Source organism: Kitasatospora sp. NPDC058115, from assembly GCF_042884635.1.
GTDB lineage: Bacteria > Actinomycetota > Actinomycetes > Streptomycetales > Streptomycetaceae > Kitasatospora.
In genome coordinates, this window is sequence record NZ_JBHVTL010000032.1 from 1 (window position 1) to 99408 (window position 99408).

Sequence of the window (99408 nt, forward strand, 5' to 3'; positions counted from 1 at the left end):
GACGATCTTCGCGGAGGTGGTGGCGCGGGTGGGGGCGGCCGCGTTAGAGCTTGCGAAGTCCACTGAGGACCCTTTCGAGCAGCGTGACGTCGGGCGTTCCGCCCGACTCGCCCGCGGCGGCGGGCTGGTGGATGGCGACGAGACCGGCCTCGGCCAGGTCGGCCACGAGGATGCGGGCGACACCGAGCGGGACACCGGCCAGGGCGGAGATCTCCGCGATGGACTTGACCTCCCGGCAGAGGCTGACGATCCGGGCATGCTCCGGCAGCAGCCCCCCGGTCCGCTCGGCGGAGCCGGTGGTCGAGATCAGCGCCTCGATCGCGAGCTGGTACCGGGGCCGGGTGCGGCCTCCGGTCATCGCGTAGGGGCGGACCAGCGGCTGCTGCTCGTAGCCGTCGGACTGCTGCCCGCCGTAGCCGCTGCCGTACCCGTTGCCGTAGCCGGCGGGTGTCGAAGGCGGGGTCATGGGTCCTCCTTGTGCTGCAGCCTGGGGCAGCCGGTTCCAGCTGGGGCGATGCCAGCTGAGGCGAGATCAGCTGCCTGAGGGTAGCTGAGGGTGGAACGCCGGGTCCGGTCGGGTCGGACCCGGCGGGGAGGTGGGACGGGTGGGATGTACCGCTCAGGGTGCACTCAGTGCAGGAGACTGCCCTGGAGTTCTGCGCGGAGTGCGGGGGTGAGAACGGCGCCGGCGCGGTCGACGAGCAGTGCCATCTCGTATCCGACCAGGCCGATGTCGGAGTCGGGGGCGGCGAGGACGGCGAGCGCGGAGCCGTCGCTGATGGCCATCAGGAAGAGGAAGCCGCGCTCCATCTCGACGACGGTCTGGTTGACCTCGCCGCCCTCGAAGATCCGGCTGGCGCCGGTGGTGAGGGAGGTGAGGCCGGAGGCGACGGCGGCGAGCTGGTCGGCGCGGTCGCGGGGGAACCCTTCGGACATGCACAGCAGGAGGCCGTCCGCGGAGACCACCACCGTGTGCGACACCCCGGGGGTGTTGTCCACGAAATTGGTGATCAGCCAGTTCAGGTTCTGTGCGGCCTGGCTCATCTGATTCAACTCAACGCTCCTGATGATCTGCGGCGTTGCCGTCGGTTCGGGCCCCGAAACTATCGAACCCGGGCTGCTGGGCACCATGGTGGAAACCGGCCTGTTCCCCCTGGCCGCGGGCGCCCTGCCCCTGGTCGGCCTGCGGCCGGCCGCCCTGGCCCTGGCCCGCCGCCTGCTCGGCGCCGGCCCGGCGGCCCTGCTGGATGCCGCGGCGCAGGTTGGTGAGACGGCCGCGGACCTCCTCGGGGGCCCGGGACACCTGGGGGCCGGTCAGCGGGGACGCCTCGGCGGTCCCGGAGACCAGGTTGGCCTGCGGGGTGCGCCGGGGGAGACCCGACATGGTGACACCGCTGGTCGACGGCTCGCGGACCTGCTCGGCACGGCGCCAGCGCTCGTCGTTGGCCGACGGGCGCCACGGGGCGTCACCGGGCTGCGGCTGCTGGGCCTGCGGGGCCTGCTGCTGAGCCTGCTGCGGGGCCTGCTGCTGGGGCTGGGCCTGCGGGGCGGGCGCCTGCTCCGAGTGGCCCGGGGCCGTGGTGCCCGGGCGGCGCGGCTGGTATGGCCGCGGCCGGCTCTGCTGCTGGGCCGGGCGGCCCTCCTCGCGCGGCCGGCCCTGACCGGCCGGCGCACCGCCGTCGGACGGCCCGGTGGGCAGCGCCATCGGCTCCTGCCGGACGGGCTGCTGCTGGACCGGCTGCTGCGGGGCCTGCGGCGGCTGCGGCCGGCCGGCCTGCTCCGGACGGGCCGGGTTCGGCATGGTCGGCAGCACCGGCTCCACCAGGCCGAGGCCCAGCGGGTCGCGCGGGTCGATGTCGCTGGCCTCGAACCGGGGGCGGGCGAACTGCTGGGTGCTCTCCATCGGGCCGGACTCGGCCGCGGGCAGCGGCGGGGCCGGCTGGACCTGCGGCAGCGGCTGGGTCTGCTGCTGCCGGTCGTCCGGCGCGGGCCGCTGCGGGCGGCCGCCCTGGCCCTGCGGCCCCTGGGGACCGCGCGGACCCTGCGGACCCTGTGCGCCCTGCGGCGGACGGCCCTGGCCGGGCCGCTGACGCTGCGGCAGCCCGTCCTGCGGACGCTCACCCGGGCGGGCGCCCTGCGGCGCACCCGGACGGCCCGACGGGTCGGCCCAGCCGTGCTGCGGCTGCTCGCCGCCGCGGGCGGCGGGGACACCGTCGCCCTGCGGCCGCTGCCGGCCGGGCAGACCGCCGGCCGGGCCGCCCTGCTGCGGGGCACCCTGCTGCGGAGCGCCGCCCTGCGGGCCGCGGCGGGGCAGGCCGCCGGGGCCGCCCTGCTGCCCCGGGCCCTGCCGGCCCGGGGTGCGCTGCGGCAGACCGCCCTGCTGCTTCGGGGCCTGCTGGTTCGGGGCCTGCTGGTTCGGGCCGGGCTGGTTGGGGGCCTGCTGGCCGGGGGTGCGCTGCGGCAGACCGCCCTGCGGCGGCGGGGTCTCGCGCAGCGACTGGCCGACCTGACGGGTCGGCAGACCGCCGCCCGCGCCGGGACCGCCCTGGTTGTTCGGACCGCCCTGGCCGCCCGGACCGCCGGACGGGCCGGGACCGCCCTGGCCGAGCTGCGGCCGGCCCTGCTGCGGGGCGCCGCCCGCCGGACCCTGGCCGAGCGCCGCCGGACCGCCGGAGCGCCCGCCCGGACCGGCCGGGACCTGGCGCTGCTGGCGCGGCGTCGGGGTGACCCCGCGCTGCTGCTTGGGCTGGCCGCCGCCCTGGCCGCCGGGACGGCCGGGGCCGCGGCGGTCGGCGGAGTTGGTGACGTCCACCGGGAGCATGACCAGCGCGGTGGTGCCACCGGAGTCGCTGGGACGCAGCTGGATGCGGATGCCGTGACGCAGGGACAGCCGGCCGACCACGAACAGGCCCATGCGGCGGGAGACGGAGACGTCCACCGTCGGCGGGTTGGCGAGGCGCTCGTTGATCTCGGCGAGGTCGTCCGGGCTCAGGCCGATGCCGGTGTCGTGGATCTCGACGAGCACCCGGCCGTCCGGCAGCGCGTGGCCGGTGACCCGGACGCGGGTCTGCGGGCTGGAGAACGAGGTGGCGTTCTCCAGCAGCTCGGCGAGCAGGTGGACGAGGTCGTTGACGACGCGGCCGGCGACCTCGGCCGACGGCACGGCGGCGAGTTCGATGCGCTCGTACTGCTCCACCTCGGAGGCGGCGGCGCGCAGCACGTCGACCAGCGGGACCGGGCGGGTCCAGCGGCGGCCCGGGTCCTCACCGGCGAGGACGAGGAGGTTCTCGCCGTTGCGGCGCATGCGGGTCGCGAGGTGGTCGAGCTTGAAGAGGTTGGCCAGCTGGTCCGGGTCCGCCTCGCGGCTCTCCAGCTCGGAGATGAGCGACAGCTGGCGCTGGATGAGGCCCTGGCTGCGGCGCGAGAGGTTGGTGAACATCGCGTTGATGTTGCCGCGCAGGAGGGCCTGCTCGGCGGCGAGGCGGACGGCCTCGCTGTGCACCATGTCGAAGGCGTGCGCCACGTGGCCGATCTCGTCGGCGGAGTCGACGCCGACCGGCTCGACGGTGACGTCCACGTCGTGCGGGTCGGTCTCGGAGAGGGTCTTGACCAGCTCGGGCAGCCGCCGCTCGGCGACGTCCTCGGCCGCGGACTGCAGACGGGTCAGCGAGCGCACCATCGAGCGGGCGATCAGACCGGCGCCGCCGAGGGCGACGAGGAGCACCAGCGCGACGGCGGCACCGATGATCAGCGCCTCGGTGTCGGCCTGGGACTGGAGCTCCTGGGCCTTGCCGTCGAGGTCCTCGATGAGCTTGGACTCGATCCGGCGCTCGGCGGAGATCTTGGCGGTGGACTGCTCGTACCAGGCCTTGTAGCTGACGGCCTCGCTCTGGTGGATACCGCTCTGCTGGAGGATCGAGCGCGCGTAGCGGTCGGCGGCCGCGACGACCGAGTTGTAGCTCAGCTGGCCGCGCAGGTTGTCCAGGTCGTGCGAGGTGTAGATGTTGTTGAAGCCGGTGAGCGCGTTGTCGTAGGACGCCTTCAGCCGGATGCCGAAGGACTCGTCGCTCAGGCTGAGGTCCGGGCCGCCGGGGTTGGCGAGCGCGGCGCTGATCAGCGCGCGCTGCTGCGAGGTGGTGTTCTTGGCCAGCGAGAACTGCTGCAGGGCGCGGGTCGCGCGGACCAGCTCGCGGTTGTTGGACGCGAGCGCGATGTCCTGGGTGATCGCCAGCAGGTCGCGGATGATCACGTCGTACGCGGTGATCGTGCTCTGGATGTTCTGGTTGTTCTGGTAGGGGTTGCTGCGCGCGTCGGAGACGGCGTTCAGGTCCTTGCGGATCTGGACGAGCAGCGCCTTGCCGCCGGAGAGCTCCAGGTTCTCGAACTTGTCCGAGGACGCGGTGAAGGTGCGGCTGAGGTCGTCGGTGACCTTGCGGGCCGCGACGATGTCGTCGTCCAGCGGCGCGTTGGGCTTGGCGGTGATGGGACCGGCGCTGATGTCGCGCTCGTTCTGCAGCGCGTTGGCGAGGTCGGTCGCCTTCTTGGCGAGGTCCGAGAGGTTGGCCATCTGGGCCAGTTGCTGCGAGGTCTCCAGCGAGGTCTGGATGCGCAGGCCACCGAGGACGAGCGCGACCAGGACGGGGAGCGCGAGCAGGGCGATCAGCTTGCTGCGGATCCGCCAGTTGCGCATGGCGAGACGGCTCATGCCCTTGGCGCGCCGGCGGGTCAGGGAGCTGCGGAGCTTGCCGCGCTTCGACTGCCGCTCCGGACCGTCCTCCTCGGGCCGGCCGATCACGTCGGGTGCCGGTTCGGGCGGGCTGCCGGGGGCCGCCGCCGGTTGGGGGGCTGCCACGGGCTCACGCGACTCCGGGTCACCCGCGGCGCCGCTACCCCTTTTGAAACGTCCCTGCACTGGCGTCGCAACCTCTGGACCGGGCGTCCCGCCGCGTCGCCACGGCCTGGACGGTGTCGAGTTTCCATCCGCACCCCGGCCGGTCCGGGAGAGCGGGTCACCGGGGTGGACAGCTCCCTACCCACGGTCCGTGGCATTCCAGCACAGCCGGGGAATCCCAACAAGGGCGGACGGGACACATCGGACGGCACTACGCACCGCGCGCGGGTTCTCACCGACTGTGCGGTAAACGGACCGGAATACCGCCTTTTTCGGACACTCGTCGGATGCATGCCAAGCCGACCCGAGATCAACATGATGGGCGGAGCTTCGGGTATGCCCGATATTTCCGATATGCCGGTAAAGGGCGATGAAGCGATATGTCGGATATCTGAGATATGTTCCGTGATTTGTGACGAAAATCACAGATGAATGTGTAGCTTTGGTCACGGTGACTGTGGAAAGAGATCCGTAACCTGGCTGTATCCGGAGCACGGCCCCGTACAGCCTGCCCAGAATCTCCCCGAATCACTCCAGGCCGGGTGCCGACCGCGGTCGGTGGTCCGGCCGCGACCTTGAGGTGCTGACGAGATGTCCCAGCCGAACACGGCCTCCACGTCCCCGCTGACCAGCCGCTCCACGGCGAACCCGCGCCGGACCACGCTGGCCTCGGTCGAGGACTTCGGCCAGATCCCCGGCGCCCGCGGGCCCGAGAACGTCGCGACCTACGCGGCCGAGCTGCCGTCCTCGACCGCCAACCCGCGTCGCACCCAGCTGATGACCGCCCCGGCGGTGAACGTCCCGCAGGCCTGAGGCGTTCCGCACGCGTCCGGACGGGCGCCGTCACCTCCGGTGGCGGCGCCCGTCCGTTTTCGGCGCGAGGCGGCCGCGGCGGGCCGGGCCGGGCCCCGCGCGATAGCCTGGGCAGCGATCGAGCGGGCCCGGTCCGACGTGGACGCGGCGCCCGCCAGCGCCCGGGGCGCGCCCCGGGCGGCCGTCCGAACGAGGGGTAGCCCAGTCGTGCGCATTGCCAGGTTTTCCGTCCGGGAAGGGAGCCCTGCCGCCGGCAGCGTCTCCTTCGGTGTGGTCGAGGGCGACCCGGCCCGGCCCGACTCGCTGGTGGTCCACGCGCTGGCCGGCCACCCGTTCGGCCAGCCCCAGCCGACCGGCGAGAGCTACCGCTTCCAGGACGTCCGGCTGCTCAGCCCGATGCTGCCCAACAAGATCGTCGCGGTCGGCCGCAACTACGCCGCGCACGCCGCCGAGCTGGGCAACACCGTCCCGGACGTCCCGCTCACCTTCTTCAAGCCGTCGACCTCGGTGATCGGCCCGACCGAGAGCATCGCCTACCCGCCGTTCTCCTCGGACGTCCAGCACGAGGCCGAACTCGCCGTGGTGATCGGCCGGATGTGCCGCGAGGTGCCGCTGGAGCGGGTCCCCGAGGTGATCCTCGGCTACACCTGCGCCAACGACGTCACCGCGCGCGACGTCCAGCAGCGCGAGGGCCAGTGGGCCCGCGCCAAGGGTTTCGACACCGCCTGCCCGCTCGGCCCGTGGATCGAGACCGACCTCGACCCGTCCGACCTCGCCATCACCTGCACGGTCAACGGCGAGCTGCGGCAGACCGGCCGCACCTCGCTGATGGTCCGCTCGGTGGCCGAGCTGATCGTGCACATCTCCGAGGCCATGACGCTGCTGCCCGGCGACGTCGTGCTCACCGGCACCCCCGCCGGGGTGGGGCCGATCACCGTCGGCGACGAGGTCGCCGTGACGGTCGAGGGCATCGGCACCCTCGCCAACACGGTGGTCAAGCGTGGCTGACGCGCCGGGCGTGCGGGTGCGCTTCTGCCCGTCCCCGACCGGCAACCCGCACGTGGGCCTGGTCCGCACCGCCCTGTTCAACTGGGCCTTCGCCCGCCACCACGGCGGCACGCTGGTCTTCCGGATCGAGGACACCGACGCGGCCCGCGACTCCGAGGAGTCCTACGAGCAGCTGCTCGACGCGATGAAGTGGCTCGGTTTCGACTGGGACGAGGGCCCCGAGGTGGGCGGCCCGCACGCGCCGTACCGCCAGTCGCAGCGGATGGACGTCTACGCGGACGTCGCCCGCCGGCTGCACGAGGCGGGCCACGCCTACCACTGCTACTGCTCCACCGAGGAGCTGGACGCCCGCCGCGAGGCCGCCCGCGCGGCGGGCCGGCCGTCCGGCTACGACGGCCACTGCCGGGACCTGACGGACGACCAGGTCGCCGTCTTCCGCCTGGAGCGGCGGGAGCCGGTCCTGCGCTTCCGGATGCCGGACACCACGATCGCCTTCGACGACCTGGTGCGCGGCCGGCTCTCCTTCGAACCGGAGAACGTCCCGGACTACGGCATCGTCCGGGCCAACGGCGCGCCGCTCTACACCCTGGTCAACCCGGTGGACGACGCCCTGATGGGCATCACCCACGTGCTGCGCGGCGAGGACCTGCTCTCCTCGACCCCGCGCCAGATCGCGCTCTACGCGGCGCTCGCCGACATCGGGGTCGGCGACGGGAGCACCCCGCGCTTCGGCCACCTGCCGTACGTGATGGGCGAGGGCAACAAGAAGCTCTCCAAGCGCGACCCGCAGGCCTCGCTCAATCTGTACCGGGAGCGCGGCTTCATCCCCGAGGGCCTGCTCAACTACCTGTCGCTGCTCGGCTGGTCGCTGGCCGAGGACCGTGACGTCTTCACCGTGGACGAGCTGGTCGCGGCCTTCGACATCTCCAGGGTCAACGCCAACCCGGCCCGCTTCGACCTGAAGAAGTGCGAGGCGATCAACGCCGAGCACCTGCGCCGGCTGGCCCCGGAGGACTTCGTCCGCCGCCTGGTGCCGTACCTCCGGGCCGCGGGCCTGCTCCCGGCCGAGCCGTCCGACGCGCAGCTGGAGCTGCTGGCGAAGGTGGCGCCGCTCACCCAGGAGCGGATGGTGGTGCTCGGCGAGATCGTCGGCATGGCCGGCTTCCTGTTCGTCGCGCCCGAGGACTTCGCCGTCGATCCGGAGGACGCCGCCAAGGTGCTCACCGCGGACGTCCAGCCGGTGCTGGAGGCGAGCGTGCGGGCCCTGGAGGCGCTCGGCGACTTCGCCCCGGAGCCGATCCAGGCCGCGCTGCGCGAGGCCCTGGTGGAGGGCCTGGGCATCAAGCCGAAGTTCGCCTTCACCCCGCTGCGGGTGGCGGTGACCGGGCGGCGGGTCTCCCCGCCGCTCTTCGAGTCGATGGAGCTGCTCGGACGCCCCGAGACGCTGCGCCGGCTGAACGCCGCGCTGGCGGCCCTTCCGGGGGCCTGACCTCGCCCGCGGGCCCGGTCGCGCACCGGGCCCGCGGCCTCCCCGGACGTCACCGGACGGCCCCCTGCCCGCTGCCTGGGGTTATCGATTTTGGAGCCGGGGCGGACGTCGGGTAATGTTCTTTCTGCGCCGCCCGGGAGGGCAACGACGAGGGAGCGAAAGCCCCCCGCCGGAGCCGGAGCGGGAGGCGCAAGCCCGAGCGGCTCCCCGACAGGGGTTCAACTCTGGTGGGGTATGGTGTAATTGGCAGCACGAGTGATTCTGGTTCATTTAGTCTAGGTTCGAGTCCTGGTACCCCAGCGCAGTACCCCGGTCCTTCCGGACCGGACAATTCAAGATCAAGCCCCCGTTGTGTAGCGGCCTAGCACGCTGCCCTCTCACGGCAGTAGCGCCGGTTCGAATCCGGTCGGGGGTACGGATCCCGCAAGGGATCACCTGGAAAGCCCCCGTTGTGTAGCGGCCTAGCACGCTGCCCTCTCACGGCAGTAGCGCCGGTTCGAATCCGGTCGGGGGTACTGGTTCCGCGAGGAACCGCCAGGAAGCCCCCGTTGTGTAGCGGCCTAGCACGCTGCCCTCTCACGGCAGTAGCGCCGGTTCGAATCCGGTCGGGGGTACCGAAGCACGAAGCCGATGGGTCTCCTCATCGGCTGATTGCTTTGTGTTGGGGTATGGTGTAATTGGCAGCACGAGTGATTCTGGTTCATTTAGTCTAGGTTCGAGTCCTGGTACCCCAGCCAGAAAAGGAAGGCCCCGGTTCCCGGGGTCTTTTTTGTTTTCCCGGGCCGGGAGTCCGGCCGACCCGAAAGGCCCCGCTCGGCATCGAGCGGGGCCTTTTTCGCATTCCGGTGGGGGAGTGGGGGAACGGGGGTGGGGGAACGGTCCGGGGTAACGGTCCGGGTCAGCTGCGGCGCAGGGCCTCGGTGAGGCGGTTGGCGGCCTCGATGATGGCCTGGGCGTGCAGTCGCCCCGGGTGACGGGTCAGGCGCTCGATCGGGCCGGAGACCGAGACGGCGGCCACGACGCGGTTGGAGGGGCCGCGGACCGGCGCGGAGACGGACGCCACGCCCGGCTCCCGCTCGCCGATCGACTGGGCCCAGCCGCGCCGCCGGACGCCGCTGAGCGCGGTGGCGGTGAAGCGGGCGCCCTGGAGGCCGCGGTGGAGCCGCTCGGGCTCCTCCCAGGCCAGCAGGACCTGGGCGGCCGAGCCGGCCTTCATCGGCAGGGTGCTGCCGACCGGGACGGTGTCCCGCAGACCGGAGAGCCGCTCGGCGGCCGCGACGCAGATCCGCATCTCGCCCTGCCGGCGGTAGAGCTGTGCGCTCTCGCCGGTGACGTCGCGCAGGTGGGTGAGGACCGGGCCCGCGGTGGCGAGCAGCCGGTCCTCGCCCGCCGCGGCGGAGAGTTCGGACAGGCGGGGACCGAGGATGAAACGTCCCTGCATGTCCCTGGTGACCAGGCGGTGGTGTTCGAGTGCGACGGCGAGTCTGTGGGCCGTGGGGCGCGCCAGACCGGTGGCGGCGACCAGCCCCGCCAACGTGGCGGGGCCCGACTCCAGTGCGCTCAGCACCAGAGCGGCCTTGTCGAGAACGCCGACGCCGCTAGAGTTGTCCATGCCCTAAGACTGCAGTCTCATTCCGCGAGACGCAAGTTCAATCTTCGGCGAAAAGCGCCACTCTGGATGCAGCAGCCCGGGAGAACTCCAGGATGCGGCTCCGTCGAGCCGTCCGCATCGTGGACACCGATCCGGCGTGCAGGGCGCGCGACGCGTGCCGCACAGGGGCGGCGACAGCTTTGACCTCGACGACACAGAGAAGGCCGGCAACGCGGCCGGCTGGAGGGAACCCGATGGGACGGACACTCGCAGAGAAGGTCTGGGACGACCACGTCGTCCGGCGCGCGGAGGGCGAGCCCGACCTGCTCTTCATCGACCTGCACCTGCTCCACGAGGTGACCAGCCCGCAGGCCTTCGACGGCCTCCGGCTGGCCGGGCGCACGGTCCGCCGCACCGATCTCACGATCGCCACCGAGGACCACAACACCCCGACCCTGGACATCGACAAGCCGATCGCCGACCCGGTCTCCAGGGTCCAGCTGGAGACCCTGCGCAAGAACGCGGCCGAGTTCGGCGTCCGGATCCACTCGCTGGGCGACGTCGAGCAGGGCGTCGTGCACGTGGTCGGCCCGCAGCTGGGCCTGACCCAGCCCGGCACCACGGTCGTCTGTGGCGATTCCCACACCTCCACCCACGGCGCCTTCGGCGCGCTGGCGTTCGGCATCGGCACCAGCCAGGTCGAGCACGTGCTGGCCACCCAGACCCTGCCGCTGGCCCCGTTCCGGACCATGGCGATCACGGTCGAGGGCGAGCTGCCCGAGGGCGTCACCGCCAAGGACCTCATCCTGGCGATCATCGCCAGGATCGGCACCGGCGGCGGCCAGGGCTACGTTCTGGAGTACCGCGGCTCGGCGATCCGCAGCCTCTCCATGGAGGCCCGGATGACCGTCTGCAACATGTCCATCGAGGCGGGTGCCCGGGCCGGCATGATCGCCCCGGACGAGACCACCTTCGCGTACCTGGAGGGCCGCCCGCACGCCCCGCAGGGCGAGGACTGGGACGCCGCGGTCGCGTACTGGAAGACCCTGGTCACCGACGAGGACGCGGTCTTCGACCACGAGATCTTCATCGACGCGACCGAGCTGACCCCGTTCGTCACCTGGGGCACCAACCCCGGCCAGGGCGCCCCGCTCGGCTCCGCCGTCCCGGACCCGGCCTCCTTCGCCGACCCGCAGGAGCGGATCGCCGCCGAGAACGCCCTGGCCTACATGGGCCTGGAGGCCGGCACCCCGCTGCGCGAGGTGAAGGTCGACGCGGTCTTCGTCGGCTCCTGCACCAACGGCCGGATCGAGGACCTGCGCGCCGCCGCCGACCTGCTGCGCGGGCGCCGGATCGCCGACGGCGTGCGGATGCTGGTCGTCCCCGGCTCCGTGCGGGTCGCCCTGCAGGCCGTCGAGGAGGGCCTGGACAAGGTGTTCACCGCGGCCGGCGCCGAGTGGCGGCACGCGGGCTGCTCGATGTGCCTGGGCATGAACCCCGACCAGCTCGCCCCCGGCGAGCGCTGCGCCTCGACCTCGAACCGCAACTTCGAGGGGCGTCAGGGCAAGGGCGGACGCACCCACCTGGTCTCGCCGCAGGTCGCCGCCGCGACCGCCGTCCTGGGCCGCCTGGCGGCCCCCGCCGATCTGGTGGCCGACGCCGCCGTGGAGGTCTGAGCAGCATGGAGAAGTTCACCACCCACACCGGCCGGGCCGTGCCGCTGCGCCGCAGCAACGTCGACACCGACCAGATCATCCCCGCCCACTGGCTCAAGAAGGTCACCCGTTCCGGTTTCGAGGGCGGGCTGTTCGAGGCCTGGCGCAAGGACGAGTCCTTCGTCCTCAACCGCCCCGAGCGCCAGGGCGCGACCGTCCTGGTGGCCGGCCCGGAGTTCGGCACCGGCTCCTCCCGCGAGCACGCGGTCTGGGCCCTGCAGAACTACGGCTTCCACGCGGTGATCTCCTCGCGGTTCGCCGACATCTTCCGGGGCAACTCGCTGAAGAACGGCCTGCTGACCGTGGTCCTCCCGCAGGAGGACGTGGAGCGGCTCTGGGAGCTGACCGAGGCCGACCCGGCCGCCGAGATCACCGTCGACCTGGAGGCCCGCGAGGTGCGCGCCGGTGGCGTGAGCACGCCGTTCGAACTGGACGACAACGTGCGGTGGCGGCTGCTCAACGGCCTGGACGACATCAGCATCACCCTGCAGAACGAGCCCGACATCGCCGCGTTCGAGGCCCGTCGCCCCGCGTTCAAGCCGCGGACCCTGCCGGTGGCCTGAGATCCCGTTCTGAACAAGCATTCTGACGAACCGCCGGATGGCCCGCTCCCCCTCGGGGGGGCGGGCCATCCGCCGTTCCGGGCGAGGAGTTGTGCCCGTCCGGTGCCCCCGGATTGGGGATTCGGTTTTGCGACGGAGGGCCCCGCAGCATGCACAACTGCGCGTAGATGGCACAATCAGTGCATGCACCGGCACCATGAACCTCCGTACGCGGGCGGCCAACCCGCGTCACCGGAGTCCACGGGCCGGGGATCCGAACGCCGAATTGACGATCGGCCGGACGCCGCAACCTCACCTGCTGAGGGGCCGGACGACCCGGAAGTCGCAGCGCTCTTCGCGCTTGTGGCCGAGCGGTTGAAGCAAGCTCACGACCGCGTGCATGCGCTGAACGTGTCTGCCGATGCAAAGACCGCTCTCACCCGTCAACTGCTCATCGTCACGGAGACCGCCAAGCGCGATCTTCCGGAGGCGGCGCGGCGGTTGAGTCGCTTTGTGCAGGACCTCGACGAGGGGCGCCCGCCCGTCGACTGAGGTCGCCGACGCGCAAATCCATTGCGACACTAGGGTGATTCGCGCGTTTGGTAATTGAAAGTCCGCAGATACATACCTAACGTGCGAAATGAACGGATGGAATCATCCGGCGCCCGTTTCCGAAGGGGAAGACGTGAACAAGGCTCAGCTTGTCGAAGCGGTGGCCGAGCAGCTGGGCGGTCGCAAGGCTGCCGCAGAGGCCGTCGACGCAGTGCTCGACACCATGGTGCGCGCCGTCGTGGCCGGCGACCGCGTTTCGGTCACCGGTTTCGGCACCTTTGAGAAGGTGGAGCGCTCCGCGCGCTTCGCCCGCAACCCGCAGACCGGCGAGAAGGTCAAGGTCAAGAAGACCTCCGTGCCGCGCTTCCGCCCCGGCCAGGGCTTCAAGGACCTGGTCAGCGGCGCCAAGAAGCTGCCGAAGGAAGGCCCCTCGGTGAAGAAGGCCCCCAAGGGCTCCCTCACCCCGGGCAAGAGCGGCGTCGCCGCGACCCCGGCCGCCAAGCGGGCCGCCACCAAGCGTGCCGCCACCGCCGCCGCCGCTGCCGCCGCGACCCCGGCCAAGAAGGCCGCCGCCAAGAAGGCGACCGCCACCAAGGCCGCCGCCCCGGCGAAGAAGACCACGGCCGCCGCCAAGAAGGCGACCGCCACCAAGAAGACCACCACCGCCGCCGCGAAGAAGACCACCGCGACCGCGACCAAGAAGACCGCGGCCGCCGCCAAGAAGACGGCGACCACGGCCGCCGCCAAGAAGACCACCGCGACCGCCAAGAAGGCGACCGCCACGGCCAAGAAGACGGCGCCGGCGAAGAAGACCGCCACCCGCAAGACCACCGCGCGCAAGACCTCCGCCAAGTAGTCACCGCGCGTCCTCGCCGGACGGCCTTCGGGAGCCGTGGTGCCGCCCTCCCCCGGAATTCCGGGAAGGGCGGTGCCACGGCTCTCCGCTTTTCCGGGATTTCCCGGGAACGGGCCGGTGGCGGGCCGGGGGGCGCGGGGGCGGAGGGCGGCCCGGGATCAGCCCGCGGCCGGGTCCGGGAAGGTCTGCAGCGTCAGGAAGACCACCCGGCGGGCGTTGCCGCCGCCCTCGGTGCGGATCCGCACCCGCTGGCCCGGGCGCAGCAGCCGCAGGCCGCCGGCGTCGAAGGCGGCCGCGTCGAACGGCACCGGGGTCCCGTCGTCGAGCAGCACGGAGCCGGCCCGGGTGGCGGGGTCGAAGGTGAACGCGGTGGCCTGCATGGCAGCAGCATAGCGAGGGCCGCCGACAGGCCCCCGTCCGTCTCAGCGGGCCCGCAGCACCGGCCGGTACCCGAGCCGGGCGGCCAGGGCGGTGGTGTGCGGGCCGACGCCCAGCGCCAGCGCCTCGGCCAGGTCCTCGCCGGTGTCGACGTCCCGGCGGACCGACTCCACGCCGGGCAGCCGCAGTTCGCGGGCGCCGCCGGCCGCGTGCCGGGCGCGCGAGCCCTCCCCGAACGCGGGAGCGAGCGGGCTGCCGGGGGCGCAGGCCAGCAGGGTGGTGCCCAGCCCCGGGGCGTCCGGCAGGAAGGCCCGGCCGGCCGCGGGCACGGCGCCCAGCACCCGGCCCAGCTCGGCGGGGCGCAGCGCCGGCAGGTCGGCCGAGAGCGCGGCCAGCGGCGCGCGGGGCGCGAGGACCAGCGCGGCCGCCGCGCCGTGCGCCAGGGCTTCGTTGAGGCCGCCCCCGGGCTCGTCGTCGACCACCAGGGCGCCGAGCGCGGCCAGCCGGGCGCCGGCCCCGGCGTCCCGGGTGACCACCAGCACCCGGCCGACCCCGGGTGCGGCCAGGGCGGCGGTGACGGTGTCCAGGGCGAAGGAGAGCGCCAGGTCGGGGCGGTGCGGGCCGGCGAACGGGGCCAGCCGGGACTTGGCCCGGGCGAGCCGCTTGAGCGGCAGCACCAGCGACCAGCCGGCGGCGGGTGCGGCGGGCGCGACGGGCCCGCTGGGGCGTACGGTGTCCTGGGTCATCGGCGTCATTGTGACGCCGGTCCCGGAGCCCTCGCCAGGCCGTCCGAGCTGTGCGGACGTGCGTTTGATCACGCCCGTGCGGAGGGCGGGCGGGGTTGCTCGACAGCCGGTGAGCGGTCGGGCGAGACTGTTCCGCGCCCGTGCACCGAGAGGCCGCGGACGCGAGATCGACCGCGGCACCCCAGCGTGCCGCACGGACAGAGGAGGACCTGGGGTGGCCCGCCGCTCGTACGCCGGCTTCGGCAACGCCGACTACGGCTTCTGGTACCGCTTTGCGGCCGTGCTGGTGAAACCGGTGACGACCGCCCTGGTCAAGCCGGACTGGCGGGGCTGGGAGCACCTCCCCGAGGAGGGCGGCTTCATCGCCGCGGTCAACCACAACTCGATCATCGACCCCGTGGTGTACGCGCACTGGCAGTACAACAGCGGGCGGCCGCCGCGGATCCTCGGGAAGTCCTCGCTCTTCTCGGTCCCGTTCATCGGGTTCATGCTCCGCAAGACCGGCCAGATCCCGGTGTTCCGCGAGTCGACCGACGCGGCGCAGGCGTTCCGGGCGGCCATCGACGCCGTCAACCGGGGGCAGTGCGTGCAGTTCTACCCGGAGGGCACGCTCACCCGGGACCCGGACCTGTGGCCGATGACCGGCAAGAGCGGTGTCGCCCGGGTGGCGCTGATGACCGGCGCGCCGGTCATCCCGGTCGCCCACTGGGGCGCCCACGAGATCATCCCGCCGTACGGCAAGGGCGCCTCGGGCAAGGGCAGGTTCAACCTCTTCCCGCGCCACCGGGTGACCGTGGCGGCCGGACCGGCCGTCGACCTGAGCAAGTACCGGGGCCAGGAACTGACCGCCCAGGTGCTGCGCGACGCCACCGAGGACATCATGGCGGCGATCACCGAGGTGCTGGCCGGCATCCGCGGCGAGGAGCCGCCCGCCGAGCGGTACGACATGCGCGAGGCCGCCCGCAAGCGGGCCGCCGCCGCCGCGGCCCGCAGGCCGGGCCGGGCCCGGGGCGCCGACGAGCACGGGGAGGACGCCAAGTGACCCGCTGCGCCGTGTTCGGCACCGGTTCCTGGGGCACCGCGTTCGCGATGATCCTCGCCGACGCCGGTTGCGAGGTGACCCTCTGGGGCCGCCGCCAGGAGCTGGCGGACGCCGTCAACGCCACCCACACCAACCCGGACTACCTGCCCGGCGTCCGGCTGCCCGACTCCGTGCGGGCCACCACCGACCCCGCCGAGGCGCTGGCCGGCGCGGACTTCGCGGTGCTGGTGGTGCCCTCGCAGACGCTGCGCGAGAACCTGGCCGCCTGGGCGCCGCTGCTGGAGCCGCAGACCGTCCTGGTCAGCCTGATGAAGGGCATCGAACTCGGTACCGCCAAGCGGATGAGCGAGGTCGTCGGCGAGGTCGCCGGGGTCGGCCCGGAGCGGATCGCCGTGGTCAGCGGCCCGAACCTGGCCCGGGAGATCGCCAACCGGCAGCCGGCCGCCAGTGTGGTCGCCTGCACCGACGAGGCGGTCGCCAAGCGGCTCCAGGCGGCCTGCCACACGCCGTACTTCCGCCCGTACACCAACACCGACGTGATCGGCTGCGAGCTCGGCGGGGCGGTCAAGAACGTGATCGGCCTGGCGGTCGGCATGGCCGACGGCATGGGGCTCGGCGACAACACCAAGGCGACGCTGATCACCCGCGGGCTCGCCGAGACCACCCGGCTGGGGCTGGCGCTCGGCGCCGACCCGTACACCTTCGCGGGGCTGGCGGGCATGGGCGACCTGGTGGCGACCTGCTCCTCGCCGCTGTCGCGCAACCACACCTTCGGCACCAACCTGGGCCGGGGCATGTCGCTCGCCGAGACCATCGCGGCCACCCGGCAGACCGCCGAGGGCGTCAAGTCCTGCGAGTCGGTGCTCGACCTGGCCCGGCGCAACGGCGTCGACATGCCGATCGTCGAGGCGGTGGTGGACGTCGTCCACAACGGCCGGCCCACCCAGGAGGCGCTGCAGGCGCTGATGTCCCGCTCGGCCAAGCCCGAGCGGCACTGAGGCGCCGCCCCGGGTCGGTCGGCCCCGCGGCCCCGGCCTCGGGGTACCCTTCGTCGCGATATGAGCATCGAACAGACCTCCCAGAACCCGTCCACGAAGCCGCGGGTCGCCGTCGTGTTCGGCGGCCGCAGCTCCGAGCACGCCATCTCGGTCTCGACCGCGGGCAGCGTGCTGAAGGCGATCGACCGCGACACGTACGAGGTGCTGCCGATCGGCATCACCCACGAGGGCCGCTGGGCGCTGGTCAGCGACGAGCCCGCCCGGATGGCGATCACCGACGGCAGGCTGCCGGACGTCTCCCACGTCGCGGAGTCGACCGAGGGCCAGGTCGCGCTGCCGCTCGGCCCCGGCAGCCGCGAGGTGGTCTGGAGCGAGCCCGGCAGCGCCCCCAAGGTGCTCGGCGAGGTGGACGTGGTCTTCCCGCTGCTGCACGGGCCGTGGGGCGAGGACGGCACCCTTCAGGGTCTGCTGGAGCTCTCCGGCGTGCCCTACGTCGGCAACGGCGTGCTCGCCAGCGCGGCGGGCATGGACAAGGAGTTCACCAAGCGCCTGCTGGCCTCGCACGGCCTGGGCGTCGGGCGGTACACCGTGGTCCGGCCGCGCGAGTGGGAGACCGAGGAGGGCCGGGCCGCCGTCCGCGAGCGCGCCTCGGGCCTCGGGCTGCCGCTGTTCGTGAAGCCCTGCCGGGCCGGTTCCAGCATGGGCATCACCAAGGTCAAGGACCTCTCCGACCTCGACGCCGCGATCGAGGAGGCCCGCCGGCACGACCCCAAGCTGATCATCGAGGCGGGCGTCACCGGCCGCGAGATCGAGTGCGCGGTGCTGGAGTTCGAGGACGGCCCGCGGGCCAGCGTCCCGGCCGAGATCCTGGTCGGCGGCGGCTACGAGTTCTACGACTTCGACGCGAAGTACATCGACTCCTCCGAGGTCCGGATCCCGGCCGAGCTCTCCGCGGAGGAGACCGCCGAGATCCGCCGGCAGGCGATCGCCGCGTTCGAGGCGCTCGGCTGCGAGGGCCTGGCCCGGGTCGACTTCTTCCTGCTGGAGGACGGCAGCTGGATGGTCAACGAGGTCAACACCATGCCCGGCTTCACCCCGATCTCGGCCTACCCGAAGATGTGGGAGGCCAGCGGGCTGTCGTACCCGGAGCTGATCGACCGGCTGCTGAAGGCGGCGCTGCGCCGCCCGACCGGTCTGCGCTGACCGTAGGCAGCGGCGGAGGGCGGCCCCGGAACCCCGGGACCGCCCTCCGTTCGCGCCGGGGCGCGGTCAGGGGATGGCGGCCTTGACCACGTCGGAGAGCGCGGCGGCGGCGTCCAGCGGATTGCCGGCGGCCCCGCCGGGGACGGTCACCTCGACGAAGGCGGCGCGCTGGGTGGCGGTGAAGCGGTAGCCGCCGTCGGCCAGCGGCTCGGGCCACCAGGTGACGTCGTTGATCGTCGGCGCGATCTCCGCCTGCTTCTCGTCGACCAGCCCCTCGGGGTGCGGCACGCCGCAGCGCAGCACGATGCGCGGCGAGGACGCCCAGGCGGCGACGTACGGGGAGGCCGGGGACGGGTCCTTGCGGGCGTGGCCGAGCAGTTCCTGCGGCAGCGCGGCCTGGAGCGCGCGGCAGTACTCGGCGGCCCTGCCGCGCGGTTCGGGCGTCTCGACCTTCTGCTCGGCGGGCGCGCCCCAGCTGCCGAGCAGCACGAGGACGGTGCAGGCGAGCGCGGTCGGCACCGCCAGCCACCGGACCGGGGCCGGCAGTGCCGCGAGGAAGCGGGGGACTCGGAGTTCTCGGGTCACCCGCCGATGGTAAGCGCGTCTTACAGGTGGACGACGGGACAGGTCAGGGTGCGGGTGATGCCCTCGACCTGTTGGACCTTCGCGACCACCAGACGACCGAGGTCGTCCACGGTGTCCGCCTCGGCCCGGACGATGACGTCGTACGGACCGGTGACGTCCTCGGCCTGGATGACTCCGGGGATCTTGGCAATGGACTCGGCGACGGCACTGGCCTTGCCGACCTCGGTCTGAATCAGGATGTAGGCCTGGACCATGGGGACCTCCCGGCGGCTGGGTACGGGGATCGGCGCCGTGCACGCCCGGTGGCGCGTGGGGTGGGGGGAACGGGGTGACGGCAGACTGATCACCACGCTACCTCCCGGCGGGCCGGGGAGGGGAGACCCGTGCGCCCCCGAAGGGCGTACGCTGCGCGCGGAGGCGGCGTGACCGCAGGACGTGACGCGCCCGGCCGGGCGCAACCGGGAGGACGGCAGATGCAGGGGACCGTGGGCGAGCTCGGCGAGTTCGGACTCATCAGGGAGCTGACCGCCCGGGTACCGCTCACCGACGCGGTCGACCTCGGCCCGGGTGACGACGCCGCCGTGGTGAAGGCCCCGGACGGCCGGGTGGTGGCCACCACGGACGTGCTGATCGAGAACCGGCACTTCCGCCGGGACTGGTCCACCGCCTACGACGTGGGCCGCAAGGCGGCCGCGCAGAACCTCGCCGACGTGGCCGCGATGGGCGCGGTGCCGACCGCGCTGCTGCTCGGCCTGGTGGCGCCGGCGGACCTGCCGACCACCTGGGCCACCGAGCTGATGGACGGGCTGCGCGACGAGTGCCAGGTGGCCGGCGCGACGGTGGTCGGCGGCGACGTGGTGCGCGGCGAGACCATCACGCTGGCCATCACGGCGCTCGGGGACCTCCAGGGGCGCGCGCCGGTGACGCGCGCCGGTGCCCAGGTGGGTGACGTGGTCGCGGTCACCGGCTGGCTCGGCTGGTCGGCGGCCGGGCTGACGGTGCTGCAGCGCGGCTTCCGCTCGCCGCGTGCCTTCGTCGAGGCGCACCGCCGCCCGGAGCCGCCGTACCACGCGGGGCCGGCCGGGGCGGAGCTGGGCGCGACCTCGATGATCGACGTGAGCGACGGGCTGGTCGCCGACCTCGGGCACGTGGCCGGGGCGAGCGCGGTGGACATCGACCTGCGGGCGGCCGACTTCGACGTGCCGGCGCAGATGGCGGACATCGGCCAGGCGGTCGGGGTCGACCCGCTGGTGTGGGTGCTGTCCGGCGGAGAGGACCACGCGATCGTCGCGACCTTCCCGCGCGGGGTCCAACTGCCGGCCCGCTGGCGGGTGGTGGGCGAGGTCACCGGCCGGGCGCGGGCGGCCCGCGGCGGCCGGGTGACGGTGGACGGCGAGGCCTGGGACCGGGTCGGCGGCTGGGACCACTTCGCGGAGTGACAACCGGCCCGCGCCGGGCGGCGGTTGACGGCCGCCCGGCCGGGGAGTGCGTAGGCTTGACCCATGGCCCGGCCGCCCGTCCCTCGCACGAGTGGTCTGGACCATAATGGTCTGAACCACTTCGAGCGGGAGAGTCCACCACCATGCGAATCGGAGTACTGACCAGCGGCGGCGACTGCCCCGGACTGAACGCGGTGATCCGTTCCGTGGTGCACCGGGGCACCGATGTGCACGGCGACGAGATCGTCGGCATCGAGGACGGCTTCCTCGGCCTCATCGAGGGCCGCACCCGCCCGGTCTCGCACGACGACGTCACCGGCCTGCTCACCCTGGGCGGCACCATCCTCGGCTCCGCCCGGGTGCAGCGCGAGCGGATCCAGTGGGCGGTGGAGAACGCCAAGACCCTCGCCCGGGACATCGGCATCGACGCGCTGATCGCCATCGGCGGCGAGGGCACCCTGACCGCCGCCCGGATGTTCAGCGAGGCCGGACTGCCGGTGGTCGGCGTCCCCAAGACCATCGACAACGACATCGACGCCACCGACGTCACCTTCGGCTTCGACACCGCCGTGCACGTCGCCACCGAGGCGATCGACCGGCTCAAGACCACCGCCGAGTCCCACCAGCGCGTCATGGTCGTGGAGCTGATGGGCCGTCACACCGGCTGGATCACCCTCACCGCCGGGATGGCGGGCGGCGCCCACGGCATCCTGATCCCGGAGAAGCCGTTCGACATCGAGGCGGTGGCCCGGATGGTCGAGGACCGGTTCGCCCGCGGCAAGAAGTTCGCCATCATCGCCGTCGCCGAGGGCGCCTCCCCGATGCCCGGCACCATGCGCTTCGACCACGGCGAGGTCGACCGGTTCGGGCACCGGACCTTCGGCGGGATCGGCAACCGCCTCGCCCACGAGCTGGAGAACCTGCTCGGCAAGGAGGCCCGCCCGGTCATCCTCGGCCACGTCCAGCGCGGCGGCACCCCCACGGCCCGGGACCGGGTGCTCGCCACCCGGTTCGGCTGGCACGCGGTGGAGGCCGTCCACCGGGGCGAGTTCGGGCACTTCACCGCGCTGCGCCGAGGCGACATCCGGCTGGTGCCGATCGCCGACGCGGTCACCCGGCTCAAGACCGTCCCCGAGGGGCACTGGGCGGAGTCCGAGGCCGTGCTGTGACCGCGTAGGTTGGGCGCATGTCTTCCACCGCACCTCCCCGCGTTCTCACGGTCGCCGGCTCGGACTCCGGCGGCGGCGCCGGCATCCAGGCCGACCTCAAGGCGATGCTCGCCCTCGGCGTGCACGGCATGAGCGTGATCACCGCCGTCACCGCGCAGAACTCGCTCGGCGTCCAGGGCTACTGGGAGCTGCCCGCCGAGGCGGTCCGCGCCCAGTTCCGCAGCGTGGCCGACGACATCGGCGTCCAGGCCGTGAAGACCGGCATGCTCGCCTCGGCCGAGCTGGTCGAGACCGTCTCCGACCTGCTGGCCGGGGTCGACGCGCCGGTCGTGGTCGACCCGGTCGGCGTCTCCAAGCACGGCGACGCGCTGCTCGCCGCCGAGGCCGTCGCCACCGTCCGGGAGCGGCTGCTGCCGGTCGCCACCCTCGCCACGCCCAACCTGCACGAAGTGACGCAGCTCACCGGCCGGGTGGTCGAGGACGAGGCCCAGATGGTGGACGCCGCGAAGGCACTGCTCGACCTGGGGCCGCGCTGGGTGCTGGTCAAGGGCGGGCACCTGCCGGGCGAGGCCGCCGACCTGCTGTACGGCGGCGCGGGGGAGGAGCACTGGTACCGGGCGCCGCGCTACGACAACCGGCACACCCACGGCACCGGCTGCACCCTCGCCAGCGCGATCGCCGCCGGCCTGGCCAAGGGCGAGGCGCTGCCCGACGCGGTGGCCTCGGCGAAGGAGTACATCACCGGAGCGATCGCCGGCGGCTTCGCCCTCGGCGCCGGCATCGGGCCGGTCGACCACGCCTGGCGCTGGCGCTGAGCCGGGTGCCGGACACGCCTGTGGGCGGGCCCGAGGGCCCGCCCACAGCAGGACGATCACATGCCGGAACAACAGAAAGCCGGTTCACCCGAGGATGAACCGGCTCACTGGAGGACCGGCATGCCGGTCTGCGCGTCAGCGCGAGACCTTACCGGCCTTGATGCACGAGGTGCAGACGTTGAGCCGCTTCGGCGTCCGCCCAACCACAGCGCGCACCGTCTGGATGTTGGGGTTCCAGCGACGGGGGGTACGGCGGTGCGAGTGGGAGATGCTGTTGCCGAAGCCCGGCCCCTTGCCGCAGACGTCGCAGTTGGCAGCCACAGGAGTCACTCCAAGACTTCAGAATCATTTACGTGAGACAACCCCGCCAGACCAGCGGAGCACTCACGTGAACCGAACCGGACCAAGGGGCGAGCCTGGACCTGTTCCAGGCAACCGGAAGAGCATACAACGCTTGCTTCCGTTCAACGAAACTACCATGACCAGCAGGGTGATCGCTCCGGCCGCCGGTTCCGCCGCCCCCTCCCGGCCCCCGCTAACCTGCCGGTACCACCCCTCGCCGTTCACCCTCAGGCCATCACGGCGTCCCACTCCGGAGGAGACCTGGTGCTGCACACGCTCGACGCCCCGGCCGTGCGCAGCTGGTGCCAGTTGGCGCTGCGCGCGCTCGGCCAGGCCCGCGAGGAGATCGACGCACTCAACGTCTACCCCGTCCCGGACGGCGACACCGGCACCAATCTGTACCTGACCGTGGAATCGGCCGCCGCCGAGGTGGAGGGCCGGTTCGGGGGCCAGGGCCCCGGCCCGGCGCCCGGCCTGGCCGAGGCCGCCCGGGCGATGGCCCGCGGCGCCCTGGTCGGCGCCCGCGGCAACTCCGGGGTGATCCTCGCCCAGTGGCTGCGCGGCGCCGCCGAGAAGCTCGCCGACGGCGGCGGCGCCGACCAGCTGCGGGCCGCCCTCCAGCGGGCCTCCGACGCCGCCTACCAGGCCGTCGCCGAACCGGTCGAGGGCACCCTGCTGACCGTCGCCCGGATCGCCGCCCGGGAGGCCGGCCGGGCCGGCGACGGCCTCGGGCAGGTCGCCGAGGCCGCCCACCGGGCCGCCCGCGACGCGCTGCGGCACACCCCCGAGCAGCTCGCCGTGCTCGCCGAGAACGGTGTGGTGGACGCCGGCGGCCGCGGCCTGGTCGCCGTCCTCGGGGCGCTCGCCGACGCGGTGGCCGGCCACCAGCCGATGGGACCGGTCGCGCTGCGGGGCGACGTGCTGCCGGCGGAGGGCTGCGAGCTGCACGTGCGGCCGCCCGGCCCCGGGCACCCCGCGTTCGAGGTGATCTACCTGCTGGACGCGCCCGACGAGGCGCTGCCTGCGCTGCGGACCCGGCTCGGCGCGCTCGGCGACTCGCTGGTGGTCGGCGGCGGGGACGGCCTGTGGAACGTCCACGTCCACGTCGACGACGCGGGCGCCGCCGTCGAGGCCGGGGTCGAGGCCGGGCGCCCGCACCAGATCCGGATCACCCACTTCGCCGAGGCCGCCGCCCGCTCCGGCGCCGCCGACGACCGCGGCGAGCCCGAGCGGCCGGCCCGCGCGGTGCTCTCGGTGGTCTCCGGCGAGGGCCTCGCCGAACTCTGCGAACAGGCCGGCGCGGTCGTCCTGCACACCGGCGCCGGCCGCCCGCCCGCCAGCGCCGAGCTCACCGCCGCGGTGCGCCGGGCCGCCGCCCGCGAGGTGGTGCTGCTGCTCAACGACCCCGAACTGCGGGCCGCCGCCGGCGCCGCCGCCGACCAGCTGCGCGAGGAGGGCGTGCGGATCGCCGTGCTGCCCACCCGCTCGCCGGTCCAGGGCCTGGCCGCGCTCGCCGTGCACGAGGCCGGGCGGCGCTTCGACGAGGACGTGGTCGCCATGACCTCGGCGGCCGGCGCCACCCGGTACGCCGAACTGGCCGTCGCCGAGGGCGAGTCCTGGACCATGGCCGGGGTCTGCCAGGCCGGCGACGTGCTCGGCCTGATCGACGGGGACGTCGCGGTGATCGGGGCCGGGCTGGCCGAGGTCGGCGAGAGCGTGCTGGACCGGATGCTCGGCGGCGGCGGCGAACTGGTCACCCTGATCCTCGGCGAGGGCGCCCCCGAGGGCCTCGCCGAGGGCCTCGTCGCGCACGCCCGGCAGAGCCGGCCCGAGGTGGACGCGGTGGTCTTCCACGGCGGCCAGGAGTCGGCGCCGCTGCTGATCGGCGTGGAGTGAGCGCCCGGATCGTCGGTCCGGTGGTGTAAACAGGGGCCTTGATGGGCGCTCTCGATGAACCACTGACCAAGCTCGTCGGCGACCGGACCGCCAAGGTGCTCGCCGACAGCCTCAAGCTGCGCACGGTCGGGGACCTGCTGCACCACTATCCGCGGCGCTACGTCGAACGCGGACAGCTCACCAGCCTGGACGAGCTGGAGATCGACGAGCACGTCACCGTGCTGGCCCGGATCGAGAAGGTCACCCTGATCCCCTTCCGCGGCCGCAAGGGCGACCGCCTGGAGGTGGTGGTCACCGACGGCCGCAGCCGGCTCTCGCTGGTCTTCTTCAACCAGGGCTGGCGGCAGAAGGAGCTGCGGCCGGGGACGCAGGGCCTGTTCGCGGGCAAGGTCGGGGTCTTCAACCGGGCCCGCCAGCTGGCCTCCCCCGACTACCAGCTGCTGGACGAGACGGACGGCGACGGCGCCGCCGCCCGGTTCGCCGGACGGCTGATCCCGGTCTACCCGGCCAGCGCCCAGATGCCCAGCTGGAAGCTCTCGCTCTGCGTGGAGACGGCGCTCACCAAGCACCTGTCCGACGTCGGCGAACCGCTGCCGGCCGGGCTGCGCGAGCGCCACGGGCTGATCGCGCTGCCCGAGGCGCTCGAACTGATCCACCGCCCGCGCAGCCAGGCCGACCGCGAACGCGCCCAGGAGCGGCTGCGCTGGGACGAGGCCTTCGTGCTGCAGGTCGCCCTCGCCCAGCGCCGGGCGGCCGACTCCGCGCTGCCCGCCAAGCCGCGCGAGGCCCGCCCGGGCGGCCTGCTGGACGCCTTCGACGCCCGGCTCCCGTTCACCCTCACCGAGGGCCAGCGGAAGGTCTCCGCCGAGATCGCCGCCGACCTGGCGAGCGAGCACCCCATGCACCGGCTGCTCCAGGGCGAGGTCGGCTCGGGCAAGACGCTCGTCGCACTGCGCGCCATGCTGGCCGTGGTCGACGCGGGCGGGCAGGCGGTGCTGCTGGCGCCCACCGAGGTGCTCGCCCAGCAGCACCACCGGTCGATCGTGGAGATGATGGGCGACCTCGCCGAGGGCGGCATGCTCGGCGGGGCCGACCTGGGCACCCGGGTGGTGCTGCTCACCGGCTCGATGGGCGTGCCGGCCCGGCGGCAGGCGCTGCTCGACATGGCCTGCGGGGACGCCGGCCTCGCGATCGGCACCCACGCGCTGATCGAGGACAAGGTGCAGTTCCAGGACCTCGGCCTGGTGGTGGTCGACGAGCAGCACCGCTTCGGCGTCGAGCAGCGGGACGCGCTGCGCGCCAAGGGCGAACAGCCGGCGCACCTGCTGGTGATGACGGCCACCCCGATCCCGCGCACGGTCGCGATGACCGTCTTCGGGGATCTGGAGACCTCCGTCCTGGACCAGCTGCCGGCCGGCCGCTCGCCGATCTCCACCCATGTGGTGCCGGCCGTCGAGAAGCCCAACTTCCTGACCCGCGCCTGGGAGCGGGTCCGCGAGGAGGTGGCCAAGGGCCACCAGGCGTACGTGGTCTGCCCGCGGATCGGCGACGAGGACCCCGAGGAGCAGAAGGGCGCCAAGGGCGCGCGGCGCAAGCGCCGCGACGGGGATCTGGAGGAGCTGCTCGACGACGCCCCGGACGAGGGCGCCGCCGCCGAGGGCGACCGGCGGCCCCCGCTGTCCGTGGTGGAGACCGCCGGCAGGCTGACCGCCGGGCCGCTGGCCGGGCTGCGGGTGGAGATCCTGCACGGACGCCTCGCCCCGGAGGCCAAGGACGAGGTGATGCGCCGGTTCGCGGCCGGCGAGGTGGACGTGCTGGTCGCCACCACGGTGATCGAGGTCGGCGTCAACGTCCCGAACTCCACCGCGATGGTGATCATGGACGCGGACCGGTTCGGCGTCTCCCAGCTGCACCAGCTGCGCGGCCGGGTCGGCCGGGGCTCCGCCCCCGGGCTCTGCCTGCTGGTCACCGACATGCCGGCGGCCAGCGCCGCCCGTGCCCGGCTGGACGCGGTGGCGGGCACCCTGGACGGCTTCCAGCTCTCCCGGATCGACCTCGAACAGCGCCGCGAGGGCGACGTCCTCGGCCAGGCGCAGTCCGGGGTGAAGTCCTCGCTGAAGGTGCTCTCGGTGCTGGAGGACGAGGAGGTCATCGTCACCGCCCGGGCCGAGGCCACCCGGCTGGTCGCCGAGGACCCGGACCTCGCCGCCCACCCGGACCTGCGCACCGTCCTGGAGAGCCTGCTCGACGAGGACCGCGCGGCCTTCATGGAGAAGGGCTGAGGCCGCTCCCGGCAGGGCCGGATTGTCAGACCCCCGCGAGAGAATGAAGGTGTTCAGGGCGCACCCCCAAGGTGCGTCCCTGGCGCGACACTTGGGGGTTTAGCCATGGCATTCCGTCATCTCAACGAGCTCCCGCTGGGCGACAAGGTCTTCCGGATCGAACTCGCCAGCGACGACGACCGCGAGGTCACCCTCACCCTCACCGGCTGGCGCGAGGGGGCGGCGGCGGACCCGCTCGCCTCCGGCAAGCTGCGGCTGCCGGTCGAGGACGTCGCCTCGCTGCGGATCGCGCTCAACCGCGCGCTCCGGGCCCTGGCGATCGTCGCCGACGTCTCCGAGCCCATCCCCGACCGCGACGTGCTGCGCGAGCTCTACCCCGGCCACGGCGCCCCCTGGGTGCCGCAGCACGAGGAGGAGCTGGTCCGGCGCTTCCACGAGGGCGAGACCGTCGCCCGGATCGCCGCCCGCTTCGGCCGCACGCCCGACTCCGTCCGCACCAAGCTGCGCGAGCTCGGCCACGACCCGCGCCGCCCCGAGTACTGCCCGCCCGACGGCTGCCTCTCCTGGTCCCGCTACGCCTCGCCGTCGCTGCTCGGCGCGGCCGTCCCGGCCCGGCCGGCGGACTCCGAGGCCGTCTGATCACCTGAGTGCGCGAGCGTGGCCCCCGCCGGACGGACCGGCGGGGGCCACGGCCGTATAGCGTGGTCGGGCAGCGACGAAAGGACCTCCCACCACCATGACCCGCGTGATCGCCGGGGCGGCCGGCGGCCGCCGGCTGGCCGTACCGCCCGGCCGGGGCACCCGCCCGACCTCCGACAAGGCCCGCGAGGCGATGTTCTCCACCCTGGAGGCGCTGCGCGGCACCACCCTGCACGGCGCCCGGATGCTGGACCTGTTCGGCGGATCGGGCGCGGTCGGCCTGGAGGCGCTCTCGCGCGGGGCCGGGCACGTGCTGCTGGTCGAGGCGGACGCCCAGGCGGCCCGGGTGATCCGGGAGAACGTCCGGTCGATCGGCCTGCCGGGCGCGCTGGTGAAGGCCGCCAGGGCGGAGAAGGTGATCGCCGGACCCGCTCCGGAGGCTCCGTACGACCTGGTCTTCCTCGACCCGCCGTACGTGGTCACCGACGACGAGGTGCGCGAGATGCTGATCACACTGTCAGCCGGGGGCTGGCTCGCGGAGGACGCACTCGTCACCGTGGAGCGCAGCACCCGCGGCGGCGAGTTCGGCTGGCCGGAGGGCTTCGAGGTGCTGCGCTCGCGCCGCTACGGCGAGGGCACGCTCTGGTACGGTCGCGCCGCCGCCGGGACCCGCCACCACCCCTAGCGGGCCCGGGCCCGCAGGATTCCGTCACCCCACGAGGGAGCACACACGCCATGCGCCGCGCCGTCTGCCCCGGGTCCTTCGACCCGATCACCAACGGTCACCTCGACATCATCGAGCGGGCCTCGAAGCTGTACGACGTGGTGCACGTCGTGGTGGCGATCAACCGCAACAAGCAGGGCATGTTCACCACCGAGGAGCGGATCGCGCTGATCGAGGAGACCACCTCCCAGTACGGGAACCTGGTGGTCGAGTCGTACCAGGGCCTGCTGGTGGACTTCTGCCGCGAGCGGAACATCCCGGCGATCATCAAGGGCCTGCGCGCGGTCAGCGACTTCGACTACGAGCTGCAGATGGCGCAGATGAACCACGGCCTGACCGGCGTGGAGACGTTGTTCGTGCCGACCTCGCCGACGTACAGCTTCCTCTCCTCGACGCTGGTCAAGGAGGTCGCCTCGTACGGCGGCGACGTCTCGCACCTGCTGCCGGAGACGGTCCACCGGCGGCTGGTCGAGCGGATCGCCGAACGGCGGGCCCAGCAGTAGGGGCGTGACCGGACGTCCGTTTCTGCCGGTTCGTCACGGTTTGCCCGAGGAGTGGGAAGTCGGCCGTGTCCGGGCGTTGTGACCTCGCCCGGCAGTGGCCGTACAGTCTGTATTCCTGCCCTGCGGTGACGTCCACCGCGCCGGGCGCTGCCTCCGCCGGACCTCGGCGGCACACGGAAAGACGAAGCCCCGTGGACGTGCAGAACAAGGTCGACGAGATCGTGGCGGCCGTCGAGAACGCCCGCTCGATGCCCATGTCGGCCTCCTGCGTGGTGAACCGTGCCGAGTTGGTCGGACTGCTGCAGGAGCTGCGGGCGGCCCTGCCCGCCGAGCTGGCCCAGGCCCAGTCGGTGATGGCCGACCACGAGTCGGTGGTCGCGGACGCCCAGGCCGAGGCCGACCGGATCATCCAGGGCGCGCACGCCGAGCGCGGCTCGCTGATCTCCGACACCGAGGTGGTCCGCCGCGCCCAGGCCGAGGCGGACCGGATCCTCGCCGAGGCGCGCGCCGAGATCGACACCAAGCGCGCCGAGGCCGACGACTACGTCGACAGCAAGCTCGCCAACTTCGAGGTCGTGCTCACCAAGACGCTCGGCGCCGTCGGCCGCGGCCGCACCAAGCTGCGCGGCGACTCCAGCGTCTTCGAGACCGAGTACGAGGGCGAGACCGACGGCGAGGAGTTCCAGCCGCAGCGGATCAGCCCGAGCCCCGAGGTCGACGAGTACGTCGATGTGAAGCTCGCCACCCTGGAGAACGTGCTCAGCGCCACCCTGGAGGCGGTCGGCAAGGGCCGGGACAAGCTGACCGGCAAGCGGCCGATCGACGAGCTCGGCGCCTACCTGGCCGCCGCCGACGAGGCGCAGCAGGCCAAGGAGCGGGCCGAGGCGGTCGCCGCCGGCTTCGCCGCGGACGCCGACGGCAGCGAGCTGGCCTGGTACCGCGAGGAGGTGCCGCAGCAGCAGACCTGGCCGGAGCAGACCCCGGCCGCGGCCGGCTGGCAGGCGCCCGGGGCGGACCAGTACGCGGCCGCGCAGCAGGGCGGCGCCCAGTACGCCGAGGTGTACGGCGGCGGCTTCGACCCGGCCGGCGGCCAGGCCGCGGACCCGTACGGGTCCGCGCAGTACGGCTACCAGCAGCACGGGCAGCAGCCGGAGCCGCAGCCCGGCTACGGCTACCCGCCCCAGCAGCAGGGCTACCAGGAGCAGCAGCAGTACGGCGGCGGCTACGGCTACCCGCAGCCGCCCGCCAACCCGCCGGCGCCCGTGCCGCAGCAGGCCCAGGCGGGGCTGGACGAGACCAGCTTCTTCGACACCAGCATGATCGACATGACCCGGCTGCGGGAGCTCGGCGGCCGGTAGGCCCGGGGCACGAAGTTGGGCCTGGCGGGAGACTCGGGTAGTCTGACCACTCCGGCCTCTCCGTGTCGGGCCGTCGGTCTGCCCGCGCATCCCCCGACGAGCAGCGCCGCGCACCGGTACCCCCCAGGAAGTCAGGACACCTTGAACCGCCTCGACCACCGCGACCCCCTCGTGTTCGACACGCACGAGCTGGGCCGTCGTCCGGGTGCGCTGCGCAGGGTGACCCGGACCCTGGAAGCCCCCGAGGGCCTCGGGATCATCGACGTGATCGGCGTCCCGGAGAAGAGCGAGATCGCGCTGGAGCTCCGCCTGGAGTCCGTGGTCGAGGGCGTGCTGGTCACCGGCACCGCCGAGACCCGGGTCGAGGGCGAGTGCGTCCGGTGCCTGGAGCCCGTCGAGTTCGACCTCGACGTGGACTTCCAGGAGCTGTACTACTACCCGGAGTCCGACGAGCGCCACCGCGCCCGGACCGCCGGGGCCGAGGACCTCGAAGAGGACTCGGAGGAAGAGACTTACCGCCTGGAGGGCGACTTCTTCGACCTCCAGCCGGTGCTGCGTGACGCGGTGGTGCTCGCACTGCCGCTGCAGCCGGTGTGCCAGGAAGACTGCCTGGGCCTGTGCTCCGAGTGCGGAGCGCGCCTGAGCGACGACCCGGCGCACCACCACGACGCCGCCGACCCCCGGTGGGCGGCTCTGCAGGGACTCTCCGCCGCCCACGGCGACGAGGGTGACGGAATCAAGTACAGCGACACCCGTGAGGGTCTCGCCGAGAACCAGGAGAAGTAGCCGTGGCTGTTCCGAAGCGGAAGATGTCGCGCAGCAACACGCGCCACCGCCGGTCCAACTGGAAGGCCGTTGCCCCGGCCCTCGTGGCGTGCGACCGCTGCCACGAGCCGAAGCTCTCGCACATCGCGTGCCCGAGCTGCGGCACGTACAACCGTCGCCAGGTCCTCTCGGTCTGATCGGCGGGGTGCACGGATCGATGTCGGACGGTAACTCCTCCCGCAAGGCGGCCGCGGCTCCGAAGACTCCTTCGGGCGGTGGCAAGGCCGGCGGGCCGGCTTCGACCGAATACGACGTCCTGGAAGGGCGCCTCGGGTACACGCTCGAGCGCGCCCTTCTGGTACGTGCCCTGACCCACCGCTCGTACGCGTACGAGAACGGTGGTCTGCCCACCAACGAGCGCCTGGAGTTCCTCGGCGACTCGGTGCTGGGCCTGGTGGTGACCGACACCCTCTACCGCGTCCACCCGGACGTCCCGGAGGGCACGCTCGCCAAGCTGCGCGCCGCGGTGGTCAACTCGCGCGCGCTCGCCGACGTCGGCCGCGGCCTGGAACTGGGGGCGTTCATCCGGCTCGGCAAGGGCGAGGAGGGCACCGGCGGCCGCGACAAGTCGTCGATCCTCGCCGACACGGTCGAGGCGGTCATCGGGGCCGTCTACCTCGACCGCGGCCTGGACGCCGCCACCGAGTTCGTCCACCGGCTGTTCGACCCGCTGATCGAGGAATCCTCTCAGCTGGGCGCCGGCCTGGACTGGAAGACCAGCCTCCAGGAGCTCACCGCCTCGGTGGGCATCGGAGTGCCGGAGTACGTGGTCGAGGAGTCCGGTCCGGACCACGAGAAGACCTTCACCGCCGCGGCCCGGGTGGCCGGCGAGGACTTCGGCAGCGGCGTCGGCCGCTCGAAGAAGGAAGCCGAGCAGAAGGCCGCCGAGAGCGCCTGGCGGGCGATCAGGGAGAAGTACGCCGACCGCCTGCCGAGCGGCGCCTGAGCACGCAGTAGCCTTCCTCCTGCAGAGCCGAGTCCGTTCCGCTGGAGGCGTTCTTCCCGTGCCCGAACTTCCCGAGGTCGAGGTCGTCCGCCGCGGTCTGGCGAACTGGGTCGCCGGGCGCACCGTCGCCGGCGTCGAGGTGCTGCACCCGCGCGCGGTGCGCCGCCAGCCGGCCGGCGCCGCGGACTTCACGGCCCGGCTCACCGGCACCACCCTCGGCGCGGCGCAGCGCCGCGGCAAGTACCTCTGGGTGCCGCTGTCGGGGGCGGGCGAGGGCTTCTCGCTGATCGGCCACCTCGGGATGAGCGGCCAGCTGCTCGTCCAGGACCCCGCCGTGCCGGACGAGACGCACCTGCGGGTGCGGCTGCGGTTCACCGACGGCGGGCGCGAGCTGCGCTTCGTCGACCAGCGGACCTTCGGCGGGCTGGCGGTCGAGGAGGCCGAGGACGGCGATCCGGAGGGCACCCCGCTCTCCATCGCGCACATCGCCCGCGACCCCCTCGACCCCCGCTTCGACGACGCCGCCTTCGTGGCGGCGCTGCGGGCCCGGCGCACCACGGTCAAGCGGGCGCTGCTGGACCAGACGCTGATCAGCGGGGTCGGCAACATCTACGCCGACGAGGCGCTGTGGCGCTCCCGGCTGCACTACGACCGGCCGACCGCGACGCTCACCCGCCCCCAGGCGTTGCTGCTGCTGGCCAACGCCCGGGACGTGATGACGGCGGCGCTGGCCGTCGGGGGCACCAGCTTCGACAGCCTGTACGTCAACGTGAACGGCGAGAGCGGCTACTTCTCCCGCGACCTGGACGCCTACGGCCGGGAGCACGAGCCCTGCCGGCGCTGCGGCACCGCGCTGCGGCGGGCCGCCTGGATGAACCGGTCCAGCTACTTCTGCCCCCGCTGCCAGCGCCCCCCGCGGGTGCGCTGACCCGCCCCTCAGCCCTTGGCGAGTTCCGGTTCGGCCGGGGCGGCCTCCGGCAGCCCGCCGTGGGTGTCCTGGCCGAAGTAGGCGACGCCGACCGCCGCGACCACCGCGATCAGGAAGCCGGCCACGCCGAGCCAGCCCAGGCCGGCCTTGGAGGAGTCGCCGAGCCACAGCACGCCGACCGCGCCGGGCAGCACCGTCTCGCCGACCACCAGGGCGGCGGTGGCGCCGTTGACCGAGCCGATCTGCAGGGCCACGGTGTGCACGTACATGCCGCCGATGCCGCCGACCAGGATCGCGTACAGGGCCGGGTCGGAGAGCAGCCGGGCGAGGTCGAACGGCTCGATGCCGTTGAGGATGCGCACGCCGACGCCGAGCGCGCCGAAGCCGAGACCGGAGAGCAGACCGGCCACGATCGCGCCGTTGGCGCCCATCCGGCGCACCAGCAGGCCGCCGCCGACCAGCAGCACGGTGGTGATCGCCAGCAGCCACCAGTGGAAGGCCATCGCGGCGTGGTGGCCGCCCTCCGGCCCGGCGGAGACCGCGAGCAGCACCAGCGCGGAGCAGAGCACGCCGATCGAGGCCCACTCCAGCTGCTTGAGCCGGATGCCGAGCAGCTTGATCGAGAGCACCGCGGTGATCACCAGGTTGGCGCTGATGATCGTCTGGGAGAGGAACAGCGGCAGCAGCCGGGCGGCCAGCGCGCCGAGCCCGAAGCCGATGAAGTCCAGCACGGTGCCGAGGATGAACTCCCAGGTCACGGCGGCCTTGGCGGTGGAGGCGAGGCTGGGCCCGCCGTGCGCGGTGGTGCCGGCGGAGCCACCGCCCTTGGCGGCCTCCTCACGGGCGGAGCGCCGGGAACCGACGGCCTGCAGCACCGAACCGGTGCCGTAGCAGGCGGAGGCCGCCACAGCGGTGACGAGGCCGATCAACACGCGGAGCTCCGATCAGGGGGGTGGGGCCGGACGGTCGGGAGACGGTCATGGCCGGCGGTACCGGCACCAGTGTGCCCGGTCACGGGGTACGGTCGGCACGCCCGCCCAGGTGGCCGGAGCGCCCCGGTGTCCGCCGGGAGGTACGTGCGGGCCGCCGGGCGGGTTCCCGCCCCGGGGACGTCTCGGGGGCGGCGGGGCGGAAGATCATCCCGCAGAAGGGGGCCCACCCCGGCGGACGGTGGGGGTGCCCGCCCGGGCCGTGCCCGACCGGTATGCCCTGTCCGGGGGCCGCTCGGGGTAGCGTCGAGGCATGAGAACCCTTGCACGACGACGTTCCCGGGGCGCCGGGCCGCTGGCCCTGGTGGCGGCGCTGCTCGGGCTGCTGCTCCTGCTGGCGCCGACGGCCTCGGCGGCGGGCGGTCTCGACGACGCGGCCGCCGCGCTGAAGCAGGGCCGGGTGTACGTCGACCCGGCGATGGCGGACCGGTTCGGCCCGAGCCAGGCCGACGCCCTGACCGAGAAGATCCGCAAGGCCGGCAAGCCGATCTTCGTGGCGGTCGTCCCGGCCGCCGCCCCGTACGGCGCCAGGACCGTCTTCGAGGACCTGCGCACCAAGGTCGGCGTCACCGGCACCTACGCGATCTGGCGCGGCGACCAGTTCCAGGCCCGCTCGGACAAGGCCGCGCTGCCCAGCGCGAGCGCCGAGCGGATCGCCGGCGCGTCCTTCCGTTCCCACCCCGGCGACATCGACGCCACCCTGAACGACTTCGTCGACACCGCCGCCCCGCAGATCAAGGGGCACGCGGTGAACAGCGATGAGGGCGGCGTCTCGACCGCCGCGGTGGTCGTCCCGCTGGCCCTGCTGGCGCTCGCCGGCACCGGCGTCTTCCTGCTGTTCCGCCGGGCCAGGAACAAGAAGGAGGAGCAGCGCCGGGCCGAGCTGGCGCAGCTGCGCCAGGTCGTCGACGAGGACATCACCGCCTACGGCGAGGAACTGGACCGGCTGGACTTCGTCCCGTCCGCGCCGGACGCCGACGACGTGCAGCGCGCCGACTACACCCACGCCCTGGACTCGTACGAGAAGGCCAAGCGGCTGATGGACGCGGCCGCGGGGCCGGAGGACGTCAAGCCGGTCACCGAGGCGCTGGAGGACGGCCGGTTCGCGCTGGCCACCCTGGCGGCCCGGCGGGAGAAGCGCGCGCTGCCGGACCGCCGGCCGCCGTGCTTCTTCGACCCGCGGCACGGTCCGTCGGTGCTGGACGCCGAGTGGTCCCCGGCGGGCGGCGCCGCCCGCGCCGTCCCGGTCTGCCGGGCCGACGCGGACCGGCTGGCGGCCGGCCAGGACCCGGACATCCGGACCGTCCCGACCGCGCACGGCCCGCAGCCGTACTGGAACGCGGGCCCGGCGTACGGCCCCTGGGCGGGCGGCTACTTCGGCGGCTTCGGCGGCGGCGGTCTGCTGCCCGGTCTGCTGGTCGGCACCATGCTCGGCTCGATGATGGCCACCCCGGCGTACGCGGCCGGCCCGCTCGACGCGGGCGCCGGCTACGACGGCGGCGACTTCTCCGGCGCCGACTTCAACTCCTCCGACTTCGGCGGCGGCTTCGACGGCGGGGACTTCGGCGGTGGCGGGGACTTCGGTGGCGGAGGCGACTTCGGCGGAGGGTTCTGACCCCTCCCCGGGCCGGGGCGACGACCGGCCCGAGGCCCCCGCCGGGCGACCGGCGGGGGCCACGCCGTGTCCGGGCCCGTTGCGCACGCGGCGTCCGGGCGCAAGGGTTCGAGAACCCAACCCTGTGTGGCAGGCTGTCGTCCGTGACCTCCGACCCGCGTCCCGCCCCGCCCACCGCGCCCGTCCTGCCCGGGCGGCCGTGCTCGATCGCCGCCGCGCTGCACGTGGTGGGGGAGAAGTGGGCGCTGCTCGCGGTGCGGGAGCTGTTCTACGGCAACCACCGCTTCGACCGGATCGCCCGCAACACCGGGGCGCCCCGGGACCGGCTCACCGCCCGGCTGCGGGCGCTGGAGGAGTCGGGCGTGGTCGAGCGGCGGGCCTACAGCGAGCGGCCGCCGCGGTACGAGTACCACCTGACCGAGGCCGGCCGCGACCTCGCGCCGCTCGTCCAGGCCCTGCTGGCCTGGGGCGACCGCTGGGTGCTGCCCGAGGCGCCGGTGGTCTTCGAGCACGCGCCCGAGGGGCACCCGCCGCACCCGTACGACCCGGCCTGGGTCTGCCGGACCTGCGGCGAGGCGGGGCGCGGCACGGAGCTGCGGGCCGAGATCCGCAGCCCGGGCTGGACGGTGGAGGGCCCCGCCGGCCCGTGACGCGCGCCGCCGCCGGGGCGGATAGGGTCGTGGGCATGCACGGTCGCGACGCCCACAGTGACGAACCGGTCCGGGTCACCGCCTGGGTGCGCGGCAAGGTCCAGCAGGTCGGCTTCCGCTGGTGGACCAGGGCGCGCGCGCTGGAGATCGGCCTGACCGGCTACGCGAGCAACCTCGGCGACGGCCGGGTGCAGGTGGTGGCGGAGGGCCTCGCCCCGGACTGCGAGCAGCTGCTCGCCCTGCTCAGGGGCCCGGACACACCGGGCCGGGTCACCGGGGTGACCGAGATCTGGACCGCCGTCGGGTCCGGCTACGAGAGCTTCGCGATCCGCTGACCGCCCCCGTTCGGCGGGCCGTGGGAGGGCCGCCGGAAAACGATCGGCAACCGGCGGTGTCGTACGGTTGCCATCCGGGCAGACTCGTGGTTGACTCCGCATCGAACGATGATCCACGAGCAGGTGGTGGACCCCCCTTCGCGGCCGCCCGGCGTGACGACACCGCCAGGCAGGTGACAGGGGCGCGGTAGCGTGCGGTGATCGTGTTGACCCGTACCGTCTTTGGTGAGACGCTGGAAGCCCGCGCACACGACCGCGTCATTCCGGTAGGCGCACGCCCCCGTGAGCCCAGCTCATGGTGGTTGTGCCGTAGTGCCCAGCCAGCACTGCCGGTGCGCGCCGCGCGTGCGTCCCCCTTCCCCCTAGACCTGTACCGTTCCGGTTCGGTCACTCAGCGTGGAGGACCATTCATCATGGCAAAGGCGCTTCTCGGGTACGTCGGCGGCCCCGACCCGCGAATGCTCTCCGAGATGCGACGGCTGCAGCAGCGCGTCCAGGACCTCGAAGCCGAGCTCCTCAGGATGCAGGCTGAGAACGACGCACTCACCGCTGTCGCTGGCGAGCACTCGCTGCTCAACAGCATCGATCTGGATCAGCGGGAGCCGGCTCTCACCTGAGTCCCGCCCGATCCCCTCGATCGACGCCGCTGTGCACTGAGCCGCCCCGAAAGGGACGCAGCTTGCAAGGGACGCCCCGTGTGGCGTCCCTTCGTCGTGTCCGGGGGCGGGTGGCCGGGCCGCCGGGGGATACAGTCGCCGCTGGAGCCCCTGGTGAGCGAGGTGAGGAGACCGGCGCGTGCATCTGAAGAGTCTGACGCTGCGCGGGTTCAAGTCCTTCGCCTCCGCCACCACCCTGCGCTTCGAACCCGGGATCACCTGCGTCGTCGGACCCAACGGATCCGGCAAGTCCAACGTGGTCGACGCGCTCTCCTGGGTGATGGGGGAGCAGGGCGCCAAGTCGCTGCGCGGCGGCAAGATGGAGGACGTCATCTTCGCCGGGACCAGCGGGCGCGCCCCGCTCGGCCGCGCCGAGGTCAGCCTCACCATCGACAACACCGACGGCGCCCTGCCGATCGAGTACTCCGAGGTGACCATCACCCGGACGATGTTCCGCAACGGCGGCAGCGAGTACGCGCTCAACGGCGACACCTGCCGCCTGCTCGACATCCAGGAACTGCTCTCCGACTCCGGCATCGGCCGCGAGATGCACGTCATCGTCGGCCAGGGGCAGCTCGACTCCGTCCTGCACGCCGACCCGATGGGCCGCCGGGCCTTCATCGAGGAGGCGGCCGGCGTCCTCAAGCACCGCAAGCGCAAGGAGAAGGCGCTGCGCAAGCTGGACGCGATGCAGGTCAACCTCAACCGCGTCCAGGACCTGGTGGCCGAGCTGCGCCGCCAGCTCGGCCCGCTCGGCCGGCAGGCCCGGATCGCCCGGCGCGCCGCCGGCATCCAGGCCGACCTGCGCGACGCCCGGCTGCGGCTGCTCGCCGACGACCTGCTCGCTCTGCGCACCGCCGTCGAGGCGGAGATCGCCGACGAACTGGCGCTGCGGCTGCGCCGCTCCACCGTCGAGCAGGAGCTCGGGCGGGCGATCGGGCGCGAGGCCGTCCTGGAGGCGCAGGTCCAGCAGCTCGGCCCCGGCCTGGAAGCGGCCCGGCAGACCTGGTACCGGCTCTCCGCGCTGGCCGAGCGCACCCGCGGCACCGTCGGGCTGGCCGAGGCCGCCGCCCGGCACGCCGCCGCCGGCGGGCAGGCCGAGGAGCGGCGCGGCCGGGACCCGGAGGACCTGGAGCGCGAGGCCGGGCGGGTCCGCGAGGAGGAGGCCGCGCTCTCCGCCGCCCTGGAGCAGGCCGAGGAGGCGCTCGACGAGGCCGTCGAGGCCAAGGGCGGACTGGAACGCGCCCTCGCCGCCGAGGAGCGCCGGCTCAAGGACGCCGCCCGGGCCATCGCCGACCGCCGCGAGGGGCTGGCCCGGCTCCAGGGGCAGGCCGCCGCCGCCCGCTCCGAGGCCGCCGCCGCCGAGGCCGAGATCGGCCGGCTCGCCGAGGCCCGCGACGAGGCGCTGCAACGCGCCGGGGCCGCCCGGCAGGAGTACGAGGAGCTGCGGGCCCTGGTCGAGGCCGGCACCGGGGACGGCGAGCGGGCCGACACCGCGCACGAGAGCGCCCGGGAACGCCTCGCCGCCGTCGAGCAGCGGCTCACCGCCGCGCGCGAGGCCGCCGGCGCCGCCGAGCGCGAGCGGGCCGCGCTGACCGCCCGGCACGAGGCGCTGGCGCTCGGGCTGCGCCGCAAGGACGGCAGCGGCGCGCTGCTCGCCGCCGGGGAGCGGCTGACCGGGCTGCTCGGCCCGGCCGCCGCGCTGCTGCGCATCGCCCCCGGCCACGAGAGCGCCGTCGCCGCCGCCCTCGGCGCCGCCGCCGACGCGGTGGCCGTCGACTCGCCCCGGGCCGCCGCCGAGGCGCTGCGGCTGCTGCGCAAGGAGGACGCCGGCCGGGCCGCCCTGCTGATCGCCGGCGCCCCCGAACCGGCCGGTGCGGCGGGGGAGTTGCCGCCCGGCGCCCGCTGGGCCGCCGAACTCGTCGACGGGCCGGACACCCTGCGGGCCGCCGTCGCCCGGCTGCTGCACGGCGTCGTGGTGGTGGACACCCTCGACCGGGCCCTCGCCCTGGTCGCCGCGCACCCCGCGCTGAGCGCCGTCACCGCCGACGGCGACCGGCTCGGCGCCGGGTTCGCGCACGGCGGCTCCGGCGCCGCCCCCAGCCTGCTGGAGACACAGGCCGCGGTGGACGAGACCGCCCGGGCGATCACCGAACTCGACGTCCGCTGCGCCGAGTCGGCCCGGCACCTGGCCGAACTCACCGAAGAGCGCCGGGAGTCGGCCGCCGAACTGGAGCAACTCGCCGTCCGGCGGAGGCAGCTGGAACGCGAGCGGGCCGAGGTGGCGGGCACCCTGGGCCGGCTCGGCGGACAGTCCCGGGCCGCCGCCGGCGAGGCCGAACGGCTGACCGCCGCCGCCCGCCGCGCCGAGGACGGGCTGGCCCGACTGCTCGACACCGCCGAGGAACTGGCCGAGCGGCTGGCCGTCGCCGAGGAGAGCGCCGCCGACGGGCCGGACGAGCCGGACGTCGCCGAACAGCAGCGGCTGGCCGCGGCCGCCACCGCCGCCCGGCAGACCGAACTGGAGGCACGCCTGGCGGTGCGCACCCACGAGGAGCGGGTCCGCGCCCTGGCCGGCCGGGCCGAGCAGCTGGACCGGGCCGCCCGCGCCGAGCGCGAGGCCCGCGCCCGGGCCGCCGAGCGCCGCCGGCGCGCGGAGCACGACGCCGCCGTCGCGGGCGCCGTCGCCGCCGGCGCCCGGCAGCTGCTCGCCTGCCTGGAGGTGTCGCTGGCCCGCGCGGACGCCGGACGGGCCGCCGTCGAACAGGCCCGGGCGGCGCGCGAGGCGGAGCTGAAGGAGCACCGCGAGCACGGGCGCGGCCTCAAGGACGAGCTCGACAAGCTGGTCGACGCGGGCCACCGCGACGAGGTGCTGCGGGCCGAGAAACGGCTGCGGATCGAACAGCTGGAGGGCCGGGCACTGGAGGAGTTCGGCATCGAGGGCTCCGAGCTGCTGGCCTCCTACGGGCCGGACCGGCCCGTCCCGCCCTCCACGCCGGAGGAGGGCCGGGAGCCGGGCGAGCCGCGCCCGTACGTCCGCGCCGAGCAGGAGAAGCGGCTGCGCGCGGCCGAGCGGGCGTACCAGCAGCTGGGCAAGGTCAACCCGCTGGCGCTGGAGGAGTTCGCGGCCCTGGAGGAGCGCCACACCTTCCTCGGCGAGCAGCTGGACGACCTCAAGCGCAGCCGGCGCGACCTGCTCGACATCGTCAAGGACGTCGACCAGCGGGTCGAGCAGCTGTTCACCGCCGCTTACCACGACACCGCCGCGCAGTTCGAGGGCGTGTTCGCCCGGCTGTTCCCGGGCGGCGAGGGCCGGCTGGTGCTCACCGACCCGGAGTCCATGCTGACCACCGGCGTCGAGGTGGAGGCCCGCCCGCCCGGCAAGAAGGTCAAGCGGCTGTCGCTGCTCTCCGGCGGGGAGCGCTCGCTGACCGCGGTGGCACTGCTGGTCTCGATCTTCAAGGCCAGGCCCAGCCCGTTCTACGTCATGGACGAGGTCGAGGCGGCGCTGGACGAGACCAACCTGCGCCGGCTGATCGCGATCATGGAGGAGCTGCGGGAGAGCTCCCAGCTGATCGTGATCACCCACCAGAAGCTGACCATGGAGTCCGCCGACGCCCTGTACGGGGTGACCATGAAGGGCGACGGCATCTCGCAGGTGATCAGCCAGCGGCTGCGGGAGGAACACCGGGAACGCCGGTGATCCACTCCACCGGCTGCGGTCCACGGGGACCGCTGTCGCGGATACTGGGGGGGTTATGGAATACGTGATTCTTGCCGTAGTCATCGCGGTGGTCGCCGTAGGCGCGATCGCCGGACTCGTCGTTTCCGGCAGACGACGCCAGCAGCTGCCCCCGAAGTCGCAGGCGCCGGTCATCACGGCGCCCCCGACCCCGCGCGAGCCCGCCGTCGGCGAGGAGGCCGCGCCGCCGACCGAGGAACCGCGCCGCACCGTCGAGGAGGTCCGGCTCCCCGAGGCCGAGGCCGAGGCGGCCCCCGAGGCGGAGGCCGAGGCCGAGGCCGCCCCCGAGGCGGTCGGGGAAGCCCCGGCCATCGAGGTCCCCGAGCCCACCGCCGGCCGCCTGGTCCGGCTGCGCTCGCGGCTCTCCCGCTCGCAGAACTCGCTCGGGAAGGGCCTGCTCTCGCTGCTCTCCCGCGAGCACCTCGACGAGGACACCTGGGAGGAGATCGAGGAGACCCTGCTGACCGCCGACGTCGGCGTGGCCCCCACCCAGGAGCTGGTCGAGCGGCTGCGCACCCGGGTCAAGGTGCTCGGCACCCGCACCCCGGACGAGCTGCGCGGCCTGCTGCGCGAGGAGCTCGTCGAGCTGATCGGCAAGGACTCCGACCGCACCGTGCGCTCCACCAAGCACGAGGAGGGCCCCGCGGTCGTCCTGGTCGTCGGCGTCAACGGCGTCGGCAAGACCACCACCACCGGCAAGCTGGCCCGGGTCCTGGTCGCCGACGGCCGCACGGTGGTGCTCGGCGCGGCCGACACCTTCCGCGCCGCCGCCGCCGACCAGCTGCAGACCTGGGGCGAGCGGGTCGGCGCGCGCACCGTGCGCGGGCCGGAGGGCGGCGACCCGGCGTCGATCGCCTTCGACGCGGTCAAGGAGGGCATCGCCGAGGGCGCGGACACCGTGCTGGTGGACACCGCCGGGCGCCTGCACACCAAGACCGGCCTGATGGACGAGCTGGGCAAGGTCAAGCGGGTCGTGGAGAAGCACGGCCCGGTCGACGAGGTGCTGCTGGTGCTGGACGCCACGACCGGCCAGAACGGGCTGATCCAGGCCCGGGTCTTCGCCGAGGTGGTCGACATCACCGGCATCGTGCTGACCAAGCTGGACGGCACCGCGAAGGGCGGCATCGTGGTGGCGGTCCAGCGCGAGCTGGGCGTGCCGGTCAAGCTGATCGGTCTCGGCGAGGGCGCCGACGACCTGGCGCCGTTCGAGCCGGGCGCGTTCGTGGACGCGCTGATCGGGGACTGAGCACCGTCCGGTCCCACCGGTGAAGGGTCCGCTCCCCCGGGGGCGGGCCCTTCGGCGTTCGGCGGGGACCACCCCGCCGCAGGCGCGTGGGCGCGCCGCCCTCAGGCGATCCAGGCGGGTTCGCGGGTGCGCTCGCGGCCGCGGTGGCAGGCGTAGGCGAGGGTGCCGAGCAGCAGCCGGGCCTCCGGCGGGCAGCCGGCGTTGTCACGGGTCGGGCGGCGCAGCCAGCGGACCGGGCCGAGGCCGGGGAGCACGGTGGGCGGCGCGGCGACGAAGCTGCCCTCGCCGTGGCAGGTGAGGTCGAGCGCGGCGTCGTCCCAGCCCATCCGGTAGAGCAGGTCGGGCAGCCGGCGGGCGGTGCCGGGCGCGACCAGGAACTGCAGCCGCCCGGTGGGCGCGGCGAGCACCGGGCCCACCTGGGTGCCCATCCGCTCCAGCCGGACCAGCGCCTGCAGGCCGGCCTGCTCGGGCACGTCGAGGACGTCGAAGGCGCGGCCGGTGGGGAACAGCACCGAGACGTCGGTGCCGGGGCGGGCGGCCGGCCCGGTACCGGGGACGGGGTGCAGCCCGGGTGCGGCGCAGCGCGGCGCACCGCAGTGGCAGCGGCGCGGGGCGGCGGTGGTGCGGGCCGGCTCGCCGACGACGACGGACCAGCCCCACCGGCCGGTGTACTCCGCGGCCGCCTGGCTCGCGGTGGCGCGGGTGCGGTGGCGCGCGCCCAGCGGTGCCAGCCGCAGGTGCCCCAGTCGAAGTACGCCGAACAGGTTGTCCATGCCTCCCCCAACAGGATCTCGTTGCCGATGGTTACGGGACGGTGACTGTGTGTTGTTTTTCCTGTGCGTGGTGCGTGGTGCGGTGGCGGCGCACAGCGCGCGGTGTGCGCCAGTTGCCCTGATGCGCCTCGTGCGCCGCCTTGTGGTCGGCGGTGCCGATGCCGGATCGTCGGTGCGCGGGAGGGCCGTCGGTCGGAGCGGGTGCGAAGTCCGCCCGTGGCGGCGGCGGTTCGCCTGAAGAGCCGGGTGCTGTCGGGGACTTGGCGGCCCGCATATGCCGGACCGCCGGGACTTCCTAGTGAACCGCCTGCCGGCGCGCTTCGGTTCACTCCTGGGGGTGGCGAAAGGTGGCGTTTCGCCAGGGCCGCTCCCCGGGGCGGTGCGCGGGGCGTTACGTTCAGCACACGGACCTCGTCGGGGAGTCCGCTCCGGGCCATGGCGGGCCGGGAGTTGGGGAACTGACGGTTCGTCTGCGGCTGTGGCGCCGCAGTCCGGTACGACACGTCTGGCAAGAGCCCGCAACCGTCGGGCGATCACGATCGGGGCCCCGGGGCCCGGGCGGGATGGGGACGGACCCATGGCAGAGAAGCAACCCAACGAGAAGCTGACCACGTGGTTCGCCCGCAGCGGCTGGTCCAAGGGGGAGTTGGCCCGTCAGGTCAACCGCCGGGCCCGGCAGATCGGGGCCCACCACGTCTCCACGGACACCTCGCGGGTGCGACGATGGCTCGACGGCGAGCAGCCGCGCGAGCCGATTCCGAAGATCATGTCCGAGCTGTTCTCCGAGCGCTTCGGGTCGGTGGTCTCCATCGAGGACCTCGGGCTGCGCGCCGCCGTGCCGGTCTCCACCGTCGGCGGCGGCGTCGACCTGCCCTGGAGCGCGCCGCAGACCGTCCAGCTGATCAGTGACTACTCGCGCAGCGACCTCATGCTCAACCGGCGCGGCTTCCTGGGCACCTCGCTCGCCCTGACCGCCGGTGCCGCGCTGATCGAGCCGATGCAGCGCTGGCTGGCGCCCGGCCCGAACGGCGCCCCGACCCCGATCCTGACCGCCGCCAACGGCGGAGAGCCGTTCACCGGCCGGCTCTCCGAGCCCGAGCTGGAACTGCTGGAGCAGACCACCGTCATGTTCCGGCAGTGGGACGCCCAGAACGGCGGCGGGCTGCGCCGCAAGGCCGTCGTGGGCCAGCTCCACGAGGTCACCGACCTGCTCCAGGAGACCTACCCCGAGCAGACCACCAAGCGGCTGTTCCGGCTCACCGCCGAGCTGGCCCACCTGGCCGGCTGGATGTCCTACGACGTCGGCATGCATCCCAGCGCGCAGAAGTACTACGTGCTGGCGCTGCACGCCGCCAAGGAGGCCGGGGACCGTCCGTTCGGCGCGCTGATCCTGACCGACATGAGCCGGCAGATGATCCACCTCAACCGGGGCGAGGACGCGCTGGAGCTGATCCACCTCGCCCAGTACGGCAGCCGCGACACCGCCACCCCGCGCCAGCAGTCCCTGCTGTACGCGATGGAGGCGCGCGCGTACGCCACGATCGGCGAGGTGAACCGGTGCGCCCGGGCGATCCGGCTGGCCGAGGACACCTTCACCGACATCCGCGAGGGCGACGGCGACCCGGACTGGCTGAAGTTCTTCTCCCCGGCCGAGCTGAACGCGGAGAATGCGCACTCCTTCCGCGACCTCGCCTACCACTCGGACAACGCCGAGCTGTACGCCTCGATGTCGGCGCCGGTGATGGAGCGCGCGGTCGACCTGTTCCGGCAGGACGGCGACCACGTCCGCTCCTACGCCTTCAACCTGGTCGGCATGGCCAGCGTGCACCTGCTGCAGCGGGAGCCGGAGGAGGCGGCGGTCTTCGCCGAGCAGGCCGTGGACATCGCCACCAAGGTCCGCTCCGAGCGGCTCAACTCGCGGGTCCGCAAGACCACCGAGGCCGCCGTCTCCCGGTTCAAGGGCGTCGACGCGGTCAGCCGGCTCAAGGAGCGGGTGGTCCAGGACATCCCCGAATACGTCTCGGTGGTCTGAGCCGCCACCGTGACCCCCTCACCGGCCGTGCCGTCCGCCGACGGCACGGCCGGTGCCGCGTTCACGCGGGCGTAACCCCGCGGTCGCCCTCGTCACGGCGGTGAAACACCCGGCCGCATCGGCCGAAACCAGCCTTCGGCACGCTCCTGCTCAACGCCGACGCCCCGGGTCACGGGACAGGGACCCGGGTCGGATCGGCTTCCAGTCAGGAGGAGACGCCGATGCCGGACGGATTCAGCGCGGGTGACACCGCCTTCGTACTCATCTGTGCGGCCCTGGTCATGGTGATGACCCCGGGGCTGGCCTTCTTCTACGGGGGGATGGTCCGGGCCAAGAGCATCCTGAACATGCTGGCGATGAGCTTCCTGTCGCTGGGCATCGTCAGCGTGCTGTGGGTCCTCTACGGCTACTCGCTCAGCTTCGGTCCCGACGCGGGCGCCGGGCTGATCGGCAACCTGGACTTCCTCGGGATGCGCGGCGTCGGCGTGGCCGACCTCACCGGGACGATCCCGGTGACGGCGTTCTCCGCCTTCCAGCTGATGTTCGCGGTCATCACCCCGGCGCTGATCAGCGGCGCGATCGCGGACCGCGCGAAGTTCGCGGCCTGGGGCCTGTTCGTGGCGCTCTGGGTGACCGTGGTGTACTTCCCGGTCGCCCACTGGGTGTTCTTCTTCGACGGCGGGCACGGCGGCTGGCTCGGCGACCGCAGCGGGGTGATCGACTTCGCCGGCGGGACGGCCGTCCACATCAACGCCGGGGTCGCGGGCCTGGCGCTCTGCCTGGTGCTCGGCAAGCGGATCGGCTTCCGCAAGGATCCGATGCGCCCGCACTCGCTGCCGCTGGTGATGCTCGGCTCCGGGCTGCTCTGGTTCGGCTGGTTCGGCTTCAACGCCGGCTCGGCGCTGGCCGCCAACGGCGTGGCGGCGACGGCCCTGCTCAACACCCAGGTCGCCACCGGTGCCGCGCTGGTCGGCTGGCTGCTCTACGAGAAGCTGCGGCACGGCGCGTTCACCACGCTGGGCGCCGCCTCCGGCGCGGTGGCGGGCCTGGTGGCGATCACCCCGGCCTGCGGCTCGGTCTCCCCGCTCGGCGCGGTGGCGATCGGCCTGGTCGCCGGTGCCGCCTGTTCGGCCGCGATCGGCCTCAAGTACCGCTGGGGCTTCGACGACTCGCTCGACGTGGTCGGCGTGCACGCCCTCGGCGGGGCGATCGGCTCGCTGCTGGTCGGCCTGTTCGCCACCGGGACGGTCGGCCAGAGCGCCAAGGGGCTGTTCTACGGCGGCGGGGCGGCGCAGCTGGGCAAGCAGGCGATGGGCGTGGCGGTGGTCGGCGCCTACTCCTTCGTGCTCTCCTGGCTGCTGGCCAAGGCGGTCGACCGGGTGATCGGGTTCCGGGTCGCCGAGGAGGTCGAGCTGGCCGGTATCGACCAGGCCGAGCACGCCGAGTCCGCGTACGACTTCGGCGCGCTGGGGTCGGGCCTCGGCCGCACGGCCGCCCCGGCCGCGGTGCCGGTCGCCGCGGCGGCCGCGACCGCACCCGCCCCTGCGACCGCGACCGGCTCTGCGACCGCGACCGCAGCCAGGACCGCGACCGCGGCCCCAGCCGCAGCCGCAGCCGCACCCGACAGCATCGAGAAGACCGAGGTGGACGCCCGATGAAGCTCATCACCGCCGTCATCAAGCCCTACCGCCTGGACGAGGTGAAGGCCGCCCTGCAGGCCTTCGGCGTGCACGGCCTGACCGTCTCCGAGGCCAGCGGCTACGGCCGCCAGCGCGGTCACACCGAGGTCTACCGGGGCGCGGAGTACACCGTTGACCTGGTGCCCAAGGTCAGAGTCGAGGTCCTGGTCGAGGACGAGGACGCCGAGCCGCTGATCGACGTCCTGGTCAACGCGGCCCGGACCGGCAAGATCGGCGACGGCAAGGTGTGGGCGGTCCCGGTCGAGACGGCCGTCCGGGTCCGCACCGGCGAACGCGGCCCCGACGCCCTCTGAGGGTCCGACCGGATGGCCACCGCCCCCGACGCCGCCCCGGGCCCCGGTCCCGACGGCCACGCCGCCGACCGGGCCCGGCTGCTCGCCGCTCCCGGCCCCGGCGGCCGGGAGCGGCGCACCGCCCTGTCCGCGCTCACCGACGACTGGCTGGCCGGCCTGTTCGCGGCGGCCGGCGCCCCCGCCGGGGCCGCCGTGGTCGCGGTCGGCGGCTACGGGCGCGGCGAGCTCTCCCCGCGCAGCGACCTCGACGTCCTGCTGCTGCACGAGGGCCGGCTGGACGCCACCCTGCCCGAGCGCCTCTGGTACCCGGTGTGGGACTCCGGGGTCCCGCTCGACCACGCGGTCCGCACCCCGGCCGAGGCCCGGTCGGTGGCCGCCGCCGACCTGAAGGCGCAGCTCGGCCTGCTGGACGCCCGGCACGTGGCCGGCGACCCGGCGCTCACCGCCGCGCTGCGCTCCGCCGTCCTCGCCGACTGGCGGGCGGGCGCCGCGCGCCGGCTGCCCGAGCTGCGCGAGCTGGGCCGGGAGCGGGCCGAGCGGCACGGCGAGCTGTCCTTCCTGCTGGAGCCCGACCTCAAGGAGGCCCGCGGCGGACTGCGGGACGTCGTCGCGCTGCGCGCGGTCGCCGCGAGCTGGCTGGCCGACGCACCCCGGGAGGGGCTGGACGCCGCCGCGCTCCGGCTGGCGGACGTCCGCGACGCCGTCCACCTGGTGACCGGCCGGGCCACCGAGCGGCTCGCGCTGCAGGACCAGGACCAGGTCGCCGCGCGGCTGGGCGTGCCGGACGCCGACGCCCTGCTGCGCCGGGTCTACGAGGCGGCGCGGACCGTCGCCTACGCCTCCGACGTCGCCTGGCGGTCGGTGGAGCGGGTGCTGGCCGCCCGCTCGGGCCGGGGCCGGCGCCCGCCCCGGCGCGTCCCGTTCCCCCCGTTCACCGCCGCCGGGCGCGGCGCGGTGGCCCGGGGCGCGGTGGAGCGCCGGCCGCTCGCCGAGGGCGTGGTCGAGCAGGACGGCGAGGCGGTGCTCGCGCTGGGCGCCCGCCCGGCCGCGGATCCGGTGCTGCCGCTGCGCGCCGCGGCCGCCGCCGCGCAGAACGGCCTGCCCCTCGCGTACGCGACGGTGCGCCGGCTGGCGGCGGAGTGCCGGCCGCTGCCGGTGCCCTGGCCGGACGAGGCGCGCGAGCAGCTGGTCACCCTGCTCGGCGCGGGCGAGGCCTGCCTGCCGGTCTGGGAGGCGCTGGAGGCGCAGGGGCTGGTCACCCGGCTGCTGCCGGACTGGGAGTGGGTGCGCTGCCGGCCCCAGCGCAACGCGGTGCACCGCTGGACGGTGGACCGGCACCTGGTGGAGACCGCGGTGCGGGCCGCCGCGATGACCCGCCGGGTGGCGCGGCCGGACCTCCTGCTGGTCGCCGCCCTGCTGCACGACCTCGGCAAGGGGCGGCCGGGCGACCACAGCGAGGCGGGCGAGGCGCTCGTCCGGGGTCTGGCCGCCCGGATGGGCTTCGATCCGGAGTCGGTGGAGACCCTGGCGGTGCTGGTGCGCCACCACCTGACCCTGGTGGAGACCGCGACCCGGCGGGACCCGGACGACCCGGCCACCGTGGAGGCCGTCACCGGGGCGGTCGGCACGGCGGCGCGCCTGGAGCTGCTGCGGGCGCTGACCGAGGCGGACGCGCTGGCCACCGGTCCGGCCGCGTGGAGCGCCTGGCGGGCCTCGCTGGTGGACGGCCTGACCGCCCGGGCCGCCGCCCGGCTGAGCGGGGCGGGCGGCGGGTGGCCCGGTCCGGTCGAGGCCGGGCCGACGGCCGAGCAGGAACGGCTGGCGGTGGAGGCGGCCAGGACCGGCGGACCGGCGCTGTCGCTGGCGGCCGCCGCGCCCCGGGCCGACGGCGACGGGGCCGGGCCGATGGGCGCGCGGCTGCTGCTGGCCGTCCCGGACCGGCCGGGCCTGCTGGGCACCGTCGCCGGGGTGCTGGCCCTGCACCGGCTGGCGGTCCGCTCGGCGCACCTGCGCGAGCTGGACCCGGTCGGCGCCGGGCCGGTGCTGGTGCTCTCCTGGCGGGTGGCCGCGGCGTTCGGGGAGCTGCCGGAGGCGGCCCGGCTCCGGGCGGACCTGCGCCGGGCGCTGGACGGCTCGCTGGACGTCGCCCGCCGGCTGGCCGAGCGGGACGCCGCGGCGCCGCGCCGGCGCGGGGTCCCCGCCCCGCCGCCGGTGGTCGCGGTGGCGCCGCCGGTGGCCTCGGCGAGCGCGACGGTGCTGGAGGTGCGCGCGCACGACGCCCCCGGGCTGCTGCACCGGATCGGCCGGGCGCTGGACGGCGCGGGGGTGCGGGTGCGGACCGCGCACGTCTCGACGCTCGGCGCGGACGCCGTGGACGCCTTCTACCTGACCGACGGGGCGGGCCGTCCGCTCGGTGCGCGGCGGGCCGGGGAGGTGGCGGCGGCGGTCCGGGCGGCGCTGGGCTGAGGCCGTCGGCCGAGGCGTCCGCCGGGCCGTCCGGCGAGGCGCCCTCCGGGCTGCCGCGGGGCTGCCCGGAAGGCCGCCCGCAGGGCCGTCCCGGGGCCGTCGCGGGGCCGTTCCCGGAACCCGTCGAGGTCCGGTCGAACCCGGGTGGAGACCGTCCCCGGGGCGGCCGGATACCCTTGGGGGCGACGACCGTACTCACACCGATGCCGCAGAGGACCCGCGACGACGTGTTCGACACCCTTTCCGATCGCCTCGCAGCGACGTTCAAGAACCTCCGGGGCAAGGGCCGCCTGAGCGAGGCGGACATCGACGCCACCGCCCGCGAGATCCGCATCGCGCTGTTGGAGGCGGACGTCGCGCTGCCGGTCGTCCGGGCCTTCATCAAGCAGGTGAAGGAGCGTGCGCTCGGCGCCGAGGTCTCCGGCGCGCTGAACCCGGCCCAGCAGATCATCAAGATCGTCAACGAGGAGCTCATCGCCATCCTCGGCGGCGAGACCCGACGGGTGCGGTTCGCCAAGAACGGCCCGACGGTGATCATGCTCGCCGGTCTGCAGGGTGCCGGTAAGACCACCCTCGCCGGCAAGCTCGGCCACTGGCTGAAGCAGCAGAAGCACACCCCGCTGCTGGTCGCCTGCGACCTCCAGCGCCCCAACGCCGTCAACCAGCTGCAGGTCGTCGCCGACCGCGCGGGCGTCGCGTTCTACGGGCCCCAGCCGGGCAACGGCGTCGGCGACCCGGTCCAGGTGGCCCGGGACTCGATCGAGTACGCCAAGCAGAAGCAGCACGACGTCGTCATCGTCGACACCGCCGGCCGCCTCGGCATCGACGCCGAGCTGATGCAGCAGGCCGCCGACATCCGGGCCGCCGTCGACCCGGACGAGGTCCTGTTCGTCGTCGACGCGATGATCGGCCAGGACGCGGTCACCACCGCGCAGGCCTTCCTCGAAGGCGTCGACTTCACCGGCGTGGTGCTCTCCAAGCTCGACGGCGACGCCCGCGGCGGTGCCGCCCTGTCGGTCGCGCACGTCACCGGCCGGCAGATCATGTTCGCCTCCAACGGCGAGAAGGTCGACGACTTCGACGCCTTCCACCCGGACCGGATGGCCTCGCGCATCCTGGGCATGGGTGACGTCCTCTCGCTGATCGAGAAGGCCGAGCAGACCTTCTCGCAGGCCGAGGCCGAGAAGATCGCCGCCAAGCTGCGCGGCGGCCCGAAGCAGTTCACCCTGGACGACTTCCTGTCCCAGCTGGAGCAGGTCCAGAAGATGGGCTCGATCTCCAAGCTGCTGGGCATGCTGCCGGGGATGGGCCAGATCCGCGAGCAGATCAACAACATCGACGACAAGGACGTCAACCGCGTCGGCGCGATCATCAAGTCGATGACCCCGACCGAGCGCGCCGAGCCGGAGCTGATCAACGGCTCGCGCCGGGCCCGCATCGCCAAGGGTTCGGGCGTCCAGGTCGGCGAGGTGAAGAACCTGGTCGAGCGGTTCTTCGAGGCCCGCAAGATGATGTCCGCGATGGCCTCCGGCAAGGGCGTGCCCGGGATGCCGGGCATCCCCGGCATGGGCGGCGGCGGCAAGAAGTCCGCCAAGAAGGCCCCGGTCGCCAAGGGCAAGCGCAAGAGCGGCAACCCGCTGAAGCGCGCGCAGGAGGAGGCCGCGGCCGCCGAGCGCCGCGCGCTCGGCCCCGGCCAGCCGCCCGCCGAGGGCGGCGCGTTCGGCCTCGGCGCGGGCAAGGGCCCGGCCGACTTCGAGCTGCCCAAGGAGTTCAAGGACCTGCTGTAGTCCGGTGCGCGCCGGTCCGGCGCGCACGGGGAGGCGCCATTGAACGGCCCTCCGCCCGGTTCCCCCGGGCGGAGGGCCGTTCGCCTGCCCGGTGGCCGTCCGCGATGATGGTCCGATGCGAGTGACGATCAGGGCCCCGAGGTCCGGGGACGAGGTGGCGTACGCCGAGGCGGTCCGGAGGTCCGTCGAGCACATCGGCCGGTGGAACCCGGTGGAGCCGGACGCGCTGGCGGACCTGATCTCGCGCCAGGGCCCCTCGCTGCGGACCTTCCTGATCCTCGACCGGGAGACCGGCGGGCTGGTCGGCAAGGTCAACGTGGCCAACATCGTGATGGGCCGGTTCTGCAACGGCGCGCTCGGCTACGACTCCTTCCTGCCGTTCGCCGGCACCGGGCGGATGACCGAGGGCATGCGGCTGGTGCTGGACCGCTGCTTCGCCCCGCGGTCGGAGGGCGGGCTCGGCCTGCACCGGCTGGAGATCAACGTCCAGCCGGACAACGACCGGTCGATCGCCCTGGCCAAGCGGCTCGGCTTCCGGCACGAGGGGTTCACCCCGCGGATGCTGTTCCTCCAGGGGGCCTGGCGGGACCACGAGCGGTTCGCGCTGACCGTCGAGGAGTGGCCGGGGTCGGCCGCCGTGGAGGAGCGGGGCTGACGGGCGGGGCGGCGTTGCGATTGGAGGAGCCGAGCTGATGTCCGTATTGTCCGATGGGTGACTGATCCCGTACCACCGCGCCAGACCCCCGACCAGCCGTGGCGGTCCGAGGGCGCCCCGCCCCCGCCGCCCCCGCGGCGCAAGATGCCCGGCGGCTGGACGGGCCTCATCCTCACCGCCCTCGTGGTGTTCCTGATCAGCGATGTGCTGCTGTCCTTCTTCGGCCCCGGCGGCGCGACCACGATCTCCTACACCGAGTTCAACACCCAGCTGAACAAGGGCAACATCACCAAGATCTACTCCAAGGGCGACTCGATCGAGGGCACCCTCAAGAACGCCGAGCCGAAACCGGACGGCGGCAAGGGGACCTACACCGAGTTCGAGACCCAGCGCCCGGTCTTCGCCGGGGACGACCTCTGGACCACCCTCCAGCAGCAGGGCGTCGAGGTCACCGCCGAACCGGTGGTCCAGCAGCGCAGCTTCCTCGCCAACCTGCTCATCTCGCTGGCCCCGATGCTGCTGCTGATCGTGATCTGGGTGCTGCTCGCCCGGCGGATGGCCGGCGGGCTCGGCGGCGGGGCGCTCGGCCGCAAGGCCCCGCCCAAGCCGGTCACCGCGGAGGCCGGCCGGCGCACCACCTTCGCCGACGTGGCCGGCATCGACGAGGTCGAGGCCGAGCTCACCGAGGTCGTCGACTTCCTGAAGAACCCGCAGCAGTACCGCCGGCTCGGCGCCAAGATGCCGCGCGGCGTCCTGCTCAGCGGCCCGCCCGGCACCGGGAAGACCCTGCTGGCCCGGGCCGTCGCCGGCGAGGCGGACGTGCCGTTCTTCTCCGCCTCCGCCTCCGAGTTCATCGAGATGATCGTCGGCGTCGGCGCCAGCCGGGTGCGCGAGCTGTTCGCCGAGGCCCGCAAGGTCGCCCCGGCGATCATCTTCATCGACGAGATCGACACCATCGGCCGCCAGCGCGGCAGCGGCGGCGGCATGGGCGGTCACGACGAGCGCGAGCAGACGCTCAACCAGATCCTCACCGAGATGGACGGCTTCACCGGCTCCGAGGGCGTCATCGTCATCGCCGCCACCAACCGGGCCGACGTGCTCGACCCGGCGCTGCTGCGCCCCGGCCGCTTCGACCGGCGGATCACCGTCAGCCCGCCGGACCGCGACGGCCGCGCGGCCATCCTGCGCATCCACTCCCGGGACGTCCCGCTGGCCGGCGACGCCGACCTGAACCGGCTCGCCAAGGTCACCCCCGGGATGACCGGCGCCGAGCTGGCCAACCTGGTCAACGAGGCCGCGCTGCTCGCGGTCAAGCGCCGCCAGGACGCGGTGAACGACCGGGACCTCTCGGACGCGCTGGAGAAGGTGCAGCTCGGCGCCGTCCGGCCGCTGGTGATGCCGCAGGCCGAACGGGAGCGGACCGCGTACCACGAGAGCGGCCACGCCCTGCTCGGCATGCTGCAGCCGGGCGCCGACCCGGTCCGCAAGATCACCATCGTGCCGCGCGGCCGCGCCCTCGGCGTCACCCTCTCCACCCCGGAGACCGACCGCTACTCCTACACCGAGCCCTACCTGCGCGGCCGGATCATCGGCGCGCTCGGCGGGATGGCCGCCGAGCAGGTGGTCTACGGGGTCATCACCACCGGCGCGGAGAGCGACCTGGAGCAGGTCACCAACATCGCCCGCGGCATGGCCGGGCGGTGGGGCATGAGCGAGCGGGTCGGCCGGCTCACCGCCGTCCCGTCCGACCCGCAGGGCGCCTACGGGCTCTCCGCGGCGCCGACCACGCTGGACGCGGTGGACGAGGAGGCCCGGCGGATCGTCGCGGAGTGCTACGAGGAGGCGGTGCGGCTGCTGACCGAGCAGCGGGCCCGGCTGGACGCGCTGGCGGCGGCGCTGCTGGAGGCGGAGACGCTGGACGAGGAGCAGGCCTACCGGGCGGCGGGGGTGCCCCGGAAGGCGCTCGACCAGGCCTGAGCACCCGTGAGCGGGGGGCTGGGGTGAGGGGGGGGCTGGGGTGAGGGGCGCGCGCCGTGCTGGTGCGCGCCCCTTCGTCGGTCCGCGCGTCGTACCGCGCGTCGTACCGCGCCGCTTCCGCGGACCGTCCGCCCCGCTGACCCCGGCAGGGCCCGCCGGGGCCCGCTGAACCCCGGCGGGGCTCAGCGGGGCCGTTCGGCGATCAGGTAGCGGAAGACGTTCGTCATCCGCACCGTGCCGTCCGGCCGCAGGTACGGCTGCAGCGCCTCCTCCAGCTCCTTCGCCACCAGCGCCGGCCCGGAGAACTCCTCCGCCGCGTCGTACAGGCCGGTGGAGAGCAGTCCGCGCACCGCGCTCGCCGGATCGGGGTAGGCGAACGGGCAGCCCACCCGGCCCCCGCCGGCCGGGCGCAGACCCGTCCCGGAGAGCAGGTCCTCCAGCGCGCCGGGCGGGCTCAGCTCGAACGGGTCGCGCGCCCGGCTGCGCCGGGCCATCCGCCGGGCGACGTCCAGCACGGCCGCGCTCTCGCAGCGCTCCCGGGGCCCCCAGGCGGCCAGCACCACGTGCCCGCCGGGCAGGACCAGCCGGCCCGCCGCGGCGACCGGGCGGCGCGGTTCGCCGCCCGGCGGGGGCTGCTCGAAAACGGTGACCAGCGAATAGGCCGAGCGGGCGACGTCCGCCCCCGTCCGGCGGTCCGCGTCGACCCGCAGCCGGCGCTCCCGGGCCAGGGCGCGCAGGTCGTCGTCGGGCTCCAGCCCGGCCACCTGCGCGCCCCGGCCGGCGGCCAGCAGCAGGGCGAGGCCGGAGCCGCAGCCCAGCCCCAGCACGCTCGTCGCCGGACCGACCTCCAGGCGGTCGTGGACGGCCTCGTAGAGCGGCACCAGCATCCGCTCCTGGATCTCCGCCCAGTCCCGGGCCCGGGCGGCGGGCCGCTCCGTGCCGGGGGGTACTGGGGTCGTGCCGGTCACCCGCGCTGAAGCCATCGCGGCCTCCCATCCGGTCCATCGGTGTGCTGCTCCGGCCCCCCTCGACGTCCCGCCCCCACTCCAGCGAACAGCGGCTCGGGCGCGGCGTCCAGAGGGGTGCGGGGTGGTGCGCGCGTGTCGGGGTCGTGCGCCCCCGGGCGGGTCGTCGCGGAGAACGGATTCGAAGTCGGGGGCTTGCTCCCCGTACGATTCGCCCATGGCTAAGGCACCCGTTCTCACCCCCCAGGCGGAAGACTTCCCGCGCTGGTACCAGGACCTCATCAACAAGGCCGAGCTGGCCGACAACGGTCCGGTGCGCGGCACCATGGTCATCCGACCGTACGGCTACGGTCTGTGGGAGCGGATGCAGCAGGAGATGGACGCCCGGATCAAGAAGGCCGGCGCCCAGAACGCCTACTTCCCGATGTTCATCCCGCAGTCCTACCTGACCAAGGAGGCGGAGCACGTCGAGGGCTTCGCCCCCGAGCTCGCGGTGGTCACCCACGGCGGCGGCAAGCAGCTGGACGAGCCGGTCGTGGTCCGGCCGACCTCCGAGACGATCATCAACGAGTACTTCTCGAAGTGGGTGCAGAGCCACCGCGACCTGCCCCTGCTGATCAACCAGTGGGCCAACGTGGTCCGCTGGGAGCTGCGCCCGCGCGTCTTCCTGCGCACCACCGAGTTCCTCTGGCAGGAGGGCCACACCGCCCACGCCACGTACGAGGACGCGCGTGACTACGCCTCGATGATCCACACCCAGGTCTACGGCGACTTCATGACCAACGTGCTCGGCATCGACGTCGTGCTCGGCCGCAAGACCGCCAAGGAGCGTTTCGCCGGCGCCATCAACACCCTCACGCTCGAAGGCATGATGGGCGACGGCAAGGCGCTGCAGATGGGCACCAGCCACGAGCTGGGCCAGAACTTCGCCAAGGCGTTCAACACCACCTACCAGCTGCAGGGCGCCGAGCGCGAGTACGTCTGGCAGACCTCCTGGGGCGTCTCGACCCGCATGGTCGGCGGCCTGATCATGTCCCACGGCGACGACAGCGGCCTGCGCGTCCCGCCGCGGCTGGCCGCCGTCCAGGCCGTCGTGCTCGCCATCAAGGGCGACGACGCGGTGATCGCCAAGGTCCGTGAGATCGGTGCCGCGCTGGAGGCCGCCGGCGTCCGCGTGGTCGTCGACGACCGCACGGACACCCCGTTCGGCCGCCGGGCCGTCGACTGGGAGCTCAAGGGCGTGCCGGTGCGGATCGAGGTCGGCCCGCGCGACCTGGAGAACGGCACCGCGATGCTGGCGCGCCGGATCCCGGGCGGCAAGGAGCCGGTCTCGATCGACTCCCTGGCGGCCACCCTCCCGGGCATCCTGGAGGAGGACCAGGCCCTGCTGCTCCGTCAGTCGCGCGAGCGCCGCGAGGCCCGCACGGTCGACGTGAAGACCATCGACGAGGCCGCCGAGGCCGCCGCCACCGGCTGGGGCCGGATCTCCTGGGCCGAGCTGGGCCCGGAGGGCGAGGCCAAGCTGGCCGAGCAGGGCGTCTCGGTGCGCTGCATCGTGGCCGCCGACGGTTCGGTGCCGCAGACGGACGACCAGGAGGGCAACGTCGCGCTCGTCGCGCGTGCCTACTGACCGTTCGGTCGTTCTCCGGATAGTGGACGATCACGAAGGATGTCACCGGAAAACGATGTCCGGGGCCGCGTTCTGACGCTTGTTGTCCTGTCCGGCGGGAAATTCGGACGTCCGATGACCGGCGTTGTTCCGCGCATGTCTCACATGCCGACATCCCTACTGGCCGGTCAACTGCCGGTATTAACGGAATAGCGGTACGGTGTACGGCCCGTGGCCCTGTCAACTCGACAGGTCCACGGGCCGTACGTCCTGGGGGCGACAGCCCGCTCCCGGATGGAAATGACGAGGCGCCCGCCGAGCCGGCGGGCCCAAACCTGCAGGGGGTTGGTCTTGCGTCAGATCCGGAACGCGCATTTCGCGCGTGGTCACACATTCCTGAGAGTTTCCTGGGAATTCCCGGGGATCTCGAACACGCGGAACATCGGCTGCTACTCCATCGTTGGTCTAGCGTGAGCACGACACAGCCCCTCGTTCTCGCGGCCGAACTGGCCGCCGCCTGGAGTGACATCCAGGCCTACCACCAGGACCTCCCCGACCTCGCCTCGCCCGAGGCGCTGATCGGCGAGTCCTCCTCGGCCTGTGGCACCCGGCTCGGTTTCGAGCGGCTCCTCCACGAGGCTGCCCATGGTCTGGCCGCGGCCCGGGACATCCGGGACACCTCGCGGGCCGGCCGCTACCACAACCGGCGCTTCCTGCTCCTGGCCTCCGAGCTGGGCCTGGCGCACCCGGTCGAGCCGCACGCCAGTAGCGGCTTCTCCCAGGTGACCATGCTCAAGGAGACCCGCGAGCGGTACGCCGAGACCATCGAGCGCCTGGACCGCGCCCTCGGCGCGCACCAGGAGGCGGTGGCCGGTGAAGGGGCCTCGCGCGCCTTCCGCGGTCCGGCCGCCCGGCACGGCTCCTCCGGGGGCGGCGTCCGGGTCAAGGCGGTCTGCGGGTGCGGGCGCAACGTCCGGGTCGTTCCGTCGGTGCTCGCCCAGGCGTCCATCGTCTGCGGTGCGTGCCAGCAGCCGTTCAAGATCGCGTAGCTCGGCTCGCGACCCGTCGCACGACTCGGGGAGCCTCACGGCTCGGGGAACCGAGGGGAACCGGCGGGCGGCTGTGCGGGCAGTGGCCCGGCCGGAGCGATCGGTCAACGGTCGACGCACACCGATCCAGGCGGCATCGATCCAGGCACCACTGATCCACCCGATCCACTGATCCACCGATGATTCGCCAGTGAGGTGCACCGCGCAGGTGCGCATGTTGGGCTGACCGGGAGCGGGGGCTCCCGGTCGACCTGTTTTCGGGGGTGGGCGCCCGTGTGGCAGAATGGACCGCTGAGTACTCGGCAGCCGGGCAGGACCCCTCTCTCCTTCGGCTGGCGTGTCCCTTGAACGGCCCACCGCGCAACCCCACGCGAGGGCGGGGCCGCTCACCCACGTCAACTCCAGGAGATTCCACTCCCGTGGCAGTCAAGATCAAGCTGAAGCGTCTCGGCAAGATTCGCTCCCCGCACTACCGCATCATCGTCGCCGACGCCCGCACCAAGCGTGACGGTCGCGCGATCGAGGAGATCGGCATCTACCAGCCGACCTACAACCCCTCGAAGATCGAGGTCGACGGCGACCGCGCCCAGTACTGGCTGTCCGTCGGCGCCCAGCCGACCGAGCCGGTGCTCGCCATCCTCAAGCTGACCGGCGACTGGCAGAAGTTCAAGGGCCTGCCGGCTCCGGAGCCGCTGAAGGTCGCCGAGCCGAAGGTCGAGGACTTCTCGCACCTGTTCGCCAAGGCCGTCGCCGGCTTCGAGGACGCCACCACCGGTGTCGCCATCACCCCGAAGGCCAAGAAGTCGGACAAGGCCGAGGCCGAGGCCGACGCCGCTGCCGAGGCCTGAGCGTGATCGAGGACGCCCTCGACCACCTGGTGAAGGGCATCGTCGAGCACCCCGACGAGGTGCAGGTGCGCTCGCGCAACCTGCGCCGGGGCAACACCATCGAGGTGCGGGTGCACCCCGATGACCTCGGCAAGGTGATCGGCCGGGGTGGCCGCACGGCGCGCGCCCTGCGCACCGTGGTCGGCGCCCTCGGCGGTCGCAACGTCCGGGTCGACCTCGTCGACGTGGACAACATTCGCTGACCGGGCTGCTCGTTCAGCCGTCAGGGTTTTCGAGGCCGGCCGGGACGCATGTCGTCCCGGCCGGCCTTCGCCGTTCTCGCCGGCGCCCTCGCATCCCGCAGCAGTTCCGCAGCGTTTCCGCAGCACTCCAGAGCACCCGCAGCACTCATCCAGGAGAACGATCACCGTGCAGCTCGTCGTCGGCAAGATCGGCCGCGCCCACGGCATCAGGGGGGACGTCAGCGTCGAGGTCCGCACCGACGAGCCGGAGCTCCGGCTCGGACCCGGCGCCGTCCTGCTGACCGACCCGGCCTCGGCCGGTCCGCTGACCGTCGAGTCCGGCAAGGTGCACAGCGGGCGGCTGCTGCTGCGGTTCGCCGGCGTCAAGGACCGCAACGGCGCCGAGGCGCTGCGCGGCACGATCCTGATCGCCGAGGTCGACCCGGAGGAGAGCCCGGAGGACCCGGAGGAGTACTACGACCACCAGCTGATCGGGCTGGACGTGGTGCTGCTCGACGGCACCCCGGTGGGCGAGCTCACCGAGGTGGTCCACCTGCCCTACCAGGACCTGCTGACCGTAAAGAAGGCGGACGGCACGGAGGTGCTGGTGCCCTTCGTCGCCAAGATCGTGCCGACCATCGACCTGGAGAACCAGCGCGCCGTCATCGACCCGCCGGGCGGGCTGATCGACCCGGAGCGCGCCGTGGTCGCGGGCGCCGCGGAGGCGGAGACGGCGGAGACGGCGGGCGGGGCCGAGGGCTCGGAGGAGTCGCGGTGAGCTCCGGGGAGAGCGTGGAGACGCCGGCCGCGCCGGAGGGCCCGGAGGCTGCTGGGGCTCCTAAGGCCTCGGAGGTCTTGGAGGTCTCGGAGGTCTCCGAGGTCACTGAGGCGCCGGAGGCTCGGGAGGCCGAGCGGCACGGGATGCGGATCGACGTCGTGTCGATCTTTCCCGAGTACCTGGAGCCGCTGAACATCTCGCTGGTCGGCAAGGCCCGCGCCCGCGGCCAGCTCGACGTGCACGTCCACGACCTGCGCGGCTGGACGTACGACGTGCACCGGACCGTCGACGACAGCCCGTACGGCGGCGGCCCGGGCATGGTGATGAAGCCCGAGCCCTGGGGCGAGGCGCTCGACGCGGTGCTCGCCCGCGGTCCGGAGGGGGAGCTGCCGACCCTGGTGGTGCCCACCCCCAGCGGCCGGCCGTTCACCCAGGAGCTCGCGCAGGAGCTGGCCGGCCGGTCGTGGCTGGCGTTCACCCCGGCCCGGTACGAGGGCATCGACCGGCGGGTGATCGAGGAGGCGGCCACCCGGATGCCGGTGGTCGAGGTGTCGATCGGTGACTACGTGCTGGCCGGCGGCGAGGTCGCGGTGCTGGTCATGGTCGAGGCGATCGCCCGGCTGCTGCCCGGGGTGCTCGGCAACGCCGAGTCCCACCGGGACGACTCCTTCGCGCCCGGTGCGATGGCCGACCTGCTGGAGGGCCCGGTCTACACCAAGCCCGCCGAGTGGCGCGGTCGTACGGTGCCGGACGTCCTGCTGAGCGGGAACCACGGCAGGATCGCCCGCTGGCGCCGCGAGCAGGCCTTCGCCCGCACCCTGGCCAACCGGCCGGACCTGGTGGCCCGCTGGCGGCACGCGGACTTCGACAAGAAGGACCGCGCGGCGCTCGGCGTGCTCGGCCTCGCCTGGGACGAGGAGCTCGGCCGATTTCGGTCCGCGGCCGGTGGTGTGGAAGAATAGGCCGCTGCTGTCTGTCGCTGGGCTCCTCCCGTAGGGGTCACGTGGTTCGGCGCCCCCGCCACGGGGGGATCGCCGGTAGCCGGTGCGGCCCGCAGCAGACCCCATTTCTGACGACTTCCGTGGGCGGCCCGTGGCGCCTGCGATGGAGAGCAACATGAGCAACAAGCTCGCTGCTGTCGACGCGGCTTCGCTGCGTAGCGACATCCCGGCCTTCCGCGCCGGTGACACCCTGAAGGTGCACGTCCGGGTCATCGAGGGCAACCGCTCCCGTGTCCAGGTCTTCCAGGGCGTCGTCATCCGCCGTCACGGCGCCGGCATCGGTGAGACCTTCACCGTTCGCAAGGTCAGCTTCAACGTCGGTGTCGAGCGCACCTTCCCGGTGCACACCCCGGTCGTCGAGAAGATCGAGGTCGTGACCCGCGGTGCGGTCCGCCGCGCCAAGCTGTACTACCTGCGTGACCTCCGCGGCAAGGCCGCGAAGATCAAGGAGAAGCGCGACCGCTGATCCACCGGCCCCCGGCACTGCCGGGGGATCGGATCGCTCTGGGGGGCCGGGCTGCCGCACGGTAAGCTCAGCCCCCGATGAGCACGCACGAACCACCCGCGGACCGCGACGGCCGTCCCGCACCCACCGGTGCGGACTCGCCGACGCGGTCCGCGGTCGTTTCCGCGGAGGATTCCGCGTGCCCGCCGCCGGACGGCGCCGACGAGGCCGCCGACGGCAGCGCCGCCGACTCCGCGGGTGACCCCGCCGAGGACCTCGCGGGCGGGCGCTCGCGCTCGCGGGACCTGCTGCTGCTCGTCGGGATCTGCCTGCTCGCGCTGCTGCTGGTGAACGCCTTCGTGGCACGCCCGTTCTCGGTGCCCTCGGGGTCGATGGAGAACACCCTGCGCCCGGGCGACCGGCTGGTCGTCAACCAGCTGTCCTACGCCTTCGGCGGTCATCCGCAGCGCGGCGACGTGGTGGTGTTCGACGGTACGGGCTCCTTCCTGCGCAAGCCGCTGGAGCGCGACGGCCTCTGGACCTCGCTGCGTTCCTTCGGCCGCGACGTCGGGCTGGTCCCGGCCGGTGACTCGGTCTACGTGAAGCGGGTGATCGGTGTCGGCGGCGACCGGGTCACCAGCACCGGACCGGGCCGCCCGCTCACCGTCAACGGCGTGCCGGTCGACGAGTCCGGCTACCTCTTCCCCGGGGACGAGCCGTCCGCCGTGGCCTTCGACGTGGTGGTACCGGCCGGCAAGCTCTTCGTGATGGGTGACCACCGCAGCGCCTCCCGGGACTCCCGTGACCACCTCGGCGATCCCGGTGGCGGGTTCGTCCCCGAGTCCAAGGTCATCGGCCGGGCCGCCTGGGTCGTCTACCCGGTCGGGCACTGGGCCACCGTGGAGCGGCCGGCGGCCTTCGCCGGGACAGGGGGGACCGGTGGCCATGGGGACCAGAGGTAGGGGGCGGCTCGCCGACGGGCCGACCTCCGAGGCGCCGACCGCCGGCCCGGCGCCCGGATCCGGTCCCGATTCCGACCCCACTCCCGATCCCCCGGCCGGGGCGGGGGAGGCACCGGATCCCGCCTCCGGTCCCGCCGGCCCCGGTCCGGACTCCGCTCCCGGCCCCGTGGTGCGCGGGCGCGCCGAGCGTCGGCGCAGCGCCCGCCGGGCCGCCCGCCGCCGCAGGCGCTCGCGGCTGCGCGAGATACCGCTGGTCGTCGTGGTGGCGCTGGTCGTGGCGCTGGTGATGAAGACCTTCCTGGTGCAGGTCTTCGTGATCCCCTCCGGCTCGATGGAGCAGACCATCCAGGTCGGCGACCGGGTGCTGGTGGACAAGCTCACCCCCTGGTTCGGTGCCGAGCCGGAGCGCGGCGAGGTGGTGGTGTTCAAGGATCCGGGCGGCTGGCTGGAGAGCGCGCACGGGCCCTCGACGGACGGGCCGGTCCTGCGCGCGGCCAAGCAGGTGCTGACCTTCGTCGGGCTGCTGCCCTCCGACAGCGAGCAGGACCTCATCAAGCGGGTGATCGGGGTCGGCGGCGACACCGTCGAGTGCTGCGACGAGCAGGGCAGGGTCAGCCTCAACGGCAAGCCCTTGGACGAGCCCTATCTGGCGTCGGGCAATCCGCCGTCCCGGCAGCCGTTCAAGGTGAAGGTGCCGCAGGGGCGGCTCTGGGTGATGGGCGACCACCGGGACGTGTCCGCCGACTCCCGTTTCCACATGGGAAATCCGGGGCAGGGCACCATCCCGGTGAGCGGTGTGCTCGGACGGGCGTTCATGATCGCCTGGCCGCCGGGGCGGGTTCATCAACTTGAGGTGCCGGTTTCACTCTCCTCGGTGGCGCGTGCCCCGGCGGGCGGGGGAGCCGCGCCGGATTCGACGGACGGCGGGCCGGTTCCTGAGGAACCTCCGCTCGTTATGGGTGTGTTGGGCATCCTTCCGCTCATCGGGCGCCGGGTGGGACAGGCCCGGTCGTAGGCCCGGGCAGGCCGGTCGCCGGGCGGACCGCGCGTGTGGGACCGGGAGCCGGATGCCCGGGAGTGATAGAGAAGTGCTGGATGCGGCCGGCTCGGGTCGAGAGGTCGTGTCCGAAGGCTGTGCCGGTGTCAGGCGGACCCGTCCGGGGCCGGACCTGGCGGGCCCGGCCGGTGGTGGAACGTGGTGCCCGCTGTGCGGCACTGTGAGCGCGGACGCACGGGCGTCCGCACAGCAGGGAGGAGACGTTGTGGGGGATTTGGTGATCGGCGCCCGCTCAGGCGCCGGCGAGCCCGAGGGCTCCGGCGGCCGGGCGGCCCGGTCCACGGAGGCGGCGGCGTCCTCGGCCCCGGCCGAGGAGGCGGCGGCCCAGTCCGCGGACGGGCACGGCGACGGCACGGGTGACACCCCGCAGCCCCTCCCGGGAGACTCAGGGCCCACGGACGGTGCCGAGGAGCAGCCGCCGCGCAACGAGCGCAAGCCGCGTTCGTTCTGGAAGGAACTGCCGATCCTCATCGGCATCGCCCTCGTCCTGGCGTTGGTGATCAAGACCTTCTTCGTCCAGGCGTTCTCCATTCCGTCGGAATCGATGCAGAACACGCTGCAGGTCGGTGACCGGGTCCTGGTGGACAAGCTCACCCCGTGGTTCGGCTCCGAGCCCGAGCGCGGCGAGGTCGTGGTGTTCCACGACCCGGGCGGCTGGCTGGGCGACGAGCCGACCAAGCAGAGCAGCAACTCCTTCGTCCGGGGCGTCCAGGAGGTGCTGAGCTTCGTCGGCCTGATGCCCTCCGACAACGAGAAGGACCTCATCAAGCGGGTCATCGCGGTCGGCGGGGACACCGTCGAGTGCGAGGGCGAGGGCCCGGTGAAGGTCAACGGGATCGCGCTCGACGAGCCGTACGTCTACGCCGGCAACACCCCGTGCGGGACGAAGCCGTTCGGTCCGGTGAAGGTCCCCGACGGCCGGATCTGGGTGATGGGCGACCACCGCGCGGACTCGCTCGACTCGCGCTTCCACATGGACCAGCCGGGCGGCGGCACCGTTCCGGTGGACGACGTGATCGGGCGTGCCTTCGTGGTGGCCTGGCCGGTCAACCACTGGTCGACGCTGTCGGTGCCGGACACCTTCGACCAGAAGGGTCTGGCGGCGGCCGTGCCCGCAGTGCCGGCCGCGGCCGGTGCCGTGGGCGCCGTCGCCCTGCTCCCGCTGGTCCGCCGACTGCGGAACCGGCCGGACCGCGACGGGCGGTCCTGACACCGGCCGGGGGCTCCCGGGTCTTGCGCGGGCCGTGGTACCGACGAGTAATCTGCTCGGACGTGCCACGGCCCGCCGGGTTCTCCGCCCGTGGCGCCGGTGCGCCGCCGTGCGCGTTTCCGGGTCGGTCAGGGGTTGGACGGTGTCGATGAGCAGTGTCGTGGAACGACCGGCCGGCGGTCCTCCGGTCGCCCCCCGCCGCCGGCGCGGCCCCGGGGCCGTGGCCCAGGGGGTGCTGCTCGGTCTCGGGCTGGTCCTGCTGATCGGCGGCTTCGCGGTGATCGCCGCGATGTACCGGCCGTACAGCATCCCGACCGCTTCGATGGCCCCCACCCTCATGGCCGGGGACACCGTCCTGGCCCGGAAGACCGACGGCGCGGACGTCCGGCGGGGTGACGTGGTGGTCTTCCGCGACCAGCTCTGGGGCGGCCGGCTCATGGTCAAGCGCGTGGTCGCGGTCGGCGGCGACACCGTCGCGGTCGGCACCGGTGACGCGCGGCTGACCGTCAACGGCAAGCCGGTGGACGAGCCCTACCTCGCGGATCAGGGCGCCCAGGGCGCCGCCTTCAGCGTCGAGGTGCCGCAGGGCCGGCTGTTCCTGCTCGGCGACAACCGGCTCGGCTCGCTCGACTCCCGCGTCCACCTGGAGACCGACGGCGGGACCGTCCCGGCCACCGAGGTGGAGGCCCGGGTCGAGGCCACCGTGGTTCCGCTCGGCCGGACGGCCCTGCTGGCCGGCACCTCGGCGTTCGAGGCGGTCGACGGGCAGCGGCCGGCGGGCCCGGGACCGCTGGAGCCCGCGTTCTGGGCGAGCGTTGTAGGCGCGGCGACGATCCTCGTGACCTCGGCGGTGGGCGCAGTGGCGGGCCTGGCGCGCCGTCGCCGCCGCACGGCCTGACCCCGCCCGGCGCGGTCCGGGCCGGGACCGCTCTGCCGAACCTCGCCCCGGACGACCGCGCCGGGTGGCAGGATCGGGGGAGCGACCGGGGCGGACGAAGGGAGCGTGGAGGCTCGTCATGGCGGCACAGCGGCGCAGGGCTTCACGGATCCTGCTGCTCGACGGCCAGGACCGGCTGCTGCTCTTCCACGGCTCGGACCCGGCGGTCCCCGGCGTGACCTGGTGGTTCACCCCCGGCGGGGGCTTGGAGCCGGGCGAGGACACCCGGGACGCCGCCGAGCGCGAGCTGCGGGAGGAGACCGGCTTGCGCGGCGTGGAGCTGGGACCGGTGGTGGCGTACGGCAAGGCTTCGTTCTCCTATCGGGGGCGGCGCTACCAGCAGGAACAGTGGTTCCACCTGGCCCGCACGGCCGAGACCGTGCTGGACCACTCGGGCATGGGCGAGGACGAACACGCCCAGCTGCTCGCGGCGCGCTGGTGGACGGTCGGGGAATTGCGGGCCACCGCCGAGACGGTCTATCCGGCCGGGCTGGTGGACTTTCTGGAGCGGCTGTTGACCGAGGGGCCGCCGGCCGCTCCGGTGAGGCTCTGAGGGTGAGTGCTGTGGTCCACAATGGGTGGACGTGACAAGTTGAGGGGACGCCTGGATGAGTGCCGAAGATCTCGAGAAGTACGAGACCGAGATGGAGCTCAAGCTCTACCGGGAGTACCGGGACGTCGTCGGCCTGTTCAAGTACGTGATCGAGACCGAGCGACGGTTCTACCTCACCAATGACTACGAGCTGCAGGTGCACTCGGTGCAGGGCGAGGTGTTCTTCGAGGTGTCGATGGCGGATGCGTGGGTCTGGGACATGTACCGGCCGGCCCGGTTCGTCCGCAAGGTCCGGGTGCTGACCTTCAAGGACGTGAACATCGAGGAACTCGCGAAGAGCGACCTGGAGCTGCCCTCGGACGAGTCCGGCTTCGGGAACTGACGGTGGACCGCCCGGCCCCCGGATGTCCAGGGGAATTCCGGGTATTCCGGGATAATCACTCCCGAGGGTGACAGGAGTTATCCACAGGCCCGAGTTGTCCACAGGTAAAAAGAACTCTCTGGTCCGTACCCGGACCGCACGGCAACCTCCCCGGCGGAGGTGGTCACCGTGCAGGAGATCGAGCGCGCCACGCGCAAGCAGACCGCGAAGGCCCGGCAGGCCGGGCAGCCGCGCCGGAGGACGACGCGGGCCCCGGAGGGCGGCCCGCCGCCGCCGGCCGCGCCGGGAACGGAGCGGGCGACCAACACCGGCCTGGGCCGCTACGGCGAGCAGGTCGCGGCCCGCCGCCTCGCCGAGGACGGGCTGCGCATCCTCGACCGCAACTGGCGCTGCGTCGAGGGCGAGCTGGACATCGTCGCGCTCGACGGCGACACCGTCGCGGTCTGCGAGGTCAAGACCCGCTCCGAGCGGAGCTTCCAGCAGCCCAGCGAGGCCATCGGCCCGAGCAAGGCGGACCGGCTGCGCCGTCTGGCCGAACGCTGGATGGCCGAGCGCTGGCCCGGTCACTTCGCCCGGCTGGCCGGCGCCGAGTACCGGCCCGCCGGCACCGACCCGCCGTGGGCGCCGGTACCGCCCGGCGGCGTCCGGATCGACCTGGTCGCCGTCATCAACCGGACCCGTGGCGCCGCCTCCGTCGACCACCTGCGGGGGGTGGTCTGAGATGGCCTTCGCCCGGACGTGCTCCGTGGCCCTGGTCGGCGTGGACGGGGTGATCGTCGAGGTCCAGGCCGACCTGGAGCCCGGGGTGGCGGCGTTCACCCTGGTCGGCCTGCCCGACAAGGCGCTCTCCGAGGCCCGTGACCGGGTGCGCGCGGCGGTCGTCAACAGCGGCGAGGCCTGGCCGCAGCGGAAGCTGACCGTCGGGCTGAGCCCGGCCTCGGTGCCCAAGAGCGGCAGCGGCTTCGACCTCGCGGTGGCCTGCGCCGTGCTGGCCGCCGCCGAACGGCTCGACCCGGGCGCGATCGCCGACCTGCTGCTCATCGGCGAGCTCGGGCTGGACGGGCGGGTGCGCCCGGTGCGCGGGGTGCTGCCGTCGGTGCTGGCCGCCGCCGACGCCGGCTACCGGCGCGTCGTGGTCGCCGAACAGACCGCCGCCGAGGCCGAGCTGGTCCCCGGGGTGACCGTGGTCGGGGTGCGCAGCCTGCGCCAGCTGGTGGCCGTCCTGACCGGCGCCCCCGAACCGGAGGAGCCCGCCGACCGCACCGTCGGGCACCCCGACCCGCTGATGGCGGGCCTGATGCTCCCCAGCGCGGGGGTGCGCGGCCTGCCCGACGAGGCGGCCGCCCGGATGGACCTCGCCGACGTCGCCGGCCAGTACGAGGCCCGCCGGGCGCTGGAGATCGCCGCCGCCGGCGGTCACCACCTCTACCTCAAGGGGCCGCCCGGCGCGGGCAAGACCATGCTGGCGGAGCGGCTGCCGGCGCTGCTCCCGCCGCTCACCCAGAAGGAGGCCCTGGAGGTCACCGCGGTCCACTCGGTGGCGGGGCTGCTCCCGGCCGGGCGGCCGCTGGTCGACCGCGCGCCCTACTGCGCCCCGCACCACTCGACCACCATGCCGGCGATCGTCGGCGGCGGCAGCGGGCTGCCGAGACCGGGTGCGGTCTCGCTGGCCCACCGGGGCGTCCTGTTCCTCGACGAGGCGCCGGAGTTCCCCGTCCGGGTGCTGGACGCGCTGCGCCAACCGCTCGAATCGGGCGAGGTGGTGATCGCCCGGTCGGCCGGATCGATGCGGCTGCCGGCCAGGTTCCTGCTCTGCCTGGCCGCCAACCCCTGCCCGTGCGGGCGCCACTCACGGCGGGGCGAGGGCTGCGAGTGCACGCCCGCGATGGTCAGCCGGTACCAGGGGCGGCTGTCCGGACCGCTGCTCGACCGGGTCGACCTCCAGGTCCAGGTGGCCCCGGTGACCAGGGCCGAGCTGATGCAGCGCGACACCTCGGCGGAGACCACCGAGGTCGTCGCGGCCCGGGTGCTGGCGGCCCGCGAGCGCGCGGCGGCCCGGCTGGCCGGCACGCCGTGGCGGACCAACGCCGAGGTCCCCGGCCACGAACTGCGCACCCGCTGGCAGCTGGCGCCGGGGGCGCTGAACGACGCCGCGCGCCAGCTGGAGCGGGGCCTGCTGACCGCCCGCGGCCTGGACCGGGTGCTGCGGGTCGCCTGGACGGTCGCCGACCTGGCCGGCCGGGACCGTCCGGAACAGCGCGACCTCCGGACCGCCCTCGTGCTGCGCACCGGGGTCGAACAGGGCCTTCCGCTGACGGAGCGCTTCCTCGGCCGGCCGGATCCGGCCCCGGACCGGACGGGCGGCCGAACCGGAGACACCCCTGGTGCGGACACCCACGACGGAACCGGCGACAAGGCCGAGCGCCGACCGCCCCGCCCCCGTGCCCGCTCCGCGCGCCGCACCGCCGATCCGCGACCCGAGCCCGAGGAGGCCGGCCCGTGAACCCCACCACGAACGACCCCGGTCACGGCCCGTCCGCCGGACCCGCGCTCCGGCCGCGGCCCGCACCCGAGCCCGAGCGCCTCGCCCGCGCGGCGCTCAGCCGGCTCGGCGAACCCGGGGACGCCGCGCTCGGCCGCTGGCTCGCCCACACCGACGCCCTCGACGTCGTCCGGGCCATCCAGGACGGCGCAGCACCCGGCCGGCCGGGTCCGGACGGCTCCCGGCTGGCGGCCTACCGGGCCCGGCTGCCCGGCCTCGACCCGGTCGCCGACCTGGAACGGGTGCGGGCGGCCGGCGGACGCTTCATCATTCCGGGCGACAGCGAGTGGCCGAGCCAGCTGGACGACCTCGGCGAGAGCAGACCCACCGGCCTCTGGGTGGTCGGCACCGGCTCGCTCCGCCTGCTCGCGCTGCGGTCGGTGGCGATGGTGGGCGCCCGGGCCTGCACGGCGTACGGCGCGCACGTCGCCGGGGACCTCGCCGCCCAGCTCGCCGAACGCGGCTGGGTGGTCGTCTCCGGCGGGGCCTACGGCATCGACGCGGCCGCCCACCGGGGCGCCCTGGCGGTCGGCGGGCCGACCGTCGGCGTCCTCGCCTGCGGAGTGGACGTGGCCTACCCGAGGGGCAACACCGGGCTGATCCGCCGGATGGCCGAGCAGGGGCTGCTGCTGAGCGAACTCCCGCCGGGGGAGCACCCGACCAGGTTCCGGTTCGTGCTGCGCAACCGGGTGATCGCGGCGCTGACCCGCGGCACCGTGGTGGTCGAGGCGGCGCTGCGCAGCGGGGCGCTCAGCACCGCCAGGCGCGCCCGCGACCTCAACCGGCACACCATGGGCGTGCCGGGCCCGGTGACCTCGGAGCTGTCCGCCGGGGTGCACGCCCTGATTCGCAGCGGCGCCGCCACCGTGGTCACCGACGCCGCCGAGGTGGTCGAGCTGATCGGCGCGATCGGCGACGACCTCGCGCCGCAGCGCGGCGGACCGGTCCTGCCGAGGGACCTCCTGGAGCCGGCGGCGGCCCGGGTCCTGGAAGCGGTGCCCGCCGACCCGGACGGCGCGCCGGTGGAGCGGCTGGCCCGGCAGTCCGGGCTCCCGCCGGACGAGGTGCTCCAGCGGCTCTACGAGCTGGGCTCGCTCGGCCACGTCGAGCGGCACGGCGCGCACTGGCGCCTGGTGCGGAGGAGGTGACGGCGGGTCCGGGCGGGCGCGGCGCGGGCACGGCCGGACGGACCACTGCGGGACGACCACACGGACGAGTGCGAGAAGGGAGGGGGATTGACGGACCGGCCCGGCCCGGCGGGGCCCGGCCTCCGGTTCGTCGATCCCCGGTACCCCGGGGTGGTGACACGAACGCCACCGGATCGGGGGACGACCGAGTGGCGGTAGCACTGCGCAGCGAGTTGGTCACGCTACGCTCGCCATGCCTTCCCTATCAGCACATGACTCGGCAGAACGGCGCAGACCAACGTATGCCCACACACATTCCCGGACACCGAGTGACCGGTGGCGCCCGGTCCTCGGGAGGGCCGCGTACCGAGCGGCGCACCGTGACCGAGTTCCCCTCCAAGGCCACGGGCGGGATGGGGGCCCTCGCACGGCAGGGCGGTCGCCCGGCGCACCCCGGGGCGCACGACGACCGTCCGGACGCGCCCGGCGCTTCCGCCGACCCGGCCGCCCTCGCGTCGACCGAGGCGCCGGCCGCCCGCCGGGAGGCGGGCGGGCGCGAGCGCACGGCGCTCGAAGAGCTTTGGCGCGCCTACAAGGAGACGGCCGACCAGCGGCTGCGGGAGCAGCTGATCCTGCACTACTCACCGCTCGTCAAGTACGTGGCCGGCCGGGTCGGGGTCGGCCTGCCCTCCAACGTCGAGCAGGCCGACTTCGTCTCCTCGGGCGTCTTCGGGCTGATCGACGCGATCGAGAAGTTCGACATCGAACGCGCCATCAAGTTCGAGACCTACGCCATCAGCCGGATCCGCGGCGCGATCATCGACGAGCTGCGGGCGCTGGACTGGATCCCGCGCTCGGTGCGGCAGAAGGCGAAGGCGGTCGAGCGGACGTACGCGACGCTGGAGGCCCGGCTGCGGCGGACGCCGAGCGAGCCCGAGGTGGCGGCCGAGATGGGCATCGCCATCGAGGACCTGCACGCCATCTTCAGCCAGCTCTCGCTCGCCAACGTGGTGGCGCTCGACGAACTGCTGCACCCCGTCGGCGAGGGCGGCGACCGGCTCAGCCTGATGGACACCCTGGAGGACCACGGTGCCGACAACCCGGTGGAGGTGGCCGAGGACCGCGAGCTGCGGCGGCTGCTGGCGCAGGCCGTGAACACGCTCCCCGAACGGGAGAAGACCGTGGTGACCCTCTACTACTACGAGGGCCTGACCCTCGCCGAGATCGGCCAGGTGCTCGGGGTGACGGAGAGCCGGGTCAGCCAGATCCACACCAAGTCGGTGCTCCAGCTGCGCGCCAAGCTGTCGGACATCCGCTAGCGGGCGGCGCGGTCGCCCGCCGCAGGGTGCGCCGCGCACGCCCGTTCCACGCCCTGCGCCCCGGTACGCATCCCTCCGCATCGCACGGACGCGCGGCACCGTACCGGCGGGATGTAGGGCTCCGTACAGTGGAGTGCGTGCCGAAGATCCGAGCAGCCAGTGTGGCCGAGCACCGTCAGATGCAGCGGGCAGCCCTCCTCGACGCTGCCCGCAGTCTCCTCACCGAGGGAGGCATGGAAGCCCTGACCTTCCCCGCGCTCGCGGCGCGCACGGGGCTGGCGCGGTCCTCGGTGTACGAGTACTTCCGTTCGCGGGCAGCCGTGGTCGAGGCGCTCTGCGAGAGCGACTTCCCGCTCTGGGCCGCCGAGATCGAGGCCGGGATGGCGAGCCGGGACACCGCCGCCGAGCGGATCGAGGCCTACGTCCGGGGCCAGCTCGCGCTGGCGGCCGACCCGCGCCACCGGGCGGTCGCCGCGATCTCCGCGCTGGAGCTGGACGACGCGGCCCGTGAGCGCATCCGGGCGGCGCACGGGACCCTGGTGGGGCTGGTGGTCCAGGCCCTGGAGGACCTCGGCCACGAACAGCCCCGGCTGGCCGCCGCGCTGCTGCAGGGCATCGTCGAGGCGGCCGTGCGCCAGTCGGAGCAGCGGGCGGCCGGGGGCCGGGGGGAGAGCCCCGAGGTGATCGCGGACGCCGCCGTCGCCCTCGCCCTGCATGGTCTCGGCCCGAGCTGATCGGCCGCGCGCGGTCCCGGGGGAGTGGGTCCGCGAGCGGAAGCAGCCGCGCCCGGCCGGTGCCGAACAGGGCCAGCGGATCGAGGTAGTGTCGTCCGCGCAGCAGCCCCCAGTGCAGGCAGGCACCGCCGGAGCAGTGGCCGGCCCCGTCGGCGAGCCGCCCGATCACCTGGCCCGCGGCCACGGCGGTGCCCACCGGGACGCTGCCGGCCACCGGGAGATACGTGGTCCGCAGCGGCGAGGCGGCGGAAGCCGGAGAAGCCCCGGAAGCCGCAGAGGCAGCAGAAGGCGGGGGCACCCCCGCCGTCGTGAGGGTGACCGTGACCACCGGCCGCCCCGCCACCGGCCCGGCGAACGTCACCACCCCGGGAGCCGCCGCCCGGACCTCCGCGCCGGGAGCGGCGGCCAGGTCGACGCCCCGGTGCCCCGCACCCCACGGCCGCGCCGGCGCCTCGAAGCGGCGGACCACGGCGGATGGCCCGCCGCCCGGCCCGTCCACCGGCCACGCCCGCCCACCGCTGCCACCCTCGCCCGCCGCCGCGCGCCCAGCCGCCCCGGCCCACCCCGCGGGCAGCAGCACCCCTGTCACCACCCCCAACACCACCCCCAGAACCCCCAGCACGATCACCGGCACCCGCCGGCCGCACCGCGGCGCCCCGGCCGCCGCGCCGCCCCACGCCCCGCCCGCCGCACCGTCCCCCGGCCGGGCCGTCGTACCGCCCGCCGTACCGTCCGAAGCACCCGGCCCCGCAGGGCCGGCCGGAACCCGAGCAGCAGCAGTCATGCCGCCGAGGCTCCCCGGCCCGCGCGGGCCCGGCCACCCCCGCCCCGGAACCTGTGGACAACCGGCCCCTGTGGATGACGGACGTCCCTCCAACGGGTGTACTCCGCAGGGTTCACGGGGGCCCGGCGGCGCCGTCCGGGCGCTCCGGACCAGGCGCGTCCCCGGCCGCCCGCCCCGTGCGGAGTCGCCCCGCGCTCGGCGCTTCCCGTACACTTCACACGCGACCCGGTCCGCCGGGTCGACTTCGCACGCCCCGCCACCGGTGGACGCAAGCGGCTCCGCCGCCGCCCCCGCCAGGTGCGAGTGCCGCTCGGTCCGCCGAGCCCGGCCGGTCCCCGGACCGCCGGGTGGAAGCGGCTCGGCACGTTCGGGGCGTCAGGCGTGGCTGTCACCTGGCCGCCACGGACAAACCGAGCCTGACCCGGCCGTTCGCACGTGCCGAGCGGGGAGCGCCACCGTGCGCCGACCCCGACGCGTGCGCCGGAGCCGGGCGTAACACCTGAGGAGCACGGCCATGGCCGTCGTCACGATGCGGGAGCTGCTGGAGAGCGGCGTCCACTTCGGTCACCAGACCCGCCGCTGGAACCCGAAGATGAAGCGCTTCATCATCACCGAGCGCAACGGCATCTACATCATCGACCTCCTGCAGTCGCTGAACTACATCGACCGCGCCTTCGAGTTCATCAAGGAGACCGTTGCCCACGGCGGCAGCGTCCTCTTCGTCGGCACGAAGAAGCAGGCCCAGGAGGCCATCGCCGAGCAGGCCACCCGCGTGGGCATGCCCTACGTGAACCAGCGCTGGCTCGGCGGCATGCTGACCAACTTCTCGACCGTCTACAAGCGCCTGCAGCGCCTCAAGGAGCTCGGCGAGCTGGACTTCTCGGACGTGGCCGGCTCCGGCCTCACCAAGAAGGAGCTCCTGGTCCTCCAGCGCGAGCACGACAAGCTGGAGAAGACCCTCGGCGGTATCCGCGACATGCAGCGCGTTCCCAGCGCCGTCTGGATCGTGGACACCAAGAAGGAGCACATCGCGGTCGGCGAGGCCCGGAAGCTCAACATCCCGGTCGTCGCCATCCTCGACACCAACTGCGACCCCGACGAGGTCGACTACAAGATCCCGGGCAACGACGACGCGATCCGCTCCGTCACCCTGCTGACCCGTGTGATCGCCGACGCCGTCGCCGAGGGCCTCAAGGCCCGCGCGGGTGTCGCCAAGGGCGACGTCAAGGCCGAGCCGGGCGCCGACCAGCCGCTCGCCGACTGGGAGAAGGACCTCCTGGAGGGTGAGAAGAAGGCCGAGGAGGCCCCCGCCGCCGCCGAGGCGCCCGCCGCCGAGGCCGAGGCTCCGGCCGAGCAGGCCTGACGTACCAAGGGTGAGGGGCACCCGCCGGTACGACACCGGTCGGTGCCCCTCTCTCCCGTGCCTGGGCCGAACCACCGGCCCCGGTGCTACCCCACGCAGACACGCGAGACGCGAGAAGAGATTCACACCATGGCGAACTTCACCGCCGCGGACGTCAAGAAGCTCCGTGAGCTCACCGGCGCCGGCATGATGGACTGCAAGAAGGCCCTGGACGAGGCCGAGGGCAACGTCGAGAAGGCCGTCGAGATCCTTCGCATCAAGGGCCAGAAGGGCGTTGCCAAGCGCGAGGGCCGCGACGCCTCCAACGGTGCCGTCGCCGCGCTCATCGCCGAGGACAAGAAGTCCGGCGTCCTGGTCGAGCTGAACTGCGAGACCGACTTCGTCGCCAAGGGTGACAACTTCGTCCAGGTCGCCGACGCGATCGCCGCCCACGTCGCCGCCACCGCCCCGGCCGACCTGGACGCCGCCCTCGCCTCCGAGATCGAGGCCGGCAAGACCGTCCAGCAGTTCGTCGACGAGGCCAACGCGACCCTGGGCGAGAAGATCGTCTTCCGCCGCTTCGCGCAGTTCGACGGCGACGGCTTCGTCGCGGTCTACCTGCACAAGACCAGCCCCGACCTGCCGCCGGCCGTCGGTGTCCTGGTCGAGCTGGACAAGGAGAACGCCGAGGTCGCCAAGGACGTCGCGCAGCACATCGCCGCCTTCGCGCCGAAGTTCCTGTCCCGCGAGGACATCCCGGCCGAGGACCTGGAGAACGAGCGCCGCGTCGCCGAGGCCACCGCTCGCGAGGAGGGCAAGCCGGAGGCCGCCCTGCCGAAGATCGTCGAGGGCCGCGTCACCGGCTTCGTGAAGGAGAACTCCGTCCTGGAGCAGGCCTTCGCGAAGGACACCAAGAAGACCGTCGCCAAGGTCCTCGAGGAGAACGGCGTCGCCCTCAAGCGCTTCGCCCGCTTCCGCGTCGGCGCCTGAGCCACGTTCCACCCGGGCTTCCGGCCGTAGGCTGGAAACCGCCCCCGCCCGCTGACCAGGGCGGTGGGGAACGCGCCGTACGGGCTCACCCAGCGCCATCCGTCCATGGGCGAGCCGCGTCGGCAGCATGAACGACGAGGAGGCCATTGCCGTGCAGGACACCGAACCGGTTCCCGCGGCAGTGGCCTCCTCGCGTGTACGCGCAGGCCGGTCATCCGCACGTCCGCGCCTGTGAACCAGTAGGTGTAGAAGGAGAAGTCCATGCAGGAGACGCAGGAGACCGCGCAGGACACCCACGGCGGCACGCGCCGCCGGGTTCTGCTGAAGCTGTCCGGTGAGGCCTTCGCCGGCGGCGGCGGGCTCGGCGTCGATCCGGACGTCGTGCACGCGATCGCCCGCGAGATCGCCACGGTCGTCCGCGCGGGCACCGAGGTCGCCGTGGTGATCGGCGGCGGGAACTTCTTCCGCGGCGCCGAGCTCCAGGTCCGCGGCATGGACCGGGCCCGCTCGGACTACATGGGCATGCTCGGCACGGTGATGAACTGCCTCGCGCTCCAGGACTTCCTGGTGAAGGAGGGCATCGAGACCCGGGTCCAGACCGCCATCACGATGGGCCAGGTCGCCGAGCCGTACCTGCCGCTGCGCGCCGTGCGGCACCTGGAGAAGGGCCGTGTGGTGATCTTCGGCGCCGGTATGGGCATGCCGTACTTCTCCACCGACACCACGGCCGTGCAGCGCGCCCTGGAGATCCACGCCGACATCCTGCTGATGGGCAAGAACGGGGTGGACGGCGTCTACGACGCGGACCCCCGGACCAACCCGGACGCGGTCAAGTTCGACGCGCTGGAGTACTCCGAGGTCATCGCACGTGATCTCAAGGTCGCCGACCTCACCGCGATCACGCTCTGCAAGGACAACAACCTGCCGATGCTGGTCTTCGAGCTGCTCGCGGAGGGCAATATCGCGCGGGCGGTGAAGAGTGAGAAGATCGGCACACTCATCAGCCAGGATTCTGTCCGGGCCTGAGCAGCAACCAGCCGCACCGGACGGCGCCGCCGCCGCGAGGCCCCGCCGCCGACTCCGGTCGGGACAACAGCAGATGAACCGGACAGGGAGATCACAGTGATCGAAGAGACCCTCCTCGACGCCGAGGAGAAGATGGAGAAGGCCGTCGCCCACGCCAAGGACGACTTCGCCGCCATCCGCACCGGCCGCGCGCACCCGGCGATGTTCGCCAAGATCGTCGCGGAGTACTACGGCGCCGTGACGCCGATCAACCAGCTGGCGTCCTTCTCCGTCCCGGAGCCCCGGATGGCGGTCGTCTCGCCGTTCGACAAGACCGCGCTGAAGGCCATCGAGCAGGCGATCCGTGACTCCGACCTGGGCGTCAACCCGTCGAACGACGGTTCCATCATCCGGGTCGTGCTCCCCGAGCTGACCGAGGAGCGCCGCCGCGAGTTCATCAAGATCGCCCGGGGCAAGGGCGAGGACGCCAAGGTCTCGATCCGCGCCGTGCGCCGCAAGGCCAAGGACGCGATCGACAAGCTGGTGAAGGACGGCGAGGTCGGCGAGGACGACGGCCGCCGCGCCGAGAAGGAGCTCGACGACACCACGGCCAAGTACGTGGCCTCCGTCGACGAGCTGCTGAAGCACAAGGAAGCCGAGCTGCTCGAGGTCTGATGAACGACGCCCCTGACGCCCCTGGCTACTGGGGCCCGTCCGACCAGCAGTACCAGCCGTTCCAGCCGTACCGGCCGCACCAGCCTGCGCAGGCACCAGCCGCACCTGCGCAGGCTCGCGGCATACCCGGGCACCCGGCGCAGCAGGCCGGCCCGCCCGGGCCGTACGGTCCGTACGGCACGAACGACCCCGGCCACCGAACGGGTCACTCCCAGCAGCCTCCGGTGTACTGGGACCCGGACGCGGAGGAGACTCAGGTCATGCCTCCCGTACCGGCCGACCCGGGCCCGCAGCCCGTGCCCCCGCCCGGGGCCGACCCCGCCGAGGGGCCGGCCCGGGAGTCCGGCCGGCTGAGCGGACCGCTGTTCCGCGACGAGCAGCCCGGGACGCCGGAGCCGGGTGCGTCGGAGACGGTCGTGCTGCGCGCGATCGCCGACGACACCCCGCCCCCCGCCCCCGCGGGCGGGCCGCACCCCGGCCCGCCGGGCGGACCGGCGGCGGGGCAGCCCTTCCTCGTGCCGTCGTCCCACCCAGGGCAGGAGACACCCGTGGCCCAGGCCGATCCGCAGCCTCAGCCGCCGCAGCGCAAACAGCGCGGCGGCCGCAACCTCCAGGCCGCGATAGGCGTGGGCGTCGGCCTCGGCGCGGTGATCGTCGCCTCGCTGTTCGTCGTCAAGGCCCTGTTCCTGGTCGTGGTGATCGCGGCGGTGTCGGTCGGCGTCTGGGAGCTGACCAGCCGGCTGGCCGAGCGCAAGGAGATCAAGGCGCCGCTGGTCCCGCTGGTCGCGGGCGGCATCGCGATGGTCGCCACCGGCTACTGGTCGGGGATCCAGTGGGCGGCGGCCTCGCTCGCGCTCACCGGGCTCGCGGTGATGGTCTGGCGGATGACCGAGCCGCCCGAGAACTACCTGCGGGACATAACGGCGGGCATCTTCACCGCCTTCTACGTCCCGTTCCTCGCCACCTTCGTGGCGATGATGCTGGCGGCCGACGACGGCCCGCAGCGGATCGTGCTCTTCCTCATCGTCACGGTGTGCAGCGACACCGGGGCCTACGCGGTGGGCTACAAGTTCGGCCGCACCAAGCTGGCGCCGACGATCAGCCCGGGCAAGACCCGCGAGGGCCTGGCCGGCGGCATCGGCCTGTCGATGCTGGCGGGCGCGCTGCTGATGGAGCTGATCATCGACGGCGGCAGCTGGTGGCAGGGCCTGATCCTGGGCGGCTGCGCGGCGGTCACCGCGACCCTGGGCGACCTCGGTGAGTCGATGATCAAGCGCGACCTCGGCATCAAGGACATGGGCACGCTGCTGCCCGGCCACGGCGGCATCATGGACCGGCTGGACTCGCTGCTGCCGACCGCCCCGGTGGTCTGGCTGCTGCTGGCGGCCTTCGTCGGCAGCTGAGCCGCAGCCCTCGCGCACAGGGGCCCCGGACGCACGGCGTCCGGGGCCCCCGCGCGTCTGCGACACTGGAACAACCATGCCTAAGCCCGGAGAACTCACCTTTGTCGCGCCGCGCGGCGCCAAGCCCCCGCGACACCTCGCCGACCTGAGCCCCGCCGAGCGCAAGGAGGCCGTCGCCGAGCTGGGCGAGCAGCCGTTCCGCGCCAAGCAGCTCTCCAACCACTACTTCGGCCGGATGTCGGACGACCCGGCGAGCTGGACGGACATCCCCGCCGCCAGCCGGGAGAAGCTCACCGGCAGTCTGCTGCCCGAGCTGATGTCGGTGGTGCGGCACGTGTCCTGCGACGACGACACCACCCGCAAGACGCTCTGGAAGCTGTTCGACGGCACGCTCGTCGAGTCGGTGCTGATGCGCTACCCGGACCGGGTCACCATGTGCATCAGCTCGCAGGCCGGCTGCGGCATGAACTGCCCGTTCTGCGCCACCGGCCAGGCGGGGCTGACGCGCAACCTGTCCACCGGCGAGATCGTCGAGCAGATCGCCGCCGGGATGCGCGCGCTCAAGGCCGGCGAGATCCCGGGCGGCGAGGCGCGTCTGTCCAACGTGGTCTTCATGGGCATGGGCGAACCGCTGGCGAACTACAACCGGGTGCTGGCCGCGATCCGCCGGCTGACCGACCCGGCGCCGGACGGCTTCGGCCTCTCCCAGCGCGGCATCACCGTCTCCACCGTCGGCCTGGTCCCGGCGATGAACCGGTTGGCGGACGAGGGCCTCAGCTGCCGCCTGGCGCTGTCGCTGCACGCGCCGGACGACGAGCTGCGCGACGAGCTGGTGCCGGTCAACACCCGCTGGAAGGTCGCCGAGGTGCTGGACGCGGCGTGGAACTACGCCGAGAAGTCCGGCCGCCGGATCTCCATCGAGTACGCGCTGATCAAGGACATCAACGACCAGGCGTGGCGGGCGGACCTGCTCGGCCGGCTGATCAAGAACCACCGGGTGCACGTCAACCTGATCCCGCTGAACCCCACCCCGGGCTCCAAGTGGACCGCCTCCCGCCCCGAGGACGAGCGCGAGTTCGTCCGGCGCCTCCAGTCGCACGGTGTGCCGACCACGGTCCGCGACACCCGCGGCCAGGAGATCGACGGCGCCTGCGGCCAGCTCGCGGCGGCCGGCTGACCGGACGGCCGGACCGACGGACGGCCGGACCGACCGGCGCGCGGCTCTGGCCGCGCGCCGGTCAGCGCAGTCCGGCGGCCGCCAGGGCCGCGGTCGCCCCGCCGGTGACCAGCAGGACGGTCCCGGCCATCAGGGTCCGCAGCACCACGGCGCCGAACAGCAGCCGGGGCGCCGCGCCGAGCCTCAGCAGCGCCGCGGCGACGCCCCGGCGGGCGGTGCGCAGCTCGGCGAGCCGGACGGCCACCGCACCGGCCGTGCAGCCCAGGATTAGGCCGGCCTCGACGGCGGGCAGCACATCGGCGCTGCCGGGCTCGCCGAGCCAGTAGCGGACGGTGGTGAGCACCATGGCGAGCGCCAGGGTGAGCACGGCCAGCGGCGCCCCGAGCCGGCGGGCCTGCGCGGTCAGGCCGCGTCCGGCGAGCAGCCGCAGCGGGGTGGGCCGGCCGAGCGCCAGCAGCCGGCCGGCCAGGGCGAGCAGCGGGCCGGTGAGCAGGGCGAGGCCGAGCGCGGAGGCGGCCCAGCCGCCGAGTGCGGCGGTGCTGGTGGTGCCGAGCCCGGCAGGCAGGTGGATCGGGCGGCCGTCGGCCGCGGCGCCGGGGCGCAGCGCGATGAGTTCCAGGGCGAGGCCGAGGACGGCGAGGCCGATCGGCAGGGCGAGCCGCCACGGGCCGAAGCCGGTCGGTTCGGGCCGGGAGCGGCCGGGCAGCGTCTCGGCGTGCGGGACGGCGCCGGCCGCGGCGAGGCCCGCGGTGAGCGGCACGAGCGTCAGCAGGGCGACCGGTGCGGCGGCCGGCAGGGCCACGCCCATGCCGAGTTCGTCGGCGAGCGCGGGCCCGGCGATGTCGTTGCGCAGGACCAGGAAGAGCAGCAGGGTGAGGCCGGCGCCGGTGCCGCAGGCGAGCGCGACCTCGCCGGCGATCAGGGCGCGGATCCGGCCGGCCCCGGCCCCGGCGGTGGTGAGCCCGGTGATCCGTTCGGCCCGCCGGGCGGGCAGGGCGCGGGCGGCGACGGCGGCGAACCAGGCGACCGCGGCCAGCGGCGGCAGGCACCAGAGCAGCCGGACGAGCGCGTCGGGACCGGCGGCCGGGTCGCTCATCGCGCGGCCGAGGGCGCGCAGCAGGAAGCCGGCGACGACGGCGCCGGCGAGGGCGGTGAGCAGCCAGCGGCCGAGGTCGAGGGCCCGGTAGCCGCGGGCCAGGCGGAGGTAGAACACGGCGGCCCTCTCAGCGGCCGGCGGCCGGGACGGCGGTGACCCCGGTCGTGCCGGGGGCCGGGGCGACCCGCGGCACGGGCGTGACGGGGCCGGTCAGGCGTCCGTCGACGAGGGCGACGGCGCGGTCCGCGTACCGGACGAGCTCGCGGTCGTGGGTGGCCAGCACGAGGGTGAGCTGGTGGGAGCGGGCCGCGCTGGTCAGTATCCGCATGACCTGCTCGGCGGTCTCGTGGTGCAGCGGCGCGGTGGGGTCGTCGGCGAAGACGACCGGCGGGAGCGGGGCGAGGGCGCGGGCGACGGCGATCCGCTGGCGCTGGCCCTGCACCAGCCGGTCGGGCCGGACCTTGGCGAGGTCGCCGATGTCCAGGCGCTCCAGCCACTCGTCGGCGGCGGTGTGGGCGGCCTTGCCGCCGGCGCCGGCCAGCAGCAGCGGCAGGGCGACGTTCTCCCGGGCGGTCAGTTCGGGCACCAGGTGCGGTTCGGAGCCGACGAAGCCGAAGCGGTCGCGGCGCAGCCGTTCCCGTCCGGCCCGTCCGAGGGTGTGCACCGGGGCGCTGTTGAACCAGACCTCGCCCTCGTCGACGGGGAGCAGCGCGGAGAGGCAGCCGAGCAGGGTGCTCTTGCCGGAGCCGCGCGGGCCGGTGACGGCGAGGACCTCGCCCTCCCGGACCCCGAGCGAGACGCCGCGCAGCGCGGGGGTGCCGTGATGGGACTTGACGATCCCCCGGGCCCACAGCACGTCGTTGTCAGGAGGGGCCGCTGCCATGAGGTTCCGTCCTGGGGGCCGCAGGGATATGACAGTCGTCAGATTAGAACGATCGGACCCGGGCGCGGGCGCGGCACACTGCTCCATCCGGGGCAAATCACCCGCAATCAGGCGTGTTTGATCCGAAGTGCGGTCCGATGAACGGACCGGGAACGCCGCAGGGCGGCCCCGCCGAAGCGGGACCGCCCTGTGACTGAGGGTGGGGAGGAAAGCAGGGGGATCAGAGCTTCGCCCACGCGTCGGTCAGGCTGGTCCGCAGGATCTGCTCGATCTCGTCGAAGGTCGACTGGTCGGAGATCAGCGGCGGGGCCAGCTGGATGACCGGGTCGCCACGGTCGTCGGCGCGGCAGTACAGGCCGTTGTCGAAGAGGGCCTTCGACAGGAAGCCGTAGAGGACGCGCTCGACCTCTTCGTCGTTGAAGGACTCCTTGGTGACCTTGTCCTTGACGAGCTCGATGCCGTAGAAGTACCCGTTGCCGCGGACGTCGCCGACGATCGGCAGGTCGCGCAGCTTGCTCAGGGTGTTCAGGAACGCCGACTCGTTGTCGAGCACGTGCTGGTTCAGGCCCTCGCGCTCGAAGATGTCGAGGTTGGCCAGCGCCACCGCGGAGGACACCGGGTGACCGCCGAAGGTGTAGCCGTGCAGGAAGGTGTTGTCACCCTTGTAGAACGGCTCGGCGAGGCGGTCCGAGATGATCGTGGCGCCGATCGGGGAGTAGCCCGAGGTCATGCCCTTGGCGCAGGTGATCATGTCGGGCTGGTAGCCGAACTTGTCGGCGCCGAACATGGTGCCCAGGCGGCCGAAGGCGCAGATGACCTCGTCCGAGACCAGCAGCACGTCGTGGCGGTCGCAGATCTCGCGCAGGCGCTGGAAGTACCCGGGCGGCGGCGGGAAGCAGCCACCGGCGTTCTGCACCGGCTCGACGAAGACGGCGGCGACGGTCTCGGCGCCCTCGTTGAGGATGGCCACCTCGATCTCGTCGGCGCACCAGCGGCCGTAGGCCTCGGGGTCGACCGTGCCGTCGGGGCCCTCCAGGAAGGCCGGGGCGCGGTAGATGTTGGTGTTCGGCGCCTTGTGGGTGCCCGGCACCAGCGGCTCGAACGGGGCCTTCAGGCCCGGCAGGCCGGTGATGGACAGGGCGCCCTGCGGGGTGCCGTGGTAGGCGACGGCGCGCGAGATGACCTTGTACTTGGTCGGCTTGCCGGTCAGCTTGAAGTACTGCTTGGCGAGCTTCCAGGCGGTCTCGACGGCCTCGCCGCCACCGGTGGAGAAGAAGACCTTGTTCAGGTCGCCCGGGGCGTAGTTGGCCAGGCGCTCGGCCAGCTCGACGGCCTTCGGGTGGGCGTAGCTCCACACCGGGAAGAAGGCGAGCTCCTTGGCCTGCTTGGCGGCGGCCTCGGCGAGCTCCTCACGGCCGTGGCCGGCCTGGACGACGAACAGGCCGGCGAGGCCGTCGAGGTACTTGCGTCCCTTGTCGTCCCAGACGTAGGTGCCCTCGCCCTTGACGATCGTCGGCACGGGAGAGTTCTCGTACGACGACATGCGGGTGAAGTGCATCCACAGGTGGTCGTAGGCGGTCTTGGAAAGGTCCTTCTGCGCCGGGTCGGCTGTCATCGGGTGCCCCAGGTGTAGGTCTGTTTCCGGAGCTTCAGGTAAACGAAGCTCTCGGTGCTCCGCACGCCGGGAAGCGCGCGGATGCGCTTGTTGATCAGTTCGAGCAGGTGCTCGTCGTCCTCGCAGACCAGTTCGGCCAGGAGGTCGAACGAGCCAGCGGTGCAGACGACGTAGTCGACCTCGTCGAGGGCGGCCAGCGCGTCGGCGACGGGTTCGATGTCGCCCTCGACCCGGATTCCGACCATCGCCTGGCGGGTGAAGCCGACGGTGAGCGGGTCCGTGACGGCGACGATCTGCATCACGCCCTGGTCGAGCAGCTTCTGGACGCGCTGCCGCACGGCCGCCTCGGACAGGCCGACGGCCTTGCCGATGGCGGCGTACGGGCGGCGCCCGTCCTCCTGGAGCTGCTCGATGATCGCCTTGGAGGCGGCGTCGAGGGGAACGCTGGCGTTCCGGTCGCGGTTGGCCACGCCGCCACTGTGCCCGATCGTTCCCCCGTTCGCAAGCGCAAGAGCTGCTGATTTCGTCGCGATCTTGGAAAACGCATGCGGATTTCATCGTCTCTGCGTTGCCAGCCTGTCGATACCGGCAGTCGTCGGGCTAACCTGGCCACGGTACGCGCGCGGCCCCGCAGCGCCGTGCGCATTCCCCCGAACCAGTGGACCGCGGCACTTGCGGCGCGGCCACTCGGCGCCCTTCGTCGGCCGCTCCGGCCGACGTACCATGGCGCCGGATTCTGCAACGCCGCAGGCCGAGACCGAGGAGAGACCCGTGAGCGACCTTCGCACGCTGCGCAACTACATCAACGGTGAGTTCGTCGATGCGGCCGACGGCCGCACCCTCGACATCGTCGACCCCACCACCGGCGAGGTCTACGCGACGTCCCCGTTGTCCGGCGCCTCCGACGTGGACGCCGCCATGGACGCCGCCTCGGCCGCGTTCCCGGCCTGGCGGGACGCCACCCCGAGCACCCGGCAGAAGGTGCTGCTCAAGATCGCCGACGCGGTCGAGGCCCGCGCCGACGAGCTGGTGGACGCCGAGTGTCGCAACACCGGCAAGCCGCGGGCGCTGACCCTCTCCGAGGAGATCGGCCCGATGGTCGACCAGATCCGGTTCTTCGCCGGTGCCGCCCGCCTGCTGGAGGGCAAGGCCGCCGGTGAGTACATGGACGGCATGACCTCGATCGTCCGCCGCGAGCCGGTCGGCGTCTGCGCGCAGGTCGCGCCGTGGAACTACCCGATGATGATGGCGGTCTGGAAGTTCGCCCCGGCCATCGCCGCCGGCAACACCGTGGTGCTGAAGCCGTCCGACACCACCCCCGCCTCCACCGTGCTGCTGGCCGAGATCATCGGCGGCGTGCTCGCCGAGCTGGAGCTGCCGGCCGGCGTCTTCAACGTCATCTGCGGCGACCGCGAGACCGGCCGCCTGATGGTCGAGCACAAGACCCCGGCGATGGCCTCCATCACCGGTTCGGTGCGCGCCGGCATCCAGGTCGCCGAGTCCGCCTCCAAGGACGTCAAGCGCGTCCACCTGGAGCTGGGCGGCAAGGCCCCGGTCGTGGTCTTCGAGGACGCCGACATCGCCGAGGCCGTCGAGGGCATCTCGGTGGCGGGCTTCTTCAACGCCGGCCAGGACTGCACCGCGGCCACCCGCGTGCTGGTCCACGAGTCGATCCACGACGCCTTCGTCGAGGCGCTGGCCAAGGCCGCCGCCGAGACCAGGACCGGTGGCGTGGACGACGAGGACGTGCTGTACGGCCCGCTGAACAACGCCAACCAGCTGAAGCAGGTCTCCGGCTTCATCGAGCGCCTGCCGGAGCACGCCAAGGTCGAGGCCGGCGGCCACCGGGTCGGCGACAAGGGCTTCTTCTACGCCCCGACCGTCGTCTCGGGCCTGCAGCAGGACGACGAGATCATCCAGAACGAGGTCTTCGGCCCGGTCATCACCGTGCAGAAGTTCTCCGACGAGGAGCAGGCCGTCGGCTACGCCAACGGCGTCGAGTTCGCACTCGCCTCCTCGGTGTGGACCAAGGACCACGCCCGCGCCATGCGGATGTCGCGCCGCCTGGACTTCGGCTGCGTCTGGATCAACACCCACATCCCGCTGGTCGCCGAGATGCCGCACGGTGGCTTCAAGAAGTCCGGCTACGGCAAGGACCTCTCCTCCTACGGCTTCGAGGACTACACCCGCGTCAAGCACGTCATGACCGCGATCTGATGAGCTGTTGATCATGTGATCGGGCATTGGGCCCGGGTCGTGCCGACCCGGGCCCTGCGCTTTGCACCCTGTCGGCGGGCGGCACGACCGGCTGACAGGATGGAGCTCCACTTCGGCCCGGCGAGTCCCTAGCCTTGCCGCATGAGCATCCCCACCGCTGACTCAGCCGCCGGCCAGGCCGTCAAGGCCGCCGACCGCGCGCACGTCTTCCACTCGTGGTCCGCCCAGGCGCTGATCGACCCCCTCGCGGTGGCCGGCGCCGAGGGCTCGTACTTCTGGGACTACGACGGCAACCGCTACCTCGACTTCTCCTCCCAGCTGGTCAACACCAACATCGGTCACCAGCACCCGAAGGTGGTCGCGGCGATCCAGGAGCAGGCGGCGAAGCTCTGCACCATCGCCCCCGGCTTCGCGGTCGAGTCCCGCAGCGAGGCCGCCCGGCTGATCGCCGAGCGCACCCCGGGCGACCTCGACAAGATCTTCTTCACCAACGGCGGTGCCGAGGCCAACGAGAACGCCATCCGGCTGGCCCGGCTGCACACCGGCCGGCAGAAGGTGCTCTCCACCTACCGCTCGTACCACGGCGCCACCGCCAACGCGATCGCCCTGACCGGCGACCCGCGCCGCTGGGCCAACGAGACCGGCGTCTCCGGCGTCGTGCACTTCTGGGGCCCGTACGCCTACCGCTCCAACTTCCACGCCGAGAACGAGGCGCAGGAGTGCGAGCGCGCGCTGGCCCACCTGGAGCAGGTCCTCGCCTTCGAGGGCCCCGGCACCGTCGCGGCGGTCATCCTGGAGACCGTGGTCGGCACCGCCGGCATCCTCGTCCCGCCGCCCGGCTACCTGGCCGGCGTCCGGGAGATCTGCGACCGCCACGGCATCGTCCTCATCCTCGACGAGGTGATGGCCGGCTTCGGCCGCACCGGCGAGTGGTTCGCCGCCGACCACTGGGGCGTCACCCCCGACCTGCTCACCTTCGCCAAGGGCGTCAACTCGGGCTACGTCCCGCTCGGCGGCGTGGCGATCAGCGCGGAGATCGCCGCCACCTTCGCGGAGCGGGCGTTCCCCGGCGGCCTCACCTATTCGGGTCACCCGCTGGCCTGCGCCTCCGCGGTGGCGACCATCACCACGATGGCCGAGGAGGGCATCGTCGAGAACGCCAAGCACATCGGCGAGAGCGTGCTCGGCCCCGGCCTGCGCGAGCTGGCCGAGCGTCACCCGTCCGTCGGCGAGGTGCGCGGGCTCGGCGTCTTCTGGGCGCTCGACCTGGTCCGCGACCGCGCCACCCGCGAGCCGCTGGTGCCGTACAACGCGGCCGGCGCCGCCAACGCGCCGATGGCCGAGCTGGCCGCCGCCTGCAAGCAGCGCGGACTGTGGCCGTTCGTCAACATGAACCGCTTCCACGTCGTCCCGCCGTGCACCGTCACCGAGGAGGAGGCGAAGACCGGCCTCGCCGTCCTCGACGAGGTGCTGTCGCTGACCGACGCGCACACCGTCTGACACCCCGACCGGACGGCCCCGGGCGCTCCCCCCGTGCGCCCGGGGCCGTGCCACGCCCCGGAGGCCCCACCATGCCCAGCACCACCACGTCCCGCCGCCCGAGCGGGTCCCGCCGTCCGACCCGCCGCCGGGTGCTCGGCGCCACCGCCGGACTGTTCGGGACCGCCGCCCTGACCGGCTGCGGCATCCCCTCCGCGTACGTGGACGAGGACCGCCGCTCCGCCCCCGACCGCTCGGAGGGCGACCGGCGGCTGGGCTTCTCCAACTGGACCCAGTACATCGACGTCGACGACGACGGCGGGCGCCCCACCCTGGACGACTTCACCGAGCGGACCGGGATCAAGGTCACCTACACCGAGGACATCAACGACAACGACGAGTTCTTCGGCAAGATGGGGCCGGTGCTCACCCAGGGCACCGACCCCGGGCGGGACCTGATGGTGGTCAGCGACTGGATGGTCGGCCGCTACATCGGGCTCGGCTGGGTGCAGGCCCTGGACCGGGCCAACCTGCCCCACGTCACCGCGCAGCTGGACCCGCAGCTGGCCGACCCGGCGGTCGACCCCGGGCGCCGGCACAGCGTGCCCTGGCAGTCCGGCATCACCGGCATCGCCTACAACCGCAAGGAGCTCGGCCGCGAGCTGAAGTCCGTCTCCGACCTCTGGGCACCCGACCTCAAGGGCCGGGTCACCCTGTTCGCCGGCCTGGACGAGGCGCTCGGCCTGCTGATGCTCTCCCAGGGCGCCGACGTCACGGCCTTCACCGAGGACGACGCGCACCGGGCGATGGACCTGGTGCAGCGGATGGTCGACAGCCGGCACGTGCGCCGCTTCACCGGCAACGACTACACCGGTGACCTGGCCTCCGGCGCCGCGCTGGCCTGCCAGGCGTACTCCGGCGACGCCGTGCAGCTCACGGCCGAGAACCCGGACCTCGCCTTCGTGGTGCCCGAGGAGGGCGGCGAACTCTGGGCCGAGAGCCTCCTGATCCCCAACCGGGCCGGGCACAAGCGCAACGCCGAGCTGCTGATCGACCACTACTACCGGCCCGAGGTGGCCGCCGAACTGGCCGCCGCCGTGCAGTACATCTGCCCGGTGCCGGCCGCCCGCGAGGTGCTGGCGGCCAGCGGGGACCGGGAGCGGGCGGAACTGGCGGAGCACCCGCTGGTCTTCCCGACCGATGACATGCGGGCCCGGCTGCACACCATGCGCGACGTCACCTCCGCCGAGCGGCCCGGCCTGCACAAGGTGTGGACCCGCATCACCGGGGCCTGAGGCCCGCTACCGGCGCACCGCGTCCAGCGCCAGCAGCGCCACGTGCAGGGAGAGGCAGGACTCGACCTGGTCGAGGTCGACCCCGAGGATCCGCTCGACCTTGTGCAGCCGGTCGTAGAAGGACGGCCGGGACAGGTGCGCGGCGTCCGCGGCGGCGGACTTGTTGCGGCCCTGCTCCAGGTAGATCCGCAGCATCCGCACCAGCTGGCCGTTGTGCTCGGCGTCGAAGGCGAGCAGCGGGCCCAGCTCCCGCTCGACGTAGGTCTGCAGCCGGGCGTCGTCGCGCAGCAGGTGCAGCAGGCCGCGCAGCCGCACGTCGGGCAGCCGGTAGTAGGACGCCGTCCGCCCGCCGGGCACGTCGTGCAGCGCGGCGTCGGCGACCTGGGCGGCCTCCAGCAGGGTGCGCCGGGCGTCGCGCACCGAGCCGACCGAGGAGCCGACCGCGACCACCGGGGCCGGCACCGGCTGGTCCCGGGCCGCCTCGGCGGCCAGCCGGCGCAGCGCCGCGGCGAAGGCGTCCAGCGCCGCGTGCTCGTCCTGCTGGGGGCCGAGCGCGATCAGCACCCCGACGCCCTCGTCGTCCAGCGCGCCGACCAGCGCCGGGAGCCGGCAGGAGCGGACGGCGCCGGCCGCCAGTTCGGTGAAGTCGCGCAGCCGGGCCTGCGCCTCCAGCGCGGCGTGGATCGGGCCGCGCCGCTGGCGCAGCACCGCGCCGACCAGCCGCCGGCCCTCCAGCGGGACGCCGAGCGCCTGGGCGCGCAGCGCCACCTCGGAGACGGTCAGCGCGTGGGTGAGGATGCCGGAGAGCAGCGTGCGGTGGGTCTGGCGCTCCAGGCTCTCCCGGTCGCGGACCACCAGCCGGTTGAGCGCCAGCGCGGAGGCGCCGCGTTCCAGCAGCATGGTGAACGGGTGCGGGCCGCCCTCCGGCAGCGGCCCCGGCTCCTGCACCAGCACCAGCCGTCCCCAGTCCTGGCCGCGGGCGCCGACCGTGGTGACCAGCCAGCCGCTGCGCGGGTCGTGACCGGTGCGCCCGGGCGGGCGGACCCCGCGCGAGCGGCGCTCCCAGTCCTCCAGCAGCTCGGCCTCGGGCCGTCCGGCGGGGTCGTGGGTGAGCACCTGGTGGGCGAGGTTCTCCAGGACCACCGGGGCGCCCGCGATCCGGGCCACCTGGCGGACCACCTCGGCCGGCTCGGCGCCCTCCACGACCAGTTCGTTGAAGACCTGGTGGATCGCCTCGGAGGTGCGCAGCTGCTCCAGCTGGGCGTTGACGACCAGGGCGTGCACCGCCTCGGTGACGGCGACGAAGCGCAGCTCGCGGCGGAGCACGACCAGCGGCAGCCCGCGCTGCTCGGCGGCGTGCACCAGGGCGCGCGGAAGGGTGTCGAAGTAGCGCCGGCCGAACTCGATGACCAGTCCGGCCACCCCGATGTCGGCGAGCTCGCGCACGTACCGGGCCAGTCCCTCGCGGTCCTCGGGCAGGGCGATGCCGGTGCTCAGCACCAGCTCACCGCCCTGCAGCACGCCCGCCACGTCGGGAAGCTCGCTGACGTGCACCCAGCGGACCGGGCGTTCCAGGTGATCGGCGCCGGCCACCACCTGGGGCAGGCCGCGGCGCATCACCTCAAGGTCGAGCACATGGGCGACGGTGGGGAGCATCGCGGCCTCCAGGGTTCAGAGTGTCAGGCAATCATCCATCGCGGCGACGAACTGTTGCCCTCCCCGAAGCCTTGCACCCTGTAAGGCGCTTCGCGCCGAGGTTGTCGCAGTGACCCTTGTTACGCCCCGGCGGCAGCGGGCATGGTCAGCGGGTCGGCAATGCCGAGACCTGGACATCCCCGGTGGTCAGCCGGTTTGATGCCCCGCACCGGACCCCGCACCCCGCGGCCCCCCACGCCCGGCCCGACCGGTCGGACGGTGCCGGTGCGGCCCTCGGCCCGCCGACCGGTGCGGCACGGCGGGACCGGCGCGGCCGTCCGTGCCGCACACGAACCACCCGGACTTGGAGGAAGCAATGGACCTGACCGACTTCGGCGCGGGCGCGCAGTACATCGCGGGCCGGTGCAGCCGGGGGGACGGCGATCCCTTCCAGGTCGTCAACCCGGCCGACGGCAGCGTCGTCGAGGAGGTCGCGCTGGCCTCCACCGGGCAGGTCGACGAAGCCGTGGCCGCCGCCCGGGCCGCGCTGCCGCAGTGGTCCGGTGCCACCCCCGGCGCCCGCTCCGAGGCGCTGACCCGGCTGGCCGCGGTCCTCACCGACGCGGCCGCCGACCTCGCCCGGGTCGAGACCGCGCAGACCGGCAAGCCGATCAAGCTCTCCACCGAGTTCGACGTCCCCGGCACCATCGACAACACCGCCTTCTTCGCCGGGGCCGCCCGCCACCTGGAGGGCAAGGCGGCCGGCGAGTACTCCGGCGACCACACCTCCTACGTGCGGCGCGAGGCGATCGGCGTGGTCGGCTCCGTCTCGCCGTGGAACTACCCGCTGCAGATGGCCGCCTGGAAGGTCCTGCCGGCGATCGCGGCCGGCAACACCGTCGTCCTCAAGCCGGCCGAGCTGACCCCGCTGACCTCGCTGATGTTCGCCCGGGCCTGCACCCTGGCCGGCATCCCGGACGGCGTGGTCAACGTCGTCACCGGCGCGGGCCGGGTCGCGGGGGAGCACCTGGTCGCCCACCCGGACGTCGCGATGGTCTCCTTCACCGGCTCCACCGCGGTCGGCAGGCGGGTCGCCGAACTCGCCACCTCGACCGTCAAGCGCACCCACCTGGAACTCGGCGGCAAGGCCCCGTTCGTGGTCTTCGACGACGCCGACCTGGACGCCGCCGTGCACGGCGCGGTCGCCGCCTCGCTGATCAACGGCGGCCAGGACTGCACCGCCGCCACCCGCGCCTACGTGCAGCGGCCGCTCTACGACGCCTTCGTGGCCGGCGTCGCCGAGCTGTACGGCGCGATCCGGCTGGGCGACCCGCTCGACCCGCGCACCGACCTCGGCCCGCTGGTCTCCTTCACCCACCGCGACCGGGTGGCCGGCTTCGTCGAACGCGCCCGCGGCTACGCGACCGTGGTCACCGGCGGCGCCGCCCCCGACCGGGGCCACGACGGCAGCGACCTCACCCGCGGCGCCTACTACCGCCCCACCCTGATCACCGGCGCCGCCCAGGACAGCGAGGTCGTCCAGGGCGAGATCTTCGGCCCCGTCCTGGTCGTGCTCCCCTTCGACAGCGACGACGAAGGCCTGCGGCTGGCCAACGACACCCCCTACGGCCTCGCCGCCTCGGCCTGGACCGGCAACGTGCACCGCTCGCTGCGCGCCACCCGCGAGATCGCGGCGGGCTGCGTCTGGGTCAACGACCACATCCCGATCATCAGCGAGATGCCGCACGGCGGCTACAAGTCCTCCGGCTACGGCAAGGACATGTCGCAGTACTCGCTGGACGAGTACACCCAGGTCAAGCACGTCATGTTCGACACCACCGCGGTCGCCCGCAAGGACTGGCACCGCACCGTCTTCGGAGACAGATAACGGACCCGGGTGGTCCCCCACACCCCCCTTCGCCCCCCAGGAGGCCCGTCCCATGGCGTTCAACGAGCTCACCGACGGACTGTCGGAACCGGTCCGCAAGGCCTGGGAACGCAGTCTGACCAGTGGCCGGGCCGCCCTCAGCCGGCGCACCGTGCTGCGCGCCGCCGCCCTCACCGCCGGCGCGGGCTCGCTGGCCGCCTGCGGCATCCCGCCGGCCAGGACCGTCAACGGGACCGGCGACTCCACCGCCAACGCCGCCCCGGACCTCTCCGAGAGCGAGCGGGAGGTGAACTTCTCCAACTGGCCGCTCTACATCGACACCGACGAGAACGACAAGGAGAAGCACGGCACCCTGGAGGCCTTCACGGCCGCCACCGGGATCAAGGTCAGGTACACCGAGGACGTCAACGACAACGTCGAGTTCTTCGGCAAGGTCAAGCCCCAGCTCGCGGCCGGCCAGGACACCGGCCGTGACCTGATGGTGCTCACCGACTGGATGGCGGCCCGGATGATCCGCCTCGGCTGGGCGCAGAAGCTCAACCCCGCCAACGTCACCACCGCCATCACCAACGTCGACTCCCGCTTCCGCGCCCCGGACTGGGACCCGGGCCGGCTCTACAGCTACCCGTGGGCCGGCATCCAGGTGGTCGTCGCCTACAACAAGAAGGCCACCAAGGGGAAGGAGGTCACCAGCGTCGCCCAGCTGCTGGAGGACCCCGACCTCAAGGGGCGGGTGACCTTCCTCTCCGAGATGCGCGACAGCATCGGCATCACCCTGCTGGACATGGGCAAGGACCCGGCGACGTTCACCGCCGACGACTACGCGGCCGCCGTCGCCCGGCTGCAGAAGGCCGTCGACAACAAGCAGATCCGCCGCTTCACCGGCAACGACTACGGCCAGGAGCTCTCCTCCGGCGACATCGCCGCCTGCGTCGCCTGGGGCGGCGACCTGATCCAGCTGCGCGCCGACAACCCCGACATCGAGTTCGCCATCCCCGAGAAGGGCTTCGTGAGCAGCACCGACAACCTGCTCGTCCCGGCCAAGGCCCAGCACAAGACGAACGCCGAGAAGCTGATCGACTTCTACTACCGGCCGAAGATCGCGGCGCAGCTGACCGCGGGCATCGGCTTCGTCTCCGCCGTCGCCGGCATGCCGGAGGAACTGGCCGCCCTCGCCCCCGAGAGCGCGGCCAACCCGCTGGTCGTCCCCACCCCCGGGATGGCGGCCAAGGCGCACGTCTTCCGGACCCTCACCGAGACCGAGGAGAGCGACTTCGAGGAGAAGTTCTCCAAGCTCATCGGCGCCTGACCCCCCACCGACGGCAGAGAGAACCAGAGAGACCCCACCCATGACAGAGCAGCAGAGCTCCGCGGCCGCCGGCGGCGACGTCCGCCTCACCGGCATCGGCAAGACCTACGGCTCCTTCACCGCCGTGCACCCGCTGGACCTGACCGTTCCCCAGGGCTCCTTCTTCGCCCTGCTCGGCGCCTCCGGCTGCGGCAAGACCACCACCCTGCGGATGATCGCCGGCCTGGAGGAGCCCAGCACCGGAACCGTCCTGATCGGCGACCAGGACGTCACCGGGCTCCCGCCGTACAAGCGGCCGGTGAACACCGTCTTCCAGAGCTACGCGCTCTTCCCCCACCTCGACATCTTCGAGAACGTCGCCTTCGGCCTGCGCCGCCGCGGCCGGAAGGACGTCAAGAAGCAGGTCGACGAGATGCTCGAACTGGTCGAGCTCGGCCCGTACGCCCGCCGCAAGCCGCACCAGCTCTCCGGCGGCCAGCAGCAGCGCGTCGCCGTCGCCCGCGCGCTCATCAACCACCCCCGGGTGCTGCTCCTCGACGAGCCGCTCGGCGCCCTCGACCTCAAGCTCCGCCGGCAGATGCAGCTGGAGCTCAAGCGGATCCAGACCGAGGTCGGCATCACCTTCGTGCACGTCACCCACGACCAGGAGGAGGCCATGACCATGGCCGACACCATCGCGGTGATGAACGGCGGCCGGGTCGAACAGCTCGGCGCCCCCGCCGAGCTCTACGAGCACCCCGCCACCACCTTCGTGGCCAACTTCCTCGGCCAGTCCAACCTGCTGGCCGCCGAGGTCACCGGCGGCGCCGGCGAGGACCTGCTGCTCACCGCCGCCGGCACCCGGCTCACCGTCCCCAGGGCCCGCTGCGCCACCGGCGCCACCCGGGTCCACCTCGGCGTGCGGCCCGAGAAGATCACCATCGAGCACGGCTCCGCCGAGGTCGCCGACGGCCGCAACCGGCTCGCCGGCACCGTCGTCGACTCCAGCTTCATCGGCGTCTCCACCCAGTACCTGGTGCGCACCGACGGCGGCCAGGAGGTCACCGTCTTCGAGCAGAACATGGAGCGCGACGCCCGGATCGTCCCCGGCGCCCCCGTCGTCCTGCACTGGAACCCGGCCCACTCCTTCGCCCTGGACGCCGCCCAGGCGATCGACGCGGGCACCGGGGAGGCCGCGGCATGACCACCACCACCCCGGCGGCGCCACCCCAGGTCGTCCCCCTCCCCGAACCGGCCCCCCGGGCCCGGCGCCGGCTCACCCCGTACTGGCTGCTGCTGCCCGGCATCGCCTGGCTGGTCGTCTTCTTCGCGGTGCCGATGGTCTACCAGGCCTCCACCTCGCTGCAGACCGGCTCGCTGGAGGACGGCTTCCGCGTCACCTGGCACCTCGCCACCTACTGGGACGCCCTGGTCGAGTACAAGTGGCACTTCGTCCGCTCGTTCGGCTACGCCGCCACCGCCACCGTGCTCTGCCTCGCCATCGGCTACCCGCTCGCCTACACCATCGCGTTCAAGGTGAACCGGCGCTGGCGCAACGTCATGCTGATCCTGGTCATCGCGCCGTTCTTCACCAGCTTCCTGATCCGCACCCTCGCCTGGAAGACCATCCTCTCGGACGGCGGCCCGGTGGTCGGCGCGCTCGACGCCCTGCACGTCCTCGACGTCACCGCCGCCCTCGGGCTCACCGAGGGGGACCGGGTGCTCGCCACCCCGCTCGCGGTGGTCTGCGGCCTCACCTACAACTTCCTGCCCTTCATGATCCTTCCGCTGTACACCTCGCTGGAGCGGATCGACCCGCGCCTGCACGAGGCCTCCGGCGACCTCTACGCCCGCCCGTTCACCACCTTCCGCAAGGTGACCTTCCCGATCTCGCTGCCCGGCGTGGTCGCCGGCACCCTGCTCACCTTCATCCCCGCCTCCGGCGACTACATCAACGCCCAGCTGTTGGGATCGCCGAGCGAGCAGATGGTCGGCAACGGCATCCAGAAGCAGTTCCTGAACGTGCTCGACTACCCCACCGCGGCCGCGCTGAGCTTCATCCTGATGGCCCTGATCCTGGGCATCGTGACGGTCTACATGCGCAAGGCCGGGACGGAGGAACTGGTCTGATGTCCCGAGTGACCGCCTGGATCCGCCGCAACCTGGTGGTGCTGGCCGGCCTGCTGGCCCTCGCCTACCTGGTGCTCCCCAACCTCGTCGTGCTCGCCTTCTCGTTCAACAAGCCGGTCGGCAAGTTCAACTACGAGTGGAACGAGTTCTCCACCGACGCCTGGACCGACCCCTGCGGCGTGGCCGACATGTGCCAGTCGCTCTCGCTCAGCCTGCAGATCGCGGTCGCCGCCACCATCGGCGCCACCGTCCTCGGCACGATGGTCGCCTTCGCGCTGGCCCGCTACCGCTTCCGCGGCAAGGCCGCCACCAGTGCGATGATCTTCCTGCCGATGGCGATGCCCGAGGTCGTGATGGCCGCCTCGCTGGGCACCCTCTTCCTCAACATGCGCATCCCGTTCGGCTTCACCACCATCCTCATCGCGCACATCATGTTCTGCCTCAGCTTCGTGGTGACGGCGGTCAAGGCCCGCGTGATGAGCATGGACCCGAGGCTCGAACAGGCCGCCCAGGACCTCTACGCCACCCCCGCCCAGACCTTCCTGAGGGTCACCCTGCCGCTCGCCGCCCCCGGCATCGCGGCCGGCGCGCTGCTCAGCTTCGCGCTCTCCTTCGACGACTTCATCATCACCCAGTTCAACTCGGGCCCGACCACGGTCACCTTCCCGATGTTCGTCTGGGGCGCCTCGCAGCGCGGCATCCCGGTCCAGGTCAACGTCATCGGGACCGCGATGTTCATCGCCGCCGTCGTCCTCACCGTCGCCGGCCAGTGGCTCGGCAACCGCCGCAAGGCCACCGCCTGACCCGTCCGGCCGCCCGCCCGGCGTACCGTCGGGAGGCGGCCGACCACCATCACCAATGTGCAGAAAGTGGCTGATAATGCATGGACTCCGCCCGCGCGCTCAGTGACGCCAGGCCCACCCCCTTCTGGCTGGAGGACCCCGGCCGGCCGGCGGCCCTGCCCGCCCTGGCCGGCGACACCGACTGCGACCTGTTGGTCGTCGGCGGCGGCTACTCCGGCCTCTGGACCGCCCTCGTCGCCAAGGAGCGCGACCCCTCGCTGGACGTCGTCCTGGTCGAGGGCAAGGAGACGGGGTGGGCCGCGTCCGGGCGCAACGGCGGATTCTGCGCGGCCAGCCTGACCCACGGCTTCGGCAACGGCCTGCAGCGCTGGCCCTCCGAACTCGGACAGCTGGAACGCCTCGGCGCCGCCAACCTGGACGCCATCGGGTCCACCCTGGAGCGCTACGGCATCGACGCCGAGTGGGAGCGCACCGGTGAGATCGACATCGCCACCCAGCCGCACCAGCTCGACGAACTGCACGAGGTCGCCGAGGCCGTCGGCCGGTACGGCCTCGACGTCACCGTGCTCGACCGCGACGAACTGCGCGCCCAGGTCGACTCGCCCACCTTCCTCGGCGGGATCTGGGACAAGGACGGCGTGGCCATGGTCCACCCCGCCAAGCTGGCCTGGGGCCTCAAGGAGGCCTGCCTGGCCCAGGGCGTGCGGATCTTCGAGCACACCCCGGCGACCGACCTGCGCGAACACGGCGCCGGCATGGCCGTGCGCACCCCCTACGGCCGGGTCCTGGCCGGCAAGGTGGCACTCGGCACCAACGCCTTCCCGTCCCTGCTCAAGCGGGTCCGCCCGTACATCGTCCCGGTCTACGACTACGCGCTGATGACCGAGCCGCTCACCGCCGAGCAGCTCGCGGCCATCGGCTGGCACGGCCGCCAGGGGCTCAGCGACAGCGCCAACAAGTTCCACTACTTCCGGCTCTCCGCCGACAACCGGATCCTCTGGGGCGGCTACGACGCCGTCTACCGCTTCGGCGGACACCTGCGGCACGAGTACGACCAGCGCCCGGAGACCTTCCGCACCCTCGCGCGGAACTTCTTCCACTGCTTCCCCCAGCTGGAAGGCCTCCGCTTCACCAACGCCTGGGGCGGCGCGATCGACACCTGCAGCCGGTTCTCCGCCTTCTTCGACACCGCCCACCGGGGCCGGGTCGCGTACGCCGCCGGCTTCACCGGCCTCGGCGTCGGCGCCACCCGGTTCGGTGCCGAGGTCATGCTCGACCTGCTCGCCGGCGAGCGCACCGAGCGCACCGAACTGGAGATGGTCCGCCGCAAGCCGCTGCCGTTCCCGCCCGAACCGGTCCGCTGGGCCGGCATCGGGATCACCACCCGCTCGCTGGAGCTCGCCGACCGCACCGGCGGCCGGCGCAACCTCTGGCTGCGCACCCTCGACCGGATGGGGCTCGGCTTCGACAGCTGACCCCGGCACCACCCCGAGGACGCCGATCGCGCGAACCGTGTAAGAGAGACCCGCCGTCCCCCTCTCGTTGGTGACGGCGGGTCCCGGCATGTCCCGCCGCCACCGAACGCACCGACGCGCAGAGCGGGGACACCACATGGAGATCACCGGACTCGACTGGCTCGCCCAGGCCGCACCCGACCCGGCGGCCTTCCGGGAGCAGTGGGAACGCAGCGGCCTCGGCCTGGTGCTGCTCCCCGCCGGACGGCACTGGGACGTCCTCTCCGTCCCCGGCCGGCTCGGCCGCCCGGCCGCCGACCTGATCGGCACCGCCTCCCGGGGGCCGGTGCTCGCCGACTTCGGCGACGAGCACATCGGCTTCCTGGTGCCCGCCGGCACCGCCGCCCGCTGGATCGGCACCGGCGTGCGCTGCGCGGGGGAGGGCACCTGGATCGTCGTCCCCCACCCCGACCGCCGCGGCCGGGGCGTGCGCTGGCTCGTCCCGCCCGACGGCACCGGACGGCTCAACGACCCGGTCCTCCTGGAACTCGCCCTGCACGAGGCGGCCGCCGGACTCGGCGACTGGTGAGCGGCCGGCCCGCGCCGGTCCGCCGGGCGCGCCGCCGTCCGCGGCGCGCCAGACTGGAGGGGTGACCACCGCCCCGGGCGCCGTCGGCCCCTCCCTCCACCCGGGCCCGGCCCAGCTGCGCCTCGTCGAACTGGCCCGGCCCGTGGGCGACCGGCACGGCCTCGCCCTCGCCGGCGGGCACGGGCTGCGCGCCCACGGCGTCCCGGCCTGCGACCAGGACGGACTCACCCTGGTGGCCGCCGGGGCCACCGACCTGCCGCGGGCCGCCGCCGAGCTGGTGGCCGGCTACCGCGCGGCGGGCGCCGGTGTCGCCGAGCGGCCCGGCACACCCCGGCTGGAGCAGCTCTCCGTCCGGCTCCTCCTCGGCGGGCGCGCGCACACCGTCGAGCTGCGCAAGGAACCGCTCGGCCACCACCCCGTCCGGGTCGACCTCGACGGGCCGGACGGCACCCCGCTGACGGTGACCGTGGTCGCCCTGGAGGACGCGGCCGCCCTCACCACCGCCCTGCTCGTCGACCGCGCCCTGCCCCGGGACCTGATCGACGTGCACGCCCTCACCGCCTGCTACCGGGAGGGCGAACTGCTCGCCCTCGCCGCCGGGCTGGACGCCGAGTTCCAGCCCACCGCGCTCGCCGAGCGGCTGGAGACGCTGGCCGAGGCCGCCGACGGCCGGTTCCGGGCCCGCGGCCTGCCGGCGGAGGAGGTCGACGGGCTGAAGCGGTGGGCCCTGGCCTGGGCCCAGGACCTCCGGCTGGACCTGCTGGAGACCCAGGAGGCCGCCGACGGGCTGCACGACCCCTATCTGGAGGACCAGGAGGACGCGGCCGACGACCTGTAAGGCTGAATCCCCGATCCCCGTCAGCCTGTTCGTTGAGACCGCCCGGACCGGCCAGCAGACTGGACGGGTAGCGCGGTAGCCCCGTGACCCCGCCGCCCGTCCCGCACGGGCGGCGCCACACCAGGGACCGGTGGCGCCAGGCCGCCCGGACTTCGGAGGCAGACGGACCTTGAGCAAGCACATCACCCACTGGATCGGCGGCCGGCCGGTCGCCACCGCCGGTGCCGCGCCCCGCCGCGGTGACATCTTCGACCCGGCCACCGGCCGGGTCACGGGCCAGGTCGACTTCGCCGAGGTCGCGGAGGTCGACCAGGCGGTCGCCGCCGCCGCTTCGGCCTTCACCGAGTGGCGCACCGCCTCGGTCGCCAAGCGCGCCACGGTGCTCTTCTCCTTCCGCGAGCTGCTCAACGCCCGCAAGGACGAGCTGGCCTCGATCATCGTCTCCGAGCACGGCAAGGTGCACTCGGACGCGCTCGGTGAGATCGCCCGCGGTCTGGAGGTCGTCGAGTACGCCTGCGGCATCCCGCAACTGCTCAAGGGCGGCTTCACCGAGCAGGCCTCGACCGGTGTCGATGTCTACTCGATCCGCCAGCCGCTCGGCCCGGTCGCGATCATCTCGCCGTTCAACTTCCCGGCCATGGTGCCGATGTGGTTCTTCCCGATCGCCATCGCGGCCGGCAACACCGTCGTCGTCAAGCCGTCGGAGAAGGACCCGTCCGCCGCCGACTTCCTCGCCGGGCTGTGGAAGGAGGCCGGGCTGCCGGACGGCGTCTTCAACGTCGTGCACGGCGACAAGGTCGCGGTGGACCGCCTGCTGGAGCACCCCGACGTCAAGTCGGTCAGCTTCGTCGGCTCCACCCCGATCGCCCGCTACGTCTACGAGACCGGCACCCGCTACGGCAAGCGCGTGCAGGCCCTCGGCGGTGCCAAGAACCACATGCTGGTCCTGCCGGACGCCGACCTCGACCTGAGCGCCGACGCCGCCGTCAACGCGGGCTTCGGCGCGGCCGGCGAGCGCTGCATGGCCGTCTCCGTCCTGGTCGCCGTCGACCCGATCGGCGACGAGCTGGTCGAGAAGATCAAGCAGCGGATGGCCACCCTCACCGTCGGCCCCGGCTGCAACGGCGAGTCCGAGATGGGTCCGCTGGTCACCGGTCAGCACCGGGACAAGGTCACCTCCTACGTGGAGTCCGGCCTCGCCGACGGCGCCGAGCTGGCCGTCGACGGCCGCAAGCACCCGGTCACCGCCGAGGACCGCGACGGCACGCCGACCGCGGACGGCTTCTGGCTCGGCCCCACGCTCTTCGACCACGTGAAGCCCGGCATGTCCGTCTACACGGACGAGATCTTCGGCCCGGTCCTCTCGGTGGTGCGCGTCTCCTCCTACGAGGAGGGCCTCGCCCTCATCAACGCCAACCCGTACGGCAACGGCACCGCCATCTTCACCAACGACGGCGGCGCCGCCCGGCGCTTCCAGTTCGAGGTCGAGGTCGGCATGGTCGGCATCAACGTGCCGATCCCGGTGCCGGTCGCCTACTACTCCTTCGGCGGCTGGAAGGCCTCGCTGTTCGGCGACGCCCATGCGTACGGCCAGGACGGCGTGCAGTTCTTCACCCGCGGCAAGGCGGTCACCCAGCGCTGGCTGGACCCGTCCCACGGCGGCATCAACCTCGGCTTCCCGACCAACAGCTGAGTCCGGAGCAACGCAGGCCGGTCCGCGGGTGCGCGGGCCGGCCTGCGGCGTGTCCGGGAGTTTGCCCGGCGTTTGCCTTCGGCCGAGAACCGGCGTAGTGTTTCCTAGTCGCTCGGCAGGGAGCACCGGACACGCATCGGCGCGGACGGTCCCGGAGCGGCCAATCCTCTGGAAATGCCAACGCCTCCCCGGCACGGGG

General features: G+C 73.4%; 89 protein-coding genes and 5 tRNA genes. 77 read left to right on the forward strand and 17 right to left on the reverse strand.

Annotated features, from left to right (window positions below):
* Positions 1 to 43: 43 nt before the first annotated feature.
* From ACFVVL_RS29215 to ACFVVL_RS29225, 3 genes are all read right to left on the reverse strand, one after another.
* Complete coding sequence (locus ACFVVL_RS29215) at positions 44 to 466, reverse strand: DUF742 domain-containing protein (RefSeq protein ID WP_387680484.1); 423 nt, start codon at positions 464 to 466, stop codon at positions 44 to 46.
* Between the two features lie 164 nt (positions 467 to 630).
* A complete protein-coding gene (locus ACFVVL_RS29220) occupies positions 631 to 1044 on the reverse strand; it encodes a roadblock/LC7 domain-containing protein (RefSeq protein ID WP_030312881.1) in 414 nt (137 codons plus the stop codon).
* Positions 1045 to 1054: 10 nt separating this feature from the next.
* Entirely contained in the window at positions 1055 to 4852 is a 3798-nt protein-coding gene (locus ACFVVL_RS29225; RefSeq protein WP_387680487.1) for a nitrate- and nitrite sensing domain-containing protein, read from the reverse strand.
* Between the two features lie 630 nt (positions 4853 to 5482).
* On the opposite strand from ACFVVL_RS29225, the gene ACFVVL_RS29230 reads away from it, so the two are divergent.
* The 8 genes from ACFVVL_RS29230 to ACFVVL_RS29265 all read left to right on the forward strand — a co-directional run bounded on the left by ACFVVL_RS29230 (position 5483) and on the right by ACFVVL_RS29265 (position 8938).
* On the forward strand, positions 5483 to 5704 hold the full coding sequence (locus tag ACFVVL_RS29230; protein WP_387680490.1) for a hypothetical protein: 222 nt from the start codon (positions 5483 to 5485) through the stop codon (positions 5702 to 5704).
* 207 nt (positions 5705 to 5911) lie between these two features.
* Complete coding sequence (locus tag ACFVVL_RS29235) at positions 5912 to 6712, forward strand: fumarylacetoacetate hydrolase family protein (protein WP_387680493.1); 801 nt, start codon at positions 5912 to 5914, stop codon at positions 6710 to 6712.
* The gene (gene gltX / locus ACFVVL_RS29240; RefSeq protein WP_387680496.1) at positions 6705 to 8201 is read left to right on the forward strand and encodes a glutamate--tRNA ligase; all 1497 of its coding nucleotides are present in this window, start codon (positions 6705 to 6707) and stop codon (positions 8199 to 8201) included. The genes ACFVVL_RS29235 and gltX overlap by 8 nt, the downstream gene beginning before the upstream one ends.
* Positions 8202 to 8429: 228 nt before the next feature.
* Positions 8430 to 8501, forward strand: a tRNA-Gln gene (locus ACFVVL_RS29245).
* Positions 8502 to 8543: 42 nt separating this feature from the next.
* Positions 8544 to 8616 (forward strand) — tRNA-Glu (locus tag ACFVVL_RS29250).
* Positions 8617 to 8643: 27 nt separating this feature from the next.
* Positions 8644 to 8716, forward strand: a tRNA-Glu gene (locus tag ACFVVL_RS29255).
* Between the two features lie 26 nt (positions 8717 to 8742).
* Positions 8743 to 8815, forward strand: a tRNA-Glu gene (locus ACFVVL_RS29260).
* 48 nt (positions 8816 to 8863) lie between these two features.
* A tRNA-Gln gene (locus ACFVVL_RS29265) sits at positions 8864 to 8938 on the forward strand.
* A gap of 161 nt (positions 8939 to 9099) precedes the next feature.
* Here ACFVVL_RS29265 and ACFVVL_RS29270 read toward each other — a convergent pair.
* Positions 9100 to 9813 carry an IclR family transcriptional regulator gene (locus tag ACFVVL_RS29270; protein WP_030306825.1) on the reverse strand — a complete coding sequence of 238 codons (714 nt, stop codon included), beginning with the start codon at positions 9811 to 9813 and terminating at the stop codon, positions 9100 to 9102.
* A gap of 233 nt (positions 9814 to 10046) precedes the next feature.
* Here ACFVVL_RS29270 and leuC point away from each other — a divergent pair, with 233 nt between their 5' ends.
* From leuC to ACFVVL_RS29290, 4 genes are all read left to right on the forward strand, one after another.
* On the forward strand, positions 10047 to 11468 hold the full coding sequence (leuC, locus tag ACFVVL_RS29275; protein ID WP_380293516.1) for a 3-isopropylmalate dehydratase large subunit: 1422 nt from the start codon (positions 10047 to 10049) through the stop codon (positions 11466 to 11468).
* 5 nt (positions 11469 to 11473) lie between these two features.
* Positions 11474 to 12070 (forward strand): 3-isopropylmalate dehydratase small subunit, encoded by a 597-nt coding sequence (gene leuD, locus ACFVVL_RS29280; RefSeq protein ID WP_380293514.1) that lies wholly within the window; start codon positions 11474 to 11476, stop codon positions 12068 to 12070.
* 183 nt (positions 12071 to 12253) lie between these two features.
* Positions 12254 to 12601 carry a hypothetical protein gene (locus ACFVVL_RS29285; RefSeq protein ID WP_380293512.1) on the forward strand — a complete coding sequence of 116 codons (348 nt, stop codon included), beginning with the start codon at positions 12254 to 12256 and terminating at the stop codon, positions 12599 to 12601.
* A gap of 133 nt (positions 12602 to 12734) precedes the next feature.
* Positions 12735 to 13457, forward strand: a complete 723-nt coding sequence (locus tag ACFVVL_RS29290) for an HU family DNA-binding protein (RefSeq protein ID WP_380293510.1) — start codon at positions 12735 to 12737, stop codon at positions 13455 to 13457.
* 158 nt (positions 13458 to 13615) lie between these two features.
* Here the strand turns inward: ACFVVL_RS29290 and ACFVVL_RS29295 are convergent, their stop codons facing one another.
* Entirely contained in the window at positions 13616 to 13837 is a 222-nt protein-coding gene (locus ACFVVL_RS29295; protein WP_387680502.1) for a hypothetical protein, read from the reverse strand.
* Positions 13838 to 13879: 42 nt separating this feature from the next.
* On the reverse strand, positions 13880 to 14581 hold the full coding sequence (gene cofC, locus ACFVVL_RS29300; protein ID WP_380293506.1) for a 2-phospho-L-lactate guanylyltransferase: 702 nt from the start codon (positions 14579 to 14581) through the stop codon (positions 13880 to 13882).
* 214 nt (positions 14582 to 14795) lie between these two features.
* Here cofC and ACFVVL_RS29305 point away from each other — a divergent pair, with 214 nt between their 5' ends.
* From ACFVVL_RS29305 to ACFVVL_RS29315, 3 genes are read left to right on the forward strand one after another with little or no spacing between them, the layout of a single operon-like run.
* A complete protein-coding gene (locus ACFVVL_RS29305) occupies positions 14796 to 15623 on the forward strand; it encodes a lysophospholipid acyltransferase family protein (RefSeq protein WP_387680506.1) in 828 nt (275 codons plus the stop codon).
* Complete coding sequence (locus ACFVVL_RS29310) at positions 15620 to 16621, forward strand: NAD(P)H-dependent glycerol-3-phosphate dehydrogenase (RefSeq protein ID WP_387680508.1); 1002 nt, start codon at positions 15620 to 15622, stop codon at positions 16619 to 16621. The genes ACFVVL_RS29305 and ACFVVL_RS29310 overlap by 4 nt, the downstream gene beginning before the upstream one ends.
* Positions 16622 to 16681: 60 nt before the next feature.
* Positions 16682 to 17824 carry a D-alanine--D-alanine ligase family protein gene (locus tag ACFVVL_RS29315; RefSeq protein WP_380293500.1) on the forward strand — a complete coding sequence of 381 codons (1143 nt, stop codon included), beginning with the start codon at positions 16682 to 16684 and terminating at the stop codon, positions 17822 to 17824.
* Positions 17825 to 17890: 66 nt separating this feature from the next.
* Here the strand turns inward: ACFVVL_RS29315 and ACFVVL_RS29320 are convergent, their stop codons facing one another.
* Both ACFVVL_RS29320 and ACFVVL_RS29325 read right to left on the reverse strand, forming a co-directional pair.
* Positions 17891 to 18409 (reverse strand): DUF3515 domain-containing protein, encoded by a 519-nt coding sequence (locus ACFVVL_RS29320; protein ID WP_387680511.1) that lies wholly within the window; start codon positions 18407 to 18409, stop codon positions 17891 to 17893.
* A 20-nt stretch (positions 18410 to 18429) separates the two neighbouring features.
* Positions 18430 to 18663 (reverse strand): Lrp/AsnC family transcriptional regulator, encoded by a 234-nt coding sequence (locus tag ACFVVL_RS29325; RefSeq protein ID WP_376142682.1) that lies wholly within the window; start codon positions 18661 to 18663, stop codon positions 18430 to 18432.
* Between the two features lie 219 nt (positions 18664 to 18882).
* Here ACFVVL_RS29325 and ACFVVL_RS29330 point away from each other — a divergent pair, with 219 nt between their 5' ends.
* The 3 genes from ACFVVL_RS29330 (at position 18883) to thiD (ending at position 21832) form a co-directional block, all read left to right on the forward strand.
* Entirely contained in the window at positions 18883 to 19848 is a 966-nt protein-coding gene (locus tag ACFVVL_RS29330) for a thiamine-phosphate kinase (RefSeq protein WP_380293496.1), read from the forward strand.
* A gap of 143 nt (positions 19849 to 19991) precedes the next feature.
* Complete coding sequence (locus ACFVVL_RS29335) at positions 19992 to 21017, forward strand: 6-phosphofructokinase (protein WP_380293494.1); 1026 nt, start codon at positions 19992 to 19994, stop codon at positions 21015 to 21017.
* Between the two features lie 17 nt (positions 21018 to 21034).
* Positions 21035 to 21832 (forward strand): bifunctional hydroxymethylpyrimidine kinase/phosphomethylpyrimidine kinase, encoded by a 798-nt coding sequence (gene thiD, locus ACFVVL_RS29340; protein ID WP_380293492.1) that lies wholly within the window; start codon positions 21035 to 21037, stop codon positions 21830 to 21832.
* 135 nt (positions 21833 to 21967) lie between these two features.
* Here the strand turns inward: thiD and rpmB are convergent, their stop codons facing one another.
* Positions 21968 to 22153, reverse strand: coding sequence for a 50S ribosomal protein L28 (gene rpmB / locus ACFVVL_RS29345; protein WP_073813963.1), 186 nt, complete (start codon positions 22151 to 22153; stop codon positions 21968 to 21970).
* Between the two features lie 285 nt (positions 22154 to 22438).
* Here rpmB and ACFVVL_RS29350 point away from each other — a divergent pair, with 285 nt between their 5' ends.
* From ACFVVL_RS29350 to mutM, 10 genes are all read left to right on the forward strand, one after another.
* Positions 22439 to 24070 carry a DAK2 domain-containing protein gene (locus tag ACFVVL_RS29350; protein WP_387680516.1) on the forward strand — a complete coding sequence of 544 codons (1632 nt, stop codon included), beginning with the start codon at positions 22439 to 22441 and terminating at the stop codon, positions 24068 to 24070.
* A gap of 41 nt (positions 24071 to 24111) precedes the next feature.
* Positions 24112 to 26352 carry an ATP-dependent DNA helicase RecG gene (recG, locus tag ACFVVL_RS29355; protein WP_387680518.1) on the forward strand — a complete coding sequence of 747 codons (2241 nt, stop codon included), beginning with the start codon at positions 24112 to 24114 and terminating at the stop codon, positions 26350 to 26352.
* 105 nt (positions 26353 to 26457) lie between these two features.
* Complete coding sequence (locus ACFVVL_RS29360) at positions 26458 to 26991, forward strand: hypothetical protein (protein ID WP_380293486.1); 534 nt, start codon at positions 26458 to 26460, stop codon at positions 26989 to 26991.
* A 97-nt stretch (positions 26992 to 27088) separates the two neighbouring features.
* Positions 27089 to 27676, forward strand: coding sequence for a 16S rRNA (guanine(966)-N(2))-methyltransferase RsmD (gene rsmD, locus ACFVVL_RS29365; RefSeq protein WP_380293484.1), 588 nt, complete (start codon positions 27089 to 27091; stop codon positions 27674 to 27676).
* Positions 27677 to 27726: 50 nt separating this feature from the next.
* Positions 27727 to 28218, forward strand: coding sequence for a pantetheine-phosphate adenylyltransferase (gene coaD / locus ACFVVL_RS29370; protein ID WP_380293482.1), 492 nt, complete (start codon positions 27727 to 27729; stop codon positions 28216 to 28218).
* 191 nt (positions 28219 to 28409) lie between these two features.
* Complete coding sequence (locus ACFVVL_RS29375) at positions 28410 to 29576, forward strand: ATP synthase F0 subunit B (protein ID WP_387680523.1); 1167 nt, start codon at positions 28410 to 28412, stop codon at positions 29574 to 29576.
* Positions 29577 to 29717: 141 nt separating this feature from the next.
* The gene (locus ACFVVL_RS29380; RefSeq protein WP_380293479.1) at positions 29718 to 30362 is read left to right on the forward strand and encodes a YceD family protein; all 645 of its coding nucleotides are present in this window, start codon (positions 29718 to 29720) and stop codon (positions 30360 to 30362) included.
* A 2-nt stretch (positions 30363 to 30364) separates the two neighbouring features.
* Complete coding sequence (gene rpmF / locus ACFVVL_RS29385) at positions 30365 to 30538, forward strand: 50S ribosomal protein L32 (protein WP_097236113.1); 174 nt, start codon at positions 30365 to 30367, stop codon at positions 30536 to 30538.
* A 20-nt stretch (positions 30539 to 30558) separates the two neighbouring features.
* Positions 30559 to 31347, forward strand: coding sequence for a ribonuclease III (rnc, locus tag ACFVVL_RS29390; protein ID WP_380293477.1), 789 nt, complete (start codon positions 30559 to 30561; stop codon positions 31345 to 31347).
* A 58-nt stretch (positions 31348 to 31405) separates the two neighbouring features.
* Positions 31406 to 32275: a bifunctional DNA-formamidopyrimidine glycosylase/DNA-(apurinic or apyrimidinic site) lyase gene (gene mutM / locus ACFVVL_RS29395; RefSeq protein ID WP_380293475.1), complete on the forward strand. Its 870-nt coding sequence runs from the start codon at positions 31406 to 31408 to the stop codon at positions 32273 to 32275.
* Positions 32276 to 32283: 8 nt separating this feature from the next.
* On the opposite strand, the gene ACFVVL_RS29400 is transcribed toward mutM, so the two are convergent.
* Positions 32284 to 33207, reverse strand: a complete 924-nt coding sequence (locus tag ACFVVL_RS29400; RefSeq protein ID WP_380293473.1) for a hypothetical protein — start codon at positions 33205 to 33207, stop codon at positions 32284 to 32286.
* Positions 33208 to 33517: 310 nt separating this feature from the next.
* Between ACFVVL_RS29400 and ACFVVL_RS29405 the strand changes: the two genes are divergently transcribed.
* The 6 genes from ACFVVL_RS29405 (at position 33518) to ftsY (ending at position 41508) form a co-directional block, all read left to right on the forward strand.
* A complete protein-coding gene (locus ACFVVL_RS29405) occupies positions 33518 to 34879 on the forward strand; it encodes a hypothetical protein (protein ID WP_387680528.1) in 1362 nt (453 codons plus the stop codon).
* 143 nt (positions 34880 to 35022) lie between these two features.
* Positions 35023 to 35529 (forward strand): winged helix-turn-helix transcriptional regulator, encoded by a 507-nt coding sequence (locus ACFVVL_RS29410; protein ID WP_380293469.1) that lies wholly within the window; start codon positions 35023 to 35025, stop codon positions 35527 to 35529.
* 35 nt (positions 35530 to 35564) lie between these two features.
* Positions 35565 to 35864: an acylphosphatase gene (locus tag ACFVVL_RS29415; RefSeq protein ID WP_380293467.1), complete on the forward strand. Its 300-nt coding sequence runs from the start codon at positions 35565 to 35567 to the stop codon at positions 35862 to 35864.
* A 413-nt stretch (positions 35865 to 36277) separates the two neighbouring features.
* Complete coding sequence (locus ACFVVL_RS29420; protein ID WP_270143783.1) at positions 36278 to 36481, forward strand: hypothetical protein; 204 nt, start codon at positions 36278 to 36280, stop codon at positions 36479 to 36481.
* A 178-nt stretch (positions 36482 to 36659) separates the two neighbouring features.
* Positions 36660 to 40223 carry a chromosome segregation protein SMC gene (gene smc / locus ACFVVL_RS29425; protein ID WP_387680533.1) on the forward strand — a complete coding sequence of 1188 codons (3564 nt, stop codon included), beginning with the start codon at positions 36660 to 36662 and terminating at the stop codon, positions 40221 to 40223.
* A gap of 55 nt (positions 40224 to 40278) precedes the next feature.
* Positions 40279 to 41508 (forward strand): signal recognition particle-docking protein FtsY, encoded by a 1230-nt coding sequence (gene ftsY / locus ACFVVL_RS29430; protein WP_387680536.1) that lies wholly within the window; start codon positions 40279 to 40281, stop codon positions 41506 to 41508.
* 101 nt (positions 41509 to 41609) lie between these two features.
* Here the strand turns inward: ftsY and ACFVVL_RS29435 are convergent, their stop codons facing one another.
* Positions 41610 to 42281: a bifunctional DNA primase/polymerase gene (locus ACFVVL_RS29435; protein ID WP_387680539.1), complete on the reverse strand. Its 672-nt coding sequence runs from the start codon at positions 42279 to 42281 to the stop codon at positions 41610 to 41612.
* 577 nt (positions 42282 to 42858) lie between these two features.
* Here ACFVVL_RS29435 and ACFVVL_RS29440 point away from each other — a divergent pair.
* The 7 genes from ACFVVL_RS29440 (at position 42859) to ftsH (ending at position 53191) form a co-directional block, all read left to right on the forward strand.
* Positions 42859 to 44313, forward strand: a complete 1455-nt coding sequence (locus tag ACFVVL_RS29440; protein ID WP_380289938.1) for a hypothetical protein — start codon at positions 42859 to 42861, stop codon at positions 44311 to 44313.
* 221 nt (positions 44314 to 44534) lie between these two features.
* On the forward strand, positions 44535 to 45971 hold the full coding sequence (locus ACFVVL_RS29445) for an ammonium transporter (protein WP_387680542.1): 1437 nt from the start codon (positions 44535 to 44537) through the stop codon (positions 45969 to 45971).
* A complete protein-coding gene (locus ACFVVL_RS29450; protein WP_380285260.1) occupies positions 45968 to 46306 on the forward strand; it encodes a P-II family nitrogen regulator in 339 nt (112 codons plus the stop codon). The genes ACFVVL_RS29445 and ACFVVL_RS29450 overlap by 4 nt, the downstream gene beginning before the upstream one ends.
* 12 nt (positions 46307 to 46318) lie before the next feature.
* On the forward strand, positions 46319 to 48772 hold the full coding sequence (locus ACFVVL_RS29455; protein WP_387680545.1) for a [protein-PII] uridylyltransferase: 2454 nt from the start codon (positions 46319 to 46321) through the stop codon (positions 48770 to 48772).
* Between the two features lie 227 nt (positions 48773 to 48999).
* Complete coding sequence (gene ffh / locus ACFVVL_RS29460; protein WP_380289950.1) at positions 49000 to 50559, forward strand: signal recognition particle protein; 1560 nt, start codon at positions 49000 to 49002, stop codon at positions 50557 to 50559.
* 115 nt (positions 50560 to 50674) lie between these two features.
* Positions 50675 to 51214, forward strand: a complete 540-nt coding sequence (locus ACFVVL_RS29465; protein ID WP_380289932.1) for a GNAT family N-acetyltransferase — start codon at positions 50675 to 50677, stop codon at positions 51212 to 51214.
* 57 nt (positions 51215 to 51271) lie between these two features.
* Positions 51272 to 53191 (forward strand): ATP-dependent zinc metalloprotease FtsH, encoded by a 1920-nt coding sequence (gene ftsH / locus ACFVVL_RS29470; RefSeq protein WP_380289930.1) that lies wholly within the window; start codon positions 51272 to 51274, stop codon positions 53189 to 53191.
* Between the two features lie 182 nt (positions 53192 to 53373).
* Here ftsH and ACFVVL_RS29475 read toward each other — a convergent pair whose 3' ends face one another.
* Complete coding sequence (locus ACFVVL_RS29475; RefSeq protein WP_387680549.1) at positions 53374 to 54174, reverse strand: SAM-dependent methyltransferase; 801 nt, start codon at positions 54172 to 54174, stop codon at positions 53374 to 53376.
* Between the two features lie 199 nt (positions 54175 to 54373).
* Here ACFVVL_RS29475 and proS point away from each other — a divergent pair, with 199 nt between their 5' ends.
* The 24 genes from proS to rlmN all read left to right on the forward strand — a co-directional run bounded on the left by proS (position 54374) and on the right by rlmN (position 78306).
* Positions 54374 to 55786 (forward strand): proline--tRNA ligase, encoded by a 1413-nt coding sequence (gene proS, locus ACFVVL_RS29480; RefSeq protein WP_380289926.1) that lies wholly within the window; start codon positions 54374 to 54376, stop codon positions 55784 to 55786.
* A gap of 449 nt (positions 55787 to 56235) precedes the next feature.
* On the forward strand, positions 56236 to 56814 hold the full coding sequence (locus ACFVVL_RS29485) for a hypothetical protein (protein ID WP_030306744.1): 579 nt from the start codon (positions 56236 to 56238) through the stop codon (positions 56812 to 56814).
* Between the two features lie 419 nt (positions 56815 to 57233).
* Positions 57234 to 57662, forward strand: a complete 429-nt coding sequence (rpsP, locus tag ACFVVL_RS29490) for a 30S ribosomal protein S16 (protein WP_344337896.1) — start codon at positions 57234 to 57236, stop codon at positions 57660 to 57662.
* Positions 57663 to 57664: 2 nt separating this feature from the next.
* A complete protein-coding gene (locus tag ACFVVL_RS29495; RefSeq protein ID WP_030056773.1) occupies positions 57665 to 57904 on the forward strand; it encodes an RNA-binding protein in 240 nt (79 codons plus the stop codon).
* Positions 57905 to 58070: 166 nt separating this feature from the next.
* On the forward strand, positions 58071 to 58661 hold the full coding sequence (gene rimM / locus ACFVVL_RS29500; protein ID WP_387680553.1) for a ribosome maturation factor RimM: 591 nt from the start codon (positions 58071 to 58073) through the stop codon (positions 58659 to 58661).
* A 143-nt stretch (positions 58662 to 58804) separates the two neighbouring features.
* Positions 58805 to 59623, forward strand: coding sequence for a tRNA (guanosine(37)-N1)-methyltransferase TrmD (gene trmD, locus ACFVVL_RS29505; protein ID WP_387680556.1), 819 nt, complete (start codon positions 58805 to 58807; stop codon positions 59621 to 59623).
* Between the two features lie 154 nt (positions 59624 to 59777).
* Positions 59778 to 60128 carry a 50S ribosomal protein L19 gene (rplS, locus tag ACFVVL_RS29510; RefSeq protein ID WP_030306736.1) on the forward strand — a complete coding sequence of 117 codons (351 nt, stop codon included), beginning with the start codon at positions 59778 to 59780 and terminating at the stop codon, positions 60126 to 60128.
* 77 nt (positions 60129 to 60205) lie between these two features.
* Complete coding sequence (gene lepB / locus ACFVVL_RS29515) at positions 60206 to 61069, forward strand: signal peptidase I (protein ID WP_380289922.1); 864 nt, start codon at positions 60206 to 60208, stop codon at positions 61067 to 61069.
* A gap of 166 nt (positions 61070 to 61235) precedes the next feature.
* Positions 61236 to 62084 carry a signal peptidase I gene (gene lepB / locus ACFVVL_RS29520; RefSeq protein ID WP_380289920.1) on the forward strand — a complete coding sequence of 283 codons (849 nt, stop codon included), beginning with the start codon at positions 61236 to 61238 and terminating at the stop codon, positions 62082 to 62084.
* A gap of 247 nt (positions 62085 to 62331) precedes the next feature.
* Complete coding sequence (lepB, locus tag ACFVVL_RS29525; protein ID WP_380289918.1) at positions 62332 to 63336, forward strand: signal peptidase I; 1005 nt, start codon at positions 62332 to 62334, stop codon at positions 63334 to 63336.
* A gap of 148 nt (positions 63337 to 63484) precedes the next feature.
* Complete coding sequence (gene lepB, locus ACFVVL_RS29530; protein ID WP_387680562.1) at positions 63485 to 64234, forward strand: signal peptidase I; 750 nt, start codon at positions 63485 to 63487, stop codon at positions 64232 to 64234.
* A 118-nt stretch (positions 64235 to 64352) separates the two neighbouring features.
* Positions 64353 to 64826, forward strand: coding sequence for an NUDIX hydrolase (locus ACFVVL_RS29535; protein WP_387680565.1), 474 nt, complete (start codon positions 64353 to 64355; stop codon positions 64824 to 64826).
* 55 nt (positions 64827 to 64881) lie between these two features.
* Positions 64882 to 65208, forward strand: a complete 327-nt coding sequence (locus ACFVVL_RS29540) for a DUF2469 domain-containing protein (RefSeq protein WP_030056781.1) — start codon at positions 64882 to 64884, stop codon at positions 65206 to 65208.
* 312 nt (positions 65209 to 65520) lie between these two features.
* Entirely contained in the window at positions 65521 to 65928 is a 408-nt protein-coding gene (locus ACFVVL_RS29545; protein ID WP_387680604.1) for a YraN family protein, read from the forward strand.
* 1 nt (position 65929) lies between these two features.
* A complete protein-coding gene (locus ACFVVL_RS29550) occupies positions 65930 to 67711 on the forward strand; it encodes a YifB family Mg chelatase-like AAA ATPase (protein ID WP_387680568.1) in 1782 nt (593 codons plus the stop codon).
* Positions 67708 to 68898 (forward strand): DNA-processing protein DprA, encoded by a 1191-nt coding sequence (gene dprA / locus ACFVVL_RS29555; RefSeq protein ID WP_387680571.1) that lies wholly within the window; start codon positions 67708 to 67710, stop codon positions 68896 to 68898. Before ACFVVL_RS29550 ends, dprA begins: the two co-directional genes overlap by 4 nt.
* Before the next feature lie 359 nt (positions 68899 to 69257).
* A complete protein-coding gene (whiG, locus tag ACFVVL_RS29560; RefSeq protein ID WP_380289906.1) occupies positions 69258 to 70196 on the forward strand; it encodes an RNA polymerase sigma factor WhiG in 939 nt (312 codons plus the stop codon).
* 161 nt (positions 70197 to 70357) lie between these two features.
* Positions 70358 to 70930 (forward strand): TetR/AcrR family transcriptional regulator, encoded by a 573-nt coding sequence (locus ACFVVL_RS29565; RefSeq protein ID WP_380289946.1) that lies wholly within the window; start codon positions 70358 to 70360, stop codon positions 70928 to 70930.
* Positions 70931 to 72228: 1298 nt separating this feature from the next.
* Positions 72229 to 73077, forward strand: coding sequence for a 30S ribosomal protein S2 (gene rpsB, locus ACFVVL_RS29570; RefSeq protein WP_380289904.1), 849 nt, complete (start codon positions 72229 to 72231; stop codon positions 73075 to 73077).
* Positions 73078 to 73206: 129 nt separating this feature from the next.
* Positions 73207 to 74046, forward strand: coding sequence for a translation elongation factor Ts (tsf, locus tag ACFVVL_RS29575; protein ID WP_380289902.1), 840 nt, complete (start codon positions 73207 to 73209; stop codon positions 74044 to 74046).
* Between the two features lie 261 nt (positions 74047 to 74307).
* Positions 74308 to 75072, forward strand: coding sequence for a UMP kinase (gene pyrH, locus ACFVVL_RS29580; protein WP_380289900.1), 765 nt, complete (start codon positions 74308 to 74310; stop codon positions 75070 to 75072).
* Between the two features lie 96 nt (positions 75073 to 75168).
* Positions 75169 to 75726 carry a ribosome recycling factor gene (gene frr / locus ACFVVL_RS29585; RefSeq protein WP_350568693.1) on the forward strand — a complete coding sequence of 186 codons (558 nt, stop codon included), beginning with the start codon at positions 75169 to 75171 and terminating at the stop codon, positions 75724 to 75726.
* Between the two features lie 260 nt (positions 75727 to 75986).
* A complete protein-coding gene (locus ACFVVL_RS29590; protein WP_387680578.1) occupies positions 75987 to 77129 on the forward strand; it encodes a phosphatidate cytidylyltransferase in 1143 nt (380 codons plus the stop codon).
* A gap of 76 nt (positions 77130 to 77205) precedes the next feature.
* Positions 77206 to 78306, forward strand: coding sequence for a 23S rRNA (adenine(2503)-C(2))-methyltransferase RlmN (rlmN, locus tag ACFVVL_RS29595; RefSeq protein ID WP_380289897.1), 1101 nt, complete (start codon positions 77206 to 77208; stop codon positions 78304 to 78306).
* Between the two features lie 61 nt (positions 78307 to 78367).
* Here rlmN and ACFVVL_RS29600 read toward each other — a convergent pair whose 3' ends face one another.
* From ACFVVL_RS29600 to ACFVVL_RS29615, 4 genes are all read right to left on the reverse strand, one after another.
* Positions 78368 to 79519 (reverse strand): hypothetical protein, encoded by a 1152-nt coding sequence (locus ACFVVL_RS29600; RefSeq protein ID WP_380289895.1) that lies wholly within the window; start codon positions 79517 to 79519, stop codon positions 78368 to 78370.
* A gap of 10 nt (positions 79520 to 79529) precedes the next feature.
* Positions 79530 to 80285 carry an ABC transporter ATP-binding protein gene (locus ACFVVL_RS29605; RefSeq protein ID WP_380289893.1) on the reverse strand — a complete coding sequence of 252 codons (756 nt, stop codon included), beginning with the start codon at positions 80283 to 80285 and terminating at the stop codon, positions 79530 to 79532.
* A 220-nt stretch (positions 80286 to 80505) separates the two neighbouring features.
* A complete protein-coding gene (locus ACFVVL_RS29610) occupies positions 80506 to 81900 on the reverse strand; it encodes an aspartate aminotransferase family protein (protein WP_380289891.1) in 1395 nt (464 codons plus the stop codon).
* Positions 81897 to 82370, reverse strand: coding sequence for an Lrp/AsnC family transcriptional regulator (locus tag ACFVVL_RS29615; RefSeq protein WP_030243538.1), 474 nt, complete (start codon positions 82368 to 82370; stop codon positions 81897 to 81899). The genes ACFVVL_RS29610 and ACFVVL_RS29615 overlap by 4 nt, the downstream gene beginning before the upstream one ends.
* A gap of 253 nt (positions 82371 to 82623) precedes the next feature.
* Between ACFVVL_RS29615 and ACFVVL_RS29620 the strand changes: the two genes are divergently transcribed.
* From ACFVVL_RS29620 to ACFVVL_RS29630, 3 genes are all read left to right on the forward strand, one after another.
* Positions 82624 to 84117: a gamma-aminobutyraldehyde dehydrogenase gene (locus tag ACFVVL_RS29620; RefSeq protein ID WP_380289889.1), complete on the forward strand. Its 1494-nt coding sequence runs from the start codon at positions 82624 to 82626 to the stop codon at positions 84115 to 84117.
* A 141-nt stretch (positions 84118 to 84258) separates the two neighbouring features.
* Positions 84259 to 85617 carry an aspartate aminotransferase family protein gene (locus ACFVVL_RS29625; protein ID WP_387680584.1) on the forward strand — a complete coding sequence of 453 codons (1359 nt, stop codon included), beginning with the start codon at positions 84259 to 84261 and terminating at the stop codon, positions 85615 to 85617.
* 71 nt (positions 85618 to 85688) lie between these two features.
* Positions 85689 to 86891 carry a spermidine/putrescine ABC transporter substrate-binding protein gene (locus ACFVVL_RS29630; protein ID WP_380289885.1) on the forward strand — a complete coding sequence of 401 codons (1203 nt, stop codon included), beginning with the start codon at positions 85689 to 85691 and terminating at the stop codon, positions 86889 to 86891.
* A gap of 6 nt (positions 86892 to 86897) precedes the next feature.
* Here the strand turns inward: ACFVVL_RS29630 and ACFVVL_RS29635 are convergent, their stop codons facing one another.
* Positions 86898 to 88547: a PucR family transcriptional regulator gene (locus tag ACFVVL_RS29635; protein WP_380289883.1), complete on the reverse strand. Its 1650-nt coding sequence runs from the start codon at positions 88545 to 88547 to the stop codon at positions 86898 to 86900.
* 355 nt (positions 88548 to 88902) lie between these two features.
* On the opposite strand from ACFVVL_RS29635, the gene ACFVVL_RS29640 reads away from it, so the two are divergent.
* From ACFVVL_RS29640 to ACFVVL_RS29680, 9 genes are all read left to right on the forward strand, one after another.
* Positions 88903 to 90414 carry a gamma-aminobutyraldehyde dehydrogenase gene (locus tag ACFVVL_RS29640; RefSeq protein ID WP_387680588.1) on the forward strand — a complete coding sequence of 504 codons (1512 nt, stop codon included), beginning with the start codon at positions 88903 to 88905 and terminating at the stop codon, positions 90412 to 90414.
* Between the two features lie 52 nt (positions 90415 to 90466).
* Complete coding sequence (locus tag ACFVVL_RS29645; RefSeq protein WP_380289879.1) at positions 90467 to 91723, forward strand: spermidine/putrescine ABC transporter substrate-binding protein; 1257 nt, start codon at positions 90467 to 90469, stop codon at positions 91721 to 91723.
* 40 nt (positions 91724 to 91763) lie between these two features.
* A complete protein-coding gene (locus ACFVVL_RS29650; protein WP_380289877.1) occupies positions 91764 to 92906 on the forward strand; it encodes an ABC transporter ATP-binding protein in 1143 nt (380 codons plus the stop codon).
* Positions 92903 to 93832 carry an ABC transporter permease gene (locus ACFVVL_RS29655; protein ID WP_387680592.1) on the forward strand — a complete coding sequence of 310 codons (930 nt, stop codon included), beginning with the start codon at positions 92903 to 92905 and terminating at the stop codon, positions 93830 to 93832. The genes ACFVVL_RS29650 and ACFVVL_RS29655 overlap by 4 nt, the downstream gene beginning before the upstream one ends.
* Positions 93832 to 94635: an ABC transporter permease gene (locus ACFVVL_RS29660; protein WP_380289874.1), complete on the forward strand. Its 804-nt coding sequence runs from the start codon at positions 93832 to 93834 to the stop codon at positions 94633 to 94635. The genes ACFVVL_RS29655 and ACFVVL_RS29660 overlap by 1 nt, the downstream gene beginning before the upstream one ends.
* Before the next feature lie 80 nt (positions 94636 to 94715).
* Positions 94716 to 96110, forward strand: a complete 1395-nt coding sequence (locus ACFVVL_RS29665; RefSeq protein ID WP_387680596.1) for an NAD(P)/FAD-dependent oxidoreductase — start codon at positions 94716 to 94718, stop codon at positions 96108 to 96110.
* A gap of 136 nt (positions 96111 to 96246) precedes the next feature.
* Entirely contained in the window at positions 96247 to 96678 is a 432-nt protein-coding gene (locus ACFVVL_RS29670; protein ID WP_380289870.1) for a hypothetical protein, read from the forward strand.
* A gap of 61 nt (positions 96679 to 96739) precedes the next feature.
* Entirely contained in the window at positions 96740 to 97516 is a 777-nt protein-coding gene (locus ACFVVL_RS29675) for a nucleotidyl transferase AbiEii/AbiGii toxin family protein (protein ID WP_387680600.1), read from the forward strand.
* A 169-nt stretch (positions 97517 to 97685) separates the two neighbouring features.
* Complete coding sequence (locus tag ACFVVL_RS29680; protein ID WP_380289866.1) at positions 97686 to 99209, forward strand: CoA-acylating methylmalonate-semialdehyde dehydrogenase; 1524 nt, start codon at positions 97686 to 97688, stop codon at positions 99207 to 99209.
* The last annotated feature ends 199 nt before the right edge of the window (positions 99210 to 99408 follow it).

Bases quoted from the DNA above. Each gene is read 5' to 3' on its own strand.
- ACFVVL_RS29215 (WP_387680484.1), bottom strand. From the start codon at position 466: ATGACCCCGCCTTCGACACCCGCCGGCTACGGCAACGGGTACGGCAGC.
- ACFVVL_RS29220 (WP_030312881.1), bottom strand. From the start codon at position 1,044: ATGAGCCAGGCCGCACAGAACCTGAACTGGCTGATCACCAATTTCGTG.
- ACFVVL_RS29230 (WP_387680490.1), top strand. From the start codon at position 5,483: ATGTCCCAGCCGAACACGGCCTCCACGTCCCCGCTGACCAGCCGCTCC.
- ACFVVL_RS29270 (WP_030306825.1), bottom strand. From the start codon at position 9,813: ATGGACAACTCTAGCGGCGTCGGCGTTCTCGACAAGGCCGCTCTGGTG.
- leuC (WP_380293516.1), top strand. From the start codon at position 10,047: ATGGGACGGACACTCGCAGAGAAGGTCTGGGACGACCACGTCGTCCGG.
- leuD (WP_380293514.1), top strand. From the start codon at position 11,474: ATGGAGAAGTTCACCACCCACACCGGCCGGGCCGTGCCGCTGCGCCGC.
- ACFVVL_RS29285 (WP_380293512.1), top strand. From the start codon at position 12,254: ATGCACCGGCACCATGAACCTCCGTACGCGGGCGGCCAACCCGCGTCA.
- ACFVVL_RS29295 (WP_387680502.1), bottom strand. From the start codon at position 13,837: ATGCAGGCCACCGCGTTCACCTTCGACCCCGCCACCCGGGCCGGCTCC.
- cofC (WP_380293506.1), bottom strand. From the start codon at position 14,581: ATGACCCAGGACACCGTACGCCCCAGCGGGCCCGTCGCGCCCGCCGCA.
- ACFVVL_RS29315 (WP_380293500.1), top strand. From the start codon at position 16,682: ATGAGCATCGAACAGACCTCCCAGAACCCGTCCACGAAGCCGCGGGTC.
- ACFVVL_RS29325 (WP_376142682.1), bottom strand. From the start codon at position 18,663: ATGGTCCAGGCCTACATCCTGATTCAGACCGAGGTCGGCAAGGCCAGT.
- ACFVVL_RS29330 (WP_380293496.1), top strand. From the start codon at position 18,883: ATGCAGGGGACCGTGGGCGAGCTCGGCGAGTTCGGACTCATCAGGGAG.
- ACFVVL_RS29335 (WP_380293494.1), top strand. From the start codon at position 19,992: ATGCGAATCGGAGTACTGACCAGCGGCGGCGACTGCCCCGGACTGAAC.
- thiD (WP_380293492.1), top strand. From the start codon at position 21,035: ATGTCTTCCACCGCACCTCCCCGCGTTCTCACGGTCGCCGGCTCGGAC.
- recG (WP_387680518.1), top strand. From the start codon at position 24,112: ATGGGCGCTCTCGATGAACCACTGACCAAGCTCGTCGGCGACCGGACC.
- ACFVVL_RS29360 (WP_380293486.1), top strand. From the start codon at position 26,458: ATGGCATTCCGTCATCTCAACGAGCTCCCGCTGGGCGACAAGGTCTTC.
- rsmD (WP_380293484.1), top strand. From the start codon at position 27,089: ATGACCCGCGTGATCGCCGGGGCGGCCGGCGGCCGCCGGCTGGCCGTA.
- coaD (WP_380293482.1), top strand. From the start codon at position 27,727: ATGCGCCGCGCCGTCTGCCCCGGGTCCTTCGACCCGATCACCAACGGT.
- rnc (WP_380293477.1), top strand. From the start codon at position 30,559: ATGTCGGACGGTAACTCCTCCCGCAAGGCGGCCGCGGCTCCGAAGACT.
- ACFVVL_RS29405 (WP_387680528.1), top strand. From the start codon at position 33,518: ATGAGAACCCTTGCACGACGACGTTCCCGGGGCGCCGGGCCGCTGGCC.
- ACFVVL_RS29415 (WP_380293467.1), top strand. From the start codon at position 35,565: ATGCACGGTCGCGACGCCCACAGTGACGAACCGGTCCGGGTCACCGCC.
- ACFVVL_RS29420 (WP_270143783.1), top strand. From the start codon at position 36,278: ATGGCAAAGGCGCTTCTCGGGTACGTCGGCGGCCCCGACCCGCGAATG.
- ftsY (WP_387680536.1), top strand. From the start codon at position 40,279: ATGGAATACGTGATTCTTGCCGTAGTCATCGCGGTGGTCGCCGTAGGC.
- ACFVVL_RS29435 (WP_387680539.1), bottom strand. From the start codon at position 42,281: ATGGACAACCTGTTCGGCGTACTTCGACTGGGGCACCTGCGGCTGGCA.
- ACFVVL_RS29440 (WP_380289938.1), top strand. From the start codon at position 42,859: ATGGCAGAGAAGCAACCCAACGAGAAGCTGACCACGTGGTTCGCCCGC.
- ACFVVL_RS29445 (WP_387680542.1), top strand. From the start codon at position 44,535: ATGCCGGACGGATTCAGCGCGGGTGACACCGCCTTCGTACTCATCTGT.
- ACFVVL_RS29450 (WP_380285260.1), top strand. From the start codon at position 45,968: ATGAAGCTCATCACCGCCGTCATCAAGCCCTACCGCCTGGACGAGGTG.
- ACFVVL_RS29455 (WP_387680545.1), top strand. From the start codon at position 46,319: ATGGCCACCGCCCCCGACGCCGCCCCGGGCCCCGGTCCCGACGGCCAC.
- ACFVVL_RS29465 (WP_380289932.1), top strand. From the start codon at position 50,675: ATGCGAGTGACGATCAGGGCCCCGAGGTCCGGGGACGAGGTGGCGTAC.
- ACFVVL_RS29475 (WP_387680549.1), bottom strand. From the start codon at position 54,174: ATGGCTTCAGCGCGGGTGACCGGCACGACCCCAGTACCCCCCGGCACG.
- proS (WP_380289926.1), top strand. From the start codon at position 54,374: ATGGCTAAGGCACCCGTTCTCACCCCCCAGGCGGAAGACTTCCCGCGC.
- trmD (WP_387680556.1), top strand. From the start codon at position 58,805: ATGCGGATCGACGTCGTGTCGATCTTTCCCGAGTACCTGGAGCCGCTG.
- rplS (WP_030306736.1), top strand. From the start codon at position 59,778: ATGAGCAACAAGCTCGCTGCTGTCGACGCGGCTTCGCTGCGTAGCGAC.
- lepB (WP_380289922.1), top strand. From the start codon at position 60,206: ATGAGCACGCACGAACCACCCGCGGACCGCGACGGCCGTCCCGCACCC.
- lepB (WP_387680562.1), top strand. From the start codon at position 63,485: ATGAGCAGTGTCGTGGAACGACCGGCCGGCGGTCCTCCGGTCGCCCCC.
- ACFVVL_RS29535 (WP_387680565.1), top strand. From the start codon at position 64,353: ATGGCGGCACAGCGGCGCAGGGCTTCACGGATCCTGCTGCTCGACGGC.
- ACFVVL_RS29540 (WP_030056781.1), top strand. From the start codon at position 64,882: ATGAGTGCCGAAGATCTCGAGAAGTACGAGACCGAGATGGAGCTCAAG.
- ACFVVL_RS29550 (WP_387680568.1), top strand. From the start codon at position 65,930: ATGGCCTTCGCCCGGACGTGCTCCGTGGCCCTGGTCGGCGTGGACGGG.
- rpsB (WP_380289904.1), top strand. From the start codon at position 72,229: ATGGCCGTCGTCACGATGCGGGAGCTGCTGGAGAGCGGCGTCCACTTC.
- tsf (WP_380289902.1), top strand. From the start codon at position 73,207: ATGGCGAACTTCACCGCCGCGGACGTCAAGAAGCTCCGTGAGCTCACC.
- pyrH (WP_380289900.1), top strand. From the start codon at position 74,308: ATGCAGGAGACGCAGGAGACCGCGCAGGACACCCACGGCGGCACGCGC.
- ACFVVL_RS29590 (WP_387680578.1), top strand. From the start codon at position 75,987: ATGCCTCCCGTACCGGCCGACCCGGGCCCGCAGCCCGTGCCCCCGCCC.
- rlmN (WP_380289897.1), top strand. From the start codon at position 77,206: ATGCCTAAGCCCGGAGAACTCACCTTTGTCGCGCCGCGCGGCGCCAAG.
- ACFVVL_RS29605 (WP_380289893.1), bottom strand. From the start codon at position 80,285: ATGGCAGCGGCCCCTCCTGACAACGACGTGCTGTGGGCCCGGGGGATC.
- ACFVVL_RS29610 (WP_380289891.1), bottom strand. From the start codon at position 81,900: ATGACAGCCGACCCGGCGCAGAAGGACCTTTCCAAGACCGCCTACGAC.
- ACFVVL_RS29620 (WP_380289889.1), top strand. From the start codon at position 82,624: ATGGCGCCGGATTCTGCAACGCCGCAGGCCGAGACCGAGGAGAGACCC.
- ACFVVL_RS29625 (WP_387680584.1), top strand. From the start codon at position 84,259: ATGAGCATCCCCACCGCTGACTCAGCCGCCGGCCAGGCCGTCAAGGCC.
- ACFVVL_RS29630 (WP_380289885.1), top strand. From the start codon at position 85,689: ATGCCCAGCACCACCACGTCCCGCCGCCCGAGCGGGTCCCGCCGTCCG.
- ACFVVL_RS29635 (WP_380289883.1), bottom strand. From the start codon at position 88,547: ATGCTCCCCACCGTCGCCCATGTGCTCGACCTTGAGGTGATGCGCCGC.
- ACFVVL_RS29640 (WP_387680588.1), top strand. From the start codon at position 88,903: ATGGACCTGACCGACTTCGGCGCGGGCGCGCAGTACATCGCGGGCCGG.
- ACFVVL_RS29645 (WP_380289879.1), top strand. From the start codon at position 90,467: ATGGCGTTCAACGAGCTCACCGACGGACTGTCGGAACCGGTCCGCAAG.
- ACFVVL_RS29650 (WP_380289877.1), top strand. From the start codon at position 91,764: ATGACAGAGCAGCAGAGCTCCGCGGCCGCCGGCGGCGACGTCCGCCTC.
- ACFVVL_RS29655 (WP_387680592.1), top strand. From the start codon at position 92,903: ATGACCACCACCACCCCGGCGGCGCCACCCCAGGTCGTCCCCCTCCCC.
- ACFVVL_RS29660 (WP_380289874.1), top strand. From the start codon at position 93,832: ATGTCCCGAGTGACCGCCTGGATCCGCCGCAACCTGGTGGTGCTGGCC.
- ACFVVL_RS29665 (WP_387680596.1), top strand. From the start codon at position 94,716: ATGGACTCCGCCCGCGCGCTCAGTGACGCCAGGCCCACCCCCTTCTGG.
- ACFVVL_RS29670 (WP_380289870.1), top strand. From the start codon at position 96,247: ATGGAGATCACCGGACTCGACTGGCTCGCCCAGGCCGCACCCGACCCG.